Consider the following 115,343-nt stretch of genomic DNA (forward strand, 5'->3'; position numbering starts at 1 on the left):
CGCGACCAGCACCCCCACCCACCCGCAGACGCACCCCGGGCCAAGACCTACGCCCCATCCGGCCACACCTGGATATGGTCCTGTTCCAGCTCCAGCAGCACCCTTCGCTCCATCCCCAGCGCCTCCGTGTACTCCGCCGGGAGTTGCAGGCGGCCAGCTCTGTCGAGCATCGCGTATTCGCGGGAGATCACGGACTCCTCGCCCGTCTGTTCGTCGAGGTGGGTGCGGCGGAGGACCTCTGTGGAGGTGCGGCCGTCTCGGATGGCCACCGTGCGGCGGACCTCGTTCGCCACCGTCTGGTCGTGGGTGACGATGACGATCGTCGTGCCGAGCTCCTCGTTCGCCGTGCGGAACGCCGCGAAGATCTGTTCGGCCGTGGTGGAGTCGAGTTCGCCGGTCGGCTCGTCGGCCAGGAGGACCGAGGGGTTGTTGGCCAGGGCCACGGCTATCGCCACGCGCTGTTGTTCGCCGCCGGACATCTGGTGGGGGCGGCGGTCACGGCAGTGGGCCACGCCAAGGAGCGTGAGGAGTTCGTCCGCGCGGGGCGGTTTGCCCTTCGCGCCGCCCCTTCGGCGGCCTCGGAGTTGGAGGGGGAGGGACACGTTCTGGGCCGCCGTCAGGTAGGGGAGCAGGTTCCTCGCCGTCTGCTGCCAGACGAAGCCGACCACCTCCCTCCGGTAGTCCAGCCTCGCCTTCGCGTCCATCGACAGCAGGTCCCGGCCCGCCACCTTCGCCTGGCCCGCCGTCGGCACGTCCAGGCCCGCCAGGATGTTCATCAGGGTCGATTTCCCGCTGCCCGACGCTCCCACCAGGGCCATCAACTCGCCCTCCGTGACCAGGAGGTCCAGGCCCTGCAACGCCTGGACCTCGACGCCGTCCGTCGTGAAGATCCGGACCAGGCGGTCGCAGGCGATCAGGGCGTCATGGCCGTACGCCGGGCGGTCGCGCCGCGCCGCCGCCCGTTCCTCCAGTTCGGACAGCGTCCGGACGGCCGTATCCGCTCCCGACGATGCCCCCTCCTTCGTCCCCGTCATCTCGTGTCTCCCGCCCTCAGTTCCGTCACCGAGCCGCGTCGGCTCGTCCACCACGCCTGGGTCGCCGCGACCCCCGCCGCCAGCGCCACCACGCACACCGCCGGTATCAGCAGGGACATCGCGTCCGGTCGCAGGCCGCTGCCCGCCGAGGCCGTCTGCCCAGACGCCGCGAGCGCCAGGCCCGTCAAGTCCACGCCGGGGGACAGCAGTTCCGTCGCCGCCCAGCCCGTCAGCGCGCCGCCCAGCGCGGCGAGCACCGCCTGGGGCAGCGCCTCCAGGATCAGCAGACGGCGGCCCTGGCGGCGGGTCAGGCCCATCGTCCGCAGCCGCGCCAGCAGCGCCGAACGCTCCGGCGCGCCCCGCAGCAGCGAGAGCAGCAGCGCCAGCACCGCGTACCCGGCGCCCGCCGCCACGGCGGCCCCGTACACCCGCTCCGCGCCCGACTGGAGCGGGGAGTCGACGAGCTTGTGGCGGGTCTCCGTGCGCAGTCGGACCGTGGGCCGCTCCCCTGCGGTACGGGGAGTCGTCACCGTGCGGCGCAGGTCCTCCCCGTCCAGTCCCGTCCCCGCCACCAGCAGTGTCGTCGGTTCGCGTGCGCCGAGACCGGCCGTGTCCACCAGCAGGAAGTCGCTGCGCGGGACCGCGGGCGTGCGCTCGCGTATCCCCACCACCTGGACCATCAGGCGGTAGCCCGCCACCCGTACCTCACGGGGGCCCCGGCCCAGGCCCGCCGCCACCTTCGGTGACGCGATCGCCGCCAGGGCCTTGCCGCCGGGGCGGGCCTTCAGGTCGTCGGCCCCGATCGCGCCCAGACCGGTGCGGTCCGTGAGGGCGGCGTACGGGGACGGGTCCGCGCCGATCACCGCGATCCGGTCGCCGTACGGCATCTCCACGCCGTACTCGACATGGGCCGCCACCACCTGCGACACCCCGTCGACCTTGGCGACCCGGTCGGCCAGGCCGCGCGGCAGCGGTGTGACGCTGTCGATCCTGGCGTCCGCGCCCGTCGAGTACAGCGCCGCCCGGTCGCGGGCGTCCGCCACCCCGGCGAGCACCGAGCCGCCGAACGCGGCCGTGGTCAGCGCCGTGAGCAGGGCGAGCAGCGGGAGCACTCCGCCGCCGGGGGCGCGGCCCGCACGGGCCAGCGAGAGGAAGCCGACCGTGCTGCGCAGCCGCGCGGCCGGGCGGGCCGCCCAGCGCAGCGGCAGCGGATACAGCCGTACGAGCACCAGCGCCGCGATCACGCCGACCAGCACCGGCGCCGAGCTGACCAGTGTGTCGGAGCCCGCCGCCGTGCTGCGCCGGCGCAGTGCCACCACCGCGCCCACCGCCAGGACCAGCAGGGTCAGTTCGGCCACGGTGCGGCGCCGGGAGGGCCGGACCCGTACGAGGTCGTCGCGGTCGGACGCGGTGCGGACCGTGCGGTGGCCGACCATCGCCCGTACCGGAAGGGCCAGACAGGACACCAGCGCGACCGCGGCCACGGCGAGCAGGGCGGGGACGAGCCGGCCGCCGCGTACGACCAGGACCGCCAGGCCCAGGCCGAGCGCCGCCGACGGGACCGTCACCACCGCCGTCTCGGCGGCGAGGCGGCCGCCGATGCCGGGCAGCGAGCCGCCCCGGGCGCGCAGCAGGGCGAGTTCGGTGCCGCGGCGGGCCGCCGCCAGGCCGCCCGCCATCAGCAGGACCACCCCCGCCACCGTCGCCGTGCCGAAGGTGGCGACCGCGACCACCGGGGTGATCGAGTCGCGTACGGAGGTGTACTCCTCCAGGATCGCGTCGAGTTCGGTGGAGACCGTGGTGCCGGGGCCGACCAGCAGCCGCAGGGCGGCGAGCGCCGGGCCGCCCTCCAGGGAGGCCACGGAGGTGGAGAGGCCGTGCAGCCGACGGGCGTTCATGGCGTGCGCGGCCGGGGCGATGTCCGCGTACACCTCGGGACTGCCCGCCGTGCCGAGGAGGACGGGCGCCGAGTCGGCGCCGAGGATCAGGCCCGCGTACCAGTAGTGCGGCTCGTCCGGCTTGGGGGAGGCGGGGACGAGCTGGGGGGCGCGCAGCGCCGGTTCGGTGGCCCAGTAGCTGGCGTCCGGGAGCAGCGGCTGCACGGTGCCGGTGATGCGGATCGCGAGCGGCTTGCCCTCCGCGCCCGGGATGTGGACGACCGAACCGGGGGTGATGTGCAGCGCCTTGGCGGTCGACGCCGTCACCACGGCCTCCGCCGTGTGCGAGGTCGCGTCCGCCTTCGCGGTGGGCAGGCGTCCGCTCACCAGCCGGGCGTGGTCGGCGAGCGACGACCGGGAGGCGACCAGCAGGCGCGGCGGCATGCCCTCGGGCCTGGGCAGCCAGGAGTCCAGCGGGTCGGTGGCGGGGATCTTCTCCGTGGTGCGCACCCCGTACGCGGACTGCCCGTCGTCCGCCCGCAGCGGCGCCGGGATCGCCTTGAGCTGTTTCCGGTAGGCCTGCTCCATGGCCTGCGGGCCGAGCGGCGGGGCGCTCGGGTCGCCGCCCAGGGGCATCGGGCCGGCCAGCCGGATCACCGAGTTGTCCGGCGCCGCCGACGCCACCGCGTGGCGCAGCCCCCGGTCCTCGTACCGGTCGACCCCGCGCGGCAGCGCCGCGGCCAGGAACGCGGTGAGCAGCACCAGCAGGGCGAGCGCGCCCGCGGCGCCCGGCGCGGTCCGCAGCCGGGTGCGCACCCAGGGGGCAACGGCCTTGGCAGTCATGTCAGTTGTCCCCCTGGTGGCGCAGCGAGACCGCCGGGTCGGTCCGCCGCAGCGCCAGCGTCGCGACGATCAGCAGCGGTACGGCGGCGACCCCCGCGAGCAGTACGGCGAGCCGCCCGGCGGGCAGCTCCACCAGCACCTTCGGCACCGGCTGGGTGGCCTGCCCGGTCAGTACGATCAGCGGCACCACCGCACGCGTCAGCACCTCGCCCAGGGCGAGCCCCACGAGCAGCGCAAGCGCGATGAGCACCCCCTGCTCGGCCGCGATCAGCCGGGCCAGCTGGCGGCGCGGGGCGCCCAGCGCCCGCAGCACGGCGAACTCCGCGCCGCGTTCGCGCAGCGAGCCCGCCGCGCTCACCGCGAAGCCGACCGCCGCCAGGGCCGCCGCCACGATCGCGGCGGCGATCAGCGCGGCCTGCGGGCCCGCGCCCAGCGGGTCGTCGCGCAGCTGCTCGGCGACCTCCGCGCGCACCACCACCTGCTGCGGGTCGATGTCCGGCCGGGCCCGCAGCGCCGCCGCCGCGCGGGCCGCGTCGCCGGGGCCGGTGGCCAGCCACCATTCGGTCGGGGCGAGGCTGGTGCCCGTGTCGGCGGCGAGCCGCTGGTTGACGGCGTTCAGGTCGAGCAGGAGCGTGCCGCCGTCGCGGCCGGTGGCGACCGTCTCGGCGCCGGGCCCGGTCGTGGGGACCTCGGCCATCCGGTCGACGACCTTCGCGCGCAGGGTCTGCCCGGCCAGGACGGCCGTGACGGTGTCGCCGACCCGGGTCCCGCTGGAGGCCAGGTACCGGTCGGTGGCGATCGCCGTCAGCGCGGGCGGGGCGGGGCGGACGGCCCAGAGCCGGACCGAACGGCTCGGGACCGGGTCCGAGAAGGTGGGCGCCGGGCTCGCGCCCGTGACGTACGGGACCGAGAGGGACCGCCCGCCGCTCTCCGGCGTGAGGGACTCCAGGCCGCCCTGGCCGCTCCCGGAGTCCTTGGCGGAGGCCTGCCAGCGGCCGGCCGCTGGCAGTGCGGCGGGGGCGGTGCGCCCGTCCCGTGCCACGGTCCGCAACTCGCGCACGGTGAACCGGTGCTGCTCGCTCGTCTCCGGCAGGGTGAAGTCCACGTCGAAACCGGTGAGCGTGAGCGGCGCGGCCGGGCGGCCGACCGGCGCGCCTGCCGCGACGTCGAGGGAGATCCGGCGCTCGGCCGGGCGCCCGTCGGTCTCCACGGTGGTGGGCGCGAGGCGGTACAGGATGCCGAAGCGGTCCTCGACCTGCGCCGTCACGTTCACGGTGAGCGGGTCCGGGGCGCCGCCGTCCGCCGCCTTCTTGGCATCGATTTGCAGGGTGAAGGCGAGCTCGGCGGCGTCCGCCGGAAGCAGCACACCGGTCCGGGCCGCCCGGCGCGGGGTGAGCTCGTCCAGGAGGTCGCCCGCGGACCTGCCGCCGAGGTCGTGGCGGAGCAGCAGCCCGTCCGTGTGCGCGGTGTCCAGGGCGAGCAGCGTCCCGGAGCGGCCGCCGGAGAGCTGCACCGAGGAGCGCGCGGCCGGGGCCACCGCCCGTACGCCCGGGACCTTGTCGTACGAACCGGCCTGCCCGAAGCCGCTCAGGCTGGAGCCGAAGACCCGCACCGAGGTGCCCGCGCGGAAGTCCGCCTGGTCCTCCTGCGAGCGGTCCCAGGAGGCGGACTGCCCGATCGCCAGCATGCCCATGGCGACCGCGAGCACCAGGAGCAGCACCGGGCCCGCGCCGCGCAGCGGGCGGCGGCTGAACTGCCAGCCCGCCAGCGCCGCCGGGAGCCCGCGCCCGCCCGCCGCCCGCCGTTCGGCGAGCTTGGCGGCGGGCGGCAGCAGCCGCAGGGTCAGTACGGTCCCGGCGAGCAGCGCGAGCGCGGGCGCGGCCACCAGGAGCGGGTCGATGCCGAGGGAGCCCGCGCGGTCGCCGCTGAGCGCCCCGGAGCCGGAGGTCTGCCGGTCCAGCTGCCAGTAGGCGATCCCGGCGATCACCAGGAGCCCGATGTCGGCCCCGGCGCGCACGGCCGCGGGCAGCGCCGCCGCCCGGCCCCGCGAGGTCCGCCCGGCCGACAGGGCCGGGGCCACCACGGCCGCCGCGCAGCCCAGCGCGACCAGCGCCGCCACCAGCCACACCGTGCCGGTCGGGCCGGTGTCGAGGTGGATGCCGATCCGGGCGAGCGGGCCGTGGCCGGCGAGCAGCCGGGTCAGCGGGTCGGAGAGCAGCGGCGCGCACACCGCCGCCGGGGCGGCGAGCAGCAGCGCCTCGGTCGCGGACAGGCCGAGGAGGCGGGCGCGGGAGCCGCCGCGTGCCCGCAGCAGCTCGGTCTCGCCGGTCCGCTCGCTGCTCAGCAGCCGGGCCACGAGCAGCAGCGCGTACCCGGCGAGCAGCACCAGTTGCAGGGCCACGATCAGCAGCGTCGAGCGGGAGACGAGCAGCGAGCGCTCGGCCCGGTCGAGCACGTCGGGCAGCGCCGTGGTGGCGGTCGCGTCGCCCGCGAACACCCCGCCCTCCACCAGGGACTTGGGGCCCTTGGTCGCGGCCGCGCGCAGGGCGCCGATGCGGTGGGTGGTCAGGGCGGAGAAGTCGGCGGAGGCCAGCCAGGACGTCTGGCCCGCGCTGAGGCGGCCGCCGGTGAGCGCCGTGGGATCGGCGAGCAGCGGCCCGTACGTGGTGAAGTTGACCCGGCGCGTGCCCCGGCCGCCGAGGTCGTCCAGCTGCCAGTACGCCTCGGTGGCGTCGACGGGGCGGTAGACGCCGGTGACGCTGACCCGCACGGCCGGGCCGTTCAGCCGGTCGGTGAGCGTCAGCGAGACGGGCCAGTGGCGCAGGCCCAGCTGGGCGGCGGCGTTCTCGGGCAGGGCGGCCTGGATCTCGCGGCCGGCGCCCGGCGGGGCGGGCCAGCTGCCGCCGGTGAGCCGGACGCGGGTGCGGTCGACGGCGGCGAAGAGCGTGAGGTCGGGGTCGGTGCCCTTGCGGGCGTCCGGCGACTGGAGGGTGCGCGGCAGCGCGTACGGACCGGACTGGGTCAACGTCCTTGTCGTGACCGGGAGTCCGTCGAAGGTGCGCCGCGCGCCCTCGCGCACGGCGGCGTCGGCGGACTGCCGCTTGGCCTCGGGGACGGTCGCCTTGACGATCAGCGCGGCGGGCGCGGCCGACCTCGTCGCCAGGGTGTGGCGCAGGGCCGCGTCGCCGATCGAGCCGGAGAAGGCCGTCAGGGCGGCCAGGACCGAGGTGGTGAGCAGGACCGCGAGCAGCGCGGCGGCGAGCAGCAGCCGGTGCGCCCGCACCCGCAGAAACACGAACCCCGTCACCCGGCCCCCTGCCTCGCCCCCGAAAGTCTGTCCGGATGCTTTCAGAGGGCAAGGGCCGGAGGAAACCGCTTGCGGCCCGATCTTGCCCGATCGTGACCGGAATGCGATGACGGATTCCCGCATTCCGGGGTCGGGAGGGGCGGAACGTGAACTTCCGGTCTACTCCGCCGTGTTGACCATCGAGGCGGCGGCGTACGTCAGATAGTTCCAGAGCGTCGTCTCGTGCTCCTGGGAGAGCCCCAGCTCGTCGACGGCGGTACGCATATGGGTCAGCCAGGCGTCGTGCGCGGCCCGGTCGACGGTGAACGGCGCGTGGCGCATCCGCAGCCGGGGGTGGCCGCGGTGGTCGCTGTAGGTGCGCGGGCCGCCCCAGTACTGGATCAGGAACAGGGCGAGCCGCTCCTCGGCCGGGCCCAGATCGCCCTCCGGGTACATCGGCCGCAGCAGCGGGTCCTCGGCGACGCCCTGGTAGAACCGGTGGACCAGGCGCCGGAAGGTCTCCTCGCCGCCGACCTGCTCGTAGAAGGTCTGCTCCTGAAGCGTGCCGCGCGGAATCTCATTCACCCGTCCATGGTCTCAGACGCCGCGACCGAGGACCGGGGACGTAGGACCACTCGCCTCCCGGGCCCGGGGGCAGCACAGTGGACATATGGGCGCACACCGGGATCCGGCCGCCGGGGCGCGGGCCGCCCTCGTCGCGGAGATCGTGGCCGGGGGCGCGCTCGCCGACCCGGCCTGGCGGGCCGCCTTCGAGGAGGTGCCCCGCGACCTCTTCGTGCCGTACTACTTCGTGGGGCGCCCCGGCGGCTACGAGCGGCTGTGGCGCCAGGACCCGGATCCGGACCGGCGGGCGCGCTGGCTGGAGGGGGTCTACACGGACATGCCGCTGGCCACCCGGGTGCGCGACGGGGAGCTGCTCTCCTCCAGCAGCCAGCCGTCGCTGATGGCCCGGATGCTGGAGGTCCTGGACGTACGGGACGGGCACGCGGTCCTGGAGATCGGCGCCGGGACCGGCTACAACGCGGCGCTGCTCAGCCACCGGCTGGGCGAGGAGCTGGTCACCACGGTCGACCTGGACCCGGAGATCACCGAGTCGGCCCGGACGCATCTGGCGACGGCGGGCTACCGCCCGGCGGTGGTGACCGGCGACGGGGCGCGCGGCTGCCCGTCCCGGGCGCCCTTCGACCGGATCATCGCCACCTGCACCCTGCCGTCGGTACCGGCCGGATGGCTGGCGCAGTGCGCACCGGGCGCGCTGATCGAGGCCCCGCTGGCCACCGGCTTGATCCTGCTGGAGGTCCGCGACGCCGGCCACGCCCAGGGCCGCTTCCTGGACACCCCGGCCTACTTCGTCCCGCTACGGGGCGTGGCCCCTTCCCCCGGCACCCCGTACACCACGGGCCTGCCCCGCCCAAGCCTGGAGAACGAACTCTTCCGCTTCCTCCTGGCCCTCACGGCGGACACCCTGGACCCGTACGAGGCGTACGAGCTGTGGCGCAGCGAGGGAAGGCCCGTACGGGAACGCTTCGGCGTGACGGTGACGAACGAGGGTCAATGGGCGTGGCTGGACGACCCGCAGGGCCCACATACGTGGCCCCTGCGGGATGTCCTGCCCCGTTAGGGGCGCGGGGCTGTGACATGTGCGGCTCCGCCGCGTGGGCGCGACCAGCCACGGCCGGTCCGCAGACGCCAAATGGGCCTCAGCCCCGCCGCACGGTCAGCGTCGTCCAAGCCCCCACGTGCACCCGGTCACCGTCCTGCAGCGGCACCGGCACATACGGCTGAATCGGCTCCTCCGCCCCATTGATCGTGGTCCCGTTGGTCGAGTTCTGGTCGACCACCGCCCAGCTGCCGTCCGGCTGCTGGACCAGGACCGCGTGCTGGTGCGAGACGCCCGGGTCCTCCGGCGGCACGGCCAGATCGATGTCGGGCGCCTCGCCGGTGGAGTGGCGGCGGCGGCCGATGGTGAGCTGGTTGCCGGTGAGCGGGCGCTGCTGCTCGGGCGAGTACGCGGGCAGGTTGAGCCCGGACGCCTCCGGCCCGCTGCGCTGCATCATTGCCATGAAGTAGTCGCGGTCCGGCCCGATGGTCACCGTCCAGCCGAGCGGCTGCGGCGGCGCCTGGAATTGCTGCGGCGGCTGGGGCGCCTGCGGTGCCTGGGTGTGCTGCGGCGGCTGCTGCGAGGGCGGCTGGATCATCCAGTCGTCGTTCTCAGCCCGGGCCGGCGCCTGCACCTGCGGGAACGCCGGAGGCGCGGGCGGCCCCGCCTGCTGGAAGACCGGCGGGGGCGGCGGCCCCTGCTGGAAGTGCGGCGGCGGACCCTGCCGCAGCGACGGGTCGCCGTTCGGCGGGGGCGGCGGCGGTCCCTGGCGGAACGACGGCGGGCCCTGCTGCGCGGGGTCGCCGCCGAGCGGCTCGGCGGGCCGGTTGACCTGCGAGGGCCGCGAGCTCTGGTACTCGTACGGGTCGCGCTGCTGCTGAGGCGGCTGCTGCTGCGGCTGCGGGCGCGGCGGCGACTGGAAGCCGGGCGGCAGGTTCAGGCCCTCGCCCCGCCCGGGGGCTGGGTTGGGCGCCAGCGGCGTGTACGAGGTCGCCGTCTGGGTGAGGTAGTTCCAGCGGCACTCCTCACAGAAGGGCGTGTTGCCCTCCCGGGGCGTGCGGCACTGCGGGCAGAGCTCCGCCGGGGTGGCGGGGGCCTCGGGGCCGGGGTAGCCGTAGCCGCCCTGCGGGGGCGGCCCCGGGAAGGCCGGCGGGGGCGGGGGAGGCGGCGGCACGGCGCCCATGCGATGGCCGCAGACCTCGCACCAGTCGTCGGAACCCGACTGGTGTCCGTTCGGGCAGGTCGGCATGGAGTCGCTTCCCCCTCTCCTCGTCCGGCCCCTCGGGCCGAGGCACTCAAGTGGTTTCGCTACTGCGTACCGCTGTGTGCGGCGTTGCTGCGGTGCTTTTCTTCGGGCTACTTCTTCACGCGTACGGTCTTGGTGGAGCGGGTTTCGAGAGTCATCTCGTCCGCCTCCGCGACCTTCGCCTTCAGTCGCACAGTACCCGTCGCCTCGTCGACGACGTCCACCACCTTCGCGAGCAGCTTCGCCGTATCCGCGTTCCCGGAGGCCGCGGCGAGTTGGACGGCGCGGCCGAGCTTGGCGGTGGCACCGTCGATATCACCCGACTTGCGGGCATCCAGTCCCTGTTGGATGACTTGCGCCAGTTCGGCCTGGCCCGTGTAGTGGGCGACCTGGGGGTTGATCGCGGTGGAGGCGGCCATGTCCTCGGTCCACACCGCGCGGACCAGCCCCTGCGACAGCGTCTGCGGGGTGCCGCCCGCCGGGTCGGGCAGGATCAGCGAGACCCGGGCGGCGAGCATCTCCTGGCCGATTCCGGCCTCCGGGACCTGGACGCACACGTGGTAGTCGCGCGACTCGTCGCCCCACGAGCCCGTCGGGTAGTCCCCGGCGCGCGGCCCCGCCTCGGTCCGACGGCCCGTCAGCTCCTCGACGGTGGGCGCGACCTGCTTCACGAACTTGATCTCCACGCCGACCGGGGTCCACAGTCGCAGCGCGACGTCCGCGACCTCCTTGCCCATCGCGTCCTCCATCATCCGCGTGAAGTCCGCGGCCAGGCCGGAGGGGTCGGCCACGATGTCGGCGGTGCCGAGCAGCGCGGAGGCGATCTGGGTGACCTCCTTGACCTCCCAGTCGGTGCCGACCCCGCGCGCGTCACAGGTGAAGCGGCCCGCGCAGGCGTCCAGCGCCGCCTTCAGATCGGCCGGAGACTCGTGCTCGTTGCGGCCGTCGGTGAGCAGGATGCCGTGCCGGATCGGGGTGTCGGCCGAGTTCAGCAGCCGGTCGGCGAGCCGCAGCCAGGTGCCGATGGCGGTGCCGCCGCCCGCGCTCAGCTTGCGCAGCGCCTCCTTGGCCTCGGCCCGGGTCCGCGCGTCGGCGGTGGCCAGGCGCCCGTCGCCCGGGTAGACCTCCTTGGCCTGGTGGGTGCCCGCGACCACCGCGAACGTCACGCCGTCGCGCAGGGTGTCGATCGCGGCCGCCGTGGCGTCGCGCGCGTTGCGCATCTTGGTCGGCGGGTAGTCCATCGACCCCGAGCAGTCGACCATGATCACCACAGCGGCGCCGGGCGCCTGTCCCGGTACGGCCGAGGGCGACAGCGCGGCTCCGGTCAGCGCCGCCCCGCCGACCGTGCCCCCGCCCGTCGACGTCACGGTGACGATCGCGTTGACCTCGCGGCCGCCCTCTGGCAGGTACTCGTTCTGGTAGACCTCGACGGAGAACTGCGGCGCGTTGGACTTGGAGAAGTTGGCCATCTGAAGGGCTCCTTGAGGCTTCTGGGCCTGAAGAGACAAGAATGTGGTGGAATCCGGTACCAACGCCTAGTTGTAGGCGGATCCTGCCCCAGCCACGGGGACCGCGAACGGCACGACCGCCACTGTTACGTTGTCGTGCCCGCCGCCGTCCAGGGCGTGGCCGACCAGCACCTGGGCGCTGTGCAGCGGCCGTTCGGCGGCGTCCACCGGCACGGCACCGGCCATCTCCTCGGCGCCCTCGGCGTAGTTCCACAGCCCGTCCGTGCAGACCACGACCACACCGGAGCGGTCCGGCTTGAACGAGGCGGTGTGCGGGTCCAGTTCGTACGCGTCGGCGCCCAGCCACCCCGTGATCGCGTGCGCCCGCTCGTCCGCGTACGCGTCGGCCTCGCTCATCAGGCCCGCCGCCACCATCTGCGCGGCCCACGAGTCGTCCTCGGTGAGCCGGGCGGGCGGGGTCGTCCGGTCGTCGGGTACCCAGTACGCCCGGCTGTCGCCGACCCAGCCGACCACCAGGAGACCGCCCGCCGCGATCGCGCCGACCAGGGTGCAGGCCGGGGCGTTCTGGTGGCGGTGCGGGTCGTGCTCCACGGCCGGGGCGGGCTCGGCGGCCAGCGAGTTGACGGCCTCGGCGGCCGCCACGATCGCCTCGTGCATCGCCTGCTGCGGGTGCGTGCCCTGGGGCAGCGCCTGGAGCAGCGACTCGTTGGCGCGGGCCGCGGCCGCCGCCGACGCGTCGTCGGGGCGGGTCGCGGAGGAGACGCCGTCGCAGACGATCGCCACCACGGCGGGCGAGCCGTCGGGCAACGCGGTGGTGGACACGGCGAACGCGTCCTCGTTGCGGTGGTGGCGCAGGCCCCGGTCGCTGACCGCGGCCACCGGGCCGAGCTCCCGCTCCATGTGGTCGCGCTCGCGCGGCTGGGCGTGCCCGCAGTTCTCGCAGTACCCGTCCTCGTCGACCCGCCCGGCCCGGCAGGCCACGCAGACCTTCACGGGCGTACTGACATGGGTGGCGTGCTCCCCGAGGTCGGCGAGGTCCACGGCACGCGGGTCGGGCGCGGGCAGCGGGTACTCATCGGGCTCGGACTCCGCTTCCCGCCCGTCGAGCCGTACGTGCGAGGGCAGCGGGGAGCCGCCCGAGTCGGTGCCGGGCAGATCGGTGGGCAGGTGCACCGGTGCGCCGGAGCCGTCGGCGGTGCGGGCGGCGGGCCACGCCTCGCCCGCCACCGGACTGCCCATGACCACCGTCGGGGTGTCCACCCCGGCCGCGGGCCCGGCCGACAGGTCGTACCCGCAGGCCCCGCAGTACAGGTCGCCCGACTCCAGCGGCTCCGCGCAGCCGGGGCACGTCGACCCCGTTGCCGGCTGGTGCATCTGCGCCATCAATCACACCCACGTCCGGGGGCGGAAACGGTTTGCCCGCTCCACCAGTTCGATCCGCTCCTCGCCGCTTCCGGCGAGCCGGGCGAGCACCCGGTACGAACGCTCCAGGCCGAACCGCAGGCCCCGCTCGTCCAGCTCGCTGCCCAGCAGTATGGTCTCGCCGGACGGGCCGCCCCGGCTCCGCTCGCCCTTGCCGGGCCCGCCCTGGCTACCGGAGAGTACCCAGTCGAGCGCGGTGCCGAGGACCTCGGTGGCCAGCCGCTCCCGGCGCACCGCGTCCAGGCCCAGGTGCTGGAGCGCGTCCACCTGGCCCGCGGCGGCCCGCAGATCGCCGAGCAGCGCGTCCCCCGGGGCGCGCCTGCGCAGCCTCGCCCGCACGGCGGCGACCCGGGCCGCCGTGTAGTGGATCGAGGCCTCCGGCACCGACTCCAGGGTCGCCACGGCCGCCGTGCGGTCGCCCGCGGCCAGCTGCACCCGGGCCAGGCCGAAGGCGGCGCTGACGTAACTCGGGTCGGTCGTCCACACCAGGCGGTAGTACTCGGCGGCGTTGTCCAGCTGTCCCAGGACCTCCGCGCACACCCCGAGGGCCAGCTTGGGCGTCGGCTCGCCCGGGAACGCGTCGTAGACGGCGTCGAAGGACAGCGCGGCGTTCTCGTGGTCGCCGGAGACGAGCGAGGCCACGCCCCGGTACCAGACGACCCGCCAGTCGTCGGGGTGGTCGGCCTCCAGGGACTCCAGGCCCCGGGCGGCCGAGACCAGTTCGCCCAGGTCGAGCCGGGCCCGCAGCTCGCGCAGCCGCTTCTCCACGGAGTTGGCGGGCGCGGTGCGCAGCGCGGCGATCAGCTCGACGGGCGCGGCGGCCATCAGGCCCGCCAGGAAACCGGCGTTGGGATCGCCCGGGTCCACGTGCGGCACCGGCAGCGCCAGCGCGGTGGCGGGCGCGTCGAGCGGCCGCAGATAGCCGTCGCCGTCCGCTTCCCCGCCGTACGAGCCGGGGGCGCCGCCGACGCGGGGCGCGGGGACGACGGCGGTCGCGGTCGGGGTGCCGGGGACGGCGGCGCCGGTGCCGGGGGCCGGGTGCGGCGCGGCGGTGACGGTCGGCCCCGCCACGGCGACGGGCACGGCGCCCGCGCCCGTGTACACCAGCGCGCCGGCCGCCCCCGCGTCCGGCGCCGTGGACCCGTTGGCCGCCGCGCGCCTGCGCGCCCACCGGCTCTCGGGCACCACGCGCGCCCCGAGCGTCGACACGTCCCCGGTGAGCTCCGCGAACAACGACGTGTCCGTGACGCGCAGTTCGGTCCCGAACAGGGTCGACAGGGCCGGGCGCGGGCGGCCGGTCTGGAGCGCCACGACCTCCCGCAGCACCCCGGTCAGCTGCTCGGCCATCTCCTGCGCGGAGGCGAACCGGCGCGCCGGGTCGGGGTCGGTGGCGCGCACGAGCAGCCGGTAGAACGACTCGTACGTCCGGAAGACCTCGATGTTGTCCGGGTCGGGCAGGCTGTCCGCGAAGACGTTCGTGTAGCCCTGGAAGTCGAAGGTGAGCACGGCGAGCGTGCGCGCGACCGTGTACAGGTCGGAGGCGACCGAGGGGCCCGCCTCGGCGACCTCGGGGGCCTGGTAGCCCACCGTGCCGTAGATGGCCGACTCGTCGTCGTCCATCCGGCGCACCGCGCCCATGTCGATCAGCTTCAGCTGGTCCTCGGTCTGGATCGCGTTGTCGACCTTGAAGTCGCAGTAGAGCAGGTTGCGGCTGTGCAGATGGCCGAGGGCCTCAAGTGCCTCGATGCCGTACGCACAGGCCTGCTCGACCGGGAGCGGGTCGCGCTTGCCCTCCGGGCCGCGCCGCTCGTTGGCGATCTCCTTGAGCGACTTGCCGCCCACGTACTCCATGACGATGTAGCCGTCCATGGAGCCGGTGCGCTGGTCGAGGTGCTCCACGAAGTTGTAGATGCGCACGATGTTGGAGTGCTCGATCTCGGCCAGGAAGCGGCGCTCGGAGATCGCCGCCGCCATCGCGTCCTGGTCGCCGGTGTCGAGCAGGCCCTTGAGGACCACCCAGCGGTCCGAGACCGCGCGGTCCACGGCGAGGTAGACCCAGCCGAGGCCGCCGTGCGCCAGACAGCCCACCACCTCGTACTGCCCGTGCACGATGTCGCCCTGGTGCAGCTTGGGCACGAACGAGTACGGGTGGCCGCACTTGGTGCAGAACCCCTCGGTGCGCCCGGCCCGCTCCCCGCGCGAGCGGCCCACCGGCGCCCCGCAGTCCGAACGCGAGCAGAAACGCTTCCGCTCGGGGACCTCCGGGTGCTCCATCACGGCCGTGGCCGGGTTGGGGCGCGGCACTCCCGGCACGGTGACGAGCCCGGCCCCGAGTCTGCTGCGGCCCGAACTGCTCGTCGCCGAGCCCGAGCTGCGCACCGACACCGACCGCGCGCTGCCCGCCCCCGTCAGGGAGCGCGAGAGGCGCCCCGACACCGAGCGCCGGGAGGTGGAGGAGCGCGAGGAGCGGGACGAGGTCGAGGACCGCGCGGACCGCGCCGAGGACGAGCCGCTGCCCTTGTGGCCGCCGCCGGTGATCCCGGTCGCGGGCGAGGAAAGCGATCCTTCCCCAAGTTCTCGGCTGCGCTCGAACAGGGGAGACCCCAATCCGGACACCACCGGCGCCAGGCCGCAGGTGTCGCAGTACAGCTCGCCGCCGCCCATGTCCTCGTAGGAGCCCTCGCAACCGGGGCGCTGGCACTTCTTCTGGTCGCTCACGATTCCCCCCTCTGGTCAACGGGCCCGGCCTGCCTGGGAACCAGCACCTCCGCCGCCGCCCGCTGGTACCGCAGCACCGCCTCCTCGGCGACCCGCAGATCGCAGGGCGCGGACCACAGCATCCGGCGCGCCGCGTCGTACCGCTCGATGAGCAGCGGGTCCTCGGCCATGCCGTGCCGGGCGACCTTCGCCTTGTACGCGTCCAGCCTGCCGCGCAGCTCCGCGCGGACCGCCAGCGGCGCGGTGACGGCCGTCAGCGACTCGCGGGCGCGCAGCAGTTCGTCCTCGGCCTCCCGCTCCAGGGATTCCAGCAGCGGCGAGAGCCGGTGCCACTGGGAGTGCCTGCGGTACTCGGCGGCGGCCACCAGGCGCTCCTGGAGCGCGGTCGGCGGACCGCTCACCGCGGGCACCTCGGACGCGGCGATCTTCGCCAGCACCTCGCCGCGCGCCGCCCGCGCCTCGGTCAGGGTGCGGTCCGCCCGGACGAGCACGTCCCGCAGCCGCACCAGCCGCTGCTCGGCATCCTGACGGACCGTCAGAACCGCGTCGATCTCCCGCCGTACGTCCTCCAGGGCGCGGGCCGCCCGGTCGTAGCGCTCGGTGTCCGGGCGGCCGCCGCCCGGCGCGGAGCTGCCCGGGGCCGGCACCCAGAACGCCAGCGGGTCCGACACCACCTGCGCCCGCAGCGACGTCAGCTCCTCGGTGATCGACTCCAGGTCGTCGCCCGCCGGGTGCTCCCCGGGGCGCACGCCCACCGAGTGCGCCAGGCCCCGGGTGCGGTGCAGCTCGGCCGCCAACAGGTCTATCCGGGCGGGCAGCGCCGACCACACCGCGTCGGCGGCGACGACCAGGTCGAGCGAGCGCGCGTACAGCTCGTTCATCCGGCTCACCAGCTGCTCCAGGGTGAACCGCTCGGTCAGCCGGGCGGGGCCCGTCAGCGTGGCGGCCTGGGAGGCCGAACCGGCGACCGTCACCGACTCGCCGCGCAGCCGCTCGGTCAGCTCCACCAGGTCCTCGCGGGAGGGCCAGCGGCGCCGCTCGCGCAGCTCCCGGGCGCCGTCCAGGGCCACCTTGTACGCGTCGAAGTACGCCCACAGCAAGGTGATCGACTGCTCGGTGGCGGCCCAGCGGTCCCGGGTCACCCCGGTCAGCTCCGCGCCCTCCAGGAGGCGCCGGCCCGCGTGGTCCTGGAGCGCGAGGAGCGAGGTCTCGATCGCCTCGTGCTCGGCGTCGAGCCGGGTCAGCGCACGGTCCACCTCGTCCCGGTCGAGCACCGGCCGGACGGGCCTCCCCGAGGAGGAGCCGGGGAAGGATCCCGCGCCCATCGATCACCTCTCTGCTCTGCGTTGCTCTGCGGTCTGCGATCCGGGGTCAAGCCGGGTGCAATCAACGGTACTTGGGCTCGGGCGGGCCGGATATCCCGGGCAGGTCGGCGGCGAGCCAGTCGCGGTAGGCCTTCATCCACGGGCTGTTCGCACCGCCGCTGCGGTAGTCCTCCAGGACCTTGTTGATCCGCCGGACCAGGTCGGTGCTCTCCAGATTGGTGGCCGCCCCGTAGTACTCCTCGGTGAAGGGGGCGCCCTGGAGCTTCACCGCGGGGTCCTGCGCGGCCTGGCTCGCGGCGAGCGCGTTGTCGGTGACCACCGCGTCGACCTCGCCGAGCTGGAGGCGCACCAGGCAGTCCAGCTGGCTGGGCACGGTCAGGTTCTTGTAGACGGCGCCGTGCGAGTTCTTCTCCAGCTCGTCGAACGCGGTCGAGCCCGCCGCCGTGCAGACCTTCTTGCCCTTGAGCGTGTCGTCGAACCCCTTGATCGACGACTCCTTGGGCGCGAGCACCTGCTGCCCGGCCTTGAAGTACGCGGAGGAGAAGGCGACCTGGCCGATGCGCTTGCAGTTGATGGTCATCGTCCGCACGACGACGTCGACCTGCTTCTTCTGGAGCGCCGGGATGCGCTGGCTGGTGGGGATGGCGCGGTAGATGACCGCGTCCGGGTCGCCCAGGATGTCCTTGGCGATCGCCCGCACCAGCTCGATGTCGAACCCTTCGAGCTTCCCGGTCGCCGGGTTGCGGTACCCCCAGCGGTAGCTGTTCTGGTCGACGCCCACGACCAGCTTGCCGTTGTCCCGGATTCTCTTGATGGTCGGCCCGTCCTCGACCGAGGGCGGCAGGCTGGCCTCCGGGTCCTTGCAGGTGTCGGCCTTGGCCTGGACACCCTGCCCCACCCCGGACCCGCCGACCTGGGTGCCGTCCCCGTCCGCCCCGTGCCGCGACAGCGGAACCAGCAGCGAAGCGGCGGCGGCCAGGGCGAGCGCCATCCCGCCGACGCCGCCCCACCCGCGGAGCCTGCCCTTCCCGTTCATCGCGCCTCCTCCCAGGACCGCTGTGCCCCTCGGGCCGGTGTTCCTCTGTACCCCACGGTGCTCACCTGTACTCCGCGAGCCTGCGGCTGATGCCGACGCCCGCGGCCGCCGCGCCCAGCACCGCGAGCACCGCGGCGCCCAGCGGGAGCCCGGTCAGCGCGCCCTTGCCGTCGGAGGCGGCCCGGGTGAACTCCCGCTGCTCGTGGCCGATCGCCTTCTCCAGGGCCGCGTCGACCCGGTCGAAGGACTGGCCGGTGGAGCCGGACGCGCCGATGACCTTGGCCAGGGCGTCGTCGTAGTCACCGGCGTCGTCCGTCTTCCGGGCGATGTCGTGCTGCTTCTGCCACAGGGCGACGCTGTCCTGCGCGTCCTTCACGGGGGTACGCCCCGAGGCGTCGTCGGCGAGGTCCCCGGCCGAGCCGAGCTTGGCCACCAGGTCCTTCATCTCGGCCCTGTAGTCCGTGTCGTACTGGTCGGCGCCGCCCTTGGTCTGGACCGCCCCGCGCGCCACCAGCGTCAGGTTCTCGTTGGCGCGGGCCTTCAGCGAGTCGATGCGGGCGTCGTTGAGCACCTTCAGCGACTCCTGCCCGCTCGATCGCGAGGTCGACAGGTCGGCGGCGGCCACCGCGTGCCCCGCCACCAGCCACAGCAGCACGACCACCGAGGCGGCGCTGGCGGCGAGCAGCCCGTGGTTGAGGACCCGGTTGGTGCGCAGGTAGTTGCGCCGCTGGGCCCAGAAGAGCGCGCCGAGCGCCACGACGCCGACCGCGAGCGCCGCGTACGGCCAGGTCTCCGCCTGGTCGTAGTCGTCGTAGAGCCGGCCGGTCTCCGCCTCGTAGAGCTTCTGGGCGGCGGGCAGCAGCTGCTGGGTCATGCGGTCGTTCGCGTACCGCAGATAGGCGCCGCCGACCGGGAAGCCCTGGCGGTTGTTGGCGCGGGCCTGCTCGATCAGGCCGTTGTAGACCGGCAGTTGCTCGTTGAGTGCGGCTATCGAGCGGCCGGAGTCGGAGGCGCCCGTCGTGTTGGCCGCGGCCTTCACCAGCAGGCGGGAGGCGGTGGCGATGTCCGACTCGTACCGCAGCCGGACGGAGTGGGGCTCCTTGGCGCCCGCGAGGAAGCCGCTGGCGGCCGCCGTGTCCGCGTCCGCCAGCGAGCGGTAGATGGAGGCCGCGTCGGCGCTCAGCGGCTGGCTGCGGCTCACCACGTCGTCGGCGGCGGACGCCCGGTCGGAGACCTCCCAGGCGGTCACCGCGCCGAACGCCACGACGAGCAGCGCGACCACCGTGCCGATGATCCACAGCCGTCCCGGCTCGGTCGTCGCGGCGGCGCGCAGCCGCTCCCGGGACTCGGCCCAGCCGCCCCGGCGCGGAGCGGGGGCGGGCGGGTGCCCCGGGGCCGGTGGTGCCCCAGCCGGTGCCGTCACCGGCGCCTGCGGTGCGCGTGTGCTCGGCGGGTGTGCCACTTGACCTCCCCCTTGGTCACCGAGTGCCTGGCCAGCAGTATGGACGCAGGGACCAGCCACCACACAAGGGTTGACCTGATCTTGTTACCCGCTGACCCCGCCCCTGCCCCCGCTGCCTCCCCACCATGTATACGCCGCTGGGATCGGATCGGTTCCACTCGGCGCACACCGATGCGACGGCGCCCCCCGCGCGTCTAAGCGCACCACCCCCCGCGCCTACGCGTCCACCTCCGCCGCGCCTACGCGCGCACCGCCGCCGACCGTCTACGCGTACTGCCCGCGCAGCCTCGCGAAGACCTCCGGCGACGCCCCCACCGCGTCCAGCCCGAGCAGCCCCGCCCCCAGCACCGGCGAGGCCGCCACCACCAGCGGGACCGCCTTGGGGGCGCGGGCCGCCAGCAACGTGCGGACGCCGTCGTCCAGTTGGGGGTGGCGGGCGGCCAGGACGCTGCCGCCCAGCAGGACCGGTGTCTCCTCGTCCAGCAGGTCCAGGCGCTCCAGGGCGACCGCGGCCAGTGCCACGATCTCCTCGGCCTGGCGGTCCACCAGGGAGCGGGCCACCGGGTCCCCGGCCGCCGCGACCGCGAAGAGCACCGGCGCCAGCTCGTGGCGGCGGGCGGGCGCCACGTGCTCCAGGTGCAGCGCCTCGATCAGCGCGTACACGCTCGGCAGCCCGAAGTGCTCCGGCAGCGCCCGCGCCAGCGCCGTCGGCCCGCCCCGCCCGTCCTCGGCCCGCGCGGCGAACCACAGGGCCTCCTCGGCGAGTCCGCCGCCCCCGCCCCAGTCCCCGGAGATCTTGCCGAGCGCCGGGAAGCGGGCGGTGCGGCCGTCCGGCGTCATGCCGACGCAGTTGATCCCGGCCCCGCACACCACCGCGACCCCGCGCGGCTCGGCGCCGCTCGGCAGCCCGGCCCGCAGGATCGCGAAGGTGTCGTTGTACACCTTGACCGTGCCGCCCCAGCCCCGGGCCGTCAGGGCCTGCGCCAACTGGCGCTCCTCCACGGGCAGATCGGCGTTGGCCAGACACGCCGAGACGTGCTCGACCGCCACCGGACCGGTGTTCCCGGCCGCCTCCCACGCCCGTACGACCGTGTCCGCCAGCGCGTCCACCGCCGTCTCGACGCCCACGGCGGGCGGCCGGAAACCGCCGCCCCTGGCGGTGCCCAGGACCGTGCCGTCCGGGCCGATCAGGGCGGCGTCGGTCTTGCTGTTGCCCGCGTCGATCGCCAGCACGCTCATGCCCACGCGAGGTGCTCCCGGTTGTGCGCGATCAGCCGGTCGGTGAGGCCCTCGGCGTAGTCGTACTGGCCGACCAGCGGATGCGCGAGCAGCGCCCGGAACACCCGGTCGCGGCCGCCGCGCAGCGCGGCCTCCAGGGCCAGGTCCTCGTAGGCGGTGACGTGCGCGATCAGCCCCGCGTACAGCGGGTCCAGGTCCGGCACGGCCAGCGGCACCGGCCCGTTCGCGTCCACCCGGGCCTGCACCTCGATGACCGCGTCGTCGGCGAGGAACGGCAGGGTGCCGTTGTTGTACGTGTTGACGACCTGCACCGGGCTGCCCCCGTTGCCCAGCAGCGAGGCGGCCAGGTCGACGGCCGCCTCCGAGTAGAAGGCGCCGCCCCGCTTGGCCAGCAGATCCGGCTTCTCGTCCAGCGCCGGGTCCCCGTACATCTTCAGCAACTGCCGCTCCATCTCGGCGACTTCCGCCGCGCGGGACGGCTTGCTGCCCAGTTCCCGTACGACCTCGTCGTGCGCGTAGTAGTAGCGCAGATAGTACGAAGGGACGACGCCGAGCCGGTCCAGAACCTGCCGGGGCAGGCGCAGGTCGTCCGCCACCGTGTCCCCGTGCTCGGCCAGCAGCTTCGGCAGCACGTTCTCCCCGTCGGGGCCGCCCAGGCGCACCCCGAGCTCCCAGGTGAGGTGGTTGAGGCCGACGTGGTCCAGGTGCACCTCGCCGGGGGCGACGCCGAGCAGCTTGGCGAACTTGCGCTGGAAGCCGATGGCCACGTTGCAGAGCCCGACCGCCTTGTGGCCGGCCTGGAGCAGCGCGCGCGTGACGATGCCCACCGGGTTGGTGAAGTCGATGATCCAGGCGTCCGGGTTGGTGCGCCGCACCCGCTCCGCGATGTCCAGGACCACCGGCACGGTCCGCAGCGCCTTGGCCAGGCCGCCCGCGCCGGTCGTCTCCTGGCCGACGCAGCCGCACTCCAGCGGCCACGTCTCGTCGCGCTCGCGGGCCGCCTGGCCGCCGACGCGCAGCTGGAGCAGCACGGCGTCCGCGCCCTCGACGCCCGCGTCCAGGTCGGAGGTGGTGGTGATCCGGCCCGGGTGGCCCTGCTTGGCGAAGATGCGCCGGGCGAGGCCGCCGACCAGGTCGAGCCGGTCGGCCGCCGGGTCGACCAGGACCAGCTCCTCGATGGGCAGCGTGTCCCGCAACCGGGCGAATCCGTCGATGAGTTCGGGGGTGTAGGTCGATCCTCCGCCGACCACGGTGAGCTTCATGTCTAACCCTTCACTCCGGTGAGCGTGACGCCCTCGACGAACGCCTTCTGCGCGAAGAAGAACACGAGGATCACGGGGGCCATGACCAGTACGGTCGCGGCCATGGTCAGGTTCCAGTCGGTGTGGTGCGCGCCCTTGAAGGACTCCAGGCCGTACGAGAGGGTCCAGGCGCCCGGGTTCTCCGAGGCGTAGATCTGCGGCCCGAAGTAGTCGTTCCAGGCGTAGAAGAACTGGAAGAGCGCGACCGCGGCGATCCCCGGCTTGGCCATCGGCAGCACGACCCGCAGCAGGGTGCGCAGCTCTCCGCAGCCGTCGACCTTCGCCGCGTCCAGGTACTCGTTGGGGATGGTCATCAGGAACTGCCGCAGCAGGAAGATGGAGAACGCGTCGCCGAACGCCATCGGGATGATCAGCGGCCAGAGCGTGCCGGACAGGTCCAGCTGCTTCGCCCAGAACAGGTACATCGGGATGATGATCACCTGCGGCGGCAGCATCATCATCGAGATGACCAGCATCATCGACAGGTTGCGGCCGCGGAAGCGGAACTTGGCGAGCGCGTAGGCCACGGGGACCGAGGACACCACCGTCAGGACGGTGCCGAGCCCGGCGTACAGCAGGGTGTTCCGCCACCAGGTGAGGAAGCCGGGGGTGTCGAACACCTTCTTGTAGTTGGACCACTGCCAGTGGTCGGGGACCAGGTCGCGGGTCAGCGTCTGCTGGTTGTCCATCAGCGAGGTGAGCACGATGAACACGAACGGCAGCACGAAGAAGAGCGCCGCCGCGACGCCCAGGGCGTGCACGCCGATCCAGTGGAGCAGCGCCTTGCGGCGGGCGACGCGGGCCGCCGGGGTGGCCACCGGGGCGTCCAGTGCGTACGTCATGTCGGCCATCTGCCTAGTCACCTGCTTGGATCAGTCCGCCACGGCGCCGCATCAGGAGTGCGGTGAAGGCCATGGAGAGGGCGAAGAGGACCAGGGCGACCACGCAGGCGGAGCCGTAGTCGAAGCGCTGAAAGCCGAGGTTGTACACCAGCTGCGGCAGGGTCAGCGTCGACTTGTCCGGGTAGCCGGGCTCGAACGGCTGCCCGGAGCTGCCGATGATCCCCGAGGCGACCTTCCCGGCCACCAGCGGCTGGGTGTAGTACTGCATGGTCTGGATGATCCCGGTGACCACCGCGAACATCACGATGGGCGAGATGTTCGGCAGCGTCACGAACCGGAACCGCTGCCAGGACGAGGCCCCGTCCAGCTCGGCCGCCTCGTACTGCTCCTTCGGTACGTCGAGCAGCGCGGCCATGAAGATCACCATCAGGTCGCCGACGCCCCACACCGCGAGCATGGTCAACGCGGGCTTGGACCAGCTGGGGTCGGTGAACCAGTCCGGCGCCGGTATCCCGAGGTCGGACAGGACCGAGTTGACCGGTCCCGTACCGGGGTTGAGCAGGAAGACGAAGGCGAGCGTGGCGGCGACGGGCGGCGCCAGGTAGGGCAGGTAGAAGAGGGTCCGGAAGACCCCGGTGCCCGTCTTGATCTTGGTGATGAGCAGTCCGATGCCGAGCCCGAAGGCGACCCGGCAGACCACCATGACCACCACCAGCCACAGCGTGTTGCGCAGCGCGGGCCAGAACAGCGGGTAGTCGTTGAAGACGTACGACCAGTTCTTGAACCCGTTGAAGGTGGGGTCGGCGAACCCGTCGTAGTGCGTGAAGGAGAAGTAGACCGTGGAGATCAGCGGGTAGGCGAAGAAGACGCCGAAGCCGATCAGCCAGGGGGACATGAAGGCGGCGGTCCGCAGCGCCGCCCGGCGGCGCTTGGCGCGCAGTGTGTACGTGGTCATTCCCGGCCTACTTGGCCTGGTCGATCGTGGTGTCGATCTCCTTGGCGGTCTTCTCCAGACCGGCCTTGATGTCGCCCTGCTTGCCCTTCTCGACGTCGTAGCCGAGGTTCTGGATCGACACCAGGTACTGGCCGCCGTTGACGGAGGCCGGGCTGGTGGTCGAGGCCGGGTTCTGGGCGATGTCCAGGAACGTCTTGAAGCGCGGGTCGTACTTGAGGTTCGGGGACTTCAGCGCGTCCAGCGTGGAGGGCACGTTGTGGATGGCGTTGGCGAAGTTCACGACCGCCTCGGTGTTGGTCGTCATGTACTTCACCAGCTCCCAGGCGGCGTTCTGCTTGGAGGAGGTGGCGGCGATCCCGGCGATGGTCCCGGTGATGTACCCCTTGCCGTAGGTCGCGGCCTGGTCGTCCGGTACGGGCAGCGGGGCCACCCCGATCTCGAACTTCGGCTTGGTGTCCTCGGCCATGCCGAGCCGCCATTCGCCGTCCAGCTGCATGGCGACCTGGCCCAGGTGGAAGGGGTGCTTGGCGCCGAACTCGTCGCCGAAGCCGGACCGGAACTTCTCCAGCTTCTGGAACCCGCCCAGGTCCTCCACCAGCTGCTTCTGGAAGGCGAGCCCCTTGGCGAAGGCCGGGTCCTTGGCGATGTTCGACTTGCCGCTGGAGTCGAAGTACGTGGGCGACCACTGCGCGATGTAGTGCTCGGTCGTCGACTCGTAGCCGTGGTAGGTCGGCATGAAGCCGAGCTGTTCGTACGAGTCGCCCTTCGCCTTGGTCAGCTTCTTGGCGTCGGCGGCGAACTCGCCCCACGTCTTGGGCGGGGCGGTGATCCCGGCTTCCTTGAAGGCGTCCTTGTTGTAGTAGAGCGCGTAGGCGTCGCCGAGCAGCGGGAGCGTGCAGCGCCTGCCGTCGAACTGCGTGTACTCGTTCATCGCCTTCGGGAAGGTCTTCGCCGGGTCGATCCCGTCCTTCTTCAGGAAGGGGGCGAGGTCGACGAAGGCCTTGGACGAGCAGAACTTGCCGACGTTGTTGGTGGTGAAGGAGGAGACCACGTCCGGCGCGTTCGAACCGCCCGCGCGCAGCGCCTGGTTGATCTTGTCGTCGTTGATGTTGCCGACGACCTTCACATGGATGTTGGGGTGCGCCTTCTGGAAGGCGTCCACGTTGGCCTGGATGGCCTTGACCTCCTCCGGGGCGCTCCACCCGTGCCAGAAGGTGATCGTCGTCTCCTTGGAGGCGTCGTCCTTCGCTTCGGAGGTGCTCTGGCCCGTACACGCGGAGGCGAACAGGGCGATGGAGGCGGTCACGGCGAGTGCGGCGGCCGAGCGGCGGCGGTTCGGGCTGTTTCCGGACATGGCGAAGTCTCCCGGGGCGGGGGCGGAGGAACGAGGATGTGCGGTTGTCGGATGTGGCGGGGGTCAGCGGGAGGTGTCGAAGACCTCGTCGCGGGTGGCGGCCAGGGCGCTCTCCAACGCGCCGCGCAGTACGGGGTGGTGGCGCACCTCGCCGATGACGAGCCGCGGCCGGGAGGCGGCGAGCTCGCCCAGCTCGTGCTGCACGAGCGCGCGCAGCGGCTCGCCACCGGCGGAGATCAGCGCGCCGGAGAGCACGACGAGCTCGGGGTCGAGCACGGCGACCATGGAGGCGAGGCCGGTGGCGAGACCGGTGGCGAAGGTTTCGAGGAGACGGCGGGAGGGGGCGTCGGGGTCGGCGTTCTCGATCCGGGCATCGCGGCCGCCGGCCTCGCCGCCCTCCTCGTCCCGCCGCCGTACGGCCTCCGCCGCCCGGGCGACGAGGGCGGTGGCGACCTCGATGGGCGTGCCGCCGGGGATGTCGGCGACACCGAACTCCCGGGCCAGCCGGGGCAGTACCTGCCCGCCCGCCAGCTCCTGGAAGCCGCCGGAGTTCGCCTTGGTGACCTGCCGGACGAGCGGGGCGCCCGGCACCGGCAGGAAGCCGACCTCGCCGGCGCCGCCGGTGAACCCGCGGTGCAGCCGCCCGCCGATGACGAGCGCGGCACCGAGCCCGCCCTCGTTCCACAGCAGCACGAAGTCCTCGTGGCCGCGCGCGGCGCCGAGCCGCTGCTCGGCGATGGCGGCGAGGTTGACGTCGTTCTCGTACTCGACCGGCATCGGCAGCGCGGCCGCGAGCTCGTCGAGGAGGGTGGGGGAGTGCCAGCCGGGCAGGTGGGAGGCGTACCGCAGCCGCCCGGTGCCGGGGTCGAAGGCGCCGGGCGTGCCGATGACGACGCGGTGCAGATCGCCCCGGACGAGGTCGGCGGCCTTCACGGCCCCGTCGAGCGCGTCGGTGACCTGCCGCACCACGGACTCGCCGGCCCGGCGGCCCGGGGTGCGCACCTCGAACTCCCCGACCACGTCCCCGGCGACGTCCGCGACGGCCGCCCGGATCCGCTCGGGCGTCACATCGAGCCCGGCGACGTGCGCGGCGCGCGCGTTGACCGCGTACAGCTGGGCGTTGGGCCCGGGCCGCCCCTCGGTGGTCCCGGTCGCCACCACCAGCCCCGCCGCCTCCAGCCGCGCGAGCAGCTGCGACGCGGTCGGCTTGGACAGCCCGGTGAGCTTCCCGATCCGGGTACGGGACAGGGGGCCGTGCTCAAGCAGCAGATCGAGGGCGGCGCGGTCGTTCATGGCGCGGAGTACGCGCGGCGTTCCCGGGGTAGTACCGGCCACGACGGCAGCACCTGCCCTTCAGGTCTCGGCTTCCCCAACTCCACTGTTAGGAAAGTTTCCTATCGGATGGAGGGAAGGTAGGCCCGTGTTCAGGGGGGCGTCAATGGGGTGGGGCCGGGGGGCTATCAAAGCGTTACCTCGCGGGGCGGGGATCCGGCGTACGACGAAGGGCGCCCCCGCCGACCATCCGGCGGGGGCGCCCCTCTTGTGCGTACGCGGGTACTACTTCGCCAAGCCCGGCCCCTGCGGTATCGGCGCCGTCGCCAGCGACTGCGGGGACGTCGGGTTGTTCAGGGCCGAAGGGGCGGCCACCGCGGCCGACGGGTCCGGGGTCGGGTCCTCGGGCGGGAGCGGGGCGCCGCCCACTATGCGGATGCCCGCCGCGTCCAGGGCGCGCTTGATGCGCCAGCGCAGCTCCCGCTCCACGCCCAGCGCCTTGCCCGGCATCGTCTTCGCCGAGACGCGGATCACCATCGAGTCGAGCAGCACCTCGTTGAGGCCGAGGACCTCGACCGGGCCCCACAGGCGCTCGTTCCACGGCTCGTCCTTGGCCATGGACTCCGCGGCCTCCGTGATGGCCGCGCGGACGCGGTCCAGGTCCTCCGTCGGGCGGACCTGGACGTCGACGGCCGCCGTGGCCCAGCCCTGGCTGAGGTTGCCGATGCGCTTGATCTCGCCGTTGCGGACGTACCAGATCTCGCCGTTGTCGCCGCGCAGCTTCGTCACGCGCAGCCCGACCTCGACCACCTCGCCGGAGGCCACGCCCGCGTCGATCGAGTCGCCGACCCCGTACTGGTCCTCCAGAATCATGAAGACACCGGAGAGGAAGTCCGTGACGAGGTTGCGCGCGCCGAAGCCGATCGCGACACCCGCGACACCCGCCGAGGCGAGCAGCGGCGCCAGGTCGATGTTGAGGACGCCCAGGACCATCAGGGCCGCGGTCCCCATGATCAGGAAGGACGCCACCGAGCGCAGCACCGAGCCGATGGCCTCCGAGCGCTGGCGGCGGCGCTCCGCGTTGACCAGCAGGCCGCCGAGCGCGGTGCCCTCCACCGCCTGGGCGCTGCGGTTCATGCGGTCTATGAGCTTGGTCAGCGCCCGGCGCACCAGCACCCGCAGCACCGAGGCGATGATCACGATCAGGAGGATGCGCAGGCCGATGGCGAGCCACGTCGACCAGTTCTCCTCGACCCAGCCCGCGGCCTCCGTGGCCGACTTCTGGGCGTCGTCGAGGGTGACCGGGGTGGTCGGCGGAGCGGTGGGATCGGACGGGGATCCGGCGGCCAGTACGGCGGGCCAGTGCACGGCGGGAACCTCCAGGCATTGCGCTGCCGACAGTGCGACGGCAGGCCAACCACACTAACGGGGCAACGTGTGTGCTTCGTTGCCGTGTTCGGGGGAGAGGGGGCCCCGAGCTGGGGATGTAGTGGGGTGTGGTCGAAAACACTTCAAGGCCGTTACCCGGACGTGGTGGCGCTTCGACCAGCCATGAGGAGAGACTGAAGGCAGATCGTCCCGGCGCGAGCCACGCGCCGCCGGCGTACAAGGAGGCATCCACCGTGCCGCACGTCCTGGTCCTCAACGCGTCGTACGAGCCGCTCGGCGTCGTACCGCTCCGCCGCGCGCTCGTCCTCGTGCTCGAAAACAAGGCAGTCTGCCTAGAGGAATCCGGCGCCTTCATGCATAGCGCGACCCGGGTCGTGGCCGCCCCCAGCGTGGTCCGGCTCAAAAGATTCGTACGGGTCCCCTACCGGGGGCCCGTTCCGCTGACCCGCCGTGCGCTCTTCGCGCGCGACGGCGGGCGCTGTATGTACTGCGGTGGCGTCGCAACCAGCGTCGACCACGTGATTCCGCGCAGCCGCGGCGGTCAGCACGTCTGGGACAACGTGGTGGCGGCCTGCCGCCGCTGCAACCACGTCAAGGCCGACCGGCACCTGCTGGAGCTCGGCTGGCGCCTGCGCCACCAGCCCGCTCCGCCCAGCGGTCTGGCCTGGCGCATCATCGGCACGGGGCACCGGGACCCACGCTGGCTCCCGTACCTCCAACCGTTCGGCGCAGACGACGCCCTGGCCCGGATCGACGGCATTTCCGCCTGAGACCGGGCCTTCGTCGTCCCTGGGGACCGGTTCGCCGGTCCCCAGCTCGTGCGTGCCCGGTTACGGCGCCACGCCGTACGCCTCCACCGACCACAGCGAGTACCCGTACGGCGTCGCCCGCGTCCCACCCTGCACCCGGAGGAAGCGGGTGTCGCGCGCGTCCATGCGGACCGCCTCCCGGCCGCCCCTGCCGTCGCGCACGGTCGCCGCCGTGCGCCAGGTACGGCCGTCCGCCGAGACCTGCACGGTGTAGGCGCTGGCGTACGCGTCCTGCCAGGTCAGCACCACCAGGCCGACCCGGCTGGGGGCGGGCAGCTCGGCCTGCCACCAGGCGTTGTCCTGCGCCGGGGAGGACCAGCGGGTCGACGGGTCGCCGTCGGAGGCCGCGCGCGCCGGGAACGCGGGGGTCTCGTCGCCCGAGGAGGAGGCCGCCGCCCCCGCGATCAGATCGGGACCGGCCGTGCGCGGATACGCCCGTACGGTCAGGACGCGCTCCTGCCCGTTGAAGGCGACCGGCACCCGGTACTCGCCCGCCGGGGTGCCCGCCGCCACCGACACCTCCACCGGGACGCTCGCCGCCGCGCCGCGCGGGACCGTGAGCGCGCCGGGCACCTTGACGGTGAGGCCCCGGGGCGCCTTCGCGCTGAGCGTGCCCTTCACGTCGGCGGGCCGCGTCGACGTCAGCACGGCCGCCACCCGCTGCGGCTTCCCGCCGATCTCCGCGTCCGTCTCGTCCCGGGCCAGCTCCAGCCGGGCGCGCGGCTCGTCCGCGAACCACGGGACCAGATGCCGTACGGACCGTACGGAGGCGGTCGGGCCGGTCACGCGGATGGCATCGGCGTGCACACCACGGGCCGAGCTCTGGGTCCAGCCGCTGGGCGAGAGAGGCCCGAGGCTGCGCCAGCCCACGCCGGGCAGATGCACCTGCACAAGGGCCCCGCCCTCGGCCCAGGCGACCCGCCCCGGGCCGGGCCCCGGCCCCCACGCGGCGTCCTCGACGGGCGGCGCGCCCGCCGTGGCCCAGGCCGGGGGACCCGAGCCCGGGCCGACGGAGGGGCTCGGCCCGGCGCCGGAGTCGTCCATGACCGTGACCGCCTCCACCGGGCGGGCCCGGCCCAGGCGCACGGTGTACGCGTCCGGCGAGACGCCGACGTCGCCGGGCGGCCGGTCCGCGCCCGTCCAGGTGGCCGAGGCCGCGGCCGCGCGGGTCAGGAACGCGTCCAGGACGCCCTTGCCGACGGTGACCGAGCCGGTCGCGGCGGCCCGGCGCAGCGGCTCCAGGGCGAGCGTGGCCCGCCAGGCGGCCGCGCCGTCGCCGTGCGCCTGCGCCTGGAGCATGTCGACGGCGCTCTCCCCGGCCCGGCCGTACCGGGCGAGCCGGTCGGCCCAGGGGCGCACCTCGTCGGCGAGCTCGCCGCTGTCCGCGAGCCGCGCGGGCGTCTGCCGCATGACCGTGAAGGCCGCGCGCAGCCGCGCCGCGGCCCCGTCCCGTACGGCCGCGTCCCCGGAGCCGCGCGAGTTCCAGAACGCGTCGAGCAGCGGGCGCAGATAGGCCGACTCGGCGCTGCTGAGGACCGACGAGGAGTCGTTGCCCGCCAGCGCCGTGAGCGCCTCGCCCAGCGGCGCGTCGCCGCCCGCGAGGTCGGCGATCGCCGCCCGCCAGGAGGCCTCCGGCTCGTAACCCTGCGGGTTCCAGGCGTAGTCGGCCGCCGTGAACAGCGGGATGCGGGAGGCGGAGGCCTGCGCCATGGCGTTGGTGAGCAGGGCGGCCGAGCCGGTGGCGACGGCGGGCTCGCGGCCGGTGTAGGGGCCGAGGAAGATCCGGCCCGGCGCCCAGTCGTTCACCGGGTAGTTGTCCATCGTCACCAGCTGGTGCCCGAACGCGGCCCGTGCGCCCGCCAGTTCGCGCCCGGTGATGGTGCGCGGCACCACCCCGACGCCCGTCCAGGCGACCTGCACGCGCGCGTCGAGCCCGTCCGCGAGCGCGGAGCGGTAGGCGGTGGCGCCCTCCTGGTAGTACTCGGTCGGCATCAGCGACAGCGGCTGCGCGCCCGGGTAGCGCTCGGCCAGGTGCGCGGCGACGGCGTTGGCCACGCGCGCGTGGGCGCGGGCCGCGGCGGCGGGGCCGCGCCCGAAGGTGTCCGCGTCCCGCCCGCAGTGCCACTCGCTGTAGCTGACGTCCTGGAACTGGAGCTGGAAGGCGCGCACGCCCAGCGCCCACATCGAGTCGAGCTTGCGGAGCAGCGCCTTGAGGTCCTTGTCGGAGGACAGGCACATCTCCTGGCCGGGGGCCACCGCCCAGGCGAGCGTGACGTGGTTGGCGGCGGCGCGGGCCGCGACCGCCCGGAAGTCGGCGCGCTGGTCGGCCGGGTAGGGGTCGCGCCAGCGGGCCTGGCGGTACGGGTCGTCGCCCGGCGCGTAGAGGTAGCGGTTCTGCTTGGTGCGGCCCATGAAGTCGAGCTGGGCCAGACGCTGTTCGCGCGTCCAGGGCTGCCCGTAGAAACCTTCCGTCGTGCCGCGCACGGCCGTGGCGGGCCAGTCCCGCACCCGCACCCCGGGCAGCGTGGCGTCGCCCCGCCGGTCCTGCCCCAGGAGCTGACGCAGGGTCTGCACGGCGTGGAAGAGCCCGTCCTCGCCGACCCCGTCGAGCGCGACCGTGTCCCGCCCGCCGACCCGGCCGACGCCGAGCCGGTACCCGCCGGACGGCAGGTCCCCGCGCTCGGCGACCCGCAGGGCCCGCAGCGCGTCCTGCGCGCCGCCCCCGCCGACGCGGAACACCGGCCCGGCGCCCCGGAGTCCGTAGTGCAGGGTGGTGACACCCGCCTTGTCCAGGACGTCCGCGAGCGAGGCCACCGCGTACGGATCGGCGCCCGGGTCGGCGAGCAGCACGGCCTCGGAGCCGAGGCGCAGCCCCGGTCCCGCGTGCTTGACGGACTGCGGCCGGGGCCAGACCCCGGGGCTCTCGTCCCGTACCGCATCTTTCGACAGGCCCGTGCCGGAGGGCTGTTCGGGGGCCGGGGGGTCCGCGGGTGCCGCTAGGGCGCCGGGCGCCGCGCCGAGCAGCCCGCCGATGACGGCGACCGCGACGGCCGTCGCTCGCTTCCCGCGCCCGAACTGCACGGCATCTCCTAGCCTAGGCACCGCTTTTGCGACCCCCGCCGCCGCAACCGGCCCTGAGCCCACCACCCTCGCGGCAAGGGTGTCAACGTGCGTGACTGTTGTGCCGGAATTGCCCGTTCCGGTGACCTGGGTCACAGGGAGGCGGTGACGGTCGTGACACCCCCCACGTTGTACGTCTGGGAGTCCGCCCACGGGGTAGGGCTGCTATGTCCCCCGTTGCCGACCCTCGTGGAGCCCTCCGTGGCCGTCTCCGCCCTTGAACAGCCCCTGACCAGCGAACCTCCGCTGGCCGACGCCGAACCGCTGACCAGTGAGCCCCCGCTGACCGAGGCGGCGCCCCTGACCAGCGAACCGACTCCGGTGGCCGCGCCAGCCGGAGCCTGACGCCATGACCCTCGCCCGGCTCGCCGCGCTGCACGGCGTCGCCACGTCCTACGCCCCGTCGGCCGACCGCACGGTCCCGGTCCCGGACGCCACGGTCGTCGCCGTCCTCGCGGCGCTGGGCGTCGACGCGGCCACCCCGGAGGCGGTGAGCGCGTCCCTCGACGCCGCCGAACTGGCGGTGGCCGCCCGGCTGTTGCCCCCGACCGTGGTCCACTGGCACGTCCCGGACCCGCCGTCCGCGCCCCCGCTCCCGCCCCCGTCGCTCGCCGCGCTGCCGCCCGGCACCCGCGTCCGGGTCGAGACGGAGGGCGGCGGCGCGGCCGTCTGGACGGCACCGGGCGGCAAAGCCGAAGAGGTCGAAGAGGCCGGAGAGACCGGAGAGGCCGAGGAAGCCGTCCCCTGGCCCGATCTGCCCCTCGGTGTCCACCAGGCCACCGCCCGCACCCCCGACGGCCGCACCGCCCGCACCACCCTCGTCGTCGCCCCCGACCGCACCCCCCAACCCCCCGCCCGCACCCACGGGTTCCTCGTGCAGCTCTACTCGCTGCTCTCCGCCCGCTCCTGGGGCATGGGCGACCTCGGCGACCTCGCCGAGGTCGCCGCCTGGGCCGGGCGGTCCGTGGGCGCGGGCTTCCTCCAGGTCAACCCGCTGCACGCGGCCGTCCCCGGCACCCCCACCGACCCGTCCCCGTACCGCCCCTCGTCCCGCCGCTTCCCCGACCCCGTACATCTGCGGATCGAGGACATCCCCGAATACGCCTACGTACGCGAGCGCAAGCGGCTCGACGAGCTACTGAAGGCGGCGGACGCGCTGCGCCGGTCGGTGCTCGACGACGGCGAGCTGATCGACCGGGACGCCGTGTGGGCGCTGAAGCGCGAGGCCCTGGAGGCCGTCCACGCGGTGCCGCTGGGCCCCGGGCGGCGGGCCGCGTACTGCGACTACCTGGCGCACCGGGGCCAGGCCCTGGAGGACCACGCCACCTGGTGCGCGCTCGCCGAGCGGTACGGACCGGACTGGACCCGCTGGCCGGGCGCCCTGCGCGACCCCCGCTCGCCCGCCACCGCCCGCGCCCGCCGCGAGCTCATCGACCGCGTCGACTTCCACACCCGGCTCGCCTGGCTCACCGACACCCAGCTCGCCGCCGCCCAGCGGGCCGCCCGCGACGCCGGGATGGCGGTCGGCCTCGTCCACGACCTCGCCGTCGGGGTGCACCCGCAGGGCGCCGACGCCTGGGCGCAGCAGCGCACCTTCGCCCGGGGCATGTCGGTGGGCGCGCCGCCCGACGCCTTCAACGCGCGCGGCCAGGACTGGGGGCTGCCGCCCTGGCGCCCCGACGTCCTCGCCGCGTCCGGCTACGCCCCGTACCGCGGCCTCCTGCGCGATCTGCTGCGGCACGCCGGAGCCCTGCGCATCGACCACGTGATGGGTCTGTTCCGGCTGTGGTGGGTGCCGCGGGGGGAGGAGCCGACGGCGGGCACCTATGTGCGCTACGACGCCGAGGCGATGCTCGCCGTGCTCGTCCTGGAGGCCCACCGGGCGGGCGCCGTGGTCATAGGGGAGGACCTGGGCACGGTCGAGCCCGGTGTACGGGAGGCGCTGAGCCGGCGCGGGGTGCTCGGCACCTCGGTGCTCTGGTTCGAGCGCGACTGGGAGGGCACCGGCCGCCCGCTGCCCCCGGCCGCCTGGCGCGAGGCGTGCGTGGCCACCGCCACCACCCACGACCTGCCGTCCACCGCCGCCCGGCTCACCGGCGAGCACGTCGGCCTGCGCCACCGCCTCGGGCTGCTTTCCCGCCCGCTCGCCGAGGAGCAGGCCGAGGACGCGGCAGAGGTGGGGGAGTGGCTGGCCTATCTCGCCCGGCTCGGGCTGCTGCCCGAGGGCGCCCGGGGCGAGGAGGGCGCGGTGCGGGCGGTCTACCGCTTCCTGCTGCGCACCCCGGCCCGGATGGTCGGCGTGTGGCTGCCGGACGCGGTGGGCGACCGCCGTCCGCAGAACCTGCCGGGCACCTGGGACCAGTACCCCAACTGGCGTCTGCCGGTGGCGGGTCCCGACGGCCGTCCGCTGGCCCTGGAGGACGTGGTCTCCTCGCCCCGGCTGCACGGTCTGATGCGGGTGTTCGAGCCCGGGGCGGGCACCCCAGCGGCGGGCGTGCGGACTCGTACGGCACCCCCGGGCGCGCGCCCCACTTAGGCGTTCGCTACGTTTGCACCGTGGACAAGAAGAACACCCTGCGCGCCGGCGCCGTGGCAGCCGGTACGACGCTGATGATGCTGCTCATGTCGGCCCCCGCCCTCGCGGTCACCCGCGACGACGGCGACGACCCGGGCTCCGGCCTGAGCGTGTTCGACACGATCGGCCTGTACGTGATCGCGCCCATCGCGCTGTTCGCGATCATCGCCGGTCTGGTCATGGTCCTCGACAAGTCGAAGAAGGCCTGACCGACCACGTTTCACGCGCTGTGAGGCGCTTCGCGGTACGAGTGGCACTCGTACCGCGAAGCGCCTTTTCTTCATTCCCTCGCGGCGGCTCAGTGCGCCGAGAGCAGCTTGCGCAGCAGGCCGTTCAGCTGCTCCGCCTCCGCCGCGTCCAGCACCCCGTCCAGCACCTCGTGCTGCATCTCCAGGCCCGCCGTCACCGACTCGTCGACGATCTCGCGGCCCTTCTCGGAGAGGGTGACGCGCAGCCCGCGCCGGTCGTTCGGGTCCGGGCTGCGGCTGAGCAGCCCGGCCTTCTCCAGCTTGTCGAGGCGCCCGGTCATCCCGCCGGTGGTGAGCATCGTGGTCGCCGAGAGCTGGCGCGGCGAGAGCGTGTACGGCTCGCCGGAGCGCCGTAGCGTCGCCAGGACGTCGAACTCGCCGCGCGAGATCCCGAACCGCTTGTACTCCTTCTCGATCCGGTCGCCCATGGCCCGGGAGATGCGGTAGATCCGCCCGTAGACGGTCATCGGAACGGTGTCGAGGTCGGGCCGCACCGCCGCCCACTGTGCGGCGATGGCGTCGACGGGATCACGGGGGGTCGCAGTCATGGGAACCAGTATCCGAGTCGTTTTGATCGGGCGCAAGAAAGTTGCTTGACGAAAAGTAGCTTAGGAGTAAGCTACTTCTCATGAAGCGAACCCAGAGCCGCATAGCCACCGTCGCCCTCACCGCCCTCGCCCCGATCTCCTGGGGCTCCACGTACGCCGTGACGACCGAGTTCCTCCCCGCCGACCGGCCGTTGTTCACGGGCATGATGCGGGCGCTGCCCGCCGGGCTCGCGCTCCTCCTGGTCACCCGGCGATTGCCGCGCGGCGAGTGGTGGTGGAAGGCGCTGGTCCTGGGGGCGCTCAACATCGGGGCCTTCTTCCCGCTCCTCTTCCTCGCGGCCTACCGGCTGCCCGGCGGCATGGCCGCCGTGATCGGCTCCCTCGGGCCGCTGTGGGTGGCCGGGCTCGCCGCGCTCTTCCTGGGCGAGCGCCCGTCCCTGCGGACCCTGCTCACCGGCATCGCGGCGGCCCTCGGGGTGAGCCTGGTGGTCCTGAAGGCGACGGGGGCGCTGGACGCCGTAGGGGTCGCGGCCGGGGTCGCCTCGTCCGTGGCGATGGCCGCCGGGACCGTGTTCACCAAGCGGTGGGGGCGGCCCGAAGGGGTCGGGCCGCTGGTGCTCACCGGCTGGCAGCTGACCGCGGGCGGCCTGCTCATCGCACCGGTCGCCTTCCTGATCGAGGGCGCGCCGCCCGCGCTGGACGGCCGCAACCTTGCGGGCTACCTGTACCTCGCCCTGGTCAACACCGCCGTCGCGTACTGGCTCTGGTTCCGCGGCATCGGCCGCCTCACCGCCACCTCGGTCACCTTCCTCGGCCCGCTGTCGCCGCTCACCGCCGCCGTCCTCGGCTGGGCCGCGCTCGGCCAGACGCTCACCCCGCTCCAGCTCACGGGCATGGCGATCGCGTTCGGGGCGACGCTGGCGGGGCAGTACGCGCCGAGGGGTACGAAGGTCGCGAAGCCCGCAGAGCCCGCGAAGGTCACGACGCCCGAACCGTTCACTTCTCCTACAAAGACCAGTCGAAAAGATTCGATGGACGTGATGGTTTCGTCGGTGCGACGGTAGTCCGGCACCCAGCGAGAACCGCTGGGAAGCCCGACGAAACCAACGAAGGAGCACCGTCCACCGTGGCAGTCCTGGAGCGCGTCAGCACCACACCGACCATCGCGAGGGCGAGCCGGGCCGCAGGCCCCGGGCTCGCCCTCGCGGGCGTCGCGACCGTCGTCTGGTCCGGCAGCTTCGTCGCCTCCCGGGCCCTGCACGACTCGGTGCCCCCGGTCCAGGCCGCGTTCTGGCGCTGGGTCATCGCGCTGGTGGCGGCGGCCCCGTTCGCGGCCCGCGAGACCTGGCGCGGGCGAGCCCTGATCCGCCGCCACTTCCGCTTCCTCCTGCTGGCCGCCCTGCTCGGCGTCACGGTCTACAACACCCTCGTCAACCAGGCCGGACTCTCCACCTCGGCGGGCAACATGGGCATGATCATGGCTGCTTCGCCGGTCCTGATGGCGCTGTACGAGCGGCTCGGCGGGCAGCGGCTCGGGGCGCGGCGGACGACCGGGATGCTCGTCGCCTGCGCCGGGGTGCTGCTGCTCGTGAGCAAGGGTTCGCTCGCGCCGCGCTTCGCGGCCGGGGACCTGTGGATGGTCGCCGCCGCCGTCTCCTTCGCCTCGTACAGCGCCCTGCTGCGCCGCCGCCCCGCCGAACTCGGCGGCCTCGCCTTCCTGTTCACCACGTTCGCGCTGGGCGCGCTGATGCTGGCGCCGGTGTACGGGGTGAGCCTCGCGGTGCAGGGTGGCTTCGCGGCGACGCCGGGGACGGTCGGGCCGCTGGTGTACGTGGGCGTCCTCTCCTCCGCCGTCGCCTTCTTCGCCTGGAACAAGGCGATCGCGCTGATCGGCGCGGCCCGGGCGGGCGTCGTCTACTACCTCCAGCCGGTCTGCGTGGCCCTGCTCTCCTTCGCCCTGCTCGGCGAGGCGACCGGCCCCGGGCAGCTGCTGTGCATGGCGCTGATCCTGGGCGGGGTGGTGCTGGGTTCGCGCCGATAGGTTGCGGGTATGCACGCGAACCACGGCGGGGAGCCCTTCGGCAAACGTCACGACTGGGACATCAAGAAGCTCCACATCCTGCGGACCCTGCGCGACCGGGGGACCGTGACCGCGACCGCCGAGGCGCTGCTGATGACGCCCTCGGCGGTCTCGCAGCAGCTGACCAACCTGGCGAAGCAGCTCGGCGTCCCGCTCCTGGAGGCGGACGGCCGCCGGGTCCGCCTCACCGACGCCGCCCATCTCGTACTGCGCCACGCCGAGGCCGTCTTCGCCCAACTGGAGCGGGCGGACGCGGAGTTGGCGGGCTATCTGCGGGGCGAGGCGGGGCAGGTGCGGGTGGGGGCCTTCTCCACGGCGGTGCCCGCGCTGGTCGTCCCGGCGGTGCTGCGGCTGCGGCGCAGCCATCCCGCCCTTGAGGTACGGGTACGGGAGGCGGAGGCGGCCGAGGCGTACGAGCTGCTGTCGGCCGGGGCCGTCGACCTCGCCCTGTCGCTGGCCGCGCACGCCCCGAGCGCCCGGGACCCCCGGTTCACGGTGGTCCCGCTGCTCGCCGACCCGCTGGACGTGGCGCTCCCCGCCGACCATCCGCTCGCCTCCTCGCCCGGCCTGCGCCTGGCCGACCTGGCGGGCGAGCCGTGGATCTTCGGCGGGAGCGGGCCGTGGTCCCAGATCACGACGGCGGCGTGCGAGGCGGCGGGGTTCGTGCCGGAGCAGGCGCACAGTGCGGCGGGGTGGACGGCGATTCTGTCGATGGTGGCTGGGGGGATGGGGGTGGCGTTGGTGCCGCGCCTTGCTGGGGCGCGTGGGGAGGGCGTGGTGATGCGGGAACTGGCCGCGGACCGCCGTCCGTACCGGCATGTGGTGGCTGCGGTGCGGAGGGGGGCGGAGGGTGGGGCGGGGGTGGGGCGCGTACTGTCCGCCCTGCGGGAGGTTTCCCCCACCCCGCCCCTTCCCTAAATCCCTGGCCGGGCGGCTGTCGTTCGTCTGCGGACCGTCCCCAACTGGTCGCGCAGTTCCCCGCGCCCCTAGGAGCGCCCCGAAGGGGCGCATTTAAGGGGCGCGGGGAACTGCGCGACCAGCCCCCACCCACCCGCAGTCGAAGTGCCCGGCCGCCCGCCAGAGGGCTTTCGGGAAGGGGCGGGGTGGGGCTCAAACTTCCGTTACGACGTTGCCGCGTCCGCCTCCTGCGCCCGGAGCGCCCGCTCCACACCCGCCCGGGACTCCGAGATCAGGCGGCGCAGGGCCGCGTTCGGGGACGCCGAGGACAGCCACGCGTCCGTCGTGTCCAGGGTCGCCTGGGACACCTGGAGCGACGGGTAGAGACCCGTGGCGATCTGCTGCGCGATCTCGTGCGAGCGCGACTCCCACACACCCTTCACCGAGGCGAAGAACTTCTCGGTGTAGGGGGCCAGGAGCTCACGCTGGTCGAACTGCACGAAGCCCCCGATCACCGCCTCCTGCACGGCGTTCGGAAGGGTGTCGCCCTCGACCACGGAGGCCCAGGCCTCGGCCTTGGCCTCAGCAGTAGGCCGGGCGGCCCGTGCCGTCGCCGCGTGCCGCTCACCCGCCGCCGTACGGTCCCGCTCCAGCTCCGCCGCGATCGCCTTCTCGTCCAGGCGGCCCGTCGCCGCGAGGCGCTCCACGAACGCCCAGCGCAGCTCGGTGTCGACGGCCAGGCCGTCCACCGCCTCGGTGCCGTCGAGCAGCCCCTGCAACAGGTCGAGCTGCGCGTCCGTACGAGCCGTGGCCGCGAACGCCCGCGCCCACGCCAGCTGGTGGTCGCCACCGGGCGCGGCCGCGCGCAGCTGCTCCAGGGCCGCCTCGGTCCAGCGGGCCAGACCCGTCTCGCGCCAGTCGGGCGCCGCGTACAGCTCAAGGGCCAGCTTCACCTGGCGGTGCAGGGACTGCACGACGCCGATGTCGGACTCCTTGGCGATGCCCGAGAGGACCAGCGCCAGGTAGTCGCGGGTCGCCAGCTCGCCGTCGCGGGTCATGTCCCACGCCGAGGCCCAGCACAGCGCGCGCGGCAGCGACTCGGCGAAGTCGCCGAGGTGCGCGGTGACGACCTTCAGGGACTCCTCGTCGAGGCGCACCTTCGCGTACGAGAGGTCGTCGTCGTTGAGGAGGACGACGGCCGGGCGGCGGGTGCCCGCCGGGAGCTCGACGGCGGTACGGGCCCCGTCCACGTCCAGCTCGATGCGGTCGGTGCGCACCAGCTTGCCCGTCTCGTCCAGCTCGTAGAAGCCGATCGCGATCCGGTGCGGGCGCAGGGTCGGCTCGCCCTGGGCGCCGGCGGGCAGCGCCGGGGCCTCCTGGAGGACGGTGAAGGAGGTGATGACACCCTCGCCGTCGACCTCGATCTCGGGGCGCAGGATGTTGATGCCCGCCGTCTCCAGCCACGCCTTCGACCAGGCGGTCAGGTCGCGGCCCGAGGTCCGCTCCAGGGCGCCCAGCAGGTCGGACAGGCGCGTGTTGCCGAACGCGTGCGCCTTGAAGTACGCCTGCACGCCCTGGAAGAACTCGTCCATGCCGACGTAGGCGACGAGCTGCTTGAGGACCGAGGCGCCCTTGGCGTACGTGATGCCGTCGAAGTTGACGAGCACGTCGTCGAGGTCGCGGATGTCCGCCATGATCGGGTGCGTGGACGGCAGCTGGTCCTGCCGGTAGGCCCAGGTCTTCATGGAGTTGGCGAACGTGGTCCAGGCGTGCGGCCACTTGGAGCCCGGCGCGTACGCCTGGCAGGCGATCGAGGTGTAGGTGGCGAACGACTCGTTCAGCCACAGGTCGTTCCACCACTCCATGGTGACGAGGTCGCCGAACCACATGTGGGCGAGCTCGTGCAGGATGGTCTCGGCGCGCACCTCGTACGCGGCGTCGGTCACCTTGGACCGGAACACGTACTGGTCGCGGATGGTCACCGCGCCCGCGTTCTCCATCGCGCCCGCGTTGAACTCCGGCACGAAGAGCTGGTCGTACTTGGCGAACGGGTAGTCGTAGTCGAACTTCTCCTGGAACCAGTCGAAGCCCTGCCGGGTCACGTCGAAGATCTCGTCCGCGTCGAGGAACTCGGCGAGCGAGGGGCGGCAGTAGATGCCCAGCGGCACCGACTGGCCGTCCTTCTCGTACACGCTGTGCACCGAGTGGTACGGGCCGACGATCAGCGCCGTGATGTAGCTGGAGATCCGGGGCGTCGGCTCGAAGACCCACACGTCGTCGGCGGGCTCGGGCGTCGGCGAGTTCGAGATCACGGTCCAGCCCGAGGGGGCCTTCACGGTGAACTGGAAGGTCGCCTTCAGGTCCGGCTGCTCGAAGGAGGCGAAGACGCGGCGCGCGTCCGGCACCTCGAACTGGGTGTACAGGTACGCCTGGTCGTCGACCGGGTCGACGAAGCGGTGCAGACCCTCGCCCGTGTTGGTGTACGCGCAGTCCGCGACCACCTTCAGCTCGTTCGGGCCCGCCTCGAGACCGGTCAGCGCGATCCGCGAGTCCGCGAACACGGCGGCCGCGTCCAGCGCGGTCCCGTTGAGGACGACCTCGTGCACGGCGGGCGCGACGAGGTCGATGAACGTCTGCGCACCGGCCTCGGCGGAGTCGAAGCGCACGGTGGTCACGGACCTGTAGGTCCCGCCCTCCTGCGCGCCGCTCAGATCGAGCTCGATCGCGTACGAGTCGACGCTCAGCAGCTCCGCGCGCCGCTGCGCCTCTTCACGGGTCAGATTCGTGCCAGGCACCCGGCCATCTCCTTCAGAAAAACTCAGCTGGATCCATCAGATCGTGACGGTTCCGGCCATCCTTGCACGAGACGTCCCGGGGGCGTACAGGGCTTTTGCCCGGTGGGCTCCAGGTCCGAATTCCGCCGGTGGGGCGCGGGGCCGGTCGGCACGCTGGAGCCATGAAGACGACGACGACCTACCGCGCCCGCGCCATCGAGCCCGCCGCCCTCGCGGAGCTCCGCGCCACCGACGACGCCGGGCACCCCTGCGCCCCCTTCACCGACGAGGAGGGCGGCGCCCCGCTGCGCTGCTGTCTGCGCCTCAGTGAGCCGGGCGAGCGCATCGCGCTCGTCTCGTACGCGCCGCTGCGCCGCTGGGCGGCCGAGACGTGGGCGAAGCCGGGGGCGTACGACGAGCAGGGCCCGGTGTTCGTCTGCGAGCGCTGCGACGGGCCGGGCGGCGGGGCGCGGGAGTACCCCTTCGCCCGCGCGGGCGCGCTGCGCACGGTCCGCCGCTACGACGCGGAGGGCCGCATCGTGGGCGGCCGCCTCCTGGAGATCCCCGAGGACACCACGGCGGGGTACGAGGCGGCCTTCGCGGAGGCGTTCGCGGACCCGGAGGTGGCGCTGGTCCACGTCAGGGCGGTGGAGTACGGCTGCTTCCACTTCGAGGTGCGCCGCCCCTGACCCGGCGCGCCCCCGCCACCGCGCCCGCGAAGGCCCGTACGGCCGCCGTGTCGCCGCCCGCGCGCCACACCACCCCGAGCGCCGAGTCGGGCAGCCCGTCCACCGGGACGAACGCGATGTCGTCGCGGGCGTGGTAGTCGGCGGTGGGGCGGCACAGCAGCATCGCGCCGATGTCCGCCGCGACCAGCGTGAGCCCCTCCTGGAGCGTGGCCACGGCGGGCCCGCCCGCCGCGCCCGGCGCCTGGGCGGCCCGCCAGTAGGAGGGGGCGGGCGCGGCCGGGGCGATCAGATCCGCGCCGGGCAGCTCGGCGGCGGACAGCCGGTCGCGGGAGGCGTACGGGTGCCGCACCGACACGGCCAGGGTCTGCCGCTGCTCGGAGAAGACGGGCCCCAGCTCCAGATCCGGCTCGGCCACCGGGAGCAGGACGACGGCGGTGTCGACGTCCCCGCGCCGCAGCGCCCCGAAGGGATCGGAGAGGGGGATCTCGACGAGCTGCGGCGCTAGGTCGGGATGTCCGCTTCGGAACGCCTCGATGGCCCGCATCAGATACGAGGTGGCCGTGCCCTGGAAGCCGATGCGGAGGGTGCCGGTGAGCCCCCGGGCGCGTTCCTGCGCGCGGGAGACGACACCGGCCAACGCGTCGTAGGAAGGCCGCAGTTCGGCGAGGAACTCGTCCCCGAACGGCGAGAGCCGTACGCGCCGGCTGGTCCGCTCGACCAGCCGCGCGCCGAGCCGCCGCTCCAGGGCGGCGAGCAGTTGGCTGACGCGGCTCTGTGAGAGGTACAGCCGCTCGCCGGTGCGCCCGAAGTGCAGCTCGTCGGCGAGGACGAGAAAGCATTCCAGCTCACGGACTTCAAGGGCGCGCACAAGACCTTCCTCGGGGTTGATCGATCAATCCGGCTAATCAAAGGATGAGAACTCTGCCGTTGTTCCCGGCGCGCGGGGCGCGAAGGCTGTGGGGCATGGAAACGATCACTGAAAGCCCTGTGGACGGCGGGAGTTGGAGTCCGGCGCGCGGGCGGGCGGCCGTGCTGGCGGTGGCGGCCACCACGTTCAGCGTGGTCACCACCGAGATGCTGCCGGTCGGCCTGCTGAGCCCGCTCGGGGACGCGCTGGGGGTGAGCGAGGGCCGGGCGGGGCTCGCCGTGACCCTGCCCGGCGTGGTGGCGGCCCTGACGGCCCCGCTCCTGCCGACCCTGGCGGGCCGCACCGACCGCCGTACGCTCCTGGTCGCCCTCGTCCTCCTGCTCGCGGCGGCCGACCTGGCCTCGGCGCTGGCCCCCGGCTTCGGGGTGCTGCTGGCGGCGCGGCTGGTGGTGGGGGTGTGCATCGGCGGGGTCTGGGCGGTGGCGGCGGGCCTGGCGCCCCGGCTGGTTCGCGCGGAGGCGGTGGCCCGCTCCACTGCGGTGATCTTCAGCGGGATAGCGGTGGCGTCGGTGGTGGGCGTCCCGGCGGGCGCGCTCGCGGGCGAACTGGCGGGCTGGCGCTGGGGGTTCGGGGCGGTGGGTCTGCTGGCGCTGCTGGTCGCGGGTCTGCTGGCGGCCCTGCTGCCGCCGCTGCCGCCGGATCCGGCGGAGCGCCGGTCCCGGGCGCTGGACCTGCTCCGGGTGCCGGCGGTCCGGACCGGTCTGGTGCTGGTGCTGCTGCTGGTGACGGGTCACTTCGCGGCGTACACGTACGTACGTCCGGTGCTTGAGCGGGTCGACGGGGTCGGGGCGGGGGCGGTGAGCGGGCTGCTGCTGCTCTACGGGGTGGCGGGGGTGGCGGGGAACTTCCTCGCGGGGGCGGTGCGGGGTCCGCGCCGGGCGCTGCTCCTGATAGCGGGCCTGCTGACGCTTTCCCTAGGGGCCCTGGCGGCGTCCTCCCGGAGCGCCTTCGTCTCCGTGGCCCTCCTGGCCCTCTGGGGCCTGGCGTACGGCGGCGTCTCGGTCACCACCCAGACCTGGCTCCTGCGCGCGGCCCCCGCGGCGCCGGAGGCGGCGTCGTCCCTGTTCACGGCGGTGTTCAACGCGGCGATCGCGTTGGGTGCGGCGGTGGGTGGGGGTGTGGTGGACGGTGTGGGGGTGGTGGGGGTGCTGGTTGTGGGGGCGGGGTTGGGGGCGGCGGGGGCGGTTGTGTGCGCGCGCTCCCCGGCCTGAGGTGTGTTGCCCCACCCCGCCCCTTCCCGAAAGCCCTCGGGCGGGCGGCCGGGGGCTGCGCCTCTGGACCCGTGTTCGTCTGCGGACCGTGCTGGGTTGCTCGCGCGGTTCCCCGCGCCCCTAAAAATGCCGCTCCGCGGCAATCCCCTGGGCGCCCCGAAGGGGCGCATCCAGGGGCGCGGGGAACCGCGCGACCAGCCCGCCACCGGCCCGCAGCCGACGAACCCGGCCGCCCGCCCGAGGGCTTTCGGGAAGGGGCGGGGTGGGGGCTAAAAACCCGGTGGGCTAGCCGCGCAGCTCCTCCGCCACCAGCTCCGCGATCTGCACCGCGTTCAGCGCAGCCCCCTTGCGGAGGTTGTCGTTGGAGAGGAACAGCGCGAGACCGTTCTCCACGGTCTCGTCGACCCGGATCCGCCCCACGTACGACGCGTCCTTGCCCGCCGCCTCCAGCGGCGTAGGGATCTCAGAGAGCTCGACACCCGGCGCCGAGCGCAGCAGCTCATACGCCCGCTCCACCCCGATCGCCCGCGAGAACCGCGCGTTCACCTGAAGCGAGTGCCCCGAGAAGACCGGGACGCGGACGCACGTGCCGGACACCTTCAGCTCCGGGATCCCCAGGATCTTGCGGGACTCGTTGCGGAGCTTCTGCTCCTCGTCCGTCTCGAACGACCCGTCGTCCACGATCGACCCGGCCAGCGGCAGCACGTTGAAGGCGATCGGCCGCTTGTAGACGCCCGGCTCGGGGAACGCCACCGCGTCCCCGTCGAACGCGAGCTGGTCCGCCGCCTCGGCCACCGCGCACGCCTGGGTGTGCAGCTCGGCCACGCCCGCGAGGCCGGAGCCCGACACGGCCTGGTAGGTCGTGGCGACCATCGCGGTCAGCCCGGCCTCCTCGTGGAGCGGCCGCAGCACCGGCATCGCGGCCATCGTGGTGCAGTTCGGGTTGGCGATGATCCCCTTGGGGCGGTCCTTGATCGCTTCCGGGTTCACCTCGGAGACGACCAGCGGCACCTCGGGGTCGCCCCGCCACGCCGACGAGTTGTCGATCACGACCGCGCCCTGCCCGGCGACCTTCTCCGCCAGCGCGCGCGACGTCGCGCCGCCCGCCGAGAAGAGCACGATGTCCAGGCCCGTGTAGTCGGCCGTGGACGCGTCCTCGATGGTGATCTCGCGGCCCTCCCACGTGAGGGTGGAGCCCGCGGACCGCGCGGAGGCGAACAGCCGCAGCTCGTCGACCGGGAACTTCCGCTCGGCGAGGATGCTCCGCATGACTCCGCCGACCTGTCCGGTGGCTCCGACGATTCCGACCCTCACGGTGACTCCTTCTGTACGCGTATGTACGGCTCCGGCGCCCCCATCATGCGTCGGAGCCCGGCGGACTTGTCCAATCCATTGTCCGGGGGGTGGGACGACCAGGGGAGCGGCCCGGACGGGAACCTGAAGATCCCTTCCCACTTGTGACGAGTTCATGGCAGCTCTGTTGCATATCCTCCGCAATGCCCCCGGACGGCCCTTTCGCTGGTTACGGTCCTGCGGTCAGCACCGATAAATGATCACCAGTACCCGTATTCCGGAGGACTCTCGTGCGCGCATCCCGCCGTAGCCGGGCCATAGCGGTCCTGGCGGCAGCCCCCGTACTCCTGGCCGCCGCAAGCCCCGCCGTGGCCCACTCGCACAGCCACAAGGACCCGCGGAAGCAGGCCGAGCGGCTCGCCAGGAAGCTCGTGTCGCAGGCGTCGGGGGAGAGCGCCTACCGCCACCTGGAGCAGTTCCAGAAGATCGCCGACGCCAACGGCGGCAACCGCGCCGCGGGCACCCCGGGCTACGACGCCTCGGCCGCGTACGTCTACGGCCAGCTCAAGAGCGCCGGGTACGACGTCTCGTACCAGGACTTCGACATCTACGAGTCGAAGACCCTGCGCGAGAAGCTCACCGTCGTCTCGCCCCAGCCGCGCGAGCTGAAGACCACGGCCTTCCAGTTCAGCAAGGCGAGCCCGGCCGGCGGTCTCACCGCCCAGGTCAAGGCGGCCCGCGTCGACGCCACCCCGGGCTGCGAGCTCGACGACTACGCGTCGGACACCTTCACCGGCAAGATCGCCCTGGTCAAGCGCGGCAGCTGCACCTTCCTGCAGAAGGAGGCCGTCGCGGCCAAGGCGGGCGCCGCCGGGATCATCCTCTACAACCACTCCGGCGACGCCCCCGTCCGCGGCACCGTCAGCGACCCCGCCAACGCGCACATCCCGGCCACCGGCATCTCGCTCGCCGACGGCGAGGCGCTGGCCGCGCAGGTCGCCAAGGGCGACGTCACCGTCACCCTGGACGTGGTCACCGAGGCGGTCGCCCACAAGACCCGCAACGTGATCGCCGAGACCAGGGGCGGCGACCCGGCGAACGTCGTCGCGCTCGGCAGCCACCTCGACTCGGTCCCGGCCGGGCCCGGCATCAACGACAACGGCTCCGGCTCGGCCGGGCTGCTCGAAGTCGCCCTCAAGCTCGCCAAGGAGACCAAGCAGACCAAGAAGCACCCCAAGCCCACCGCCAACAAGGTGCGGTTCGCCTGGTGGTCGGGCGAGGAGCTGGGCCTGCTCGGCTCCGAGCACTACGTCAAGTCCCTCGACGGCAAGCAGAAGCAGCGGATCAAGCTGTACCTCAACTTCGACATGATCGCCTCGCCCAACCCGGCGGAGCTCGTCTACGACGGCGACAACTCCGACAACACGGGTGCGGGCGCGGGTCCGGCCGGCTCCGCCCAGATCGAGCGGCTGATCAACGGCTACCTGGACAAGAAGCGCGTCCCGCACTGGGGCACCGACTTCGACGGCCGCTCCGACTACGGCCCGTTCATCGAGCAGGGCATCCCGGCGGGCGGCACCTTCACCGGCGCCGAGGGCCTCAAGACCGAGGAGCAGGCGGCGAAGGCGGGCGGCACGGCCAAGCAGCCCTACGACGCCAACTACCACGCGGCCGGCGACACCCTGAAGAACATCGACCGCAAGTACTTCGACCTCAACATCGACGTCATCGCGCACGCGGTCGGCACGTACGCCCAGGACCTGAGCTCGCTCAAGGGCTGACACCCGTACGCAACGGAAAGGGCCCGGCGTTCGTCGCGAACGCCGGGCCCTTCTGCCTGCTCAGACCGTTACGGCGTGACCTTCTCGATCACGACGCTGCCGGTGCCCGCGGCGGTGCCGCGTCCGTTGACCAGCTTGACCTCGCCGAAGAACTGGCGTCCCTCGGGGGCCGCGCCGCTCACCAGGACCTGCGCGCCGACGGTCGCCGAGGCGCCGTTGGCGAGCTTGACCGGCTTGGAGTCGTCGACCTTGACGGTGCCGAGCGACGGCGCGTAGTACACGTCGCGGTAGTTGTACGTCGTCGAACCGGACGGGACCGCGTAGCCCGCGACCTGGATGGTGTAGGTGCCGGCGGCCGGCTTCACCAGGCTGACGGCCTCCTCGGAGTCGCCGTCCGCGGACGAGCCGACCTGCACGCCGTCCTTGAGGACCACGAGGTCCAGGTCGGCCGCGGTGTCCGAGACGCCGCCGATGGCGACGTCGAGGCGCTCCACGCCCTCGCCGACGGTCAGCGTGGTCGTCTGCGTCTCACCGGCCTTGATGGTCGGCTTGGCGACCTTCGCGGAGCCCAGCGAGCCGCCCTGAAGCTTGCCGTCGATGGCGGCGAAGCCGTTGGTGACCTTCCACTCGACCGGCGTCGAGGTGCCGATCTTGGCCTCCGGGACCGTCTTCACGGCCGGGTCGAAGGCGGCGCCGAGCAGCGCGACATCCAGCTTGTACGGGTTGTCCAGGTACGGCGACGTACGGCGCGACTCGACCTCGATCTCCCACACGCCGGGCTGCGGGTCCGCGTAGGACCGCAGGTCGGGGCGGCACTTGTTGGCCGGGTTGTCGTAGTTCGGGTAGCAGTTGGGCGTCCCCGTGTCGTCGACCGGCACACCGTAGGGGTGGATCGCGATGAACCGGGTCTGGCTGCCCGAGCGCAGCGCGCCCATGGAGACCTCGAGCGCCTTGGCGCCTGCCGGGACCGTCACGAAGTACGACTTGGTGCTGTTGCGCTGCACCGAGGACGAGTCCGTGAAGGTGTACGACGGCTTGGCCAGCGGCTTGGCGACGATCACGGTGGCGAGGATCTGCTGGTCCACGCCCTTCGTCCGCTTGTCGTTGACCTCCAGGATGGCGCTGTGGATGCCCGCCGACTTCGGCTGCGCCTGCACCTTGACGGTGACCGGCGTGTTCAGGGACAGCGCGATCTCGTCGTCGCCCAGGACCTTGAAGGTGCCGTCGTTGTTCTTGAACGACAGCTTGTGCTTCACGGCCTTGTCCGGGCCCGTGGTGCGGGTGACGGTGACGTCGTACGTCTTCTTCTCGCCCGCCTTGAGGCCGCCCTCGCGGTCGTAGATGCCGGTACCGAAGCCCGGCGTCTTCAGCGCGAAGTCGATCGCGGTCTTCACCGGCGCCTTGACGCTGTACTCGTGGGCGGTGGCGCCGTCCTGGATCGCGTCCCAGGCGTCGACGATGTCGATCAGGCCCGCGCCCTCGGCGTACGCCTGGACACCCTTGATGTGCTTGGCCGTCGACGTCAGCGCGGTGCGCAGGTCGGCCGGGGCCAGGTCGAGGTGCTTCTGCTTGGCGGCCGAGAGCAGCAGGGCCGCGGCGCCCGTCGCCTGCGGCGAGGCCATCGAGGTGCCCTGGAGCATCGAGTAGCCGGCCGGCAGCGAGTAGCCCGACTCCTTGACCGGGGAGCCCGCCAGCCACGTCTGCGTGGTGTTGATCGCGGCACCCGGCGCCGACAGGGTCGGCGTGAAGCCGCCGTCCTCACGCGGACCGCGCGAGGAGAACGGCATCATGTCGTACTTCTTCGACACGTTGGAGCCGTAGTTGGACGCCCAGGTCTCCTGCGAGATGGAGGCGCCGACCGAGATGACGTGGTCGGCCAGGCCCGGGTCGCCGATGGTGTTGACGCCGGGGCCCTCGTTGCCGGCCGAGATGACCAGCTGGACGCCGTAGTTGTCGATCAGGCGCTTGTAGAGCTCGGAGCGCGCGTTGTTGCCGTCGTTGAGCGCCGGCAGCCCGCCGATCGACATGTTGACGATGTCGACGTGGCGGTTGGTGACCAGGTCGATCATGCCCTCGGTCAGCGCGATGTTGGTGCAGCCGCCGGACCAGTTGCAGGCCCGCGAGGAGACGATCTTGGCGCCGGGGGCGGCGCCGCTCATCTTGCCGCCGAACAGGCCGTTCGCGGCGGTGATGCCCGCGACGTGGGTGCCGTGCTCGGACTCGATGATGCCGATGTTGACGTAGTCGGAGGTGTGCCCGGCCGCGTCGTACTTCACGTTCTTGCGGATCTCGACGGTGAACGGCATCCGCTCGACGACGTCGGTCGCCGGGTTGTCCGTACCGAAGTAGCCGACCTGGTAGCCGTCCTTGTACGGCTTCATGGCCTCGTCGTCGGTGAAGTCACCGTTGTTGTTGAGGTCCACCCGGACGGTCCCGGCGACCGGGTCGTAGAGCACGCCCCAGGTGTCGGTGGTGTCGCCGTCGCGGTTCACGTCGCCCTTGGCGTCGCCGCCCGCGGTGATCTTCTCCGAGAACAGGCTCACGTCGTACGAACCCGCCGGGGCCTTCCAGGTGCGGCCCTGGTAGGTGAACTCCGGGCCGGAGACCGCGGTGTTCATCCGGCGCCAGGTGCCGTCGGCGTCGGCCACCGGGTCGGTCGCGGTGACCCAGTCGACGATCTTGCGCTCGCCGGTGGTGGTCTTCTGCAGCGCCGGGTGGCCCAGGTCCACGCCGGAGTCCAGGACGCCGATGGTGATGCCGCGGCCGTCCGCCTTGGGGTGCTGCTTGACGAAGTCGACCGCGCCCGTCTCGAAGGACGGGTTGTACGGGTTCTTCGCGGGGGTGTCCTTGCCCGGCGCCGCGTACGAGCCCGAGAGCGACTTGCGCGGGGCGCCGGCGCCCTTGGCGCTGTCGGCCGACGGGGTCGGGTCGTCCAGCTGGATCTCCTGCTTGAGGTCGATCCCGTGGACGGAGGGCAGCTTCGCGGCGGCCTTCAGGGCCGACTCCGCGGTGGCGGTCGGCAGGGTGGCCCGCACATAGCCGAGCTTGTCGTCGGTCTTGCCGACGGTGGCGCCCGGCACCGAGTCGAGCTGGTGCGAGACGGCGCCGGTGGCACCGGGGGCCGTCGCCACCATGACGGTGACGGTCTTCTCGCCCTTGGCCTCGGCCTCGGCGAGCCGCTGCTCGTCGGCCGCGCCGAGCTTGTCCGCCGGGGATTTGGCGGGGGTGGACTTCACCGGGGCGGGCGTCGGGTCGGCCGTCTGGGCGGCGAAGACGGGGGCGGCACCGGCGGCGGCGAGCGCGGCTACCAGACCGGCCGCGGCCGCTATTCGGGCCGTGCGTCTAGCGCCGGGTACGGCGCGCGGCGAATCGGAGGTCATCAGCATCCCTAATGGTCAGAAAGGGTCCGGAATACGGGGCCGGATGACCGCTGAGCATTTCGTATATGACTGTTGTTTGTGGAGAGTTGACCGGGTCCGGAAACGGACATGGCGTGATCCCGCCATGCGCCATCGGGAGCGAGGCGGGGTGAACCGGGGCGAATCAGCCCTCGCGTGTGCGGGCGTAGTGACGGGACGCCTTCGCACGGTTGCCGCACCCCGCCATCGAGCACCAGCGGCGCGTCCCGTTCCGTGAGACGTCGAAGAAGTGCAGGATGCACGCGTCATGGGCGCAGGCGCGGATCCGGTCCGGCGCGGTGCGCAGCAGATCGAGGTAGTCGCGGGCGGCCGTCCAGGCGGGCCCCCACGCCGGATCGGTGAACTCGGCCCGCTCGCCCGGCCCTTCGGCGGACAAAGTGGCGCGGATGCGGCCGTGTTCGAGGATCGCGTCGACCTCCGCGGTCGCCGCCGGGTCGCCGGGGGACTCCACCGCCCGCAGCAGCGCCTCCCGGGCCCGTAGCAGCGGCCCGAGCGCCGCCTCGTCGGCGGGGAAGCGCGCGTCGAGCCCGGTGGCGGCGAGCCAGACGGCCAGCCCGTCGGCGGAGGCGAGCAGGTCCTGCCGCTCCCCTTCGTGCATCCAGCGCGTGTTCAGCAGGTCGAGGGAGACGGGCTCTCCGGTGAGCGGACGCGGATCGGGCGCGGACATCCCGGTCTCCTCTCGTGGGCGGCGGATCTCGGTGGCGGTGCTAACCACTAAAGGTTACGTGACCGGTTGCATCTCCTGCATCTAACCTCTAACATCAAATTAAGAGGTTAGACGAAATGACCTCCTCGCTCGGGAAGGGGACCGCCATGACGGCGACGACCAGCACGCTCCGCACCGGCCACATCGGCCTCAATGTGACCGACCTCGACCGCTCGCTCGGCTTCTACCGGGACCTCCTCGGCTTCGAGGTCCTGTCCGAGGGCAAGGAGGAGGGCCGCCGCTTCGCCCTCCTCGGCCGCGCCGGACAGCTCTCGCTCACCCTCTGGCAGCAGGCCGACGCCGCCTTCGCCCCGGACCGCGCCGGGCTGCACCACCTCGCCTTCGCCGTCGACTCGATCGAGGAGGTGAAGGCGTACGAGAGCGAACTGCGGGCGTACGGGGTGGAGTTCGCGTACGAGGGGATCGTGGCGCACCGCGAGGGCGCGGCCACTGGAGGGATCTTCTTCCACGATCCGGACGGGATCCGGCTGGAGATCTCGGCTCCCCTGGGCGCGGACCGGGCCCCCGCCCCGTCGGCGGCCCCCACCTGCGGCTTCTTCTAGGCCCGGCCTTCGTGTGCGGCTGGGTGGGGGCTGGTCGCGCAGTTCCCCGCGCCCCTGAAAATGCCGCTCCGCGGCAATCCCCCGGGGCGGCCCGCAGACGAACTCGAAACGGAGGACAGCCCGATGACCGTGCCCACCCCCTACCACCCCGGCTCCCGGGCCGTGCAGGACCGTGTCGGTGTCCGGGAGGCCGCCGACCATGTCGGGCGTGCCATCGGGCCCGGTATCCGGCCGGTCGCCGCCGCCTTTCTCGAACTCCAGCCGATGCTGGTGCTCGGGGCGGCGGACGAGCGCGGCCGGATGTGGGCCTCGCTGCTCACCGGCCGCCCCGGCTTCGTCCGGGCCACCGGGACCCACCAGATCTCGGTCACGCGCGGCCCCGCCGCGAGCGACCCCCTCGCCGGGGTGCTCGCGGCCGGGAACAGCCCCGTCGGCACGATCGCGCTGGACCCGCGCACCCGGCGCCGGATGCGGCTCAACGGCACGGCCCGCCCGACCCCGCGCGGCCTCGCCGTCGAGGCCGAGCAGGTCTTCTCGAACTGCCCCAAGTACCTCCAGCACCGCGAGATCGAGGCGTACGAGGAGGGGGCGGGCGAGGTGCGGCGCGGCGAGCGGCTCACCCCCGACCAGGAGGAGTTCGTCCGCGCCGCCGACACCTTCTTCATCGCGACCACCGCCCCGGACGGGGTCGACGCCAGCCACCGGGGCGGCAACCCCGGCTTCGTGCGCGTCACTTCGCCCACCCGGCTGGAGTGGCGCGACTACCCCGGCAACTCCATGTTCCTCACCCTCGGCAACCTGGAGGCCGACCCGCGCGCCGGGCTGCTCTTCGTGGACTGGACGCGCGGCACCACGCTCCAGCTCTCGGGCACGGCCCGCACCGTGTTCGCGGCGGGGGAGCGCACGGTCCGGTTCACCGTCGAACACGCGGTGGAATCGGAGGGGGCGAGCCCGCTGCGCTGGTCCGCGCCCGCCTACTCACCGGCCAACCCTTCCGAGTGAATTCGGGATCGGCTGAAATCCGCTCAACCCCGCCCCCGCCGGGCAACGCGTCCGGCGGGGGCGGAGTCCTGTCCGCCGACGGCGCCGTCGTGGGCGCCGCGGGCGACAGGGAGAGCCGCATGTCGGTACGTACGGGCAGGAGAGTCAGGACCACCGTCTTCGGGGTGGTGGTGGCCGCCGGGATCACCGCGACGGTGTGCGCGGCGGGCCCGGCCTCCGCGCGGGAGGCGGCACCCGCTTCCCATCAAGTCACCCAGCAGGCGATGGACGCGGCCGTGCGCGACGGCGTGCCGGGCGTGATCGGCGTCGCCCAGCAGGACGGGCGCACCTGGACCGGGGACTCCGGCGTCGCCGATCTGCGCACCGGGCGCGAGCGGCAGGCCGAGGACCGCTACCGGGTCGGGTCCATCACCAAGACGTTCGTGGCCACCGTCATCCTCCAGCTCGAAGCCGAGGGCAGGCTGAGCCTGGACGACACCGTCGAGCACTGGCTGCCGGGCGTGGTGCGGGGCAACGGCCACGACGGCAAGAAGATCACGTTGCGCCGGCTCCTCAACCACACCAGCGGCATCTACAACTACACCCAGGACCCGGCCTTCGGGCAGCGGATCTTCGGCACGGAATTCCTCCAGCACCGCTATGACACCTACACGCCGCGGCAGTTGGTGGACATCGCGATGACCCACGCGCCGAACTTCGAGCCGGGCGCCTCCTGGCGCTACTCCAACACCAACTTCGTCCTGGCCGGAATGGTGGTCGAGAAGGCCACCGGCCACTCCTACGCCAGCGAGATCGAGCGCCGCATCCTGCGCCCGCTGCACCTGCGCTCCACCACGGTCCCGGGCACCGACTCCCGGATGCCGCGGCCCAGCGGCCGGGCGTATTCCAAGCTGTCCACGGAGTCGACCGGAAGGACGTACGACGTCACCGCGCTCAACCCGTCGATGGCGAGCTCGGCGGGCGAGATGGTGTCGAACTCGGCCGATCTGAACCGGTTCTACCGCGCCCTGCTGACCGGTGAGCTGCTGCCGCCGCGCCAGCTCAAGGAGATGAAGACCGCCGTCCCGATGAGCGCCGACACCCCCGACGCCGGCTACGGGCTCGGTCTGCAGATGAACAAGCTGCCCTGCGGCACCGAGATCTGGGGCCACGGCGGCGGGATCCACGGCTCGTCGTCCATGGCGGTCACCACCGGGGACGGGCGCCATTCGCTGGCGTTCAACTTCAACGGCGACTGGTCGGGCGACGCCGACGCGGTCGTGCTGGCCGAGTTCTGCGGCACCACCCCGGCGGTCAAGCCGGTCAAGCCGGTCGCCGGGCCGGTCGCGTTCGTCAAGTGACCCCGTGGTGCTCCCCCGTTCACCGGGGGAGCACCACCACATACGCGGCGGGCTCCCGGTCCGCCGAGGCCATCAGGGCGGTGCGGACGACGGTCGCCTGCTGCTCCATCGACTCGCGCAGCTTCCTGGGCGTGACGTGCACGACGGTGATCCCGAGCCGCTCCAGCGTGTCCCGCTTGCGGGTGTACTCGCACCACAGCTCGTCCTCCTCCTCCCCGCGCGGCTTGCCCTGGCGCGGCGCCCGGGTGTCGAGCTCCAGCGCCACCGCCTGGTCGGGCCAGTAGGCGTCCAGGCCCCCGATGTGCGGCCCGCCCGGCAGCCGCAGGTCCACGTTCCACAGCGGGTCGGGCAGGTCGTGGACGCGCACCAGCTCGTAGAGCCGGTTCTCGGCGATGGCCCGGCCCTCGGCGAGCAGCGCGTCCACCGCGTCCACCACGTGCGCCCGCGTCAGCAGCCGTGCCTGCGTCAACTCCCGTACGAGCGCTGCTGGTTCGCAGTGTCCGCCGCGTACGGCCTCGGTGAGCAGCCGACGTACCGCGTGCGCGTCGGTGAGCTGGGCCACCGCGTCCGCGAGCGCCCTCGGCACCGGCGCCACCGGCACCCCCGCCACCGGCTCCGGCACCGGCATCACATGCGCCCGCACCAGGCGTACGCAGCCGGTCGAGCGCAGCCGCCGGGTGCGCGGCACCAGCACGTCGATCCGGTCGAGCGAGAGCAGCGGGGGAGCGGAGGAGAAGCGGTGCAGGGCGAGCGCGGCGAGCCCGGTGACGACCGCGTCGCACGGCGCCGCGTGCGCCTGGCCCTGGGCCGGGATCGCCTTGGCGCGCTCGGGGGCCGGGCGCCCCGCGTACAGCAGGGCCGCGTGCAGCCGCTCCTCGCTGGTGGGCGGTCCCGGGTGCAACACATAGACGCCGGGCAGGAGTTGCTGCCAGGGGCCGCCGGGGCGGCACTGGGCGGCGGCGCTGGCGGCCGGGACGCCGTGGGCGCGCAGCTGCGCGGCCGAGTAGACGCGCCGGTGCACGTCGGTGAGGTGGCTGAGGGGGCGCGGGGAGAGCGGGGAAGGGGTCTCGCCGCCGAAGGTCGGGGTGTTGTGGTTCATGCCGGGGGGTGTTCCGCGCCCGGAGCGGCCCTTAACCGCTGTTACAAGCCCGTCGACAATTCCGGACAAGCCCGTCCTAAAGTACGGGCGTTCGAGTGCCGATCAGGGGGCCCGTCGCCGGGCCCCCCGCCGGGCGTCAGCGGGCGGCGGCCGCCGCGTCGCACTCCTGGCCGCGCAGGGTGCGGGCCAGGTCGTCACGGGCCTCAAGGACCAGCCGGCGCAGCGCCGGGGCCGCGTCCGGGTGGGCGGTCAGCCATTCGTCCGTGGCATCGAGCGTCGAGCGGTTGTCCCGCAGGCTCGGGAAGAGCCCCCGTACGACGTCCATGCCGATCTGGATCGACCGGTCGGCCCAGACGCGCTCGATCACCTCGAAGTACTTCGGTGCGTACGGAGCGATCAGCTCGCGCTGGGAGGGCTGGCCGAAGCCGGAGATGGTGGCCTCCACCAGCGCGTTCGAGAGCGAGTCCGACTCGACGACCTGCGCCCAGGCCTGCGCCTTGACCGCCGCCGACGGCCGGGCCGCAAGGCAGCGCACCTGGTGGCGCTTGCCGGAGGCGGTGTCGTCGCGGGCGAGCTCGGCGTCGATCGCCGACTCGTCGGCGCGGCCGTGCGCGGCCAGCGGCTCCAGGAGCACCCAGCGCAGCTCCTGGTCGACGTCCAGGCCGTCGATCTTCGCGGTGCCTTCGAGCAGCCCCTCCAGGAGCTGGAAGTCGGCGTCGGTCGTCGCCGTGGAGGCGAAGAAACGCGCCCAGGCCAGCTGGTGCTCACTGCCCGGCGCCGCGATCCGCAGCTCGCGCATCGCACCCTCGGCCAGCAGCCGCCCGCCCTGCTCGCGCCACTCGGGCGCCGCGTAGTGCGTCTGCGCCGAGCGGGTCCAGGCGTGCAGCATCTGGAGCACGCCGATGTCCGTCTCGCGCCCGGAGTGGGCCAGCACCAGCTCGACGAAGTCCCGCGCGGGCATGAGAGCGTCCCGCGTCAGGTTCCACAGCGCCGACCAGCACAGGGCGCGCGCCAGCGGGTCCGTGATGTCGCCGAGGTTGGTCCGCAGCGTGGCGAGCGAGCCCTCGTCGAAGCGGATCTTGCAGTACGTGAGGTCGTCGTCGTTGACCAGGATCAGCTCGGGCCGCTCGGCCCCGGCCAGCTCCGCCACCACCGTGCGCGGGCCGTCCACGTCGACCTCGGCGCGTGCGTACCGCACCAGCGCACCCGCCTCGGAGCGGTAGAGGCCGACCGCGACCCGGTGCGGGCGCAGCGTCGGATACGCCTCGACGGCCTCCTGGACCACGGCGAGCTCGGTGATCCGGTCACCCGCGTCGTAAGTGACCACCGGGGTCAGCGAGTTGAGGCCCGCCGTCTGGAGCCAGGAGCGCGACCAGGACGCCATGTCGCGGCCGGAGACCTCCTCCAGGACCGACAGGAGGTCGCCCAGGCGGGTGTTCCCGTACGCGTGGCGCTTGAAGTAGCGCCGGGCGCCCTCCAGGAACGCGTCCCGCCCCACGTACGCCACCAGCTGCTTGAGGACCGAGGCGCCCTTGGCGTAGGTGATGCCGTCGAAGTTGAGCTTGGCGTCCTCCAGGTCACGGATGTCGGCCGTGATCGGGTGCGTGGACGGCAGCTGGTCCGCGCGGTACGCCCAGGACTTGCGGCCGTTGGCGAAGGTGATCCAGCCGTTGGTGAACCGGGTCGCCTCGACCTGCGAGAAGCTGCCCATGAAGTCGGCGAAGGACTCCTTCAGCCACAGGTCGTCCCACCACTGCATGGTGACCAGGTCGCCGAACCACATGTGCGCCATCTCGTGCAGGATGACGTTGGCGCGCCGCTCGTAGGCCGCCTGCGTCACCTTGCCCCGGAAGATGAACTCCTCGCGGAAGGTCACCAGGCCCGGGTTCTCCATCGCGCCCAGGTTGTACTCCGGCACGAAGGCCTGGTCGTACTTGCCGAACGGGTACGGGTAGTCGAACTGGTCGTGGAAGAAGTCGAAGCCCTGCTTGGTGACGAGGAACACGTCGTCCGCGTCGAAGTGCCGGGCCAGGCCCTTGCGGCACATCGCGCCGAGCGGGATCTCCAGGGTGGTGCCGTCGTCGAACGTGCGGCGGTAGGTGTCCGTCACGTAGTGGTACGGCCCGGCCACCACGCACGTGATGTACGTGGAGATCGGCTTGGTCTCGGCGAACCGCCAGACCCCGTCCTCGCCCCGGGCGCCCTCGCCGTTGGACCAGACCGTCCAGCCCTCGGGGGCCGTCGCCTCGAAACGGAAGGAGCCCTTCAGGTCGGGCTGCTCGAAGTTCGCGAACACCCGCCGGGAGTCGGCCGGCTCGTACTGCGTGTAGAGGTAGACCTCGCCGTCCTCCGGGTCGACGAAGCGGTGCAGACCCTCGCCGGTCCGGCTGTACGCGCAGTTCGCGTCCACCACCAGCACGTTCTCCGCGGCCAGGTCCGCCAGCGCCACCCGGGTGCCGTCGAAGACCGCGGCCACCTCCAGCGGCTTGCCGTTCAGGGTCACCGCGTTCACCGACGGCGCCACCAGGTCCGCGAAGGACTCCGCGCCCGGCCGCGCGCAGCGGAACCGGATCGTGGTGACCGACCGGAACGTACGCGGCCCGTCCGGGGCGTCCCCGATCGCGGACCGCAGATCGAGGGCGACCTCGTACCCGTCGACGGACAGCAGATCTGCCCGCTCACGGGCCTCGTCGCGGGACAGATTCTCTCCGGGCACGGGCACTCCTTCGTGTCTCGTTCGAACAGCACCGATCCTGCCATGCCCGCCGGGCCCCGGACACGCGGGAATGCGGCGGGTGGCCGGAGGCGTTCCCTTCCTCGATCAACCGAGCGTGCCCCGATGAGGAGAGACATGTCCGAGACCGTGCCCCAGACCGGGAAGACCCCTGTCGACTTCTGGTTCGACCCGCTCTGTCCCTGGGCCTGGATGACGTCCCGCTGGATGCTGGAGGTCGAGAAGGTCCGTGACGTGGAGGTCCGCTGGCACGTGATGAGCCTGGGCGTCCTCAACGAGGACAAGCTCGACGAGCTGCCCGACTCCTACCGCGAGTTCCTGACGACCCGGGCCTGGGGCCCGGTCCAGGTCGTCATGGCCGCGCAGCAGAAGCACGGCGAGGAGGTGCTCGGCAAGCTGTACACCGCGCTGGGCACCCGCTTCCACAACCAGGACCTCGGCTCCGGCCGCGAGGTCATCGTCGCCGCCCTGGAGGAGGCGGGCCTGCCCGCCGAGCTCGCCGACTACGCGGAGGTCGACAACAGCGCCTACGAGTTCGACGCGGAGCTGCGCGCCTCCCACAAGGAGGGCATAGACAAGGTCGGCCAGGACGTCGGCACCCCGGTCATCGCCGTGCCCGGCGCGGACGGCGAGCAGATCGCCTTCTTCGGCCCGGTCGTCACCCCGGCCCCCAAGGGCGAGGCCGCCGCGCGCCTGTGGGACGGCACGCTCCTGGTCGCCTCGACCCCGGGCTTCTACGAGATCAAGCGGACGCGCACCCAGGGCCCGATCTTCGACTGATCCGGCCCCCGGTGTCACGGCCCCCGCGCGTCACGCACGCGCGGGGCCGTGCCGCACCGCCGGTCTACTCCCCGTACAGCGCCGCCAGCCGCGGCAGGCGCTTCGCTATCTCCCCCGTGTCGTCGAAGTCGAAGTCCCAGCCCGGGTCCAGCTCCGGGTAGCGGATCGTGAAGCTGTCGCCGGGCAGCTCCTTGCCGGTCGCGGCCAGATGCGCGTCCCAGGCGATGCCGAGCGCCTCCTCGCACTCCATCTCCCAGCCCTCCACCGCCGCGTCCCGCACCGCCGTCAGGCCCGCCAGCGCGTCCGGGTCCGCCACCGCGCGGTCGAACACCTCGCGCCCCTGCGCGATCAGCCAGCCCCGGAAGTAGTCGAACCCGTCGTCCGAGCACCCGCCGTTGATCGTGTACGCCGCGGCCCAGAGCGGCTGGCGGTAGGAGGCGGCCATCAGGTCCCAGAAGACCTGCTGGAATGCCACTATCTCGGCGACCGGCCGGGCCGACAGCAGGTCCGCGGCCCGCGCCGCGACCGCCTCGGCGTCCGCCGCGTGTGCCACCTGCGCGCGGGCGTCGTCGATGAGCGTCCAGAACTCCTGTGTGTCCATGGCTCCGAGCATGGCACCCGCCACTGACAACGGGGCCGGGGTGAAGGGGTGAAGCACCGGCGCACTGCACCGGCGCACGGATGCGCGCACGCGAACGGCCCCCGCGAGTCACGTCCTCGCGGGGGCCGTCCGTGTTTCCGTCCGCAAGTGAAGGTTGAGAAGACGATCACGAGCAGGACGATCTGGGGGCAGAGCCGGGTACGGCCCTACGGGACGAGCAGCAGGTTGTTCCCGGCGGCCTTGGCGGCGGCGTAACGCTTCGCCACGTCCTGCCAGTTGACGACGCGCCACATCGCCTCGATGAAGTCCACCTTCTGGTTCTTGTACTGGAGGTAGAAGGCGTGCTCCCAGGCGTCGAAGACCAGGATCGGGGTGGAGCCCTGGCCGACGTTGCCCTGGTGGTCGTAGATCTGCTCGACGACGAGACGGCCGCTGACCGGTTCGTACGCGAGGACGCCCCAGCCCGAACCCTGCGTCGTCGCGGACGCTTTGGTCAGCTGGGCCTTGAACTTGGCGAAGGAGCCGAAGGATTCGGCGATGGCGTCCGCGAGCTCGCCGACGCCGTCCTTGTCGAGCGGCTCGCCGCCGCCGTCGCCGGTCATGTTGTGCCAGTAGATCGAGTGCAGGATGTGGCCGGAGAGGTGGAACGCGAGGTTCTTCTCCAGGCCGTTGATCGAGCCCCAGGCGTCCTTGTCGCGGGCCTCCGCGAGCTGCTCCAGGGTGTCGTTCGCGCCCTTCACGTACGCCGCGTGGTGCTTGTCGTGGTGCAGCTCGATGATCTCCGGGCTGATGACGGGTTCGAGCGCGGCGTAGTCGTACGGAAGTTCAGGAAGCGTGTAAATGGCCATGTCCGAAGCCCCTCCGACTGCTTGTTGCAATTGATGTGCAAGTGCACGCTACCAGCAGGTATGCGCTGTCGCAGCTAAGGGTGACCTCAGCAAAAAGCCCTGCGTCCCGAGGTCTAGGACCTCCGGACGCAGGGCTTCGCGCGGACTAGGGGCAGGGCGGCTCAGGCCTCCTGGCGGGCTCCCATGCGCTGGCGGGCGTAGCCGATGACGGCCAGGACCACCGTCAGTACGCCCGTCGCCATCAGCTGGTCGCGGGTGTCGGACTGACGGGCCATCAGGACGAAGATCCCGGCCATCGCCGCCAGCGCCACCCAGGTCAGCCCCGGGTACAGCCACATCCGCACCACCAGCTTCTCCGGCGTCTCGCGCTCGGTGCGCCGGCGCAGCAGCAGCTGGGAGACGGCGATGAAGATCCAGACGACCAGGATCACCGCGCCGATCATGTTCAGCAGCCAGGGGAAGACGTCGTCCGGCCGCCAGTAGCTCAGCAGCACGCACCCGAAGCCGAAGACCGAGGAGCACAGCACCCCGACGCGCGGCACGCCGCCGGAGATCCGGCCGAGCGCCTTGGGGCCCTGGCCCCGGTCGACCAGCGAGTACGCCATGCGGGACGCGCCGTAGATGTTGGCGTTCATCGCGGAGAGCAGGGCGACCAGGACGACCACGTTCATGATCTGCCCGGCGCCGTCGATGCCGAGGTGGTCGAGCGCCGCCACGTACGGGCCCTTCTCCACCACGGTCTTGTCGTTCCAGGGCACCAGCGTGACGATGACCGCCATCGAGCCGATGTAGAAGACGGCGATGCGCCACATGGCCGTGCGCACCGCGCGGGCGACGCCCTGGACCGGCTTCTCGGACTCGGCGGCCGCGATGGTGACCGTCTCCAGACCGCCGTACGCGAAGACGGAGGCGAGCAGTCCGAGCACCAGGCCCTCGGAGCCGTTGGGCAGGAATCCGCCCTCGCCGGTGAGGTTCGAGGTGCCGGGGGCCGGGGTGTCCGGCAGGACGCCGAGGATGGCGAGCAGGCCGAGGACGAGGAAGAGGGTGATCGCGGCGACCTTGAGCGCGGCGAACCAGAACTCGAACTCGCCGAAGTTCTTCACGGCCGCCAGGTTGGTGGCGGTGAAGACGAGCATGAACAGCGCGACCCAGGCCCACTCGGGCGTACCGGGCAGCCAACCGGTGACGATCTTGGCGGCGCCGATGCCCTCCAGGCCGACCGCCACGCAGAGCAGCACCCAGAACGCCCAGCCGGCGGTGAAACCGGCCCAGGGGCCGATGGCCCGCTCGGCGTGCACGGAGAAGGAGCCCGATGCGGGGTTGGCCGCCGACATCTCGCCCAGCATGCGCATCACGAGCATGACGAGCGCGCCGGAGATGCCGTACGCGAGGATGATCGAGGGCCCGGCGGCGGCGATTCCGGCACCGGAGCCGACGAAGAGCCCGGCGCCGATGACGCCGCCGAGGGCGATCATCGAGAGATGGCGCTGCTTGAGGCCGTGGGTGAGGGGGGAGTCGACCTTCGGCTGCGCGTCGGTCGTCGCGGGCGCGTTTGTCCGGGACATGGGCAGGCCCTGTTCAGTAGCTGAGACGGGGAGCGGGAGCCACAGTCTGGGTGCGGCACCGCTCAGAGGGAACACCAGACCGCTATCCGGACACTCGACTCACACAGCGTGAAGCTCTGCGCACATCTTGTCCACGGAATGCACACTTCCGTCCTCGTGGGTCCCGCCAAACCCGCCCGTAACTACCGACCTGACGATCGGTCGGCTGTTCCGGCCGCCTCAACGGTCCCCGCCCTCGTACGCCACTCCCGTACGAACGCGACCACGAGCACCGCGGCCGTCGCACCCGCCGACCACAGCACCTGGGGGCGGGCGTCGTCGTCGAGGAGCATCAGGACGAGCACCGCCGCCATCGCCGCGAGCGCCGCCCACGTCAGATACGGGAACGCCCACATCCGCAGGGTGAGGCGCTCCGGGGCCTCGCGCTCGATCCGGCGGCGCAGCCGCAGCTGCGAGACGGCGATCAGGCCCCACACGAACAGGAGCACCGCGCCGACCGCGTTGAGCATGTAGAGGAAGACCGAGTCGGGCCACTTCAGATTGAGCAGCACCGAGACGAACCCGAAGGCCACCGACGCCAGCACCGCGCGCCGGGGCACCCCGCCCGCCACCTTCAGCAGCCCCTTCGGCGCCTCGCCGCGCTCGGCCAGCGAGAAGACCATCCGCGAGGAGCCGTAGAGGTTGGCGTTGAGCGCGGAGAGCAGGGCCACGAAGACCACCACGTTCATGATCTGCCCGGCGCCGGAGACGCCGATGGAGTCGAGCACGGCGACGTACGGGCTGTGGCCGGGCTGCATCGAGGTCCACGGCAGCAGGGTCACGATGACGAGCATCGAGCCGACATAGAAGAAGAGGATGCGCCAGACCGCGCTGCGCACCGCGCGGCCGACCGCGCGCACCGGGTCGTCCGACTCGGCGGCCGCGATGGTGACGACCTCGAGGCCGCCGAACGCGAAGATCACCGCGAGGACGCCGGAGACCACGCCGTCCCAGCCGTTGGGCAGGAAGCCGCCCTGCCCGGTGAGGTTGGTGAACCCGACCGGGTCGGTGTCGGGCAGCACGCCGAACACGGCCAGCAGCCCCAGCGCCAGGAACAGCACGATCGCGCCGACCTTGAGCGTGGCGAACCAGAACTCGAACTCGCCGAAGTTCTTCACCGCCGCCAGGTTGGCGCCGGTGAAGACGACCATGAAGACCAGGACCCAGGCCCACTGCGGCATCCCCGGCACCCAGCCGTGCGCGATCTGGGCCGCGCCCGTCGCCTCCACGGCGAGGACGACCACCAGCAGGAACCAGTACAGCCAGCCGACGCTGAACCCGGCCCACCGGCCGAGCGCCCGCTCGGCGTGGACCGAGAACGACCCCGAGGCGGGCATCGCCGACGACATCTCGCCGAGCATCCGCATCACCAGCATCGCGATCGCGCCCGCGATGAGATACGAGACGACGATCCCCGGCCCCGCCACGGCGATCCCGGCGCTCGACCCCACGAAGAGACCGGCGCCGATCACCCCGCCCAGGCCCAGCATGGTCAGATGGCGCTGCTTCAGCCCGTGGGACAGCGGCTCGGCGTCCACCGAGGCGGTGTCGGCGGCGGTGGCCCCGGCCGTGGTCTTGCCGTCGTGCATGGCGCTCGTCACTCTCGGATCAGCAACTGATCGTTTATAGGGAACCTACAGTCTCCCCGAGCCCCGCCCCGATCCGCAAAACCACCCGTACTCCTCATCGGCGCAGTGACGAGGGTCACGTCAACGGACGGAAGCAGTCCGGCCTTTGTGCGATCTCCACCAAGGCCCCAACCGCCGCTTTGTGGGCCGCTGATGGTGATCGAGTGAGAATCCCTCGGCTAACGTCACCGTTGTCCCCAGCACGTATGTCCTCAGCACGTATCTGCCCGTCCCCGACCTCGCGGAGCCCCCGATGGCCACGACCACTGTCACCGCCCCTGCCGCACCCCGTACCGGAAAGGTCCTCGCCGATCTGCTGCCCGGCGCCCGCACCCGCGATGTCGCCCTGGTGCTCGGCGGCGCGGCGCTCACCGGCGTGGCCGCCCAGATCGCCGTGCCCGTCCCGGGCTCCCCGGTCCCGGTCACCGGCCAGACCTTCGCGGCCCTGCTGGTCGGCACCTCGCTCGGCGCCCGCCGCGGCTTCCTCTCGCTCGGGCTGTACGCGCTGATCGGCATGTCCGGGATGCCGTGGTTCGCGGGCGGCACCTCGGGCGCGGGCGGCGCGTCCTTCGGCTATGTGCTCGGCATGCTGCTCGCCTCCACTGTCGTGGGCGCCCTCGCCCGCCGCGGCGGCGACCGCTCGGTGGCGCGCACGGCGGGCACGATGGTCCTCGGCTCGGCGATCATCTACGCGGTCGGCGTCCCGTACCTGGCGGCCTCGACCGGCATGTCCCTGAACCAGGCGGTCGCGGCGGGCCTGACCCCGTTCCTGCTGGGCGACGCGCTGAAGGCGGCGCTGGCGATGGGGGCGCTGCCGACGGCGTGGAAGTTCGCGGGCGGCAAGTAGGCACCGTCATAAGGGGGCCCGGACGCGCTGAGCGCGTCCGGGCCCTTTTCGCATTCACATGCTCATCAGTGCGTACGCCTGCGGTGATGGCGGGTGTTGGCCCACCAGATGCCGGTGGTGCCGACGAAGAGGAGCAGGCCGGCGGCCGCGAGGAGCGGCAGTACGCCGTCGTTGACGCCGGTCTTGGGGAGCTGGGACGGCGGGGTCGGGGCGGGGGTGCCGGGTGTGGACGGGGCCGGGGTCGGGCTGGCGGAGCCGCCGGGCGGGGCGGCGGGCACGTTGTCGGTGCCGAGCAGGAGCGGGGTGTCGGGGGCGTTGGGGGTGGGCTTGGTGGTCCCGAAGGGGACGGGCCCTTGCTGCCACAGCAGCTTCTCGCTGGTGCCTTCGGTGACAGGCAGACAGATCTTCCCGGTCTTGTTCAGGTCGTACGTGGCGGAGACGCTGTACGACTTGTCGGCACCGGCGCCCAAGTTGTCGATGACACAGGCGAATCCGGTGTTGGTGCCCTTCGGTAGTTTGTTCTCGGGAACGGTTACGCACCCGTCCACACCGGTGATCCGCATACCGTCGAGACCGAGGACGGTAAGGGTGATCTGGCCGGTGTCCTTGGTGCCCTTGTTGATGATTTTCGCGGTGAGAGTGGTTTTCCCGGAGGAATTGGCGACCTTGATTTCCTTCGGCAGCTCGGTGGAGATCTTGAGCTCGGCCGGGGCGCTGGGCCCAGGCGATCCGCCCTGATCACTACCGGGTGTGGGATCGGCGGCAAAGGCCGACGCTCCCAGAGGCAGAACGAGCAGCCCGGCGAAAAGACCGGCGGCCACGGATCCCCAGTGTTTCTTCGAACGCATTTCCCCATCCCCCTCAGCCGAGTTGGGCGGCTGGCGTACTGAGAGCAGTGCTGAGAAGGGTCCCACAAGATTTCGCGGAATTATGCTGTGATGGTGGCAAGTTCGTGTTTCTGTCCTGGTCGCACCAGGTGCTGAGGGGGCGGGCGGTAATGCCGGGAATTCGGGGGCTGTTGGTCGCGGGGCGATACCGACTCGACGTCACGATCGGCCAGGGTGGAATGGGGCGGGTGTGGCGGGCGTTCGATGAAATCCTGGACCGCCAGGTCGCCGTGAAAGAGATGCGGATGAACGACCTGGACGCCGAGGACAGCCGCATCCGCCGCGAACGCACCCTGCGCGAGGCGCGGGCGACGGCCCGTATCGACCATCCCAATGTGGTGCGCGTCTACGACGTGGTGGAGGAGTCCGACCGCCTCTGGATCGTGATGGAGCTGGTGGACTCGCGCTCCTTGGAGCAACTTCTGGTGGAGGACGGCCCGGTGACCCCGCGCGAGGCGGCGAGGATCGGACTGGGCTTGGTGGAGGCGCTGAAGGAGGTACACGCGGTAGGAGTCCTCCACAGGGACATAAAACCAGGCAACGTGCTCCTGAGCCGCACAGGAAGGGTGGTCCTGACGGACTTCGGCATCGCGGCGATCCAGGACGCGACGGCGCTGACGGTGGTGGGGATGCTGGTCGGTTCGCCGGACTACATGGCGCCGGAACGGGTGGGCGGCAGGCCCCAGGGCCCGGCGTCGGACCTGTGGTCGCTTGGCGCGACGCTGTGCGCGGCGGTGGGCGGCCAGTCCCCGTTCGCCCGCGAGACGACGCTGGCGACACTGCACGCGGTCCTGTACGAGGAGCCCGAACTCCCGGACTCGGCGGGCCCCTTGGCGCCGGTGCTGGCGTCGCTCCTGGTGAAGACCCCGGACGACCGCCCGACCCTGGCCGCCCTGACGACGCTCCTGATGCCGATAGCGGCCCCGCCAACAATCCTGGCCCGCACTCCGACGTTGGCGGTCCCGGCCCACACGCCAGTACGGGAGACACCGCCCCCCGAGCCGGGCCCGAGCCAGCGCCCAGCCTGGGAGGCAGGGGCTGGAGCGTCCACGCTGCCCCCACCCCCCACCGGAGGGCCCGGGGCACCGACGCTCCCCCCACCCACCTCCCAGGGGCAGAGCCCCGAAGGGGGGCCGGGCGCGGCCACGCTCCCCCCACCTCCCACCGGGGGCGCAGGGGGCGGAGCCCCCGCTGGGGGTCTGGGGGCGCAGCCCCCAGAAACACCCCTCCCTCCCCTCCCACCTCAGCCCACCCCCACCCCCGGAGGCCACGCGGCGGAGCCGCAAATGTCACAGCGGGAAGGGGCGGGGTGGGGGAACCGCCGCCGCCTAGCCCTCACCGCCGCCGCAGCAGTAACCACAGCCACAGCCATAGCGGTCGTCCTGGCCACAACCCACGGCACAGGCGACAACAACAAGGCATCCGGCAGCGCAAGCAGCCCCACCGTCGCCGGCACCTCCCGTCCCCCCAGCTCCCCACCCCCCGGCACCAGGGGCGAGACCGGCTTCGCCTGGGCACCCCCCAAGGGCTGGACGCGGACCGCCAAGAGCCCGTCCAACATCCACTACCACGCCCCCGGCGGAAAACAGGAGATCGCCGCCTCGTACGCACTCGTACGCGGCGGCGATCTCCTGACCCAGTGGCAGACGGCCGAACAGGGCTCCCACGACGTCCCGGGCTACCGGAACATCCGACTGGAGCGGACCACCTTCAACGGCCGCCCGGCCGTCGTCTGGGACTGCTACTTCACTCAGGACGGCGACCCCTGGAAGGCCCGCCAGATGGGCTTCGACGAGGGCGGCAAGTCGTACCAGGTCAACATCTGGTACCTCGCCGCCACCGAGGACGACGCCCTGCGCACCTACTCCGCGGTGACCTCGTCGTTCACACCGCTCTGAGCGGTAGCGGTGGCGAGCTCGACGACCGTGCCGCGCTGCATGAAGTCGCGCACCACGGCGATCGCCACGACGATCGCCGCGACCAGCAGGGACAGCAGCACCTGCTTGCGCCCGGCGTCATCGGTGAGCATGTAGACGAGCACGAAGGAGATCATCGCGATCGTCGCCCACGTCAGATACGGGAAGAGCCACATCTTCACCGTCAGCTTCTCCGGCGTCTCGCGCAGGATGATCCCGCGCATCCGCAGCTGCGTGAAGCAGATGACCAGCCACACGAACAGCGCGACCGCGCCGGACGAGTTCAGCAGGAAGTCGAAGACGGTGTCGGGCCACTTGTAGTTGAAGAAGACGGCCACGAATCCGAAGAGGACCGAGCCGATGATGGCCGCCTGCGGCACGCCCCGCGCGTTGGTACGGGCGAAGGCGCGCGGCGCGTCACCGCGCTGGCCGAGCGAGAACGCCATGCGGGAGGCGGTGTACAGGCCGGAGTTGAGGCAGGACAGCACCGCCGTCAGCACGATCACGTTCATGATCTGGCCCGCGTGCGGGATGCCGATCGAGTTGAGCGCCGCGACGTACGAGCCGTCCTTGACGATCGCCGGGTCGTTCCACTTGAGGAGCGACAGGACGACGAGGATCGAGCCCAGGTAGAAGACGCCGATGCGCCAGATCACGCTGTTGGTGGCCTTGGTGACGGCGCGCTGCGGGTCCTCGGACTCGCCGGCGGCCAGGGTGACGATCTCGCTGCCCATGAAGGAGAAGACGACCATCAGGACACCGGTGAGGATGGCCCCGGCCCCCTTCGGCATGAATCCACCGGCGTCGGTGAGATGCGCGAACCCGTCACCGGGGTTGTCGGACCCGGGAAGAATCCCGAAGACGGCCAGCAGACCGATGGCAACAAAGGCCCCAATAGCGACAACCTTGATCCCGGCGAACCAGAACTCGAACTCTCCGTACGAGGAGACCGACACCAGGTTGGTGGCCGTCAGCACGATCATCACGATCAGCGCCCAGCCCCACTGCGGGACCGCCCCGACCCAGCCGTGCAGGATCTTCGCTCCGGCGGTCGCCTCGACGGCGAGCACCACGACCCAGAAGAACCAGTACAGCCAGCCGATGGAGAACCCGGCCCAGCGGCCGAGCGCCTGGTCGGCGTAGGCCGAGAAGGAGCCGGAGGTCGGCCGGGCGGCGGCCATCTCGCCGAGCATCCGCATCACGAAGACGACCATGAGGCCGACGAGCGCGTACGAGAGCAGGATGGCGGGACCGGCCGCGGCGATGCCGGAGCTGGAGCCGACGAAGAGCCCCGCTCCGATGACGCCGCCGATGGCGATCATCGAGAGGTGACGGTTCTTGAGACCGGCCTGGAGGCCGTTGGAGCCGTGCGGGGCGCCGACGACGGGGGAGTCGGGCGTTCCGGGATCGCCCGGTCGGCCTTCTTCCTTCGCAAGGGAGGGTTGCGAGGTCATGGACGAATCCTTAGGTCTAAGGGTCGCTCGGGTTACGAACCAACGCATTGAAGCCCGGTACTCCCAGGTACGGAAGGCCTGACTCCGAATCGTGATGAGGGGAACAAGGTCATCAGTTCTCCGGGACCAAGGTCCTTACCGGGCCTCACCCCGATGAACCCTGCCCGCCGGATCGCATGCCACACTCGTGGGCATGCGCGTGTACCTCGGTTCAGACCATGCCGGATACGAACTCAAGAACCACTTGGTCGAGTGGCTCAAGGCCCACGGCCACGAGCCCGTCGACTGCGGTCCCCACATCTACGACGCCCAGGACGACTACCCGCCGTTCTGCCTGCGTGCCGCCGAGAAGACGGCCGCGGACCCGGACTCGCTGGGCATCGTGATCGGCGGCTCCGGCAACGGCGAGCAGATCGCCGCGAACAAGGTGAAGGGCGTCCGTGCGGCCCTGGCCTGGAGCGAGCAGACGGCGGCGCTGGGCCGCGAGCACAACGACGCGAACGTGATCTCCGTCGGCGGCCGGATGCACACCCAGGAAGAGGCGACCAAGTTCGTCGAGATCTTCCTGAACACCCCGTACTCGGGTGAGGAGCGCCACACCCGCCGTATCGAGATGCTGTCGCGGTACGAGACGACGGGCGAGCTCCCCGAGATCCCCGCGCACCACCCGCAGGCCTGACCCCGCGCGATGCCCGAGGGTCACACGATCCACCGGCTGGCCGCCGACCACGAGCAGTGGTTCGGCGGCCGCCGCGTACGCGCGTCCAGCCCGCAGGGGAAGTTCTCGGACGGGGCGGCGCTGGTGGACGGGCAGGTGCTGGAGTGCGCGGAGGCGCACGGGAAGCACCTGTTCCTGGGCTTCGGTGAGGCGGTCGGCTGGATCCACATCCACCTGGGGCTGTTCGGTAAGTACGCGCTGGGTACGGGGGCGGTGCCGCCGCCGACGGAGACGGTACGTCTGCGGTTGACCGGTCCGGGTGGGTACGCGGACCTTCGCGGGCCCACGACCTGCGCGCTGATCACGGACGCGGAGAAGGCGTCCATACATGCCCGTCTGGGGCCGGATCCGCTGCGGTCCGCCGACACCGGCGAGAAAGCCTGGGCCCGGATTTCGCGGAGCCGCACGACGATCGCGGCACTCCTCCTCGACCAGAAGGTCATCGCGGGGGTCGGGAACGTGTACCGGGCGGAGGTCCTGTTCCGCCACGGGGTGGACCCGTACCGGGAGGGTCGCTCGTTGTCGCGTGCGGAGTGGGACGCGATGTGGGCGGACTTGGTGCTGCTGATGCGGGAGGGTGTGCGCCTGAACCGGATCGATACGGTGCGTCCGGAGCACATGCCGGAGGCGATGGGGCGTGCGCCGCGGGTGGACGACCACGGCGGAGAGGTGTACGTGTACCGCCGCGCGACGCTGCCGTGCCACATCTGCGGTACGGAGATCCGCACGGCGGACCTGTCGGCCCGCAACTTGTTCTGGTGCCCCAGCTGCCAGCCGCGCGCGTAACGGAAGAGACCCCCACCCCGCCCCTTCCCGAAAGCCCTGGGCGGGCGGCCGGGTGGTGGGTCAGGGTGGGCTGCTGGGGGCTGCGCCCCCAGACCCCCTGAGTTCGTCTGCGGACCGTGGCGGGCTGGTCGCGCAGTTCCCCGCGCCCCTAAAAGCGGGGATTGCCGCGGAGCGGCATCTTAGGGGCGCGGGGAACTGCGCGACCAGTTGGGGACGGTCCGCAGACGAACGCGAAGCGGCGGGGTGCAGGGGCCGCAGGCCCCGCCCCCGGGAGCGTCACCCCCCACCCACCCCCGGAGGGTTTAGGGAAGGGGTGGGGTGGGGGCTCAAACCCCTAGAAGCCGTGGGGCAGCCACGGGGCCAGCGGTGTGGTGAACGCCGCGCTCGCCTCCGCCAGGGCGCCCTCCCTGAGCTCTCGGGCTCGGCCCGCCGAGGCCAGGGCGGAGAGGGACACGCCGCCCAGGAAGGCCGCGCCAAGGTCCCGGGCCGACAGCGCCACATCCGCCGCGTCCGCCGTGCGCGAGCACACCGCCCCCTTCCCGTCCCCACTCAACCGCCACCGCCCCGCATTCCACCCGCAGAACGAGTCGGAGACGTCGAGGACGAGGTCCACGGGGGACGAGTAGGAGCGGGAGGACAGAGCGGCGCCCACGTCCACCAGGCGCACGTACAGACCGTCCCGCACCCGTACCCCACACCGCCGCACATCGGACACGAGATGCAGCAGCGGGTCGTCCACCGGCCGGTTCCCCGCCTTCACCGTCGACATCAGGTCGATGTCGCACAGGAACCGCCACAGCGCCCCGTACACGGCGGGCGAGTCCGCGTTGATGTCCCGCAGCGTCACCACGCCCTTCGGGCCCGCCGCGTCCCACACCGGCTTCGTGTGGAAGCGGACGTACCCCACGACCTCGTCGCCCCGCGAGGCCAGCACGCACTGCGCGGGCGACCCCCCGTCCCGCATCCCCACCGGGTCGAGGAGCGGATGCCCCTCCCAGGCCGGCGTGCGCAGGAACATGCCCGCGCGCGTCCCCACCGCACGCCCGTAAACGGCCTCGCACACCGACGCGGCCTCGGCGAGGGACGCGTACCGCAGGGTCACGTCCTCCCCGCCCTCCGGCACCTCCACCCGCACCCGCGACGAGTCGATCTCCAGGCTCATCTGCTGGGTGGCGAGGCCGAACCCGTACCGCCCGTAGATCCCCGGCTCGGACGCCGTGAGGACGGCGAGCGGGACGCCCTCCTCGCGCAGGACGTCCAGCTGGCTCCGGATCATCGACGTGAGGATCCCGCGCCGGCGGTGCGTCGCCGCGACGCCGACCGCGCTGACCGCCCCGGTCGGCACAAACCCGCCGCCCGGCACCGAGATCGGCAGCGCGAAGGTCTGGGTGGTGCCGACGACGGTCGACCCCTCGTACGCCGCCAGGCAGCGCGCCGGATCGATCACCGTGCGCCAGAACTCCTCCAGCTCCGGATCCTCCGGGGTCGCCCCGAACACCCGCTCCACCACCCCGTACCACTGGTCGAAGTCGGAGGGGTCCAGAGCACGTACGTCCACAGTCATACGCCATGACTACCAGCGGTTATGACATCCGGTCGACCTGATTTCGAACGCACTGCCAGAGGGGTCCCCCTGCGCACGGCGGCGTCGGCTGGATAGGGTCACCGGCAATGGCACGTCGCGTGGGAGCGGATTCGTACAGTGCCCGGTGGCGCAAGTCCGCGCACCGGGCACGTATCGCGCTGCGCAAGTCCGGGGTCGACTACTTCCGGGGCGACGGCTCGGAATGGATCGCGCTCGGGGGCCTGCTCCTGACCGTTCCGGCGATCGCCGCCGCGACCCTCGTCTCCCCGGTCTGGTGCGCGCCCGGCGCGCTCGCCCTGCCGATCGTCGCGGGCGGCGTCCTGCTCCGCCCCGCGAGCCTGCTCGGTCTGTACGCGGCCGCCGCCGTCGCCCTGATCGTCGAGTCCGTACAACTGGGTCCGTACACGGAGGGCCCTGCCAGGGTCACCCCCGGCACGGTCCTCGTGGTCGCCGCCTGCGGCCTCTTCGGCCTCCTCATCGCCCAGTTCCGCGCCCGCGTCGGCGTGCCCTGGCGGCGCGGCGGCACGATGCTCTTCGACCTGCGCGAACGCATCCGCGTCCAGTCCGCCCTGCCGCGCCTGCCGCGCGGCTGGCACCGCGAGATGGCCCTGCGTCCGGCAGGCGGGCAGTCCTTCTCCGGCGACTTCGTCGTGGCGGCCCGTACGAACGGGCACCGCACGCTGGAAGTCGTCCTCACGGACGTCTCCGGCAAGGGCATGGACGCGGGGTCGCGCGCGCTGCTGCTGTCGGGGGCGTTCGGCGGGCTGCTCGGCTCGCTGCCGCCGCACGGCTTCCTCCCGGCGGCCAACGGCTATCTGCTCCGCCAGGACTGGGACGAGGGCTTCGCGACCTCGATCCACCTGGTCCTGGATCTGGACTCCGGCGACTACGAGCTGCTGTCCGCCGGACACCTCCCCGCGCTGCACCTGCAAGCGGGCTCCGGCCGCTGGCAGGAGGTGTCGGGCGACGGCCCGCTGCTCGGGGTGTACGACGGGGCCGAGTTCCACCCGGTCAAGGGCTCACTCGGCCCCGGCGACGTACTGATGCTCTTCACGGACGGCCTCGTCGAGACGGCCGAACGCGACATCGCGGAAGGCATCGACCGCCTCACGGGCGAGGCCGACCGTTACGTCACGACGGGCTTCGAGGGCGCGGCCTGGCACCTGATCGAGGCGGTGGCGAAGGACGTCAACGACGACCGTGCGCTGCTGCTGATCAGGCGCGACGCGTGACGTTCTGTACGAAGGCGGTGAAAGCGGCCGGGCTGACGGTGAGGGCTGCGCCCTCGGGCCGCTTGGAGTCGCGGATGGCGACGGTGTGGGCGAGATCCGCAACCTCGACGCATTCGCCCCCGCCGCCGCCGCTGTAGCTCGACTTACGCCAGGCCGCGCCGCCGAGTGTTGCGCATTCCACACATTCGCCGCCGCCAGAACCGCTGTAGCTCGACTTACGCCACTGCGCGTTCGTCAGGTCCATAACGTTCCTCCATTACGCGAGCGATCAATGCGGCCGAGTCCTCGGGCGAGAGGGCCGTGGCCTGCAAGCGAGCGTAACCGACTGAACGCTCCCTGATCAGTGGGGCGTTGGCGGACATGTGCCCGATGTCGTAGCTCTCCGTATAGAACAGGTCAGGCTCGTCGTCGAGCCGGAGGAGGGTGAACGATCCACGGGTGGCGGCGTGTTCACCGACCGAGAAGGGGAGCACCTGGATGTGGACCCACGGGCGGTTGCAGAAGCTCAGCAGGTGGTCCAGTTGATCCCGCATGATCTCGCGGCCGCCGATCGGTCGGTACAGCACCGCCTCGTCCAGTACCGCCCACAGCACCGGCGGGTTGTCCTTCGCCAGGATTCGTTGCCGCTCCATCCGGGCGGCTACCAGCGCGTCGAGGTTGTCGGGCTGTTCGATGTTCAGGATGGCCTTCGCATAATCCTCCGTCTGGAGAAGGCCGTACACCACCTGAGCCTGGTAGGTGCTGATGTACGCAGCCCGCGCTTCCATCTCGGCGTACTGCTGGAACCAACACGGCAGTTGGCTGCGCAACACCAACCCCACCAGCCGCGAGAAACGCCCCTCCGTCCCCAGCGCCGCGTCCAGCCGCTCGGAGAAGTCCCTCGTAGGCACCTTCATCGCGGTCTCGATCTGGCCGATCAGGGACGCGGCGCAGAACAGGCAGCCCCCTAGCTGCCCCTGCGTCATTCCGGCGCGTTCGCGTTCTCGACGCAGCTCGGAACCGTAATAGTCGAGCGGTGACGCGCTCGGGTCCAGTGTGCGGATGTTCACCACGGCGGCCTCCAGCGGCTCGCGGAGTTTCTCAGGTCACATAGCGGAGCGTAACCAAGCAACCGCGCCCAGCGAGGGGAAACGGGACAACTCCCGTACGGGGGTAGGGGTGTCCCCACCCCAGATCCGCCGGGAACCGCCATGGTCCGGGACCTGCCCGAATCCGTACGTTCGAGACATCGGTCAACGGACGTACGAGGAGAGGTCGAAAACGATGGCACTGGGACGCGGCAAGCGGCGGGCGGCAAGGGTCGAGGCCGTCGAGGGCGACCCCGGCTGGGCCGTCGAGCTGCGCGGGGTGCGGCGCCAGTACGGGCGGGGCGGCTCGGCCGTGCACGCCCTGCGCGGGATCGACCTCAAGCTGCCGCGCGGGAGCTTCACGGCGGTGATGGGGCCGTCGGGGTCGGGCAAGTCGACGTTCTTGCAGTGCGCGGCGGGGCTCGACCGGCCGACGGACGGGTCGGTACGGCTCGGCGGGACCGAGATCACGGGCATGAGCGAGAACAAGCTGACGGAGCTGCGGCGCGCGCGGCTCGGGTTCGTGTTCCAGGCGTTCAACCTCCTGCCGTCGCTCACGGTCGAGCAGAACGTGCTGCTGCCGATGCGGCTGGCGGGGCGGCGGCCGGACCGGCGCCGGGCGGAGGAGCTCCTGGGGCAGGTGGGGCTGGCGGGGAAGGGGAAGCGGCGGCCGGGCGAGCTGTCCGGCGGGCAGCAGCAGCGTGTGGCGATCGCCCGCGCGCTGGTCACCCGTCCCGACGTCGTGTTCGCGGATGAGCCGACGGGGGCGCTGGATACGCGTACGGCGGGGGAGGTGTTGGCGTTGTTGCGGTCGGCGGTGGACGGTCTGGGGGCGACGGTGGTGATGGTTACGCATGATCCCGCTGCGGCGGCCTATGCGGATCAGGTGCTGTTCCTGGCGGACGGGGCGCTGGCGGACGCGCTGCGGGGGGCGTCGGCGGCGCAGATCGGGGCCCGGATGACGTCGCTGACGGCGCCGGCGTACGTCGGGGTGGCGGCGTGAAGTCCCCCACCCCACCCCTTCCCGAAAGTCCTCTGGCGGACGGCCGGGCTCGTCGGCTGCGGACCGTCCCCAACTGGTCGCGCAGTTCCCCGCGCCCCTAAATGCGCCCCTGCGGGGCGCCCCTGTAGGGGCGCGGGGAACTGCGCGACCAGCCACCCACGGTCCGCAGACGAACGACAGCCGCCCGGCCAGGGCTTTCGGGAAGGGGCGGGGTGGGGAATCCGCCCGCCGCAGGCGCACACACAGCACGCAACACGCAACACGCAGGAGTGACCCACCATGACCCGCCCCAACGGCCTCGCCCGCGCAGCGCTCCGTTTCAAACCCTCCGCCTTCACCGGCACCTTCATCGCCCTCTTCATGGCCGCGATGATCGTCTCGGCCTGCGGCATCCTCCTGGAGACCGGCGTACGCGCCTCCGTCCCGGCAGAGCGCTACGCCGGCGCCCCCGTGATCGCCGCCGCCGACCAGCAGGTGCACTACACGACCGGCAGCGGCGAGGACCGCGAAACCGAGTCCGTCGCCCTGCCGGACAAGGCGCGGCTCGACGCGGCCCTGGCGGCCCGCGCCGCGACGGCCCCCGGCGCGGCCGCCGCGATCGCGGACGTCTCCTTCCCCGTACGCGACGGACGTACAGGAAATACGCCCGCGACCGCCCACGGCTGGGGCTCGACCGCCTTCACCGGCACCAAGCTCACCGCCGGAACCCCGCCCCGTACCGGCGAAGTGGTGACCGGCGACCGCGCCGCCGTCGGCGACCGGGTCACCGTCGACACCCCCTCCGGCAAGCGGCAGTTCACGGTGTCCGGCACCACCCACGCCCCCGGCATCATGTGGTTCGCCGACACCCAGGCCCTGGCTCTGTCCGGGCACCCCGGCAAGGCCGACGCCATCGCCGTGCTCGCCAAGCCCGGCGTCAGCGCCGCCACCCTCGCCGACCAGGTCGAAGAGCGGCTCGGGGACGCGGCCGAGGTGCACACCGGTGACGGGCGCGGCGCCGTCGAGACCCCCGGCCTCGCCTTCGCCAAGGAGATGCTGACCGGGCTCGGCGGCTCCTTCGGCGGCGTGGCGACCATGGTCGCCGTCTTCACCGCCGCCGGGACCGTCACGCTCTCCGTCGGCCAGCGCCGCCGCGAGTACGCCCTGCTGCGCGCGATAGGCGCGACCCCGCGCCAGATCCGGCGCACCATCGCCACCGAGACCCTGCTGGTCGCCCCGCTCGCGGGCGCGCTGGGCTGCCTGCCGGGGATCGCGCTCGCGAACTGGTGGTTCGGCCAGCTCCGCGACAAGGGCGCGATCCCGGAGGCCGTGGACCTGTCGGTGTCGTGGATCCCGCTGGTCGCGGCGGTCGGCGCGGCCGTACTGACCTCGCTGTTCGCCGGGTACATGGCGGCCCGCCGCCCGTCCCGCACCAAGCCGGGCGAGGCGCTGCGGGACGCGTCGGTGGAGCGGCTGCGGGTCGGCTGGATCCGTACGCCCCTGGGCCTGGCGGCCCTCGGCGGCGGCATCGCCCTCTCGGGCGTGGCCGCGTCCGAGAAGGGCGAGGACGCGGCGAACGCGGCCCTCGGCGTCGTCATGCTCTTCATGCTGGCGGTGGCCCTGCTCGGCCCGCTGATCGCGCGCGCCTGCGCCGGTCTGTTCGGCCTGCCGCTGCGCGCGGCGGGCGCCCCGGCGTCGCTGGCGGCCGCCAACTCCCGCACGAACGCCCGCCGACTGGCCTCCGCGATCACCCCGATCGTCCTGGCCATGGCGTTCTCGTCCGTCCTCGTCTTCCTGCACACCAGCGAGGACCGCGTCATGGAGAAGCAGCAGCGGGCGGGCCTGGTCGCCGACCGGGTGGTCACCGGGCCCTCGGGCCTGACCTCGGACGCGCTGACCCGGGCGAAGGCGACCCCGGGCGTCGAGGTGGCGGTGGCCCTGACCCGTACGTCCGTCCTGGCCCACGCCGGCGGGAGCCTCCAGTCCTTCTCCACCCAGGGCTTCACGGGCACGGGCGCGGACCTGGCCCGCGTCATGGACCTGGGCGTACGCAAGGGCTCCCTGGACGCCCTGAAGCCCGGCACGGTCGCCCTGGACAAGACCCTGGCGAACGACACGAACAAGCACGTGGGCGACCGCTTCCCGATCCTGCTCCCCGACGGCACGAAGGCGTCCCCGAGGGTGGTGGCCACGTACGACAGGGGCCTGGGCCTGTCCCAAGTGACCCTTCCGCAGGCCGACTTGGCGCCGCACACGACGGCGGTGGACCAGCCGACGGAACTCCTACTGAAGGGCAAGGCTTCGCCCACTGCCCTGGCACCGCTCGGCGAGACGGTCACGGACGCGGCGGGCTACGCCACGGCCAAGAGCGTCGACCGTGACCTGAACGCCTGGGCCAACACGACCATGGCGGCCGTCCTCGGCGGCTTCGCGGCGGTCGCGGCGGCGAACACGCTGGTCATGACGGTCCTGGACCGCCGCCGCGAGCTCGGCACCCTGCGCCTGATCGGCACGACCCGCCGCCAGGTGATGGGCATGGTGCGCTGGGAGGCGCTCCTGGTCACGTCGGCGGGCCTGATCCTGGGCACGGCGATAGCCCTGGCGACGCTGATCCCGATGACGAACGGCCTGACCGGCGAGAACCCGTACATCCCGCCCTACCTCTACGCCTCGTTCGCGGCGGGCATCCTGGGCCTGGGCTTCGCCTCCACGACCCTCCCGGCCCGCGCGGCCCTACGCTGACCGGCATGCTCACACTTCCCGAGATCGAAGCGCTCGCGAGGGCGGCCCACGCCACCCAGACGGACAAGGCGGGCCGCCCGTACACCGAACACCTGGCGGCCGTGGCCGAAGGCGTGCGCGCGCGTGGCGGCACCCAGGAGCAGATCGCGGCGGCGTGGCTGCACGACGCGGTGGAGGACGGGGCGGTGTCGCGGGAGTGGCTGGAGGGGGCGGAACTGGGCCCCGGGGTGCGGGAGATGGTCCTGGCGGTGACCAAAAAGCAGGGCGAGGACCTCCCCTCCTACACCGCCCGGATCCTCGCCACCCCGGGTGCGCTGCTGGTCAAAGAGGCGGACCTGGCCCACAACGCGGACCCGGCCCGCCTCGCCGTCCTCGACGAGCCCACCAGGACCCGCCTCACCCGGAAATACGCGACCGTCCGCGCTCTCCTCGGCTTGGCGTGATCCATACATTGGCTATGCGTCAGGCGGCAGCACCTGGAGGGGTGTTGGTGGCACGATGGACCCTGCGGGGTGTGCTCGGCGGCACACTCCGGGCCGGCAAGGCGGACCGACCAAGGGTGTGATCAGTGTGGCCATTTCACTGTCTGTGGTGCTGCTGTTGGCGATCGTCCTCGTGGTGATGATCCGCGGCGGCTCCATCAAGACCGGCCCGGCCATAGTCGCCGCGCTCTTCGGTTTCTTCATGGCGTCGACGGGGATGGCACCGTCCATAAACCGCTTCCTGAACTCGCTCGCGGAAACGATCGACCAGATCAAGTTCTGAGCGCGTCCGCCGGGTCCCCGGAAAACACCTCGGGCCCGGTGAGCTGGTCACCGGGCCCGAGGCCGTGGAGCGGGCGACGGGAATCGAACCCGCGTAGCTAGTTTGGAAGACTAGGGCTCTACCATTGAGCTACGCCCGCGTGCGTCGCGTCGCAGGTCAGGAATGACCGCGGCACGAAGAGCATCGTAGCGGGTCACACCCCGCGCGTGCACACCGCATCCGGCCGCGCGGCACCGGTCGCAAAGCGGCCGACGTATTCCCCGCGGGCATGTACCCTACGTGTCGCACCGACGGGGTGTGGCGCAGCTTGGTAGCGCGTCCGCTTTGGGAGCGGAAGGCCGTGGGTTCAAATCCCGCCACCCCGACCAGCAGCCCTTCGCGACCCCGACCGGCGGCCCTTCGCGCCGGTCCCGAGGTCCCCAGCGCGCCTCGCACGATCTTCCGCGCACAAGATCACATTGTGGGTGGCATCCCGCTTGCGGTTACTATGCAAGCTGCGTGCCCGTGTGTCTGATGAATCCGATGAACCGGGCCCGATCCGCCCGCGGCCGTCGGCCACCGGGTAGAACCCCCAGAAGTCAGCCACAAGGAGACCGAACCGTGAAGAGCGCCGTGGAGACCCTGAACCCGACCCGGGTTCGGCTCACTGTCGAGGTGCCCTTCGAGGAGCTCAAGGACAGCCTCGACGCGGCGTACAAGAAGATCAACCAGCAGGTCACGGTGAAGGGCTTCCGCAAGGGCAAGATCCCGGCCCGAGTCATCGACCAGCGGTTCGGCCGTGGTGCTGTGCTGGAGGAGGCCGTCAACGACGCGCTCCCCAAGTTCTACACCGAGGCGGTCAACGAGGCCGAGCTGAACCCGCTGGGTCAGCCCGAGGTCGACATCACGGAGCTGAAGGACGGCGAGACGCTGAACTTCACCGCCGAGGTCGACATCCGCCCGACCATCGAGATCCCGGACTACTCCGGCATCGAGGTCACCGTGGACGCCGTCGAGGTCTCCGACGAGGACGTCGAGAAGGCCGTCTCGGACCTGCGCGAGCGCTTCGCCTCGACCTCCCCGGTCGAGCGCGCCGCCCAGGACGGCGACGTCGTCACGATCGACCTGGAGGCCAAGGTCGACGGCGAGGTCCTGGAGGACGGCGTCGCCGAGGGTGTCTCGTACACCATCGGCTCCGGCGAGCTCCTCGACGGCATCGACGAGGCCGTCAAGGGCCTGGAGGCCGGTGGCGAGGCCACCTTCACCTCGCAGCTCAAGGGCGGCTCGGCCGAGGGCAAGGACTCCGAGGTCACCGTCAAGGTCACCCAGGTCGCCGCGCGCGAACTGCCGGAGCTGGACGACGACTTCGCGCAGCTCGCCTCCGAGTTCGACACCCTCGACGAGCTCAAGGCCGACAGCCGCAAGCGCCTCGAGAACATGAAGCAGTTCGACCAGGCCACCCAGGCCCAGGAGCGCGTGCTCGACGAGCTGCTGAAGATCACCGAGGTCCCGATCCCCGAGAAGCTCCTCGCGGACGAGATCCAGACCCGCAAGCACAACCTCGAGCACCACCAGCTCGGCCAGATGGGCCTCGACCTCGCCAAGTACCTGGAGATCCAGGGCAAGACGCAGGAAGAGTTCGACGCCGAGACCGAGGAAGCGGCCGTCAAGGGCATCAAGACGCAGTTCATCCTCGACGAGCTCGTCAACAAGGAGAAGCTGAACGTCAACCAGGAGGAGCTCACCGAGCACCTGGTGCGCCGTGCCGCCTCCTCCGGCATGTCCCCCGACCAGTTCGCCCAGGCCGTCGTCGAGGGCGGCCAGGTCCCGATGCTCGTCGGCGAGGTCGCCCGCGGCAAGGCGCTGGCCGTGGTCGTCGAGGCCGCCAAGGTCGTCGACACCAACGGCGAGGCCGTGGACCTCGAGGACGACGAGGACGAGGTCGAGGCCGCCGCCGAGACCGTCGAGGCCGTCGTCGACGGCGGTGCCGAGGAGAAGACCGAGGCCTGAGCCTCGGCCCGACCTCGTACGGCAGGCACTGTCTGACCACGTACGAAGTACGTACGGAGGGGCCCGCGACGCAGCCGCGTCCGGGCCCTTCCGCGTACCCCCACCCGGCCCGCGCCCAGGCGCCCCATGGCCGGTTCCGTACGGGCCCGCGCTTCAACCACCTTGCGCTCCGAGCGAACAGTTCGGGAACCGGGATGGCGTTGTCCTACCTGCGCGTTAGGGTCCATGAATACGGGGGCGTGGAGTCAGCCGGTGTGAGTCGGCCGCAAGCCCCGCCCTCTGAACGAAGACGCTGAGACGGCCGAAGCCGTCAGAGACGAGCAGGTGGATACGTGACGAATCTGATGCCTTACGCCGCCGGCGAGCCGTCCCTCGGTGGTGGCCTCGGCGACCATGTCTACAACCGGCTGCTCAACGAGCGCATCATCTTCCTCGGCCAGCAGGTCGACGACGACATCGCCAACAAGATCACCGCACAGCTCCTCCTCCTGGCCGCCGAGCCGGAGAAGGACATCTACCTCTACATCAACAGCCCCGGCGGCTCGGTGACGGCCGGCATGGCGATCTACGACACCATGCAGTACATCCCGAACGACGTGGTCACGATCGGTATGGGCATGGCGGCCTCGATGGGCCAGTTCCTGCTCACCGGCGGCACCGCCGGCAAGCGCTTCGCCCTGCCGAACACCGACATCCTGATGCACCAGGGCTCCGCCGGCATCGGCGGCACCGCCTCGGACATCAAGATCCAGGCCGAGTACCTGCTGCGTACGAAGACGCGCATGGCGGAGATCACCGCCCACCACTCGGGCCAGACGGTCGAGACGATCATCCGCGACGGCGACCGCGACCGCTGGTACACGGCGGAGGAGGCCAAGGAGTACGGCCTCATCGACGACATCATGGCCCACGCGGCCGGTGTTCCGGGCGGCGGCGGCACCGGGGCCTGAGCCCCTCTCCCCGGCTCCGGACGAGACTCCCCGGCCCCCACGGGCCCGCGGGACCTCCCCGAGCCGGGGAACCCCAGCCCCGGCCCCCGAAGCCCCCGAGCCCACCGAACGCCACCAGGATGGTGAACCCCGACATGCAGAACAACCTCTCCGCAAGCGGCCTCTACACCGGCCCGCAGGTGGACAACCGCTACATCGTGCCGCGCTTCGTCGAGCGCACCTCCCAGGGCGTGCGCGAGTACGACCCGTACGCGAAGCTGTTCGAGGAGCGCGTGATCTTCCTCGGCGTGCAGATCGACGACGCCTCCGCCAACGACGTCATGGCGCAGCTGCTGTGCCTGGAGTCGATGGACCCGGACCGCGACATCTCGATCTACATCAACAGCCCCGGCGGCTCGTTCACTGCGCTGACGGCGATCTACGACACGATGCAGTTCGTGAAGCCCGACATCCAGACGGTCTGCATGGGTCAGGCGGCCTCCGCCGCGGCCGTGCTGCTCGCCGCGGGCACCCCCGGCAAGCGCATGGCGCTGCCCAACGCGCGCGTGCTGATCCACCAGCCGTCCTCGCAGACCGGCCGCGAGCAGCTCTCCGACCTGGAGATCGCGGCCAACGAGATCCTGCGCATGCGCAGCCAGCTGGAGGAGATGCTGGCCAAGCACTCCACCACGCCGATCGAGAAGATCCGGGACGACATCGAGCGGGACAAGATCCTCACCGCCGAGGACGCCCTGGCGTACGGCCTGGTCGACCAGATCGTGTCGACCCGCAAGACGACGTCGGCCGCGGCCGCCTGACGCAGCCGGAGCCCCTGGCGCGGCGCACCCGACGTTCCACGTCGAAGTGAACCGCGCCAAGGGGGGCCCGAACGGGGGGCCAGGCAAGGTACCGTCGGATATGAGGCACCAGGAGCCGCTGAACGTGGCGTCTCCCAGGCGAAGGGGAAGCACCTCGTGGCACGCATCGGTGATGGCGGCGACCTGCTCAAGTGCTCGTTCTGCGGGAAGAGCCAGAAGCAGGTGAAGAAGCTCATCGCAGGCCCCGGTGTGTACATCTGCGACGAGTGCATCGATCTCTGCAACGAGATCATCGAGGAGGAGCTCGCCGAGTCCTCCGAGGTGCGGTGGGAGGAACTGCCCAAGCCGCGCGAGATCTACGAGTTCCTGGAGAGCTACGTGGTGGGCCAGGAGCCCGCCAAGAAGGCGCTCTCCGTGGCGGTCTACAACCACTACAAGCGCGTCCAGGCCGGTGAGAACGGCGGCGCGCAGGGCCGGGACGACGCGATCGAGCTCGCCAAGTCCAACATCCTGCTGCTCGGCCCCACGGGCTCCGGCAAGACGCTGCTCGCCCAGACCCTCGCCCGGATGCTCAACGTCCCGTTCGCCATCGCGGACGCGACGGCGCTGACGGAGGCGGGCTATGTCGGCGAGGACGTAGAGAACATCCTTCTCAAGCTCATCCAGGCCGCCGACTACGACGTCAAGAAGGCCGAAACGGGAATCATCTACATCGACGAGATCGACAAGGTGGCCCGTAAGAGCGAAAACCCGTCGATCACGCGTGACGTCTCCGGCGAGGGCGTCCAGCAGGCCCTGCTGAAGATCCTGGAGGGCACGACGGCCTCGGTCCCGCCCCAGGGCGGCCGCAAGCACCCGCACCAGGAGTTCATCCAGATCGACACGACGAACGTCCTGTTCATCGTGGGCGGTGCCTTCGCGGGCCTGGAGAAGATCATCGAGTCCCGGGCGGGTGCCAAGGGCATCGGCTTCGGCGCGACGATCCGCTCCAAGCGGGAGATCGAGGCGAGCGACCAGTTCCAGGAGGTCATGCCGGAGGACCTGGTGAAGTTCGGGATGATCCCCGAGTTCATCGGCCGCCTCCCCGTGCTGACCTCGGTCCACAACCTCGACCGCGAGGCGCTCCTCCAGATCCTGGTCGAGCCGCGCAACGCGCTGGTCAAGCAGTACCAGCGCCTCTTCGAACTCGACGGCGTGGAGCTGGACTTCGACCGCCCGGCCCTGGAGGCCATCGCCGACCAGGCGATCCTGCGCGGGACGGGGGCGCGCGGTCTGCGCGCGATCATGGAGGAAGTCCTGATGTCGGTGATGTACGAGGTCCCGTCCCGCAAGGACGTGGCCCGCGTCGTCATCACCTCGGACGTCGTCCACAACAACGTCAACCCGACGCTGGTCCCGCGCGAGCCGCGCATCGTGAAGAACGACGGCCGCCACGAGAAGTCGGCGTAGCCGACAGCCGAACGCAGAAGGGCGCCCGGCCAGTTGGAGTTCCAACCGGCCGGGCGCCCTTCTTGTTTTCGCGTTACTGCTTCGTGGTTACTTCTTCACGCGCGCGGTGTTGTACAGCTTCGCGCCGAGGTCGGCGACCTGGTCGGTCGGCATGGCCGTGCCGCCGCCCGTGCCCAGCATGGCCGCGGTGTCGATCGCCTCGACGATGCCGACCGTGCTGTAGTCCGCCCAGATGCAGACCGGGACTTCGAAGGACTTCGACTTCTTGGTGTCGGTGACCTTGACGTTCTGGCACTTCATCAGCGCGCCCGAGAACCCGGCGGGCTTGACCGCCTTCGGGCTGCCGACCAGCTCGACCTTGGTGTCGTCCTTGCCGCTCTTCTTGTCCTCGTTGCTGCTCTCCTGGAGCTTCGCGAACATCGCGTCGAGCGTCTTCGACGGGTCGCTGACGTCGCCGTAGTAGCCGTCGAAGATCAGCCTCTTGGAGGCCAGCGGGTTGCTGGCGTCACCGGCCGTCTTGTAGGACCTGCCCACCTCGGTGGGGCCCTTGATCCCCGCCGCCTCGGCTTCCTTCTTCTCCTTGTCCGTCATCGTCTTGTCGGAGGAGGACCCGGAGCTCTTGTACTCGCCGACCGACTCCGGCGCCACCAGCTTGTAGCCCTTGGTGCTCGCCGAGACGTCGCCGTTGCCGGCGCCGCCGCCCTTCGTCAGGAAGTACACGCCACCGCCGACGGCCGCGACCGCGACCACGACGGCCGTCACGATCAGGCCCGTCTTCTTCTTGGCCGGGGCGGGCGGCGGCATGGGCGCGCCGTAGGGCGGCTGCTGGCCGTACTGGGGCTGCTGGGCCGGGTAGCCGTAGCCCTGCTGGGGCGGGACGCCCTGCGGGGGCTGCTGCGGGTAGCCGTAGCCGGGCTGCGGCTGCCCGTACGGCTGCTGGGGCGGCTGCTGACCGTACGGGCCGGGCTGCTGGGGCTGGCCGCCGTACGGGCCCGGCTGGTTGTAGCTCATTGCTGGGAATCCCCCTAGGAATGCTTATCCGATCCCGACATCCTGGCGGACGGCCCGGCGGTACGGCGCATCGGGGGCCCGACCGTTACCAAAGATTCCCGTTTCAGTACCGGCCCGTGACACCTCTAAACTGAGCCCCGTGACCGAGAACACTCAGCAGCAGAACCCAGCGCCCACCACCGAACTGCCGACCCAGTACGCGCCGGCCCAGGTAGAGGGGGAGCTGTACGAGCGCTGGGTGGAGCGCGGTTACTTCACGGCGGACGCGGGCAGCGACAAGGACCCGTACACCATCGTCATCCCGCCGCCGAACGTCACGGGCGCCCTGCACCTGGGGCACGCCTTCCAGGTCACGCTGATGGACGCGCTGACCCGCCGCAAGCGCATGCAGGGCTTCGAGACCCTGTGGCTGCCCGGCATGGACCACGCCGGCATCGCCACCCAGAACAAGGTCGAGCAGCAGCTCGCCGAGGAGGGCAAGTCCCGCCACGACCTGGGGCGCGAGGCGTTCACCGAGCGCGTGTGGCAGTGGAAGGACGAGTACGGCGGCCGCATCCTGGGCCAGCTGAAGCGGCTCGGCGCCGGTCTCGACTGGTCGCGTGAGCGGTTCACCATGGACGAGGGGCTGTCCAAGGCCGTCCAGACGATCTTCAAGAACCTGTACGACGACGAGCTGATCTACCGCGCCGAGCGCATCATCAACTGGTGCCCGCGCTGTCTGACGGCCATCTCGGACATCGAGGTGGAGTACCAGGAGGACGCGGGCGAGCTCGTCTCGATCAAGTACGGCGAGGGCGAGGACACCCTGGTCGTCGCCACCACGCGCGCGGAGACGATGCTCGGCGACACCGCCGTCGCCGTCCACCCCGACGACGAGCGGTACGCCCACCTCATCGGCAAGCAGATCAAGCTGCCGCTGACCGACCGTACGATCCCGGTCGTCGCCGACACGCACGTCGACCCCGAGTTCGGCACCGGCGCCGTCAAGGTGACGCCCGCCCACGACCCGAACGACTTCGCGATCGGCCAGCGGCACAACCTGCCGTCGATGACCGTCATGGACGAGCACGGCATCATCACCGTCCACGGCCCCTTCCTCGGCCTGGACCGTTTCGAGGCCCGCTCGACCATCGTCGGCGCGCTGCGCGAGCAGGGCCGGATCGTCGCGGAGAAGCGGCCGTACGTCCACTCGGTGGGCCACTGCTCGCGCTGCAAGACGACCGTCGAGCCGCGCCTGTCCATGCAGTGGTGGGTCAAGGTCGGCCCGCTGGCGCAGGCCGCCGGTGACGCGGTCCGCGACGGCCGGGTCAAGATCCACCCCGAGGACATGTCGAAGCGCTACTTCGACTGGGTCGACAACATGCACGACTGGTGCATCTCGCGCCAGCTGTGGTGGGGCCACCGCATCCCGATCTGGTACGGCCCGGAGGGTCAGGTCGTCTGCGTCGGGCCCGACGACGAGGTGCCGACCGGCGAGGGCTGGCACCAGGACCCCGACGTCCTGGACACCTGGTTCTCCTCCGGCCTGTGGCCGTTCTCCACGCTCGGCTGGCCGGAGAAGACCCCGGACCTGGACAAGTTCTACGCGACGGACGTCCTGGTCACCGGCCACGACATCATCTTCTTCTGGGTCGCCCGGATGATGATGTTCGGTCTGTACGCGATGGACGGCGAGGCGCCCTTCAACACCGTCGCCCTGACCGGCCTGGTCCGCGACGAGTTCGGCAAGAAGATGTCGAAGTCCAACCCGAACGCGGTGGACCCGCTGGACTGGATGGACGCGTACGGCTCGGACGCCGTCCGCTTCACCCTGGCCAAGGGCGCGAACCCCGGCGCGGACGTGCCGATCGGCGAGGACTGGGTCCAGGCGTCCCGCAACTTCGCCAACAAGATCTGGAACGCGACGCGCTTCGCGCTGATGAACGGCGCCACCGTCGAGGGCGAACTCCCGCCCGTGGAGCAGCTGTCGGCGGTCGACCGCTGGATCCTGTCCCGGCTGAACAAGACCGTGGCCGAGGTCGACGCGTACTACGACGACTACCAGTTCGCCAAGCTCAGCGAGTCGCTCTACCACTTCGCGTGGGACGAGGTCTTCGACTGGTACGTCGAGCTGTCGAAGACGACGTTCTTCGAGGGCGGCGAGCAGGCGAAGGTCTCCGGCCGGGTCCTGGGCGAGGTCCTGGACGTGATGCTGCGGGTCCTGCACCCGATCGTCCCGTTCGTCACGGACACCCTGTGGACGACGCTGACCGGCGGCGAGTCCCTCGTCGTCGCCGACTGGCCGAAGGACAGTGGCTTCCGCGACGAGGCCGCCGAGCGCGAGATCGAGCTGGTCCAGCAGGTCGTCACCGAGGTCCGCCGGTTCCGCTCCGACCAGGGCCTCCAGCCCGGCCAGAAGGTCCCGGCCGAGCTGACCCTGACCGGTACGGCGCTGGCCCCGCACGAGGCGGCCATCCGCCAGCTGCTGCGCCTCCAGCCGGCCGGTGAGGGCTTCCACGCCACCGCGTCGCTGCCGGTCGCGGGCGCCACGGTCGCGCTCGACCTGTCGGGCACGATCGACGTCGAGGCCGAGCGCAAGCGCCTGGCCAAGGACCTCGGCGCGGCCGAGAAGGAGAAGCAGCAGGCCACGGCCAAGCTCGGCAACGAGGCGTTCCTCGCCAAGGCGCCGGACAACGTGGTCGACAAGATCCGCACCCGCCTGGCCAAGGCCGAGGCGGACATCGACCGGATCACGACGCAGCTGGCGAACCTGCCGCAGGCGTAACCGAGCCGACGAAGGGCCCCGGACCGTTGAACGGTCCGGGGTTTTTCCGTTTTCGTGCCCCTTCGCGCTCCGGCTCGACGTGGGTCACATCACGCGATCAGCTCCCCAAAAGGGTCGAAAGTCAGCCATGAAAGGTCCAAAGACCTTGCATGATGGAAGGCATGTACGCTCCGTCCCCCGCCTCCGCGCTGCGGCGCGCGCTGGGTGACGACCGGGCGCTGGACGTACTGATCGCGCTGACCGCCTTCGCGCTGATGATCATCGATGTGCCGGGGCTCGCGGCCGCGGACAACTCCCTGACCGGGGCCACCGTGCCGCCGGTGCTCGCGGCGGGCTCGGCCACGCTGCTGCTGCGCCGCAAGTGGCCGTGGATCCCCTACCTCGCCGCCCTGGTCTTCCTCGGCTGGCTGCACCAGCTGACGCTGATCCAGTTCGCGCTGTACTCGCTCGGCCGCTTCCGGGGCCGCCGCACGGCCGTGGTGGCGACGGTGCTGTACGTGGCGGTGGCCTGCTCGCTGTTCTACGTCCCGGGCTGGCCCGAGCACCGGGCCGACTCGCTCAGCTCGTACCTGAGCATCGTGGTGCCGGTGGGGGTGCTGTCGTCGGCGGTCGGCGTGGCCACGTACCGCCTCGATCTCGTACGGGAGCTCCAGGCGCTCCAGGCCGTGCAGGCCGAGCGGGCGTCGGTGGCGCGGGACGTCCACGACATGGTGGGGCGCGAGCTGACGATGCTGGCGGTGACGGCGGAGGTACGGGCGCGGCGGGCCCTGGGCGGGCCCCACGAGCAGGACTTCGACTCCCTGGCCGAAACCGCGCGGCGGGCCCACCACATGCTCAACGAGATCATCGTGGCGCGGGCGGACGAGCGGACCGCCACCCCGGGCCTGGACGGCCTGGCGTCCCTGGCGGCGGAGACCCGCCGGGCGGGGACGCCGGTGACGCTGTCGGTCGCCCAGAGGGCGTACGGGCTGTCCCCGCTGCGCCAGGCGGCGGTGTACCGGGTGGTGCAGGAGTGCCTCACGAACGCGGTGAAGCACGCGTGGGGGGAGGGGGTCGCGGTGACGATCGGCGTCCGGGGCGGCGAACTCCACGTCCACGTCCGCAACCGCCTGCCGTCCACGGTGCCGCCCACGGCGCCGGTGTCGTCGGGGACGGGCACGTTCTCCATGCGGGAGCGGGTGGAGAGCATGGGAGGTGCGCTGACGACGCGGCGCACGTCGACGACGTACGAGGTCGAGGCGACGCTGCCGTCGGGGACGGCGTAATTTTCGGCCCGGTGTTCGTCTGCGGGCCGTCCCCAACTGGTCGCGCAGTTCCCCGCGCCCCTGAAGATGCCGCTCCGCGGCAATCCCCTGGGCGCCCCGCAGGGGCGCATGTGAGGGGCGCGGGGAACTGCGCGAGCAACCCAGCACGGTCCGCAGACGAACGCACCCCCGGAGGGTCTAGGGAAGGGGCGGGGAGGGGCCTACTTCGCCGTCAGCAGCCGCTGCAACCCGTCGAAGTCCTCCACGCACCGCCCCGCCCCCACCGCCACACACTCCAGCGCCGCCTCCGCCACGAACACCGGAATCCCCGTCGCGGACGCGAGACGAAGGTCCAGGCCGGGCAGCAGCGCACCCCCGCCCGTCAGCACGATCCCGTGCTCCATCACGTCCCCGGACAGCTCCGGCGGGCACTCCTCCAGCGTCGCCCGCACCGCCGCCACGATCTGCGCCACCGGCTCGTCCAGAGCGGCCCGCACCTCCCGCGCCGAGAGGGCCAGGGTGCGGGGGAGGCCGCCCACCTTCTCCCGGCCGCGCACCGGGAACGTACGGGACTCCAGATCAGAATCCTCCGGGACCGGCCACGCCGAGCCGATCGCGACCTTCACGTCCTCCGCCGTACGCTCCCCGATCAGCAGCCCGTGCTCCTTGCGCACGAAATCCGTGATCGCCGCGTCCAGACGGTCCCCGCCCACCCGCAGGGACTGCGAGGTGACGATCCCGCCGAGCGAGATCACCGCCACCTCCGTCGTGCCGCCGCCGATGTCCACCACCATCGACCCCCGCGGCTCCGCCACCGGCAGCCCCGCCCCGATCGCCGCCGCCATCGGCTCCTCGATGAGGTGGACGGCCCGCGCCCCCGCCCGCTGCGAGGCGTGCACGATCGCCCGGCGCTCCACCGGCGTCACCCCGCTGGGCACGCACACCACCATCCGGGTGCGCGGCCGCCGCCCCGGCACCGCCTTCTTCACGAAGTGGCGGATCATCTCCTCCGCCGCCTCGTAGTCGCTGATCACCCCGTCCCGCAGCGGACGGATCGCGGTGATCGAGCCCGGCGTACGGCCGATGGTCTCCTTGGCCTCCGTCCCGACGGCCAGCGCCGAGCGCCCGCCCTCCTTCATCGCCACCACGGACGGTTCGTTGAGCACGATGCCCTGACCGCGCGCGTACAGAAGCGTGTTGGCCGTGCCGAGGTCGATCCCTATGTCCATGATCGCCAAGTTTGCCCCCGTCCCCTGTGGGCGCGGCGGGCCGAACGTCCCGAAAGGGGCGGGTCCAAGGTCCTGTCGGTGCCCCTCCGTAGACTGGGGTCGTGACCGAGCAGCCCGACCGCAGCAGCAGCCCCGACGACCACTTCGACGACATCGTCGAAGCGGAGACACAGCGCGACCCCGACCTGGCGGTGATCGAGGCCGGCAGCCGCACCCTGCGCACGCTGGGCGGCGCCCCGCAGGCCGACCCCGTCCCCGCACGGCCCGCCGACCCCGAGGTCGACAAGGCGCTGCGCGCGGTCGAGACGGAGCTGGCGACGCGCTGGGGCGAGACCAAGCTGGAGCCGTCCGTCGCCCGCATCTCGGCGCTGATGGACGTCCTGGGCGAGCCCCAGCGGGCGTACCCCTCGATCCACATCACCGGCACCAACGGCAAGACGTCCACGGCCCGCATGGTCGAGGCGCTGCTCGGCGCCTTCGACCTGCGCACCGGGCGGTATACGTCCCCCCACGTCCAGTCGATCACCGAGCGCATCAGCCTGGACGGCTCGCCGATCACGGCCGAGCGCTTCATCGAGACGTACGAGGACATCAAGCCGTACGTGGAGATGGTCGACGCCCAGCAGGAGTACCGCCTCTCCTTCTTCGAGGTCCTCACCGGCATGGCGTACGCGGCGTTCGCGGACACCCCCGTCGACGTGGCGGTCGTCGAGGTCGGCATGGGCGGCAGCTGGGACGCGACCAACGTGATCGACGCGTCGGTGGCCGTCGTCGCCCCCATCTCCCTCGACCACACCGACCGGCTCGGCTCCACGCCCGCCGAGATCGCCGTCGAGAAGTCCGGGATCATCAAGCAGGACGCCACCGTGATCCTGGCCCAGCAGCCGGTCGACGCGGCCCAGGTGATGCTGAAGAAGGCCGTCGAGGCGGACGCGACGGTCGCGCGCGAGGGCATGGAGTTCGGCATCGTCGCGCGCGAGGTCGCCGTCGGCGGCCAGCTCCTGACCCTGCGCGGCCTCGGCGGGGAGTACGAGGACGTCTTCCTGCCGCTGTACGGCGCGCACCAGGCGCACAACGCGGCGGTGGCGCTCGCCGCGGTCGAGGCGTTCTTCGGCATCGGCTCCGAGCACGCCCGCCCGCTGGACGTGGACACCGTCCGCAAGGCGTTCGCCTCGGTGGTCTCGCCCGGCCGCCTGGAGGTCGTGCGCCGCAGCCCCACCGTCGTCCTGGACGCCGCCCACAACCCGGCGGGCGCGCAGGCCACGGCCGAGGGCCTGACCGAGGCGTTCGGCTTCTCGCGGCTGATCGGCGTGGTCGCGGCCAGCGCCGACAAGGACGTGAAGGGCCTCCTGGAGGCCTTCGAGCCGGTCTTCGCCGAGGTCGTCGTCACCGCCAACACCAGCCACCGCTCGATGGACGTCGACGAGCTGGCCGCGGTCGCCGTCGAGGTCTTCGGCGACGAGCGGGTGGTGGTCGAGCCGCGCCTGGACGACGCGCTGGAAGCGGCGATCACCCTGGCGGAGGAAGAGGACGAGTACGCCGGTGCGGGAGTCCTCGTCACCGGTTCCGTGATCACGGTCGGCGAGGCCCGGCTGCTCCTGGGAAGGGGCTGACGCCCGATGCGCACGCTCTGCGCTTCCACCCTCATCGGTGAATTCTTCGTCATCGGGTTCGCCGGTCTGGTCGCCATGAAGGACGACAGCCTCACCGTGTCCACGGTGTGGACGGTCAGCGGCATCGCGATGCTGTTCTCGCTGCTCCTGTGCGGCGTGCTGACCCGCCCCGGCGGCCTCCAGCTGGGCTGGGCCCTCCAGATCGCCCTGATCGCGAGCGGCTTCGTCGTCCCGCACATGTTCTTCCTGGGCGCGGTCTTCGCGGGCCTGTGGTGGGCCTCGATCCACTACGGCCGCCAGGTGGACGCGGCGAAGGCCCGCTATGCGGCGGAGCCGCAGGCGTAGCCGTTCAGGGGCGCGGGGAACTGCGCGACCAGCCAGCCACGGTCCGCAGACGAAGCACCTGCCCCAGAGGGGGTTCTTTTCGGCCGCGGACCGTGCTGGGGCGCCCGCGCCGTTCCCCGCGCCCCTGGGGGTACGGGCTGGTCCGGGTGCAAGCGCATCCCCCGCCCCCTGTAGCCTCGGCCCCACCGCACACGTATGCCGCAAGGAGCCGTACACCATGACCCAGCGCACGCTCGTCATCCTCAAGCCCGACGCCGTCCGTCGCGGCCTGATCGGCGAGGTCCTCGGCCGGATCGAGCGCAAGGCCGGCTGGACCATCCCGGCGATGGAGCTGCGCACCCTGGACCAGGAGACCCTGGAGCAGCACTACGGCGAGCACAAGGGCAAGCCTTTCTACGAGCCGCTGATGGGCTTCATGGCGTCCGGCCCGGTCGTCGTCCTGGTGGTCGAGGGCGAGCGCGTCATCGAGGGCGTACGCCAGCTGGCGGGTCCCACCGACCCGATCGCGGCAGCGCCCGGCTCCATCCGCGGTGACTTCGGCACCATCGTCCGGGAGAACCTCATCCACGCCTCGGACTCCGAGGAGTCGGCCGAGCGGGAACTGAAGATCTTCTTCCCGGGTCGCGTCTGATTCCCTGACCGGGCATCAGCCATATAGCGCTCATGACCTGGGGCGACCGAAGGAATTTCGGTCGCCCTTCGGCATATGCGGGGCGAAGTCGGGAACGCATCGCACCGACACGTCGTCACCATTACTAGAGGTGGACCAACGCGCCGTGTCCGTGCAGGCGGCACTACGATGGAGCCTCACGCCCACAGCACCCACCTCGCCGACCTAAAAAGCCGTCAACGCTCGATTAGGGAAGGCCGGACGCATCCTCATGGGGAGCAACAACATGTCGTTCATCGGCCGTGACATGGCTGTCGACCTCGGGACCGCCAACACGCTGGTGTACGTCAGGGGCCGCGGAATCGTCCTGAACGAGCCGTCCGTCGTCGCCATCAACACCAACACCGGCGGCATCCTGGCGGTCGGCGCCGAGGCGAAGAAGATGATCGGCCGTACGCCGGGCAACATCGTGGCCGTACGACCGCTGAAGGACGGCGTCATCGCCGACTTCGAGATCACGGAGCGGATGCTCCGCTACTTCATCCTCAAGATCCACAAGCGGCGTTACCTGGCCCGCCCGCGCGTCGTCGTCTGTGTGCCCTCCGGCATCACCGGAGTCGAGCGCCGCGCCGTCATCGAGGCCTCCACGCAGGCCGGCGCCCGCCAGGTGCACATCATCGAGGAGCCCATGGCCGCGGCCATCGGCTCGGGCCTGCCCGTCCACGAGGCGACCGGCAACATGGTCGTCGACATCGGCGGCGGCACCACCGAGGTCGCGGTGATCTCGCTCGGCGGAATCGTCACGGCGCAGTCCATCCGCGTCGCCGGCGACGAGCTGGACAACGCGATCATCCAGCACATCAAGAAGGAGTACAGCCTCCTCCTCGGCGAGCGCACCGCCGAGCAGATCAAGATCACCATCGGCTCGGCGTACGACCTGGACAAGGACGAGCACACCGAGATCCGCGGCCGCGACCTGGTCTCCGGGCTGCCCAAGACCGTGGTCATCTCGGCCGCCGAGGTCCGCAAGGCCATCGAGGAGCCGGTCAACGCGATCGTCGACGCCGTGAAGACGACGCTCGACAAGTGCCCGCCGGAGCTCTCCGGCGACATCATGGACCGCGGCATCGTCCTCACCGGCGGCGGCGCGCTCCTGCGCGGCCTCGACGAGCGGCTGCGCCGCGAGACCGGCATGCCGATCCACATCGCCGAGGACCCGCTGGATTCGGTCGCCCTGGGTTCCGGCAAGTGCGTCGAGGAGTTCGAGGCGCTGCAGCAGGTCCTCGACGCCCAGCCGCGCCGATAAGCGCCACCGGCCGCCGTCCCCCCGAGTCATCCGGTGACCTGGGGGGACCGCCCGTACGGGCCACTGCCAACCCGTACGGCGGATCGTTGATATACAGATCGAACAGATTCCGACGAGGAAGGCACGGCCGCCGCACGTGAGGGACACACGAGAGAGCCGGCTGCTCCTGGTGCTGCTGATCGCCGTAGCGTTCGCGCTGATCACGGTCGACATCCGGGGTGGGGAGAATTCACCGGTGGACGGGGCCCGGCAGGCCGCCGCCACGGTGTTCGGGCCGGTGGAGAACGGCATGGCGGCCGCCGTCGACCCGGTCGGCAACGCCATCGGGGCGGTGCGCGACTCGGGGGAGCGCCACAACAAGATCGCCGACCTCCAGCGCGAGAACGAGGCGCTGAAGCAGAAGCTCGGCAGCGACGCCCGCAACCGCTCGCGCCTGAACCAGCTCGACTCGATGCTCAAGACCGCCGGCGAGGGCCAGTACGGCATCAAGGCCGCGCAGGTCATCGGGATAGGAGCGGCCCAGGGCTTCTCCTGGACCGTCACCATCGACGCCGGCTCGCGCGACGGCATCAAGCGCGACATGACCGTGCTGAACGGGGAGGGGCTGGTCGGCCGGGTCACCACCGTCGGCCCGTCCACCGCCACCGTCCTGCTCGCCAACGACCCGGACTTCACCGTCGGCACCCGGATGGAGAACAGCGACGAGCTGGGCTTCGCCACCGGCCAGGGCGACCGGCCGCTGTCGGTGCAGCTGCTCAACGGCAAGGCCAAGGTCAAGGCGGGCGACCGGCTGGTGACCTTCGGCTCGCAGGCGGACAAGCCGTTCGTGCCGGGCGTCCCGGTCGGCGAGGTCGTCAAGGTCGACCCCTCCGGCGGCGACCTGACCCGCACGATCTACGTCCGTCCGTACGTCGGGTTCACCAAGCTCGACATCGTCGGCGTCGTCGTCCAGGCCCCGCGCACCGACCCGCGCGACCAGGTGCTGCCCGCCAAGCCCAAGCCGACCCCGACACCCACCGTGACGGTGACGGTCACCCCGCCGGCCAACCCGAACCAGGCGAACCCGAACGCGGCGGACCCCAACGTCCCGATCCCGAACGGCGACCCCAACGGGAACCCGAACGCGGACCCCAACGCGGATCCCCAGCGGAAGCCCAACGCCGTCCCCGGCGGCGATCCGAACAACGCGAACAACGCCGCCGCCGACGGCGACCAGTAGGAGCTGATCCAGATGCGCATCAACAGGGTCATCCTCTCCTCCGCCCTGATCGTCGTCGCCCTCGTCGTCCAGGTCAGCGTCCTCGCCCGGCTCCAGCTCCCGGGCGCCGTCCCGGACCTGGTGCTGCTCACGGTCCTCGGCCTCGCCCTCGTCTACGGCCACCTCGGCGGCGCCTTCGTCGGCTTCGGCGCGGGCCTGCTCTGCGACCTCGCCCCGCCCGCCGACCACGCCGCCGGGCGGTACGCCCTGGTGCTCTGCCTGGTCGGCTACGCGGCGGGGCTCGCCAAGCCCGACCACGGCCGGCTGCGCTCGGCCACCGGGCCCATGGTCGTGGTGGTCTGCGCGGCCATCGGCTCCACCCTGCTCTACGCGGGCGTGGGCGCCCTCGTCGGCGACACCGCGGCCCGCCACGTCGGCCTGACGAACCTGCTGTTCACGGCCGCCGTCTACGACCTGCTGCTGGCCCCGTTCACGGTGCCGCTGATCATGGCGCTGGCCAGACGGGCCGAGAACGATCCGCTCGCCGAGACGTCCGGGGGCGGCGGCTCCGCCAAGAACGGCACGAGCATCGCCTCCGGCTGGCTCTCCGGCGGCACCGGGCTGCGCATCGGCAACCAGAAGGGCGGCCTGCGCGTGAAGGCCGCCCGCAACCGAGCGGCCCGGGCCGGCCGCATCAAGGGCGTCAAGCGACTGTGAACGAGGGGGCCACGGCGTGAGCAACATCCCCGAGACCGGACGCACCCCCCGGGTGCAGATCCGCCTCATCATCATCCAGGTCCTCGTCTTCTCCCTGCTCCTGACCCTCGGCGGGCGCCTCTGGTACCTCCAGATCCGCAACGGGCAGGAGTACGAGGACGAGGCGAAGAACAACCACGTCCAGCAGGTCGTCCAGCCCGCCGTGCGCGGCGCGATCCTGGACGCGCGCGGTGTGCCGCTGGCCGACAACGAGACCCGACTGGTGGTCTCCGCCTCGCGCACCGATCTGACGAAGATGCCCGACAAGGGCAAGGCGGTCCTGACCCGGCTCGCGGGCGTCCTCGGCATGAAGCCGCAGGACGTCATGGACAAGGTCCGCCTCTGCGACGCCAAGACGCCCAAGCCGTGCTGGAACGGCTCGCCGTACCAGCCGATCCCGGTCACCGACAAGGCCACCACCCAGCAGGCCCTGCAGATCCGCGAGCGCTCCGAGGACTTCCCCGGCATCACCGCCGACCCCACCGCGGTGCGCCGCTACACCTCGCCGGGCAAGGCCAACACCGCGCAGGTGCTCGGCTATCTCTCGCCGGTCACCGACGACGAGATCACCAAGGCGAAGGACACCGACTCGCCGTATCTGCGCTCCGACATGGTGGGCCGCTCCGGCCTTGAGCGCACGTACGACAAGCAGCTGCGCGGCAAGGCGGGCGTGACCCGTTATGAGGTGGACAACCTCGGCCGGGTCATCGGGCAGGCACAGAGCGACAAGGCCGAGCCGGGCTCGAACATCGTCACGTCGATAGACGCACGCGTGCAGGCCGTCGCCGAGTACGAGCTGAACCACGCCATGGAAGAGGCCCGCAAGGAGTTCGACAAGAACACCAACGAGAACTACAAGGCGGACGCGGGCGCCGTCGTGGTGATGGAGGCCAAGACCGGCCGGGTCGTGGCGATGGCGTCGCTGCCCAACTACGACCCGAACGCCTGGGTCGGCGGCATCTCCGCCAAGGACTACCAGGCCCTCACCGGCAAGGACTCCAACTACCCGCTGCTGAACCGGGCCATCCAGGGCCAGGCGGCCCCCGGCTCGATCTTCAAGGTGGTCTCCTCGGCGGCCGCGGTGCGCGCCGGGTACTCCTTCAACGGCAGCTACCCCTGCCCCAGTTCGTACTCGGTCGGCGGCCAGGTCTTCAAGAACTTCGAGTCGCAGGGCCACGGCAACATCACCATCGGCCAGGCCCTGGAGGTCTCCTGCGACACCGTGTACTACGGGCTCGCGCACGACCAGTGGCTCAAGGACGGCGGCATGAAGCCGAAGAAGGACGCCGCCGACTGGTTCTACAAGACCGCCCACGACTTCGGCCTCGGCTCCAAGACCGGCATCGACCTGCCCAGCGAGGTCCCCGGCCGGGTCCCCGACCGCCAGTGGAAGCAGCGGTTCTGGGAGGCCAACAAGGACGCCTGGTGCAAGCACGGCAAGAAGGACGGCGACTACGTCGAGAAGATCGAGTACGAGAACTGCCTGGAGGGAAACCTCATGCGCGCGGGTGACTCGGTCAACTACTCCATCGGCCAGGGCGACACCCTCGTCACCCCCGTCCAGATGGCGACGATCTACTCGGCGATCTCCAACGGCGGCACCCTCTACGACCCGACCGTCGGCAAGGCCGTGATCAGCGCCGACGGCAAGTCGGTCAACGAGATCAAGCCCAAGTCGCACGGCAAGCTGCCGATGAGCCAGGCCACCCGCGACGACATAGACGAAGCCCTCGCGGGAGTCGCCACCCGCGGTACGGCCGCCTGGCGGTTCGGCGGCTGGCCGCAGAAGCAGATCCCGATGCACGCCAAGACCGGCACCGCCGAGGTCTACGGCAAGCAGACGACCTCGTGGTTCGCCACGTACACCAAGGACTACTCGATCGTCATGACGATCTCCCAGGGTGGTACGGGATCCGGCGCCTCCGGCCCCGCCGTGCGCAACATCTACGACGCGCTCTACGGGCTCGACGACGCCGGCAACCAGGACCTCAAGCGCGCCCTGCTGCCCGAGCCGCAGCAGGCCCTGCCCAGGATCCAGGCCGACGGCTCCATCGACGCGCCGAAGATCGAGCCGTACGACCCGGACTCGCAGAAGGTCCCCGAGAAGAAGACCGGTGAGCAGCAGCTCGCCGCGGCCAACACCGACAACCGGGGCGGCGGACGGGGGCGCAGGGACTGATGGCCGGCTTCTCCGTCCAGCGCTACGCACCCGAGCGCTCCACCTTCGCCAAGCTGACCGCGCGCGACTCCGTGCTGCGCCGGCTCGACTGGTGGCTGCTGCTGTCCGCGCTCGCGCTGTCCTTCATCGGCTCGCTGCTGGTGTGGTCGGCGACCCGCAACCGCACCCAGCTCAACCAGGGCGACCCGTACTACTTCCTGATCCGGCACGCCATGAACACCGGCATCGGGTTCGGGCTGATGATCGGCACGATCTGGCTGGGCCACCGCACCCTGCGGGGCGCGGTGCCGGTGCTCTACGGGCTCTCGGTGGTGCTGATCCTCGCGGTGCTCACCCCGCTGGGCGCGACCGTCAACGGCGCGCACGCCTGGATCATCATCGGCGGCGGCTTCTCGCTCCAGCCGTCCGAGTTCACCAAGATCACCATCATTCTGGGGATGGCGATGATACTGGCGTCGCGCGTCGACGCCGGGGACCAGCTCCACCCCGACCACCGCACGGTGATGAAGTCCCTGGGCCTCGCCGCCCTGCCGATCCTGATCATCATGATGATGCCGGACCTCGGCTCGGTCATGGTCATCGTGATCATAATTCTGGGCGTGCTGCTCGCCTCCGGAGCCTCCAACCGGTGGGTGCTCGGCCTGATAGGGGCGGGCGTGGCGGGCGCGGTCGCGGTGGCGGCGCTCGGGCTGCTCGACGAGTACCAGATCAACCGCTTCGCGGCCTTCGCCAACCCGAACCTGGACCCGGCGGGCGTCGGCTACAACACCAACCAGGCCCGTATCGCCATCGGCTCCGGCGGACTGACCGGCACCGGACTGTTCAAGGGCAGCCAGACCACCGGCCAGTTCGTCCCCGAACAGCAGACGGACTTCGTCTTCACGGTCGCGGGGGAGGAGCTCGGCTTCGTCGGCGCGGGCCTCATCCTCGTGCTGCTCGGCGTGGTCCTGTGGCGCGCCTGCCGCATCGCCCGCGAGACGACCGAGCTGTACGGGACGGTCGTGGCGGCCGGCATCATCGCCTGGTTCGGCTTCCAGTCCTTCGAGAACATCGGGATGACCCTCGGCATCATGCCGGTGGCGGGCCTGCCGCTGCCGTTCGTGTCGTACGGAGGCTCGTCGATGTTCGCGGTCTGGGTGGCGATCGGGCTGCTCCAGTCGATCAGAGTGCAGCGCCCGATAACGGCCTAGGGCCCGCCGAGGGCCGCGAAAGACGCACGAAGGATGCCGGACCGGCCGTGATGGCCGGTCCGGCGCTCTGTTGAGGGCCCCGAATCGCGTCTAGATTCAATTCATGGCGGAGACGAAGCGCGAGATCGAGCGGAAGTACGAAGCCACCGGCGACGACGTCCGGCTGCCCGACCTCACCAAGGTCACGGGCGTCGCCGGAGTCGTCGACAAGGGCGTGGCGGAGCTGGACGCGGTCTACTACGACACCCAGGACCTGCGCCTGGCCGCGGACTCCCTCACCCTGCGCCGCAGAACGGGCGGCGACGACGCGGGCTGGCACCTGAAGTTCCCCGTCGCCACCGGCATCCGCGACGAGATCCGCGCCCCCCTGTCCCCGGACGTCCCCCGCACCCTGGCCGCCCTCCTGCGCTCCCGCGTCCGCGACACGCGACTGACCCCCGTCGTACGGCTGCTCTCCTCCCGCCACGTACGCCATCTGCTCGACGGGGACGGGACGCTGCTCGCCGAGGTGAGCGTCGACGCGGTGCGGGCCGAGCGACTCGGCCCGGGTGTGCCGGGCGCCACGGCCGCCTGGACCGAGGTCGAGGTGGAGCTCGCCGACGACGTGGACCCCGACCTGCTCGACCGCGTCGAGAAGCGCCTGCGCAAGGCGGGCCTGCGCCCGTCCCACAGTGCGTCCAAGCTGGCCCGGGCGCTGGCGGAGACGGCCCCGGAGGCGCCGGACGTACCGGTCGTCGAGAAGTCCCCGGCGACGGGAAAGGCCACCGCCGGCGACCACGTCCTCGGCTATCTCCGCGCCCAGCGCGACGCCCTGGTCGACCTCGACCCCGCCGTCCGGCGCGACCTGCCCGACTCCGTCCACCAGATGCGCGTCGCCACACGCCGTATGCGCAGCGCCTTCAAGTCGTACGGGAAGGTCCTCGACCGGACCGTCACCGACCCCGTCGGCGAGGAGCTCAAGTGGCTCGCGGCCGAGCTCGGCGTCGACCGCGACCAGGAAGTCCTCACCGACCGCCTCCAGAGCCGCATCGCCGCCCTGCCCCGCCCGCTCCTGCTCGGGCCGGTCCGGGGACGGCTGCGCATCTGGAGCGTGGCCCGCCGCTCCGGCTCGCGGCGCAAGACCCTCGCCGTCCTGGACAGCAAGCGCTACCTCGCGCTGCTCGACACCCTGGACGCGCTGCTCGACGGGCCGCCGCTGCGCCCTGCGGCCCGGCGGCCGGTCGCCCAGGTGGTGCCCAAGGCGGTGCTCAAGGACTACGACCGGCTGGCGGGCCGGATAGCGCACGCCCTGGAGCTCGGTCCCGGCGGGCCGCGCGACCTGGCCATGCACGACGCCCGCAAGGCGGCCAAGCGCGCCCGGTACGCCGCCGAGGCCGCCAAGCCCGCGCTCGGCGCCCCCGCGAAGAAGTTCGCCCAGCGGATGAAGGCGGTGCAGACGGTCCTGGGCGACCACCAGGACAGCGTGGTGGCCCGCGAGGCCCTGCGCGGTCTGGCGATCCAGGCCCACCTGGCCGGCGAGTCGTCGTTCACCTGGGGACTTCTCTACGGCCAGGAGGTGGCGACGGCCGCCGACCGCGAGCGCGAGCTGTCGGAAGTCTGGCGCAGGGCGTCCCGGCCGGAGCTGCGGGAGCGGCTGCTGGCCTGAGCCGAGGGGATCTCGGCGGGCGGGGGGCACCTCCGGAGCGGGTTACGCTAGAGAGTCGCCCCCTGCCAGCTCACGAAAGTTCGTCGAGATGACTGCCGCCGAGTCCGTCTTCCCACAGCTCGAAGCCCTGCTCCCGCATGTGCAGAAGCCGATCCAGTACGTCGGCGGTGAGCTGAACTCCACGGTCAAGCCGTGGGAAAGCTGCGATGTCCGCTGGGCGCTCATGTACCCGGACGCCTACGAGGTCGGGCTGCCCAACCAGGGCGTCATGATCCTCTACGAGGTGCTGAACGAGCGCGAGGGCGTCCTCGCCGAGCGCACGTACAGCGTGTGGCCGGACATGGAAGAGCTGATGCGCGAGCACCACGTGCCCCAGTTCACCGTGGACAGCCACCGCCCCGTCGGCGCGTTCGACGTCTTCGGCCTCAGCTTCTCCACCGAGCTGGGCTACACCAACATGCTCACGGCCCTGGACCTCGCGGGCATCCCGCTGGAGTCCAAGAACCGCGGCATCGACGACCCGATCGTCCTCGCGGGCGGCCACGCGGCCTTCAACCCCGAGCCGATCGCGGAGTTCATCGACTGCGCGGTCATCGGCGACGGCGAGCAGGCCGTGCTCGACATGACCGAGATCATCCGCGCGTGGAAGGCCGAGGGCCGTCCCGGCGGGCGCGAGGAAGTCCTCTTCCGCCTCGCCAAGACCGGCAACGTCTACGTGCCGGGCTTCTACGACGTCGAGTACCTGCCCGACGGCCGCATCGGCCGCGTCGTCCCGAACAAGTCGGGCGTGCCGTGGCGGGTCAGCAAGCACACCGTCATGGACCTCGACGAGTGGCCCTACCCCAAGCAGCCGCTCGTGCCGCTCGCGGAGACCGTCCACGAGCGCATGTCCGTCGAGATCTTCCGCGGCTGCACCCGCGGCTGCCGTTTCTGCCAGGCCGGCATGATCACGCGCCCCGTGCGGGAGCGAAGCATCACCGGCATCGGCGAGATGGTGGAGAAGGGCCTGAAGGCGACCGGCTTCGAGGAGGTCGGCCTGCTGTCGCTCTCCTCGGCCGACCACACCGAGATCGGTGAGATCGCCAAGGGCCTCGCGGACCGGTACACGGAGGACAAGATCGGTCTGTCCCTCCCCTCCACCCGCGTGGACGCCTTCAACGTCGACCTCGCCAACGAGCTGACCAGGAACGGCCGTCGCTCCGGTCTGACCTTCGCCCCCGAGGGCGGCAGCGAGCGCATGCGCAAGGTCATCAACAAGATGGTGTCGGAGGAAGACCTCATCCGGACCGTCGCCACCGCGTACGGCAACGGCTGGCGCCAGGTGAAGCTGTACTTCATGTGCGGCCTGCCCACCGAGACCGACGAGGACGTCCTCCAGATCGGCGACATGGCGGTCAACGTGATCGCCAAGGGCCGCGAGGTGTCGGGCCAGAACGACATCCGCTGCACGGTGTCGATCGGCGGCTTCGTCCCCAAGCCCCACACCCCGTTCCAGTGGGCGCCGCAGCTCTCCGCCGAGCAGACGGACGCGCGCCTGGAGAAGCTCCGCGACAAGATCCGCGGCGACAAGAAGTACGGCCGCTCGATCGGCTTCCGCTACCACGACGGCAAGCCCGGCATCGTCGAGGGCCTGCTCTCGCGCGGCGACCGCCGCGTGGGCGCGGTCATCCGCGCCGTCTACGAGGACGGCGGCCGCTTCGACGGCTGGCGCGAGCACTTCTCGTACGACCGCTGGATGGCCTGCGCCGAGAAGACGCTCCCGTCGTACGGCGTGGACGTCGACTGGTACACCACGCGTGAGCGTACGTACGAGGAGGTCCTGCCCTGGGACCACCTGGACTCCGGTCTCGACAAGGACTGGCTCTGGGAGGACTGGCAGGACGCGCTGGACGAGACCGAGGTCGAGGACTGCCGCTGGACGCCGTGCTTCGACTGTGGGGTGTGCCCGCAGATGGACACGCACATCCAGATCGGCCCCACGGGCAAGAAGCTGCTCCCCCTGACGGTCGTGAAGTAACCGCTCGATCACCGATTGATCACGGCAGGCCCCGCATCGCAACGATGCGGGGCCTTTGCCGCGTCTTGGCGTACATGGAACTCCAGCAGCCCCCGCCGAGGCAGCCCGAAGGCTGCCTCACCGCCGCGATCCGGATCCCGGTACGGATCGTGGTCCTGGTGCTGGTCGTCCCGATCCGCCTGATCTGGGACGCACTGGCGGCGACGGCCCGAGCGATCCACCGCGCGGTGCTGCGCCCGGTGGGGCGGGCGTTGAAGTGGCTGGGCCACACGCTGATCGTCGTCCCCCTCACTTTTCTGGGCCACTGCCTGGCCTGGCTGATCCGCACGCTGGTGGTCGTGCCGCTGACATGGCTGTGGCAGTGGGTGGTGATGCCGGTGTGGCGGTACGCGGTGGTCGTCCCGGTGCTGTGGCTGTACCGGCACCTGTTCACTCCGCTGGGCCACGCCATCGCATGGGTGGCCCGGGGGGTCGGTGCGGTCGCCTCCGTGATCGGAACCGCCCTCGTTCGAGTGGGTTTGATCTTGTTTGTGGTACCTCTCGGGTGGTTCTACCGCCGCGTGCTGACGCCCGTCGGGCACGTCGTCGCGGTCGTCGCGCGCGAGGTCGCCGCCGCGTTCGGGCACGCCTGGCGGATCGCCGGGCAGATTTCGCGGGCCGTCGGGCGTGGGCTGAAGTGGCTCGGGTGGCAGCTGGTGGGGCGGCCGGTGCGGTGGGTGTGGCGGACGGTGTGTGCGCCCGTCCTGCACTGGGTGCGGGATGCCGTGTGGGCCCCGGTGAAACGGGCCGCCGTCGAGGCCGGACGCACCGCGCGCGAGGCCCTCGCCTCGGTCCGCGAGACGGTACGGCAGGCCCGCGCCGATGCCTGGCGGGCCCTCGTGGGCGGCCCGCCCCGGGAACCGACACCGCATCCGGCGCGTACTCTGGGTAGTACAACTACTGCCTCCGGCGCGGTGCCCGCCCCCGAGATCTCCCTTCGTAAGACGGAGGGATGAGCCGGGCGGCGCGCGGGCCGCGACCGGAGGGCCCCCACAGGACAGGTGGGCGGCGCCCACCGCGCCCGCCCCGCACGAGGAGAAGAACCACTGGGCAAGCGACAGCCCGAAGGCCCGCCGCCCGCACCTGCGGTGCAGCGCATCCGACTGCGCTACACCAAGCGCGGCCGCCTCCGGTTCACCAGCCACCGCGACTTCCAGCGCGCCTTCGAGCGCGCGCTGCGCCGCGCCGAGGTGCCCATGGCGTACTCGGCCGGCTTCACCCCGCACCCCAAGGTCTCGTACGCGAACGCCGCCCCCACCGGCACCGGCTCCGAAGCCGAGTACCTGGAGATCGCGCTCACCGAGCACCGCGACCCGGCGACGCTGCTCACGCTGCTCGACGAGTCGCTGCCCACCGGGCTCGACATCACCGACGCCGTGGAGGCCCGCACCTCGGGCCTCGCCGACCGGCTGACCGCCTCCATCTGGGAGATGCGCCTGGAGGGCGTGGCCGTCGGGGACGCCGAGAAGGCCGTCGAGGCCTTCCTCGCCGCCGAGACCGTAGAGGTCCAGCGCCGGACCAAGAACGGCATGCGCACCTTCGACACGCGCGGCGCGGTCGCCGGGCTCGAAGCGCTTCCTCCACAGGCTGATAGGCCGGTGGACAAGCCCTGTGCGATACTGCGCCTGGTGGTACGGCACCTGACACCTGCCGTGCGACCCGACGACGTCCTGTCCGGTCTCCGAGCTTTGGCCGACCTGGCGCCGCCGGTCCCCGCAGCGGTGACCAGGCTGGCGCAGGGGCTCTTCGACGAGGAGTCCGGCACGGTGACCGACCCGCTCGCGCCCGACCGCGAGGCAGCCCCGGCCGCTCCACCCAAGGCCGCCGGGACCGCTTCTGCGACGGCGCCGGAAGGTCCCGCCGCGTAAGGGCAGTCGTTGTAGCGCAGCCCTGGTACTCGGGAGCCACCTGGGTCGGGCAGCGCACTGACCAGGAGACTTTCGCCAGGCCGTCCGTACATCGCGGACGGAACCGGCGAGCCGGACATATCAGCTCCCGTGCGGCGCCCGCGCCCCGGACGACGGCACCCGCGCACATCACGCGGACGTGCCGCCGGACCGGAACAAGGCGCGGCGCCCGGGAGCGTGACGGGAGCTACGCCCGCATGCTTGAGAACGAGAAGAACGAACCCGGTGTGACCGGGGACGACAACAACAGCCCCAGCGACACGCTGCCGCCGCGCCGCCGGCGCCGCGCCGCGTCGCGGCCCGCCGGTCCGCCGGGAGCCGCCGGCGCCGACGCGCCCGAGACCGCCGTCGCGGCCACCGAGGCCCCGGCCGAGACCCCCGCTGCCGCCGAGGAGGCCGCTCCGGCGCGTCCGCGTCGCCGCGCCACCCGCAAGGCGACCGCACCGGCGGGTGGGCCCGCCGCTGCTCCCGCCGCCGAGGAGACTCCGGCCGCCGCCGAGGCTCCGGCCGAGACGCCCGCTGCCGCCGAGGAGGCCGCTCCGGCGCGCCCCCGCCGCCGCGCCACCCGCAAGGTGACCGCGCCCGCCGGTGCGCCCAAGGCCGCCGACGAGGCGCCCGAGGCCGTCGAGGTCGTCGAGACCCCGGCCGCTGTCGAGCCCGAGGCCGTCGAGGAGCCCGCCGCTCCGGCGCGCACCCGTCGCCGTGCCACCCGTAAGGCCACTGCTCCTGCCGGTGCGCCCAAGGCCGCCGAGGAGACCGAGGCCGTCGTGGCCGCCGAGCCCGTCGTGGCCGAGGAGCCCGCCGAGCCCGAGGCCGTCGAGGAGCCCGCCGCTCCGGCGCGCACCCGTCGCCGTGCCACCCGCAAGGCCACCGCGCCCGCCGGTGCCCCGGCCGTCGAGGAGGCCCCGGCCGCCATCGGCGCGCCGCCGGCCGTCGCCGCCGAGGACCCGGTCGCCTCCCCGGCCGAGGAGGCCGCTGTCGTGGCCGCCGCCGAGGAGCCCGCCGCTCCGGCGCGTACCCGCCGCCGTGCGACCCGTAAGGCCACCGCTCCCGCTGGTGCGCCCAAGGCCGCTGAAGAGGCTGAGGCCGAGCCGGTCGCTGCCGTGGTCGTCGAGCCCGTCGTGGCCGAAGAGCCCGCCGTCGAGGACGAGGCGCCCCGTGGGCGGACCCGTCGTCGCGCCACCCGTAAGGCCACCGCGCCGCAGTTCACCCCGGCCGCCGCCGAGGAGCCCGTGAAGGAGCCCGAGGCCGAGGCGAAGACGGAGGCCGAGCCGAAGGAGACCGGACGCTCGCGCCGCCGCGCCACCCGCCCCGCCGTCGCCGTCTTCCAGGCGCCGGTCTTCCACGAGCCGATGTTCCAGACCCCGGAGACCGCCGCCGCGGCCGCCGCCCAGGCAGCCGCCGAGGTGACGGACGAGGAGGAGCCGGAGGAGACCGAGGTCCAGGCCGAGGCCGTCGTCGAGCAGGCCGAGCCGCAGGGCGCCTCGCGCCGTCGCCGCCGCCGTCGCGGCGAGAGCGCCGAGACCGCGCCCGAGCCGCAGGCCCCCGTCGCCGAGGAGGCCGAAGAGGCCGAGTCCGCCGAGGAGGAGCCGGAGGGCGCCGAGGCCGAGGAGCACGAGGACGACCGTCCCTCGCGCCGTCGCCGCCGCGGTGGCCGCCGCCGTCGCCGGGGCGAGTCCGCCGAGTCCGAGGAGTCGGAGTCGGAGGAGGGCGCCGAGGGCGAGGCCGAGGCGTTCGAGGACGAGGACGAGGAGTCCGACGACACCCCGTCCGCCGCCGGCACCAGCAGCAGCCGTCGCCGTCGTCGGCGCCGTCGTCGCAGCGGTGACGGGGGCGACCACGAGACGGGTCAGGACGACCCGGAGCGCACGGTCGTCAAGGTCCGCGAGCCGCGTCCGGCGCGCGAGAAGGCCGAGCCGTCCGACGAGGTGCAGTCCATTAAGGGCTCGACCCGTCTGGAGGCGAAGAAGCAGCGCCGCCGCGAGGGCCGCGAGCAGGGCCGCCGCCGGGTGCCGATCATCACCGAGGCGGAGTTCCTGGCGCGCCGCGAGGCCGTCGAGCGCGTGATGGTCGTCCGCCAGAGCGGCGAGCGCACCCAGATCGGCGTCCTGGAAGACAACGTGCTGGTCGAGCACTACGTCAACAAGGAGCAGGCCACCTCGTACGTCGGCAACGTCTACCTGGGCAAGGTCCAGAACGTGCTGCCGTCGATGGAGGCCGCCTTCGTCGACATCGGCAAGGGCCGCAACGCCGTCCTGTACGCCGGTGAGGTCAACTTCGAGGCGCTCGGCATGGCCAACGGGCCGCGCCGCATCGAGGCCGCGCTCAAGTCGGGCCAGTCGGTCCTCGTCCAGGTGACGAAGGACCCGATCGGCCACAAGGGCGCGCGTCTGACCAGCCAGGTCTCGCTGCCGGGCCGCTACCTCGTGTACGTGCCCGAGGGCTCGATGACCGGCATCAGCCGCAAGCTCCCGGACACCGAGCGGGCCCGGCTGAAGACCATCCTCAAGAAGATCGTCCCCGAGGACGCGGGCGTCATCGTGCGCACCGCCGCCGAGGGCGCGAGCGAGGACGAGCTGCGCCGTGACGTCGAGCGCCTGCAGGCCCAGTGGGAGGAGATCTCCAAGAAGGCCAAGCAGATCTCGACGAGCTCGCCGAGCCTGCTGTACGGCGAGCCGGACATGACCGTCCGCGTCGTGCGCGACATCTTCAACGAGGACTTCACCAAGGTCATCGTCAGCGGCGACGAGGCCTGGGACACCATCCACGGCTACGTCTCGCACGTGGCGCCCGACCTGGTGGACCGCCTCTCCCGGTGGACCTCCGAGGTCGACGTCTTCGCGACGTACCGGATCGACGAGCAGCTGATGAAGGCGCTGGACCGCAAGGTCTGGCTGCCGTCCGGCGGCTCGCTGGTGATCGACAAGACCGAGGCGATGATCGTCGTCGACGTCAACACCGGCAAGTTCACCGGCCAGGGCGGCAACCTCGAAGAGACCGTGACGAGGAACAACCTCGAAGCGGCCGAGGAGATCGTGCGCCAGCTGCGGCTGCGCGACCTGGGCGGCATCGTCGTCATCGACTTCATCGACATGGTCCTGGAGTCCAACCGGGACCTGGTGCTGCGGCGCCTGCTCGAATGCCTGGGCCGCGACCGTACGAAGCACCAGGTCGCGGAGGTCACCTCGCTGGGCCTGGTCCAGATGACCCGCAAGCGGGTCGGCCAGGGCCTGCTGGAGTCGTTCTCCGAGACCTGTGTCCACTGCAACGGGCGCGGTGTCATCGTGCACATGGAGCAGCCGACCGGCGTCGGTGGCGGCGGCAACGGCAAGCGCTCCAAGAAGCGCGGCCGGGGCGGTGCCGAGCACGACCACGAGGCGCACGAGCACGAGGCCGTCGAGTCCGCGGACGTCGAGACCGAGGCGGAGGTGGCGGCCGAGGTCGCGGCCCCCGTCGCGCTCGCCGAGCCGGAGTTCGTGCCGGACGAGGAGCTCTACAGCAGCGCCGCCGAGGCGGAGGCCGCGGCTCGTGGCAGCCGTTCGCGTCGCCGGGCGACCCGTAAGGCGTCGGCTCCGGCCGGTGCGCCCAAGCGGGGCGCCGAGCCGGTCGCCGAGGCCGAGCCGGTCGCGGCGGAGCCGGTGGCCGAGCCCGAGCCGAAGCCGGTCACGGTCGCGTCCTTCATCGAGGACGAGGCGCCGCGCGGCCGTACCCGTCGCCGGGCCACCCGCAAGGCGACCGCCCCGGCGGGTCCGCCCGTCGCGGCCGAGCCGGTCGTGGTGGAGGCCGTCGTGGCCGAGCCGGTCGTCGTCGCCGAGCCGGTCGTGGCCGAGCCCGTCGTCGAGGAGGCGCCCGTCGCCGCCCCGCCGCGGGCCCGTCGCCGGGTGACCCGCAAGGCCACCGCTCCCGCCGGTTCGCCGTCGGGCGCGGAGGATGCCGCGGTGCTCGTGGTCGCGAGCGCCCCGGCGCCCGAGGCCGAGCCCGTCGCGGACGAGACGGCCCCGGCCCCGGCCAAGAAGACGGCCCGCAAGACGGCCAAGAAGGCGACGGCGAAGAAGGCGGTCGCGAAGAAGGCTGTGGCCAAGAAGACGGCCGCGAAGAAGACGACGGCGAAGAAGGCGACGAAGAAGACGGCGGCTGAGCCGGTGTCGACGGAGAGCTGATCTCGGTCGTTACGACACGACACCGAAGGCCCGGCCCGGGGATTCCGGGGCCGGGCCTTCGGTTTTGTCCGGGGGCCGCCGACGCCTGCAGCGGGCTTTTCACCCCACCCCGCCCCTTCCCGAAAGCCCTGGCGGGCGGCCGGGTTCGTCGGGTGCGGACCGTGCTGGGTTGCTCGCGCAGTTCCCCGCGCCCCTGAAGATGCCGCTCCGCGGCAATCCCCTGGGGCGGCCCGAAGGGGCGCATCTCAGGGGCGCGGGGAACTGCGCGACCAGCCACCCACTCACCCGCAGACAAAGACCGGGCTCAACCCCTGCCCCTCCACGCCGTCCTCAACTGGCTTGCCAGGAACAGTGTCGCCAGGGTCGGGATCGTCGCGCGGTAGCAGTCCGGGGTCGTCCAGGCGTACGCGGACGCCGGGACCAGGACCGCGAGGGCCGCGACGCGCAGGCGCCACCAGCGGCGCGGGCGCGGCACCGGGATCGCCGGGGTGCCCAGGTCCGTGGACAGGGAGTCGCGGATCCCGCGCAACACGCCCCGGCGGGCCAGGAGTTGGGCGCCAGGAACGGTCCGAAGGACCTCGTCGTGCTCGCCGAACCCCGCCGGCAACGGCGGCAGGCCGAGCGCCGCCACCAGGTCGGCCTGGCGGCGGGCGGGGGAGTCCGCGCCCCGCAGCAGCGTCACCAGCGGCCGGGCGTCCCGGACCGAGAACGCCGCCGCCAGGGCCTGCGCGGTCGTGGCCGCCACCGCGTGGTCGGTGACCGGGGCCGCCGGGTCCCACTGGTGGGCGGCGGTCTCCCGGCCCTTCTGGAGGAGCGTGAGCCCGTACCGGGGCCCGGTGCGGCGCAGCACCAGCGCCGCCCACTTCTCGCCCGTGGTGAAGCTGTCGGCCGCCGCCGTCAGCCGGTCGTCGCGGGCCAGCGCCGCGCGCCGCCCGGGCGAGGGGTCCGGGACGAGCTCCACGTAACTCATACCGGGCGGCGCGGGCGCGATCCGCAGCGATACGCCGCACATCAGCGCGGCCTCGGCGACCTCGTGCGGCGGCGCGGCGGCTATCGCGAGCGAGCGGGGGGAGGAGAGGGCGCGCGCGTCCCCGGACGCGGCGACGGAACCGGCGGATCCCGCAGATCCCGGGCCCGGGCCGGGGCCGCCCGCCCGCCCCGCCCGAGAGAACAGCGGCGTTCGCGAAGCCAGTTGCATCCGCACCCCCGAGCGCAGCTCCACGAACTCCGTGCGCGGCTCGCCCAGGTACGCCCAGGGATACGTGCGCGCCCGCACCCCGATCGCCCGGAACACGTCCAGCGCCTCGGCCCACCTCTCGTGCAGGATCAGCATCAGGACGAGGTGGTTGCGGAAGTCCGCCGCGTCCGGGTCGCCCGGCTCGTACCAGGTGGACAGCTCAAGTCCGCGCTCGACGGCCGCGTCGATCCTGGCGCGCTCGACGGGGCTCTGGCGCGGGTCGTCGGAGACCACCACGTACTCGACGGCCGCGAGCAGCGGCAGCGCGTGCAGCTTGGAGCCGGGCAGCGCGCTCTCGGCGGCCCGCTCGGCGAAGGCGAACATCTCGCCGTGCGAGCCGTACCACTTCTCGGAGAGGTACTGCAGGGCCGCCGCGTGGCAGCCGTAGTGGTGCGGGGAGCGGGCCACTGCCTCCGCCCAGTACGCGTCGAACACCTCGCGCGGGGCCTGGCTGCCCCGGGCGTGGGTGAGCGCGATCTGCCAGGGCACCGGGTCGGTGGGGTTGAGCCGGGCGGCCGCGGACGCCACCGGGACGGCGTCCCCGAGCAGTGCGAAGAACGCCTGGAACTGCTCGGGCGCCACGTCCCTGGCCCGCGCCGCGCTGCGTATCTCCCACGCCTGGTGGACGCAGAGCTCGGCCTTGACCAGGACCGCGTCGGGGTCCTCGGGCGACTCGGCGAGCCAGTCGTCCAGCCAGCCGGGGCTGTGCAGGGCGGCCGCGGCGAGCTGGGTGACGTAGGTGCTGCGGCGCTCCCACTCGGCGCGCTCGCGGGTCCCGGCGAGCAGGGCGGCGGCCGGGCCGCGGTCGCCCGCGTGCACGGCGGCCAGCGCGTCCGCCATCGGGCCGTCCGGGGCGTCGACGGTGACGGCCTCGTCGGGCGGCAGGCCCGCGCCCAGGGACGAGCCGTGGCGGAGCATGCGGGGCATGGAGAGCAGCGAACGCAGGTGCACGAGTGATTATTGAATCAGTGACCTCCGACACCTCGGCCCCGGGCCCGGCCCTACCGTCCGGTCATCGGCTGGTTTGACCCCTGGGAAAGGGGCCCGTAATCTTGACCCTCGGCGTGTTTCCATGCGCGCCCGCCCCTGAGCACCTCCCTCCCGGCGACCGTTCGCGGTGGCGGGGAGAGGCCGCTCGTCCATTCCGGATCATCACGGGCTCGCCCGTGTGACGCGGCTGGCTTCAGGGGTTCCGTTCCGAGCGAGAGAGAGATCCGCGTGTACGCCATCGTGCGCAGCGGTGGTCGCCAGCACAAGGTTGCTGTCGGCGACATCGTTGAGGTTGACAAGATTTCCACTGCCAAGGTTGGCGACACGGTCGAGCTCTCGACCCTGCTCGTTGTCGACGGCGACGCTGTCACCAGCGACCCGTGGGTGCTGGCCGGCATCAAGGTCACGGCCGAGGTCGTGGACCACCACAAGGGTGCCAAGATCGACATCCTTCGGTACAAGAACAAGACCGGTTACCGCCGTCGCCAGGGCCACCGCCAGCAGTACACGGCGATCAAGGTCACCGGCATCCCCGCGGCTGCGAAGTAAGGGACTGAGGAGACATGGCACACAAGAAGGGCGCATCGTCCACCCGGAACGGTCGCGACTCCAACGCTCAGCGGCTCGGTGTGAAGCGCTTCGGCGGTCAGACCGTCAACGCCGGTGAGATCCTGGTCCGCCAGCGCGGCACCCACTTCCACCCGGGCGCCGGTGTCGGCCGCGGTGGCGACGACACGCTGTTCGCCCTGCAGGCCGGCGCGGTGCAGTTCGGCACCCACCGTGGCCGCAAGGTCGTGAACATCGTTCCGGTCGCCTGACCGGATCTTTCGTGAGGCGGACCTCACTTCCCGTACGGACCCCGTACGGGAAGCAGGTCCGCCTTTCGCGTGTTTCTAATGAAACACGGCTCTACACAGACATTCCGCACGTACTGGAGGCAAGCCCATGACCACCTTCGTGGACCGCGTCGAGCTGCACGTCGCCGCGGGTAACGGAGGCCACGGCTGCGCCTCCGTACACCGGGAGAAGTTCAAGCCGCTCGGCGGCCCCGACGGCGGCAACGGCGGCCGTGGCGGCGACGTCATCCTGGTCGTCGACCAGTCGGTGACCACGCTCCTCGACTACCACCACAGCCCGCACCGCAAGGCCACCAACGGCCAGCCCGGCGCCGGCGACAACCGCACCGGCAAGGAGGGCCAGGACCTGGTCCTGCCCGTCCCGGACGGCACGGTCGTCCTGGACAAGGCCGGCAACGTGCTCGCCGACCTCGTCGGCCAGGGCACCACCTTCATCGCCGGCCAGGGCGGCCGCGGCGGCCTCGGCAACGCGGCGCTGGCCTCCGCCCGGCGCAAGGCCCCCGGCTTCGCGCTGCTCGGCGAGCCCGGCGAGGCCCGTGACGTGATCATGGAGCTCAAGACCGTCGCGGACGTGGCCCTGGTGGGCTACCCGAGCGCCGGCAAGTCCTCCCTGATCTCCGTGCTCTCCGCCGCCAAGCCGAAGATCGCGGACTACCCGTTCACCACGCTGGTCCCCAACCTCGGCGTGGTCACCGCGGGCTCGACCGTCTACACCATCGCGGACGTGCCCGGTCTGATCCCCGGCGCCAGCCAGGGCAAGGGCCTGGGCCTGGAGTTCCTGCGGCACGTCGAGCGCTGCTCGGTGCTCGTGCACGTCCTGGACACCGCGACCCTGGAGTCCGACCGCGACCCGGTCTCCGACCTGGACGTCATCGAGGCCGAGCTGAAGCAGTACGGCGGGCTCGACGACCGGCCCCGCATCGTCGTCCTCAACAAGATCGACATCCCGGACGGCCAGGACCTCGCGGACATGATCCGCGGCGACCTGGAGCAGCGCGGCTACCAGGTCTTCGAGGTCTCCGCGGTCGCCCGCACCGGCCTCAAGGAGCTCTCCTTCGCGCTCGCGAAGATCGTGGCCGAGGCGCGTGCCGCCAAGCCCGTCGAGGAGGCCACCCGGATCGTGATCCGCCCCAAGGCGGTCGACGACGCGGGCTTCACCGTCACGTACGACGAGGCGGCCGAGGTCTACCGGGTGCGCGGCGAGAAGCCGGAGCGCTGGATCCGCCAGACCGACTTCAACAACGACGAGGCCGTCGGCTACCTCGCGGACCGCCTCAGCCGCCTGGGCGTCGAGGACCAGCTGATGAAGGCGGGCGCCCGCGCGGGCGACGCCGTGGCCATCGGCCCCGAGGAGAACGCGGTCGTCTTCGACTGGGAGCCGACGATGATGGCGGGCGCGGAGATGCTGGGCCGCCGTGGCGAGGACCACCGCCTCGAGGCCCCGCGTCCCGCCGCCCAGCGGCGCCGGGACCGCGAGGCGGAGCGGGACGAGGCGCAGCAGGAATTCGACGAGTTCAACCCGTTCTAAGCGCCTTCCTGGAAGCGTTGCCGGTCGGCTGCAGGTCCGCTGTGGCTGGTCGCGCAGTTCCCCGCGCCCCTTGAATGCCGCTGCGCGGCATCCCTGGGATCGCCCCGGAGGGGCGTTTCTAGGGGCGCGGGGAACTGCGCGAGCAACCCAGCACGGTCCGCAGACGAAGAACACCGGCCGCCCGCCGGAGGCCACGCGGCGGAGCCGCAAATGTCACAGCAGGGAAGGGGCGGGGTGGGGAAAACCCCGCGTCCGGGCCCCCACGCCGCAGCGGCATACTGGACACGTTCAGCAAACGTACGATGTCCGACGAACGTCAAGGAGTAGCCCCCCGTGCGTAATCCCGAGGCACCGAGACTGCTGGGGGTCTACCGGCGGGCCGTGCCCGAGAGTGTGCGGCGCGCGATCGTCTCGCAGGTCGACGCCGACATGCGGCGCCGCGTCAAGATGCGCATCGCGGGCGGCGCGGCCGTCGCCGAGAAGATGCGCGCGGCCCGCGTCACCAAGCGCTACCAGACCCTCGCCTCCGGCGCCGACCGCACGGTCGTGCACGTCGGCAAGGACCCCAAGGTCGCCCTCGTCATCCCCGGGGTGACCCCGCTCCAGGCCCGCCGCGCCAACCTCGACACCGTGCTGCGCGCCCTGCACGCCGCCGGTCTCGACCACTTCTGCGTGCGCGGCCGCTCGGAGACCTCCGCCGCCGTCGCCGTCCGCGAGGACGACCGTACGGCCGTGCTGAAGGTCCTGGAGGCGCTCTGCGGCGACCAGCCCGGCTACGTCACCCACGTCAAGGGCAACAACCCGGTCCCCGAGACCTCCCTGCCGGGGTACGAGGACGGCACCTGGCGCCGGTTCAAGACCGCCGGGACCGTCCGCGTCACCTGGTACCGCACGGACCCCACGCACCGCCTCACCCTCGGCAACCGCTACGGCTGCGACGTCGAGTTCTGGAAGGAGGAGGACGGCGAACTGGTGCCGCCGCGCGTCGGCAAGCTCGCCGAGACCCTCCCCGCCGAAGGCCCCGTCGCGCAGGTCTCCGAGGCGTACTTCACCCACCTCGCGCCCCGCAAGGCCCCCGACGCGGCCCAGGTGCGCACCCGCGCCGAGTTCGCCATCCACCCCACCGACGAGATCACCTTCCCGATCGACGTCGTCTACACGTGGGTGAACGGCGCCGACCCGGCCTGGCTGCGCCGCCGCGCCCAGTTCGCGGGCGAGACCTACCACGCCGAGTCCGCCAACGCCGCGCGCTACCTCAGCCGCGACGAGCTGCGCTACTCGCTGCGCTCGCTGCACATGTACGCGCCGTGGGTGCGCAACGTCTACCTGGTGACCGACGACCAGACCCCGGAGTGGCTCGACACCACACAGCCCGGCATCAAGGTCGTCAGCCACAAGGAGATCTTCCGCGACCCGGGCCTGCTGCCCACCTTCAACTCGCACGCCATCGAGAGCCAGCTCCACCACATCGAGGGCCTGGCCGAGCACTTCCTGTACTTCAACGACGACGTGATGCTCGGCAACGAGGTCACCCCGCAGGACTTCTTCCTCTCCAGCGGCCTCACCAAGTTCTTCCCGTCGCCCGCCCTGGTCCCGCTGGGCGCGCGCACCCCGGAGGACCCGCCGGTGGCCGCCGCGGGCAAGAACAACCGCCGTCTGATCGAGGAGCGGTACGGGGCGGTGGTCGTGCAGAAGATGAAGCACATGCCGCACCCGCTGCGCCGCAGCCTGCTCACCGAGATCGAGACGGAGTTCGAGCCGGAGTACCGCTACACCGAGGCGAGCCGGTTCCGCTCGGAGGACGACATCTCCATCTCGTCGTCCCTGCACCACTACTACGCGTACCACACGCAGCGCGCGGTGCCCTCCGAACTCCCGTACACCTACCTCGACCTGACGCACCCGTGGACGGAGACCCGGCTGGGCCGGCTGCTCGCCAACCGGGACAAGACGGTGTTCTGCGTCAACGACACGGTCTCCACCGAGCAGGACGTGCACGAGCAGAAGGACCTGATCACGCCGTTCCTCGACGCGTACTTCCCGGTACCGAGCCCGTTCGAGAAGCGGTAGCGGACGCGTAGACGTAAGAAGGGCCCGCCCCGACCTTCCGGTCGGGCGGGCCCTTCTCCGTATCCGTACGTCAGTCGCGCTCGAAGCGGGACTTCACCGGGAAGTACGCGCTCAGGAACGCCCGCAGCACGCGGTCCTGCTCCTCCACCGACACCTCCGCGTCGGCGGACTCGCCGATGCAGAACGTGTCGTGGGCGCGCTCGGCGAGCAGCCGGGTCAGCACCGTGTGGTGGTCGTAGTTGCCCACGTTGATGTAGCTGCACGAGATCGCGCTCGGCACCGAGCTGCCGATCAGGTAGCCGTAGTGGTGGTGC

Annotated in this window: 88 protein-coding genes and 2 tRNA genes (1 of these 90 running past the window's edge); 49 read left to right on the forward strand and 41 right to left on the reverse strand. The window is 72.0% G+C overall.

The window, feature by feature from the left end; translation table 11 throughout:
• Window positions 1-47: 47 nt before the first annotated feature.
• The 4 genes from IE252_RS28995 to IE252_RS29010 form a co-directional block, all read right to left on the reverse strand.
• On the reverse strand, window positions 48-1,034 hold the full coding sequence (locus IE252_RS28995) for an ABC transporter ATP-binding protein (RefSeq protein ID WP_190092396.1): 987 nt from the start codon (window positions 1,032-1,034) through the stop codon (window positions 48-50).
• Window positions 1,031-3,754: an FtsX-like permease family protein gene (locus IE252_RS29000; protein WP_190092397.1), complete on the reverse strand. Its 2,724-nt coding sequence runs from the start codon at window positions 3,752-3,754 to the stop codon at window positions 1,031-1,033. The genes IE252_RS28995 and IE252_RS29000 overlap by 4 nt, the downstream gene beginning before the upstream one ends.
• Before the next feature lies 1 nt (window position 3,755).
• Entirely contained in the window at window positions 3,756-7,061 is a 3,306-nt protein-coding gene (locus IE252_RS29005) for an FtsX-like permease family protein (protein WP_190092398.1), read from the reverse strand.
• Window positions 7,062-7,220: 159 nt separating this feature from the next.
• Window positions 7,221-7,625, reverse strand: coding sequence for a globin (locus IE252_RS29010; RefSeq protein WP_190092399.1), 405 nt, complete (start codon window positions 7,623-7,625; stop codon window positions 7,221-7,223).
• 85 nt (window positions 7,626-7,710) lie between these two features.
• On the opposite strand from IE252_RS29010, the gene IE252_RS29015 reads away from it, so the two are divergent.
• On the forward strand, window positions 7,711-8,682 hold the full coding sequence (locus IE252_RS29015; protein ID WP_190092400.1) for a methyltransferase domain-containing protein: 972 nt from the start codon (window positions 7,711-7,713) through the stop codon (window positions 8,680-8,682).
• A gap of 79 nt (window positions 8,683-8,761) precedes the next feature.
• Here the strand turns inward: IE252_RS29015 and IE252_RS29020 are convergent, their stop codons facing one another.
• The 4 genes from IE252_RS29020 to IE252_RS29035 all read right to left on the reverse strand — a co-directional run bounded on the left by IE252_RS29020 (window position 8,762) and on the right by IE252_RS29035 (window position 15,102).
• Window positions 8,762-9,910, reverse strand: a complete 1,149-nt coding sequence (locus IE252_RS29020) for an FHA domain-containing protein (protein ID WP_190092401.1) — start codon at window positions 9,908-9,910, stop codon at window positions 8,762-8,764.
• Between the two features lie 107 nt (window positions 9,911-10,017).
• Window positions 10,018-11,376, reverse strand: coding sequence for a vWA domain-containing protein (locus tag IE252_RS29025; protein WP_190092402.1), 1,359 nt, complete (start codon window positions 11,374-11,376; stop codon window positions 10,018-10,020).
• 66 nt (window positions 11,377-11,442) lie between these two features.
• Window positions 11,443-12,759 carry a PP2C family protein-serine/threonine phosphatase gene (locus tag IE252_RS29030; RefSeq protein ID WP_190092403.1) on the reverse strand — a complete coding sequence of 439 codons (1,317 nt, stop codon included), beginning with the start codon at window positions 12,757-12,759 and terminating at the stop codon, window positions 11,443-11,445.
• A gap of 3 nt (window positions 12,760-12,762) precedes the next feature.
• The gene (locus IE252_RS29035; RefSeq protein WP_444545961.1) at window positions 12,763-15,102 is read right to left on the reverse strand and encodes a tetratricopeptide repeat protein; all 2,340 of its coding nucleotides are present in this window, start codon (window positions 15,100-15,102) and stop codon (window positions 12,763-12,765) included.
• Window positions 15,103-15,112: 10 nt separating this feature from the next.
• Here IE252_RS29035 and IE252_RS44535 point away from each other — a divergent pair, with 10 nt between their 5' ends.
• The gene (locus tag IE252_RS44535; RefSeq protein ID WP_444545962.1) at window positions 15,113-15,472 is read left to right on the forward strand and encodes a hypothetical protein; all 360 of its coding nucleotides are present in this window, start codon (window positions 15,113-15,115) and stop codon (window positions 15,470-15,472) included.
• A 40-nt stretch (window positions 15,473-15,512) separates the two neighbouring features.
• On the opposite strand, the gene IE252_RS29040 is transcribed toward IE252_RS44535, so the two are convergent.
• The 10 genes from IE252_RS29040 to IE252_RS29085 form a co-directional block, all read right to left on the reverse strand.
• Window positions 15,513-16,841 carry a hypothetical protein gene (locus IE252_RS29040; protein WP_190092404.1) on the reverse strand — a complete coding sequence of 443 codons (1,329 nt, stop codon included), beginning with the start codon at window positions 16,839-16,841 and terminating at the stop codon, window positions 15,513-15,515.
• Between the two features lie 61 nt (window positions 16,842-16,902).
• Window positions 16,903-17,877 carry a glutamate ABC transporter substrate-binding protein gene (locus tag IE252_RS29045; protein ID WP_190092405.1) on the reverse strand — a complete coding sequence of 325 codons (975 nt, stop codon included), beginning with the start codon at window positions 17,875-17,877 and terminating at the stop codon, window positions 16,903-16,905.
• A 61-nt stretch (window positions 17,878-17,938) separates the two neighbouring features.
• Window positions 17,939-19,339: a GlnX family signal transduction membrane protein gene (locus IE252_RS29050; RefSeq protein ID WP_373298634.1), complete on the reverse strand. Its 1,401-nt coding sequence runs from the start codon at window positions 19,337-19,339 to the stop codon at window positions 17,939-17,941.
• A 264-nt stretch (window positions 19,340-19,603) separates the two neighbouring features.
• Complete coding sequence (locus IE252_RS29055; RefSeq protein ID WP_190092406.1) at window positions 19,604-20,578, reverse strand: N-acetylglucosamine kinase; 975 nt, start codon at window positions 20,576-20,578, stop codon at window positions 19,604-19,606.
• Window positions 20,575-21,840, reverse strand: coding sequence for a 6-phospho-beta-glucosidase (locus IE252_RS29060; RefSeq protein ID WP_190092407.1), 1,266 nt, complete (start codon window positions 21,838-21,840; stop codon window positions 20,575-20,577). The genes IE252_RS29055 and IE252_RS29060 overlap by 4 nt, the downstream gene beginning before the upstream one ends.
• Before the next feature lie 2 nt (window positions 21,841-21,842).
• On the reverse strand, window positions 21,843-22,721 hold the full coding sequence (locus IE252_RS29065; protein WP_190092531.1) for a carbohydrate ABC transporter permease: 879 nt from the start codon (window positions 22,719-22,721) through the stop codon (window positions 21,843-21,845).
• 13 nt (window positions 22,722-22,734) lie between these two features.
• On the reverse strand, window positions 22,735-23,676 hold the full coding sequence (locus IE252_RS29070; RefSeq protein ID WP_190092408.1) for a carbohydrate ABC transporter permease: 942 nt from the start codon (window positions 23,674-23,676) through the stop codon (window positions 22,735-22,737).
• Between the two features lie 7 nt (window positions 23,677-23,683).
• A complete protein-coding gene (locus tag IE252_RS29075; RefSeq protein WP_190092409.1) occupies window positions 23,684-25,030 on the reverse strand; it encodes an ABC transporter substrate-binding protein in 1,347 nt (448 codons plus the stop codon).
• A 63-nt stretch (window positions 25,031-25,093) separates the two neighbouring features.
• Entirely contained in the window at window positions 25,094-26,365 is a 1,272-nt protein-coding gene (locus IE252_RS29080) for an ROK family transcriptional regulator (protein ID WP_190092410.1), read from the reverse strand.
• A gap of 222 nt (window positions 26,366-26,587) precedes the next feature.
• Window positions 26,588-27,670 (reverse strand): mechanosensitive ion channel family protein, encoded by a 1,083-nt coding sequence (locus tag IE252_RS29085; protein ID WP_373298635.1) that lies wholly within the window; start codon window positions 27,668-27,670, stop codon window positions 26,588-26,590.
• Between the two features lie 254 nt (window positions 27,671-27,924).
• Here IE252_RS29085 and IE252_RS29090 point away from each other — a divergent pair, with 254 nt between their 5' ends.
• Window positions 27,925-28,461 carry an HNH endonuclease gene (locus IE252_RS29090; protein WP_101388345.1) on the forward strand — a complete coding sequence of 179 codons (537 nt, stop codon included), beginning with the start codon at window positions 27,925-27,927 and terminating at the stop codon, window positions 28,459-28,461.
• A 60-nt stretch (window positions 28,462-28,521) separates the two neighbouring features.
• Here IE252_RS29090 and IE252_RS29095 read toward each other — a convergent pair whose 3' ends face one another.
• Complete coding sequence (locus tag IE252_RS29095; RefSeq protein ID WP_190092411.1) at window positions 28,522-31,581, reverse strand: beta-N-acetylglucosaminidase domain-containing protein; 3,060 nt, start codon at window positions 31,579-31,581, stop codon at window positions 28,522-28,524.
• A gap of 201 nt (window positions 31,582-31,782) precedes the next feature.
• Between IE252_RS29095 and IE252_RS29100 the strand changes: the two genes are divergently transcribed.
• Genes IE252_RS29100 through IE252_RS29110 form a run of 3 tightly spaced genes read left to right on the forward strand, consistent with a single transcriptional unit; the run spans window position 31,783 to window position 34,404 of the window.
• A complete protein-coding gene (locus tag IE252_RS29100; RefSeq protein ID WP_373298638.1) occupies window positions 31,783-31,965 on the forward strand; it encodes a hypothetical protein in 183 nt (60 codons plus the stop codon).
• Between the two features lie 4 nt (window positions 31,966-31,969).
• Window positions 31,970-34,156: a 4-alpha-glucanotransferase gene (gene malQ / locus IE252_RS29105; protein ID WP_190092412.1), complete on the forward strand. Its 2,187-nt coding sequence runs from the start codon at window positions 31,970-31,972 to the stop codon at window positions 34,154-34,156.
• A 20-nt stretch (window positions 34,157-34,176) separates the two neighbouring features.
• Window positions 34,177-34,404 carry a hypothetical protein gene (locus IE252_RS29110; protein WP_190092413.1) on the forward strand — a complete coding sequence of 76 codons (228 nt, stop codon included), beginning with the start codon at window positions 34,177-34,179 and terminating at the stop codon, window positions 34,402-34,404.
• A gap of 89 nt (window positions 34,405-34,493) precedes the next feature.
• Here the strand turns inward: IE252_RS29110 and IE252_RS29115 are convergent, their stop codons facing one another.
• Complete coding sequence (locus IE252_RS29115; protein ID WP_190092414.1) at window positions 34,494-34,991, reverse strand: MarR family winged helix-turn-helix transcriptional regulator; 498 nt, start codon at window positions 34,989-34,991, stop codon at window positions 34,494-34,496.
• 80 nt (window positions 34,992-35,071) lie between these two features.
• Between IE252_RS29115 and IE252_RS29120 the strand changes: the two genes are divergently transcribed.
• The 3 genes from IE252_RS29120 (at window position 35,072) to IE252_RS29130 (ending at window position 37,989) form a co-directional block, all read left to right on the forward strand.
• Window positions 35,072-36,055: an EamA family transporter gene (locus IE252_RS29120; protein ID WP_190092415.1), complete on the forward strand. Its 984-nt coding sequence runs from the start codon at window positions 35,072-35,074 to the stop codon at window positions 36,053-36,055.
• A 71-nt stretch (window positions 36,056-36,126) separates the two neighbouring features.
• Complete coding sequence (locus tag IE252_RS29125; protein ID WP_229848860.1) at window positions 36,127-37,032, forward strand: DMT family transporter; 906 nt, start codon at window positions 36,127-36,129, stop codon at window positions 37,030-37,032.
• A gap of 9 nt (window positions 37,033-37,041) precedes the next feature.
• Window positions 37,042-37,989, forward strand: coding sequence for a LysR family transcriptional regulator (locus IE252_RS29130; protein WP_190092417.1), 948 nt, complete (start codon window positions 37,042-37,044; stop codon window positions 37,987-37,989).
• Window positions 37,990-38,192: 203 nt separating this feature from the next.
• Here IE252_RS29130 and pepN (IE252_RS29135) read toward each other — a convergent pair whose 3' ends face one another.
• Window positions 38,193-40,763, reverse strand: a complete 2,571-nt coding sequence (gene pepN, locus IE252_RS29135) for an aminopeptidase N (RefSeq protein ID WP_190092418.1) — start codon at window positions 40,761-40,763, stop codon at window positions 38,193-38,195.
• A 161-nt stretch (window positions 40,764-40,924) separates the two neighbouring features.
• Here pepN (IE252_RS29135) and IE252_RS29140 point away from each other — a divergent pair, with 161 nt between their 5' ends.
• Window positions 40,925-41,431, forward strand: coding sequence for a DUF1203 domain-containing protein (locus IE252_RS29140; RefSeq protein ID WP_190092419.1), 507 nt, complete (start codon window positions 40,925-40,927; stop codon window positions 41,429-41,431).
• On the opposite strand, the gene IE252_RS29145 is transcribed toward IE252_RS29140, so the two are convergent.
• A complete protein-coding gene (locus IE252_RS29145) occupies window positions 41,382-42,299 on the reverse strand; it encodes a LysR family transcriptional regulator (RefSeq protein ID WP_190092420.1) in 918 nt (305 codons plus the stop codon). The two genes, IE252_RS29140 and IE252_RS29145, sit on opposite strands and share 50 nt — an antisense overlap.
• 95 nt (window positions 42,300-42,394) lie before the next feature.
• On the opposite strand from IE252_RS29145, the gene IE252_RS29150 reads away from it, so the two are divergent.
• Window positions 42,395-43,570 (forward strand): MFS transporter, encoded by a 1,176-nt coding sequence (locus tag IE252_RS29150; protein WP_190092421.1) that lies wholly within the window; start codon window positions 42,395-42,397, stop codon window positions 43,568-43,570.
• Between the two features lie 285 nt (window positions 43,571-43,855).
• Here IE252_RS29150 and IE252_RS29155 read toward each other — a convergent pair whose 3' ends face one another.
• Window positions 43,856-44,884: an aspartate-semialdehyde dehydrogenase gene (locus IE252_RS29155; protein WP_190092422.1), complete on the reverse strand. Its 1,029-nt coding sequence runs from the start codon at window positions 44,882-44,884 to the stop codon at window positions 43,856-43,858.
• Between the two features lie 269 nt (window positions 44,885-45,153).
• Here IE252_RS29155 and IE252_RS29160 point away from each other — a divergent pair, with 269 nt between their 5' ends.
• Complete coding sequence (locus IE252_RS29160; RefSeq protein WP_190092423.1) at window positions 45,154-46,644, forward strand: M28 family metallopeptidase; 1,491 nt, start codon at window positions 45,154-45,156, stop codon at window positions 46,642-46,644.
• Between the two features lie 68 nt (window positions 46,645-46,712).
• Here IE252_RS29160 and IE252_RS29165 read toward each other — a convergent pair whose 3' ends face one another.
• Complete coding sequence (locus IE252_RS29165) at window positions 46,713-50,030, reverse strand: S8 family serine peptidase (RefSeq protein WP_190092424.1); 3,318 nt, start codon at window positions 50,028-50,030, stop codon at window positions 46,713-46,715.
• 157 nt (window positions 50,031-50,187) lie between these two features.
• Complete coding sequence (locus tag IE252_RS29170) at window positions 50,188-50,730, reverse strand: CGNR zinc finger domain-containing protein (RefSeq protein ID WP_190092425.1); 543 nt, start codon at window positions 50,728-50,730, stop codon at window positions 50,188-50,190.
• Between the two features lie 146 nt (window positions 50,731-50,876).
• On the opposite strand from IE252_RS29170, the gene IE252_RS29175 reads away from it, so the two are divergent.
• The 3 genes from IE252_RS29175 to IE252_RS29185 all read left to right on the forward strand — a co-directional run bounded on the left by IE252_RS29175 (window position 50,877) and on the right by IE252_RS29185 (window position 53,674).
• A complete protein-coding gene (locus tag IE252_RS29175; RefSeq protein ID WP_190092426.1) occupies window positions 50,877-51,332 on the forward strand; it encodes a VOC family protein in 456 nt (151 codons plus the stop codon).
• Between the two features lie 123 nt (window positions 51,333-51,455).
• Entirely contained in the window at window positions 51,456-52,334 is an 879-nt protein-coding gene (locus IE252_RS29180; RefSeq protein WP_190092427.1) for a pyridoxamine 5'-phosphate oxidase family protein, read from the forward strand.
• Between the two features lie 119 nt (window positions 52,335-52,453).
• Window positions 52,454-53,674, forward strand: coding sequence for a serine hydrolase domain-containing protein (locus tag IE252_RS29185; protein ID WP_190092428.1), 1,221 nt, complete (start codon window positions 52,454-52,456; stop codon window positions 53,672-53,674).
• Between the two features lie 19 nt (window positions 53,675-53,693).
• On the opposite strand, the gene IE252_RS29190 is transcribed toward IE252_RS29185, so the two are convergent.
• Both IE252_RS29190 and pepN (IE252_RS29195) read right to left on the reverse strand, forming a co-directional pair.
• Window positions 53,694-54,773: a hypothetical protein gene (locus tag IE252_RS29190; RefSeq protein WP_190092429.1), complete on the reverse strand. Its 1,080-nt coding sequence runs from the start codon at window positions 54,771-54,773 to the stop codon at window positions 53,694-53,696.
• A gap of 136 nt (window positions 54,774-54,909) precedes the next feature.
• Window positions 54,910-57,489, reverse strand: a complete 2,580-nt coding sequence (pepN, locus tag IE252_RS29195; RefSeq protein ID WP_190092430.1) for an aminopeptidase N — start codon at window positions 57,487-57,489, stop codon at window positions 54,910-54,912.
• A gap of 135 nt (window positions 57,490-57,624) precedes the next feature.
• Here pepN (IE252_RS29195) and IE252_RS29200 point away from each other — a divergent pair, with 135 nt between their 5' ends.
• Complete coding sequence (locus IE252_RS29200) at window positions 57,625-58,287, forward strand: DsbA family oxidoreductase (RefSeq protein ID WP_190092431.1); 663 nt, start codon at window positions 57,625-57,627, stop codon at window positions 58,285-58,287.
• Window positions 58,288-58,351: 64 nt separating this feature from the next.
• On the opposite strand, the gene IE252_RS29205 is transcribed toward IE252_RS29200, so the two are convergent.
• The 4 genes from IE252_RS29205 to IE252_RS29220 all read right to left on the reverse strand — a co-directional run bounded on the left by IE252_RS29205 (window position 58,352) and on the right by IE252_RS29220 (window position 62,929).
• Complete coding sequence (locus IE252_RS29205; RefSeq protein ID WP_190092432.1) at window positions 58,352-58,888, reverse strand: DUF4240 domain-containing protein; 537 nt, start codon at window positions 58,886-58,888, stop codon at window positions 58,352-58,354.
• A gap of 206 nt (window positions 58,889-59,094) precedes the next feature.
• The gene (locus tag IE252_RS29210) at window positions 59,095-59,736 is read right to left on the reverse strand and encodes a superoxide dismutase (protein ID WP_190092433.1); all 642 of its coding nucleotides are present in this window, start codon (window positions 59,734-59,736) and stop codon (window positions 59,095-59,097) included.
• Window positions 59,737-59,897: 161 nt separating this feature from the next.
• Complete coding sequence (locus IE252_RS29215; RefSeq protein ID WP_190092434.1) at window positions 59,898-61,301, reverse strand: amino acid permease; 1,404 nt, start codon at window positions 61,299-61,301, stop codon at window positions 59,898-59,900.
• A 182-nt stretch (window positions 61,302-61,483) separates the two neighbouring features.
• Window positions 61,484-62,929: an amino acid permease gene (locus tag IE252_RS29220; protein WP_190092435.1), complete on the reverse strand. Its 1,446-nt coding sequence runs from the start codon at window positions 62,927-62,929 to the stop codon at window positions 61,484-61,486.
• A gap of 292 nt (window positions 62,930-63,221) precedes the next feature.
• On the opposite strand from IE252_RS29220, the gene IE252_RS29225 reads away from it, so the two are divergent.
• Complete coding sequence (locus IE252_RS29225) at window positions 63,222-63,815, forward strand: biotin transporter BioY (RefSeq protein WP_190092436.1); 594 nt, start codon at window positions 63,222-63,224, stop codon at window positions 63,813-63,815.
• 65 nt (window positions 63,816-63,880) lie between these two features.
• Here the strand turns inward: IE252_RS29225 and IE252_RS29230 are convergent, their stop codons facing one another.
• Window positions 63,881-64,663, reverse strand: coding sequence for a hypothetical protein (locus tag IE252_RS29230; RefSeq protein WP_190092437.1), 783 nt, complete (start codon window positions 64,661-64,663; stop codon window positions 63,881-63,883).
• Between the two features lie 149 nt (window positions 64,664-64,812).
• Between IE252_RS29230 and IE252_RS29235 the strand changes: the two genes are divergently transcribed.
• Complete coding sequence (locus tag IE252_RS29235; RefSeq protein WP_190092438.1) at window positions 64,813-66,600, forward strand: serine/threonine-protein kinase; 1,788 nt, start codon at window positions 64,813-64,815, stop codon at window positions 66,598-66,600.
• On the opposite strand, the gene IE252_RS29240 is transcribed toward IE252_RS29235, so the two are convergent.
• Window positions 66,564-68,072: an amino acid permease gene (locus IE252_RS29240; protein WP_190092439.1), complete on the reverse strand. Its 1,509-nt coding sequence runs from the start codon at window positions 68,070-68,072 to the stop codon at window positions 66,564-66,566. The genes IE252_RS29235 and IE252_RS29240 overlap by 37 nt on opposite strands.
• Before the next feature lie 193 nt (window positions 68,073-68,265).
• Here IE252_RS29240 and IE252_RS29245 point away from each other — a divergent pair, with 193 nt between their 5' ends.
• Both IE252_RS29245 and IE252_RS29250 read left to right on the forward strand, forming a co-directional pair.
• Window positions 68,266-68,751 carry a ribose-5-phosphate isomerase gene (locus IE252_RS29245; RefSeq protein ID WP_190092440.1) on the forward strand — a complete coding sequence of 162 codons (486 nt, stop codon included), beginning with the start codon at window positions 68,266-68,268 and terminating at the stop codon, window positions 68,749-68,751.
• A 9-nt stretch (window positions 68,752-68,760) separates the two neighbouring features.
• Window positions 68,761-69,576 (forward strand): Fpg/Nei family DNA glycosylase, encoded by an 816-nt coding sequence (locus tag IE252_RS29250; protein WP_190092441.1) that lies wholly within the window; start codon window positions 68,761-68,763, stop codon window positions 69,574-69,576.
• Between the two features lie 334 nt (window positions 69,577-69,910).
• Here the strand turns inward: IE252_RS29250 and IE252_RS29255 are convergent, their stop codons facing one another.
• Window positions 69,911-71,140: a GNAT family N-acetyltransferase gene (locus IE252_RS29255; protein WP_190092442.1), complete on the reverse strand. Its 1,230-nt coding sequence runs from the start codon at window positions 71,138-71,140 to the stop codon at window positions 69,911-69,913.
• Between the two features lie 107 nt (window positions 71,141-71,247).
• Between IE252_RS29255 and IE252_RS29260 the strand changes: the two genes are divergently transcribed.
• Complete coding sequence (locus tag IE252_RS29260; RefSeq protein WP_190092443.1) at window positions 71,248-72,393, forward strand: PP2C family protein-serine/threonine phosphatase; 1,146 nt, start codon at window positions 71,248-71,250, stop codon at window positions 72,391-72,393.
• Here IE252_RS29260 and IE252_RS29265 read toward each other — a convergent pair.
• Together IE252_RS29265 and IE252_RS29270 are read right to left on the reverse strand one after the other, a co-directional pair.
• Window positions 72,377-72,637, reverse strand: coding sequence for a DUF397 domain-containing protein (locus tag IE252_RS29265; RefSeq protein WP_190092444.1), 261 nt, complete (start codon window positions 72,635-72,637; stop codon window positions 72,377-72,379). The genes IE252_RS29260 and IE252_RS29265 overlap by 17 nt on opposite strands.
• On the reverse strand, window positions 72,609-73,445 hold the full coding sequence (locus IE252_RS29270) for a helix-turn-helix domain-containing protein (protein ID WP_190092445.1): 837 nt from the start codon (window positions 73,443-73,445) through the stop codon (window positions 72,609-72,611). The genes IE252_RS29265 and IE252_RS29270 overlap by 29 nt, the downstream gene beginning before the upstream one ends.
• A 211-nt stretch (window positions 73,446-73,656) precedes the next feature.
• Here IE252_RS29270 and IE252_RS29275 point away from each other — a divergent pair, with 211 nt between their 5' ends.
• The 4 genes from IE252_RS29275 to IE252_RS29290 all read left to right on the forward strand — a co-directional run bounded on the left by IE252_RS29275 (window position 73,657) and on the right by IE252_RS29290 (window position 77,949).
• Entirely contained in the window at window positions 73,657-74,463 is an 807-nt protein-coding gene (locus tag IE252_RS29275; RefSeq protein WP_190092446.1) for an ABC transporter ATP-binding protein, read from the forward strand.
• Between the two features lie 279 nt (window positions 74,464-74,742).
• Complete coding sequence (locus tag IE252_RS29280) at window positions 74,743-77,184, forward strand: ABC transporter permease (protein WP_190092447.1); 2,442 nt, start codon at window positions 74,743-74,745, stop codon at window positions 77,182-77,184.
• Between the two features lie 5 nt (window positions 77,185-77,189).
• Window positions 77,190-77,627, forward strand: a complete 438-nt coding sequence (locus tag IE252_RS29285) for an HD domain-containing protein (protein WP_190092448.1) — start codon at window positions 77,190-77,192, stop codon at window positions 77,625-77,627.
• A 127-nt stretch (window positions 77,628-77,754) separates the two neighbouring features.
• Window positions 77,755-77,949, forward strand: a complete 195-nt coding sequence (locus IE252_RS29290) for a hypothetical protein (RefSeq protein WP_101388310.1) — start codon at window positions 77,755-77,757, stop codon at window positions 77,947-77,949.
• Window positions 77,950-78,014: 65 nt separating this feature from the next.
• Here the strand turns inward: IE252_RS29290 and IE252_RS29295 are convergent.
• Window positions 78,015-78,088 (reverse strand) — tRNA-Gly (locus IE252_RS29295).
• Between the two features lie 152 nt (window positions 78,089-78,240).
• On the opposite strand from IE252_RS29295, the gene IE252_RS29300 reads away from it, so the two are divergent.
• The 5 genes from IE252_RS29300 to clpX all read left to right on the forward strand — a co-directional run bounded on the left by IE252_RS29300 (window position 78,241) and on the right by clpX (window position 83,134).
• Window positions 78,241-78,317: transfer RNA gene (locus IE252_RS29300), tRNA-Pro, on the forward strand.
• Between the two features lie 232 nt (window positions 78,318-78,549).
• A complete protein-coding gene (gene tig / locus IE252_RS29305; RefSeq protein ID WP_190092449.1) occupies window positions 78,550-79,938 on the forward strand; it encodes a trigger factor in 1,389 nt (462 codons plus the stop codon).
• Window positions 79,939-80,270: 332 nt separating this feature from the next.
• Complete coding sequence (locus tag IE252_RS29310) at window positions 80,271-80,888, forward strand: ATP-dependent Clp protease proteolytic subunit (protein WP_101388308.1); 618 nt, start codon at window positions 80,271-80,273, stop codon at window positions 80,886-80,888.
• A 119-nt stretch (window positions 80,889-81,007) separates the two neighbouring features.
• Window positions 81,008-81,685: an ATP-dependent Clp protease proteolytic subunit gene (locus IE252_RS29315; protein ID WP_306822805.1), complete on the forward strand. Its 678-nt coding sequence runs from the start codon at window positions 81,008-81,010 to the stop codon at window positions 81,683-81,685.
• 156 nt (window positions 81,686-81,841) lie between these two features.
• A complete protein-coding gene (gene clpX, locus IE252_RS29320) occupies window positions 81,842-83,134 on the forward strand; it encodes an ATP-dependent Clp protease ATP-binding subunit ClpX (protein WP_067158960.1) in 1,293 nt (430 codons plus the stop codon).
• Window positions 83,135-83,221: 87 nt separating this feature from the next.
• Here the strand turns inward: clpX and IE252_RS29325 are convergent, their stop codons facing one another.
• Window positions 83,222-84,145, reverse strand: a complete 924-nt coding sequence (locus IE252_RS29325; RefSeq protein WP_190092450.1) for a hypothetical protein — start codon at window positions 84,143-84,145, stop codon at window positions 83,222-83,224.
• A 139-nt stretch (window positions 84,146-84,284) separates the two neighbouring features.
• Here IE252_RS29325 and IE252_RS29330 point away from each other — a divergent pair, with 139 nt between their 5' ends.
• Together IE252_RS29330 and IE252_RS29335 are read left to right on the forward strand one after the other, a co-directional pair.
• Window positions 84,285-86,909, forward strand: coding sequence for a valine--tRNA ligase (locus tag IE252_RS29330; protein WP_190092451.1), 2,625 nt, complete (start codon window positions 84,285-84,287; stop codon window positions 86,907-86,909).
• 161 nt (window positions 86,910-87,070) lie between these two features.
• Window positions 87,071-88,174 carry a sensor histidine kinase gene (locus IE252_RS29335; protein ID WP_190092452.1) on the forward strand — a complete coding sequence of 368 codons (1,104 nt, stop codon included), beginning with the start codon at window positions 87,071-87,073 and terminating at the stop codon, window positions 88,172-88,174.
• Between the two features lie 200 nt (window positions 88,175-88,374).
• On the opposite strand, the gene IE252_RS29340 is transcribed toward IE252_RS29335, so the two are convergent.
• Window positions 88,375-89,382, reverse strand: a complete 1,008-nt coding sequence (locus IE252_RS29340; RefSeq protein ID WP_190092453.1) for a rod shape-determining protein — start codon at window positions 89,380-89,382, stop codon at window positions 88,375-88,377.
• A gap of 101 nt (window positions 89,383-89,483) precedes the next feature.
• Between IE252_RS29340 and folC the strand changes: the two genes are divergently transcribed.
• From folC to IE252_RS29405, 13 genes are all read left to right on the forward strand, one after another.
• Window positions 89,484-90,995 (forward strand): bifunctional tetrahydrofolate synthase/dihydrofolate synthase, encoded by a 1,512-nt coding sequence (gene folC / locus IE252_RS29345; RefSeq protein ID WP_190092454.1) that lies wholly within the window; start codon window positions 89,484-89,486, stop codon window positions 90,993-90,995.
• Between the two features lie 6 nt (window positions 90,996-91,001).
• Window positions 91,002-91,340 carry a DUF4233 domain-containing protein gene (locus IE252_RS29350; protein ID WP_190092455.1) on the forward strand — a complete coding sequence of 113 codons (339 nt, stop codon included), beginning with the start codon at window positions 91,002-91,004 and terminating at the stop codon, window positions 91,338-91,340.
• Window positions 91,341-91,557: 217 nt separating this feature from the next.
• On the forward strand, window positions 91,558-91,971 hold the full coding sequence (gene ndk, locus IE252_RS29355) for a nucleoside-diphosphate kinase (RefSeq protein ID WP_190092456.1): 414 nt from the start codon (window positions 91,558-91,560) through the stop codon (window positions 91,969-91,971).
• Between the two features lie 265 nt (window positions 91,972-92,236).
• Entirely contained in the window at window positions 92,237-93,256 is a 1,020-nt protein-coding gene (locus IE252_RS29360; protein ID WP_053727412.1) for a rod shape-determining protein, read from the forward strand.
• 136 nt (window positions 93,257-93,392) lie between these two features.
• The gene (gene mreC / locus IE252_RS29365; protein WP_190092457.1) at window positions 93,393-94,475 is read left to right on the forward strand and encodes a rod shape-determining protein MreC; all 1,083 of its coding nucleotides are present in this window, start codon (window positions 93,393-93,395) and stop codon (window positions 94,473-94,475) included.
• A 12-nt stretch (window positions 94,476-94,487) separates the two neighbouring features.
• Window positions 94,488-95,171 (forward strand): rod shape-determining protein MreD, encoded by a 684-nt coding sequence (gene mreD / locus IE252_RS29370; RefSeq protein ID WP_190092458.1) that lies wholly within the window; start codon window positions 94,488-94,490, stop codon window positions 95,169-95,171.
• 16 nt (window positions 95,172-95,187) lie between these two features.
• Window positions 95,188-97,389, forward strand: a complete 2,202-nt coding sequence (gene mrdA / locus IE252_RS29375) for a penicillin-binding protein 2 (protein WP_190092459.1) — start codon at window positions 95,188-95,190, stop codon at window positions 97,387-97,389.
• Window positions 97,389-98,579: a rod shape-determining protein RodA gene (gene rodA, locus IE252_RS29380; protein ID WP_190092460.1), complete on the forward strand. Its 1,191-nt coding sequence runs from the start codon at window positions 97,389-97,391 to the stop codon at window positions 98,577-98,579. The genes mrdA and rodA overlap by 1 nt, the downstream gene beginning before the upstream one ends.
• Window positions 98,580-98,682: 103 nt before the next feature.
• Window positions 98,683-100,224, forward strand: coding sequence for a CYTH and CHAD domain-containing protein (locus IE252_RS29385; protein WP_190092461.1), 1,542 nt, complete (start codon window positions 98,683-98,685; stop codon window positions 100,222-100,224).
• Window positions 100,225-100,312: 88 nt separating this feature from the next.
• The gene (locus IE252_RS29390) at window positions 100,313-102,241 is read left to right on the forward strand and encodes a TIGR03960 family B12-binding radical SAM protein (protein WP_190092462.1); all 1,929 of its coding nucleotides are present in this window, start codon (window positions 100,313-100,315) and stop codon (window positions 102,239-102,241) included.
• Window positions 102,242-102,315: 74 nt separating this feature from the next.
• On the forward strand, window positions 102,316-103,236 hold the full coding sequence (locus IE252_RS29395; protein WP_190092463.1) for a hypothetical protein: 921 nt from the start codon (window positions 102,316-102,318) through the stop codon (window positions 103,234-103,236).
• Between the two features lie 132 nt (window positions 103,237-103,368).
• Window positions 103,369-104,148 (forward strand): TIGR03936 family radical SAM-associated protein, encoded by a 780-nt coding sequence (locus IE252_RS29400; RefSeq protein ID WP_190092464.1) that lies wholly within the window; start codon window positions 103,369-103,371, stop codon window positions 104,146-104,148.
• 236 nt (window positions 104,149-104,384) lie between these two features.
• Window positions 104,385-108,347: an Rne/Rng family ribonuclease gene (locus IE252_RS29405; protein WP_190092465.1), complete on the forward strand. Its 3,963-nt coding sequence runs from the start codon at window positions 104,385-104,387 to the stop codon at window positions 108,345-108,347.
• A gap of 304 nt (window positions 108,348-108,651) precedes the next feature.
• Here IE252_RS29405 and IE252_RS29410 read toward each other — a convergent pair whose 3' ends face one another.
• Entirely contained in the window at window positions 108,652-110,511 is a 1,860-nt protein-coding gene (locus IE252_RS29410) for a hypothetical protein (protein WP_229848851.1), read from the reverse strand.
• Between the two features lie 291 nt (window positions 110,512-110,802).
• On the opposite strand from IE252_RS29410, the gene rplU reads away from it, so the two are divergent.
• The 4 genes from rplU (at window position 110,803) to IE252_RS29430 (ending at window position 115,029) form a co-directional block, all read left to right on the forward strand.
• Window positions 110,803-111,123 carry a 50S ribosomal protein L21 gene (rplU, locus tag IE252_RS29415; protein ID WP_015033583.1) on the forward strand — a complete coding sequence of 107 codons (321 nt, stop codon included), beginning with the start codon at window positions 110,803-110,805 and terminating at the stop codon, window positions 111,121-111,123.
• Between the two features lie 14 nt (window positions 111,124-111,137).
• Window positions 111,138-111,392: a 50S ribosomal protein L27 gene (rpmA, locus tag IE252_RS29420; RefSeq protein ID WP_049715810.1), complete on the forward strand. Its 255-nt coding sequence runs from the start codon at window positions 111,138-111,140 to the stop codon at window positions 111,390-111,392.
• Between the two features lie 127 nt (window positions 111,393-111,519).
• The gene (gene obgE, locus IE252_RS29425; RefSeq protein ID WP_190092466.1) at window positions 111,520-112,959 is read left to right on the forward strand and encodes a GTPase ObgE; all 1,440 of its coding nucleotides are present in this window, start codon (window positions 111,520-111,522) and stop codon (window positions 112,957-112,959) included.
• Between the two features lie 333 nt (window positions 112,960-113,292).
• Complete coding sequence (locus IE252_RS29430) at window positions 113,293-115,029, forward strand: stealth family protein (RefSeq protein ID WP_190092467.1); 1,737 nt, start codon at window positions 113,293-113,295, stop codon at window positions 115,027-115,029.
• A gap of 70 nt (window positions 115,030-115,099) precedes the next feature.
• Here IE252_RS29430 and IE252_RS29435 read toward each other — a convergent pair whose 3' ends face one another.
• Window positions 115,100-115,343: the 3' end of a stealth family protein gene (locus IE252_RS29435; RefSeq protein WP_190092468.1), read on the reverse strand. It continues 2,579 nt past the right edge of the window; only the last 244 of its 2,823 coding nucleotides appear in the window; its start codon lies off the right edge, out of view — the gene reads right to left on this strand; it ends in the stop codon at window positions 115,100-115,102.

This window comes from Streptomyces melanogenes, assembly GCF_014649795.1.
Classification (GTDB): domain Bacteria; phylum Actinomycetota; class Actinomycetes; order Streptomycetales; family Streptomycetaceae; genus Streptomyces; species Streptomyces noboritoensis.

Excerpts from the sequence above, each read along its gene's own strand:
- IE252_RS29175 (WP_190092426.1), top strand. The coding sequence starts at position 50,877 with ATGACGGCGACGACCAGCACGCTCCGCACCGGCCACATCGGCCTCAAT.
- IE252_RS29055 (WP_190092406.1), bottom strand. The coding sequence starts at position 20,578 with ATGAGCGTGCTGGCGATCGACGCGGGCAACAGCAAGACCGACGCCGCC.
- IE252_RS29250 (WP_190092441.1), top strand. The coding sequence starts at position 68,761 with ATGCCCGAGGGTCACACGATCCACCGGCTGGCCGCCGACCACGAGCAG.
- IE252_RS29235 (WP_190092438.1), top strand. The coding sequence starts at position 64,813 with ATGCCGGGAATTCGGGGGCTGTTGGTCGCGGGGCGATACCGACTCGAC.
- IE252_RS29230 (WP_190092437.1), bottom strand. The coding sequence starts at position 64,663 with ATGCGTTCGAAGAAACACTGGGGATCCGTGGCCGCCGGTCTTTTCGCC.
- IE252_RS29325 (WP_190092450.1), bottom strand. The coding sequence starts at position 84,145 with ATGAGCTACAACCAGCCGGGCCCGTACGGCGGCCAGCCCCAGCAGCCC.
- IE252_RS29075 (WP_190092409.1), bottom strand. The coding sequence starts at position 25,030 with ATGTCCGGAAACAGCCCGAACCGCCGCCGCTCGGCCGCCGCACTCGCC.
- obgE (WP_190092466.1), top strand. The coding sequence starts at position 111,520 with ATGACCACCTTCGTGGACCGCGTCGAGCTGCACGTCGCCGCGGGTAAC.
- IE252_RS29000 (WP_190092397.1), bottom strand. The coding sequence starts at position 3,754 with ATGACTGCCAAGGCCGTTGCCCCCTGGGTGCGCACCCGGCTGCGGACC.
- IE252_RS29225 (WP_190092436.1), top strand. The coding sequence starts at position 63,222 with ATGGCCACGACCACTGTCACCGCCCCTGCCGCACCCCGTACCGGAAAG.
- IE252_RS29220 (WP_190092435.1), bottom strand. The coding sequence starts at position 62,929 with ATGCACGACGGCAAGACCACGGCCGGGGCCACCGCCGCCGACACCGCC.
- IE252_RS29015 (WP_190092400.1), top strand. The coding sequence starts at position 7,711 with ATGGGCGCACACCGGGATCCGGCCGCCGGGGCGCGGGCCGCCCTCGTC.
- IE252_RS29210 (WP_190092433.1), bottom strand. The coding sequence starts at position 59,736 with ATGGCCATTTACACGCTTCCTGAACTTCCGTACGACTACGCCGCGCTC.
- IE252_RS29130 (WP_190092417.1), top strand. The coding sequence starts at position 37,042 with ATGCACGCGAACCACGGCGGGGAGCCCTTCGGCAAACGTCACGACTGG.
- IE252_RS29200 (WP_190092431.1), top strand. The coding sequence starts at position 57,625 with ATGTCCGAGACCGTGCCCCAGACCGGGAAGACCCCTGTCGACTTCTGG.
- mreD (WP_190092458.1), top strand. The coding sequence starts at position 94,488 with ATGCGCATCAACAGGGTCATCCTCTCCTCCGCCCTGATCGTCGTCGCC.
- IE252_RS29245 (WP_190092440.1), top strand. The coding sequence starts at position 68,266 with ATGCGCGTGTACCTCGGTTCAGACCATGCCGGATACGAACTCAAGAAC.
- IE252_RS29385 (WP_190092461.1), top strand. The coding sequence starts at position 98,683 with ATGGCGGAGACGAAGCGCGAGATCGAGCGGAAGTACGAAGCCACCGGC.
- IE252_RS29240 (WP_190092439.1), bottom strand. The coding sequence starts at position 68,072 with ATGACCTCGCAACCCTCCCTTGCGAAGGAAGAAGGCCGACCGGGCGAT.
- IE252_RS29280 (WP_190092447.1), top strand. The coding sequence starts at position 74,743 with ATGACCCGCCCCAACGGCCTCGCCCGCGCAGCGCTCCGTTTCAAACCC.
- IE252_RS29185 (WP_190092428.1), top strand. The coding sequence starts at position 52,454 with ATGTCGGTACGTACGGGCAGGAGAGTCAGGACCACCGTCTTCGGGGTG.
- IE252_RS29410 (WP_229848851.1), bottom strand. The coding sequence starts at position 110,511 with ATGCCCCGCATGCTCCGCCACGGCTCGTCCCTGGGCGCGGGCCTGCCG.
- IE252_RS29405 (WP_190092465.1), top strand. The coding sequence starts at position 104,385 with ATGCTTGAGAACGAGAAGAACGAACCCGGTGTGACCGGGGACGACAAC.
- IE252_RS29030 (WP_190092403.1), bottom strand. The coding sequence starts at position 12,759 with ATGGCGCAGATGCACCAGCCGGCAACGGGGTCGACGTGCCCCGGCTGC.
- IE252_RS29255 (WP_190092442.1), bottom strand. The coding sequence starts at position 71,140 with ATGACTGTGGACGTACGTGCTCTGGACCCCTCCGACTTCGACCAGTGG.
- IE252_RS29340 (WP_190092453.1), bottom strand. The coding sequence starts at position 89,382 with ATGGACATAGGGATCGACCTCGGCACGGCCAACACGCTTCTGTACGCG.
- IE252_RS29285 (WP_190092448.1), top strand. The coding sequence starts at position 77,190 with ATGCTCACACTTCCCGAGATCGAAGCGCTCGCGAGGGCGGCCCACGCC.
- IE252_RS29025 (WP_190092402.1), bottom strand. The coding sequence starts at position 11,376 with ATGGCCAACTTCTCCAAGTCCAACGCGCCGCAGTTCTCCGTCGAGGTC.
- IE252_RS29350 (WP_190092455.1), top strand. The coding sequence starts at position 91,002 with ATGCGCACGCTCTGCGCTTCCACCCTCATCGGTGAATTCTTCGTCATC.
- rpmA (WP_049715810.1), top strand. The coding sequence starts at position 111,138 with ATGGCACACAAGAAGGGCGCATCGTCCACCCGGAACGGTCGCGACTCC.
- IE252_RS29205 (WP_190092432.1), bottom strand. The coding sequence starts at position 58,888 with ATGGACACACAGGAGTTCTGGACGCTCATCGACGACGCCCGCGCGCAG.
- IE252_RS29040 (WP_190092404.1), bottom strand. The coding sequence starts at position 16,841 with ATGGGCGCGGGATCCTTCCCCGGCTCCTCCTCGGGGAGGCCCGTCCGG.
- rodA (WP_190092460.1), top strand. The coding sequence starts at position 97,389 with ATGGCCGGCTTCTCCGTCCAGCGCTACGCACCCGAGCGCTCCACCTTC.
- IE252_RS29060 (WP_190092407.1), bottom strand. The coding sequence starts at position 21,840 with ATGAAGCTCACCGTGGTCGGCGGAGGATCGACCTACACCCCCGAACTC.
- IE252_RS28995 (WP_190092396.1), bottom strand. The coding sequence starts at position 1,034 with ATGACGGGGACGAAGGAGGGGGCATCGTCGGGAGCGGATACGGCCGTC.
- malQ (WP_190092412.1), top strand. The coding sequence starts at position 31,970 with ATGACCCTCGCCCGGCTCGCCGCGCTGCACGGCGTCGCCACGTCCTAC.
- IE252_RS29140 (WP_190092419.1), top strand. The coding sequence starts at position 40,925 with ATGAAGACGACGACGACCTACCGCGCCCGCGCCATCGAGCCCGCCGCC.
- IE252_RS29260 (WP_190092443.1), top strand. The coding sequence starts at position 71,248 with ATGGCACGTCGCGTGGGAGCGGATTCGTACAGTGCCCGGTGGCGCAAG.
- IE252_RS29390 (WP_190092462.1), top strand. The coding sequence starts at position 100,313 with ATGACTGCCGCCGAGTCCGTCTTCCCACAGCTCGAAGCCCTGCTCCCG.
- IE252_RS29315 (WP_306822805.1), top strand. The coding sequence starts at position 81,008 with ATGGTGAACCCCGACATGCAGAACAACCTCTCCGCAAGCGGCCTCTAC.
- IE252_RS29150 (WP_190092421.1), top strand. The coding sequence starts at position 42,395 with ATGGAAACGATCACTGAAAGCCCTGTGGACGGCGGGAGTTGGAGTCCG.
- IE252_RS29275 (WP_190092446.1), top strand. The coding sequence starts at position 73,657 with ATGGCACTGGGACGCGGCAAGCGGCGGGCGGCAAGGGTCGAGGCCGTC.
- IE252_RS29215 (WP_190092434.1), bottom strand. The coding sequence starts at position 61,301 with ATGTCCCGGACAAACGCGCCCGCGACGACCGACGCGCAGCCGAAGGTC.
- IE252_RS29065 (WP_190092531.1), bottom strand. The coding sequence starts at position 22,721 with ATGACGTACGCACTGGACGCCCCGGTGGCCACCCCGGCGGCCCGCGTC.
- IE252_RS29360 (WP_053727412.1), top strand. The coding sequence starts at position 92,237 with ATGTCGTTCATCGGCCGTGACATGGCTGTCGACCTCGGGACCGCCAAC.
- ndk (WP_190092456.1), top strand. The coding sequence starts at position 91,558 with ATGACCCAGCGCACGCTCGTCATCCTCAAGCCCGACGCCGTCCGTCGC.
- IE252_RS29265 (WP_190092444.1), bottom strand. The coding sequence starts at position 72,637 with ATGGACCTGACGAACGCGCAGTGGCGTAAGTCGAGCTACAGCGGTTCT.
- IE252_RS29190 (WP_190092429.1), bottom strand. The coding sequence starts at position 54,773 with ATGAACCACAACACCCCGACCTTCGGCGGCGAGACCCCTTCCCCGCTC.
- IE252_RS29165 (WP_190092424.1), bottom strand. The coding sequence starts at position 50,030 with ATGCTGATGACCTCCGATTCGCCGCGCGCCGTACCCGGCGCTAGACGC.
- IE252_RS29045 (WP_190092405.1), bottom strand. The coding sequence starts at position 17,877 with ATGAACGGGAAGGGCAGGCTCCGCGGGTGGGGCGGCGTCGGCGGGATG.
- IE252_RS29395 (WP_190092463.1), top strand. The coding sequence starts at position 102,316 with ATGGAACTCCAGCAGCCCCCGCCGAGGCAGCCCGAAGGCTGCCTCACC.
- IE252_RS29120 (WP_190092415.1), top strand. The coding sequence starts at position 35,072 with ATGAAGCGAACCCAGAGCCGCATAGCCACCGTCGCCCTCACCGCCCTC.
- IE252_RS29335 (WP_190092452.1), top strand. The coding sequence starts at position 87,071 with ATGTACGCTCCGTCCCCCGCCTCCGCGCTGCGGCGCGCGCTGGGTGAC.
- IE252_RS29020 (WP_190092401.1), bottom strand. The coding sequence starts at position 9,910 with ATGCCGACCTGCCCGAACGGACACCAGTCGGGTTCCGACGACTGGTGC.
- IE252_RS29070 (WP_190092408.1), bottom strand. The coding sequence starts at position 23,676 with ATGACCACGTACACACTGCGCGCCAAGCGCCGCCGGGCGGCGCTGCGG.
- IE252_RS29115 (WP_190092414.1), bottom strand. The coding sequence starts at position 34,991 with ATGACTGCGACCCCCCGTGATCCCGTCGACGCCATCGCCGCACAGTGG.
- IE252_RS29170 (WP_190092425.1), bottom strand. The coding sequence starts at position 50,730 with ATGTCCGCGCCCGATCCGCGTCCGCTCACCGGAGAGCCCGTCTCCCTC.
- IE252_RS29180 (WP_190092427.1), top strand. The coding sequence starts at position 51,456 with ATGACCGTGCCCACCCCCTACCACCCCGGCTCCCGGGCCGTGCAGGAC.